This is a genomic window from Streptomyces sp. MUM 2J (assembly GCF_022414535.1).
In the GTDB taxonomy this organism is placed as follows: domain Bacteria; phylum Actinomycetota; class Actinomycetes; order Streptomycetales; family Streptomycetaceae; genus Streptomyces.
In genome coordinates, this window is the sequence record NZ_JADWYM010000011.1 from 1 (window position 1) to 114,623 (window position 114,623).

Consider the following 114,623-nt stretch of genomic DNA (forward strand, 5'->3'; position numbering starts at 1 on the left):
GGCGAAGGCCGCCCCGGCCCGTCCGGCGCAGCCCGCGCCGAAGCCGGCGGCGCAGCCCGCCACCGGGGCCCCCGCGGGCCCGGAGCTGGTGACCCTGCGCGGCCCGTCCGCCGCGGTCGCGAAGAACATGGACGCCTCGCTGGAGATGCCGACCGCCACCTCGGTCCGCGCCGTCCCGGTGAAGCTGCTGTTCGACAACCGCATCGTGATCAACAACCACCTCAAGCGCGCCCGCGGCGGGAAGATCTCCTTCACGCACATCATCGGGTACGCGATGGTGCAGGCGATCAAGGCGATGCCGTCGATGAACTGGTCGTACCAGCTCAAGGACGGCAAGCCGACCCTGGTCAAGCCGGACCACGTCAACCTGGGCCTCGCCATCGACCTGGTGAAGCCCAACGGCGACCGGCAGCTGGTCGTGGCCGCCATCAAGAAGGCCGAGACGCTGAACTTCTTCGAGTTCTGGCAGGCCTACGAGGACATCGTCCGTCGCGCCCGCGACAACAAGCTGACGATGAACGACTTCTCCGGCGTGACGGTCTCCCTGACCAACCCCGGCGGTCTCGGCACCGTCCACTCGGTCCCGCGTCTGATGCCCGGCCAGTCCGTGATCATGGGCGTCGGCTCCATGGACTACCCGGCGGAGTTCCAGGGCACCTCCCAGGACACCCTGAACCAGCTCGGCGTCTCCAAGGTCATGACGCTCACGTCGACCTACGACCACCGGGTGATCCAGGGCGCCGCCTCCGGCGAGTTCCTCCGCCAGGTCGCCAACCTGCTGCTCGGCCAGAACGGCTTCTACGACGACGTCTTCGAGGCGCTGCGCATCCCCTACGAGCCGGTCCGCTGGCTGAGGGACATCGACGCCTCGCACGACGACGACGTCACCAAGGCCGCGCGCGTCTTCGAGCTGATCCACTCCTACCGGGTCCGCGGCCACGTCATGGCCGACACCGACCCGCTGGAGTACAAGCAGCGCAAGCACCCCGACCTGGACATCGTCGAGCACGGCCTCACCCTGTGGGACCTGGAGCGCGACTTCGCCGTGGGCGGCTTCGCCGGCAAGTCGATGATGAAGCTGCGCGACATCCTCGGCGTGCTGCGCGACTCGTACTGCCGCACCACCGGCATCGAGTTCATGCACATCCAGGACCCCAAGCAGCGCAAGTGGATCCAGGACCGCGTGGAGCGCGCGCACTCCAAGATGGAGCGCGAGGAGCAGCTGCGGATCCTGCGCCGCCTGAACGCCGCGGAGGCCTTCGAGACCTTCCTCCAGACGAAGTACGTCGGCCAGAAGCGCTTCTCGCTGGAGGGCGGCGAGTCCGTCATCCCGCTGCTCGACGCGGTCATCGACTCCGCCGCCGAGTCCCGCCTGGACGAGGTCGTCATCGGCATGGCCCACCGGGGCCGCCTGAACGTCCTGGCGAACATCGTCGGCAAGTCGTACGCGCAGATCTTCCGCGAGTTCGAGGGCAACCTCGACCCGAAGTCGATGCACGGCTCCGGCGACGTGAAGTACCACCTGGGCGCCGAGGGCACCTTCACGGGCCTGGACGGCGAGCAGATCAAGGTCTCGCTGGTGGCCAACCCCTCGCACCTGGAGGCGGTCGACCCCGTCCTGGAGGGCGTGTCGAGGGCCAAGCAGGACATCATCAACAAGGGCGGTACGGACTTCACGGTCCTGCCGGTGGCGATCCACGGCGACGCGGCCTTCGCGGGCCAGGGCGTGGTGGCCGAGACCCTGAACATGTCCCAGCTGCGGGGCTACCGCACCGGCGGCACGGTCCACGTCGTCATCAACAACCAGGTCGGCTTCACCGCCGCCCCCGAGTCCTCGCGTTCGTCCATGTACGCGACGGACGTGGCGCGCATGATCGAGGCGCCGATCTTCCACGTGAACGGCGACGACCCGGAGGCCGTGGTCCGCGTCGCGCGTCTGGCCTTCGAGTTCCGCCAGGCGTTCAACAAGGATGTGGTGATCGACCTCATCTGCTACCGCCGCCGCGGTCACAACGAGTCGGACAACCCGGCCTTCACCCAGCCGCTGATGTACGACCTGATCGACAAGAAGCGCTCGGTGCGCAAGCTGTACACCGAGTCCCTGATCGGTCGTGGCGACATCACCCTGGAGGAGGCGGAGCAGGCTCTCCAGGACTACCAGGGCCAGCTGGAGAAGGTCTTCACCGAGGTCCGCGAGGCCACCTCGCAGCCGGCCCCCGGCGGCGGCCACGCACCTCAGGACGGCTTCCCGGTCTCGGTGCCGACCGCGATCTCCACGGAGGTCGTCAAGCGCATCGCCGAGTCGCAGGTCACCGTCCCCGACAGCATCACCGTCCACCCGCGCCTGCTGCCGCAGCTCCAGCGCCGGACCTCGATGGTCGAGGACGGCACGATCGACTGGGGCATGGGCGAGACCCTCGCCGTCGGCTCACTGCTGCTGGAGGGCGTCCCGGTCCGCCTGGCCGGCCAGGACTCCCAGCGCGGCACCTTCGGCCAGCGCCACGCGGTCATCATCGACCGCAGCACCGGCGAGGAGTACACGCCGCTGCAGTACCTCTCCGACGACCAGGCGCGGCTCAACGTCTACAACTCCCTGCTCTCCGAGTACGCGGCGATGGGCTTCGAGTACGGCTACTCGCTGGCCCGCCCCGACGCGCTCGTGATGTGGGAGGCCCAGTTCGGCGACTTCGTCAACGGCGCCCAGACGGTCGTCGACGAGTTCATCTCCTCGGCGGAGCAGAAGTGGGGCCAGACCTCCGGCGTCACCCTGCTGCTGCCGCACGGCTACGAGGGCCAGGGCCCGGACCACTCCTCGGCCCGCCCGGAGCGCTTCCTGCAGCTGTGCGCGCAGAACAACATGACGGTCGCCATGCCGACCTCGCCGTCGAACTACTTCCACCTCCTGCGGTGGCAGGTGCACAACCCGCACCACAAGCCGCTGGTCGTCTTCACCCCGAAGTCGATGCTGCGCCTGAAGGCGGCGGCCTCGAAGGCGGAGGAGTTCACGACGGGCGAGTTCCGCCCGGTCATCGGCGACGCCTCGGTCGACCCGGCCACCGTCCGCAAGGTCGTCTTCTGCGCGGGCAAGGTCTACTACGACCTGGCCGCCGAGCGTGACAAGCGCGGCGCGACGGACACCGCGATCATCCGCATCGAGCGCCTGTACCCGCTGCCGGGTGCCGAGCTCCAGGCGGAGATCAGCAAGTACCCGAACGCCGAGAAGTACCTGTGGGCCCAGGAGGAGCCGGCCAACCAGGGCGCCTGGCCGTTCATCGCCCTGAACCTGATCGACCACCTGGACCTGGCGGTCGGCGCGGACATTCCGGCCGGCGAGCGTCTGCGCCGCATCTCGCGTCCGCACTCCTCGTCCCCGGCCGTGGGTTCCGCGAAGCGGCACCAGGCCGAGCAGGAGCAGCTGGTGCGGGAGGTGTTCGAGGCGTAAGCCTGCGAACGGCACCGAACAGGCCGGACGCGGGCGCCCGATCAGGCGCCGAGCGGGCTTTGTGGAAGGGTCCGGTCCCCGGTGGGGCCGGACCCTTCCGCTGTCCGGCCACGGCCCCGGACGCCCACGGACCGCCGGCGTGTGCGACAGGCCCACCGCCGCGTGCCCTTCGCACCGCGGTGCGAAGGGCACGCGGCGGTGGGCACGGCTCCGGCCTCGACGCACGGCACACGCTCCACCGGCCCCCGCCCCCTGCTCCCGGCAGCACCCGGTCTGCCTCGACGCGGCCTCCACCGGCGGGAACCCGTCGGGGCGGCCACTCCGTAGGCTGTTTCCAGCACCCCGTACGAGCGCAGGAGAGCACCCGTGTACTTCACCGACCGAGGCATCGAAGAACTGGAGAAGCGGCGCGGCGAGGAAGAGATCACCTTCGAGTGGCTCGCCGAGCAGCTGCGCACGTTCGTCGACCTGAACCCGGACTTCGAGGTACCGGTGGAGCGGCTGGCGACGTGGCTGGCGCGCCTGGACGACGAGGACGAGGACTAGGCGCCACGGCGCCGGACGACCCCGGTGGGGCCGTCCGCGGTCCGCGCGATCGGTCACCAGACCGCCCGCGGCCCACACCGGGGCCCGCCCTCGGCCGGCGGCCCGTCCGCTGCCGTCAGGTCCGGTCCCGGGACACCTGAACCTGCCGGTCCGCGAGACGGTCCGCGTCGTACGCCAGGCTCAGCGCGCCGTGTCCCAGCAGCAGCGCCCCGGCCGTGACCCAGCCGCCGTCGCGGCGCCGCAGGCCCCACAGGATCAGCGGAAGGCCGACTGCGACCTGGGCGAGGGCCGACGCGCGGACGCCGGCCGCCCGGGGCCGGGAGGGCCGGGGGCCGAGCGGGCCCTCGTGGGCGGTGCCCGGAGCCGCACGCGCCGTCTCACGCAGGCCCCGGGGCTCGACGCGGCGGGCCCCGGGCCGGGCCCGGGCGACGTCGCGCAGGCGGTCGGCGGACTCGCCTGGATCGAGGCCGGGCGGCAGGCCCACCCCGGCGCGGGTGAGGATCGCGAGCAGGCCGCGCAGCCGGGCGCGCGCGTCGGTCCCGGGGGCGGGTACGGTCAGCCGTTCCAGACTCTGCACGTCCAGGACGGGGTCGAGGCCGAGACGGACCGCGAACGTGCGCAGGGCCTCGTCCTCGCCGGCCGGTGTGCCGTCGGCCAGCCAGATGTAGCCGACGGGGCGGCGGAACCCCGAGGCGAGGGCGAAGCCCGCCCGGTCTGCGTCCCACCACAGGGCGAGGGCGGGCCAGGGCGCTCCGACGGCGAGCGCGGCGGCCCAGCCGGTGACGACGCGGTCGACGGGCTCCCCTCCGTGCCGCCAGGGACGGCCCTCGGGGACGAGGACCGTCCAGTCGCCGCCTGCCGGGGCGAGGACCAGGTGCTCGCGCAGGAGCCGGGCGACGGGGGCGACGAAGTCGGGCCGCGCCCGGCAGAGCAGCAGGGCGCCCGCTGCGGCGGACGCGTGCGCGGGATCCGCCGGGAAGTCTTCCGTCGGCATGGTCACACGCTAGACCGGCCCGCCGTCACGGACCGCTGCTGATCGCCACATCGAGTGACGCGAACGGTCTTGACTTCCCCCGGCCGCGATATATCGTGAATGAGGGAAGACGCGATATGGCGTGTCGCATCGCCGCCGTCCGTGGAGGACAGCCGGCTGGTCGAGGAGGTCTGCACCATGTCCGAATGGTCCGTCGCGGAGCCGAAGAAGCTCACCTTCGACGAGCCCGTCCGCGAGCTGCACGTGCGCATCGTCGGTGGACAGGTGAACGTCGTGGGCACCGACGAGGACTCCGCCCGCCTGGAGGTTTCCGAGTTGGAGGGCCACCCCTTGCTGGTGACCCAGCGGGACGGCGTCCTGACCGTGACCTACGAGGATCTGCCCTGGAAGGGCTTCCTGAAGTGGCTCGACCGCAGAAACCGGCACCGTCTCGCGGTCGTGTCGCTGGCGGTCCCGGCGAGCACGCGCGTGGAGCTCGGCGTGGTGACCGCCACCGCGATGGTCTCCGGCATCGACGGGCACACGGAGGTGAAGGGCGTCTCCGGCGACACCACCCTGGTCGACATGGGCGGCCCGGTCCGCACCGACACCGTCTCGGGCAGCGTGGAGGCCCAGGCACTCGGCGGTGACCTGCGCTTCAACTCGGTCTCCGGCGACCTGACCGTGGTGGACGGCGCCGGTTCCTCGGTGAAGGCGGACTCGGTGAGCGGCGCGATGATCGTCGACCTGAACCCGACAGGCCGCCCCACCGACGTCACCCTGAGCAGTGTCTCCGGCGAGATCGCCATCCGGCTGCCCCACCCGGCGGACACGGAGGTGGAGGCGAACACCGCCAGCGGCTCGGTGTCCAGCGCCTTCGAGGACCTCCGGGTGGGCGGCCGGTGGGGCGCCAAGCGGATCACCGGCCGGCTCGGCGCGGGCAGCGGCCGGCTGAAGGCGACCACCGTCTCGGGGTCCATCGCCCTGCTGCGCCGGCCGCCGGCGGAGGACGAGCCCTGGGAGGCCGAGTCACTGGAAGGCGCCCCCGCAGCCGGTTCCCGCGCCGCCTCGGGGGACGCCTCCCCCGGCGAGGGAGAGTCCGCGCCGGCCGCCGACGGCACGACCGACAAGAAGGTGCTCTGAGATGCCCCCCGTCTTCGCCCATGGCCGCCTGCGCCTGTACCTGCTGAAGCTCCTGGACGAGGCGCCCCGTCACGGATACGAGGTGATCCGCCTCCTGGAGGAGCGGTTCCAGGGCCTGTACGCGCCGTCGGCGGGGACGGTCTACCCGCGCCTGGCCAAGCTGGAGACCGAGGGCCTGGTCACGCACACCACCGAGGGCGGCCGGAAGGTGTACTCGATCACGGACGCGGGACGTGCCGAGCTGGCCGACCGCAGCGGCGAACTGGCCGATCTGGAGCTGGAGATCCGGGAGTCGGTCGCCGAACTCGCCGCCGAGATCCGGGCGGACGTGCGCGGTGCGGCCGGCGACCTGCGGCGGGAGATGCGGGCGGCGGCCGGCGAGGCCCGCCGCCGCGGCTCCGGCGCGGCTCCCGTGGCACACGGAGAGAACGGGGAGAACGGCGAGTACGGGGAGAACGGGGACAAGGAGGCGTGGCGCGCCGCCAAGGAGGAGATGCGGCGCGTCAAGCAGGAGTGGAAGGAGCAGGCCCGGCGTGCGAAGGACGAGAGCCGTCGCGCCCGCGAGGAGGCCCAGCGGGCCCGCCGCCAGGCCAAGGAGGCACAGGATCGCGCAAGGGCCCAGGCGCAGGAGGAGCTACAGCGGATGGCACGGCTCGTCCAGGCCCAGGTCCAGGACCACTTCGGGCGGGGCGACTGGCCGAAGGGCGTGACCGAGGGGCTGACCGAACTGGCCAAGGAGTTCGGCGAGTTCGGCAAGAACTTCGGGAAGGACTTCGGCTTCGGCCGGCCCGGTCCCCAGCGGCCCACACCGACTCCGGGGCACCCCGGACTGCCGGAGTACTCGCAGACCCCGGAGGACTTCCCGGCCGAGTACGTGCCGTCCTGGGCCCACGAGTCCCCGAGCGGGGATCCGGTCCGCGACCTGGACCGGCTCCTCGACCGCTTCCGCGACGACATCCGCGACGCGGCCCGGGACCACGGCGTCACCGACGACCAGCTCCGTGACGTCCGCGGCCACCTGTCGACGGCCGCGGCGCACATCGGATCGATACTGCGCACCCCGCAGCACTGACCGCACCCTCGGCGGAGAGGGCCGGCCGCACCCTCCGGCGCTCAGCCGGCTTTCGCCTCTCCGCCGCCGTACAGCACCCGGCTCACCGACTCCCGGGTCACGCCGTGATCCGCGAGGACCTCGGCGGCGACACCGGGGACGACGGTGAGCGCCAGGAGCAGGTGCTCGTCCCCGATGCGCCGGTCGCGCCGGGCGAGCGCGATGCGCAGAGACTCCTCCAGGACCGCCTTGGCCTCGCGGCGGAAGGTGGGCCGGCGCCCCGGTCGCCGTCGGGGCTCCCCCGGATCGTCGGACAGGGCCCCGGCCCCGTGCTCCTGCTCCACCCGGGCCACGATCTCCGACACGTCGATCCCCAGACCGGCGAGCGCATCGGCCTCCGCCTGGGACAGCCCGGCCCGCCGCCGGGCCTCCGCCAGCGCCCTCCGCATCGACTCCCGGCGCCGGGCGGCGCCGAGCGCGGCCAGCGCGAAGGAGGCGCGGCTTTCCTCGCGGTCCAGCAGGGCGAGCAGCAGATGCCCGGTGTCCAGGGATCGATCGCCACGTCCCTCCGCGTGCTCCACGGCCCCGCTGACCACAGCGCGGGCGTCCTTCGTGAACCGTTCAAACATCAGCGCCTCCCGTACTTCTTGTGCACGGCCTGCCTGCTCACCCCGAGTTCGGCGGCGATCTCCTGCCACGACCAACCCTGATTGCGCGCGCTGCGCACCTGCACCGCCTCCAGCTGCTCCAGCAGCCTGCGCAAGGCGGCCACGGCGCGCAGTCCGACCCGCGGATCGTGGTCACCCGCACGCTCGGCGAGTTCCGTTGCCTCGGTCATGATGTCAATGTAGGTTGACAGATGATATCTGTCAACCCTGGTTGACAATCAGGGCGCGCGAAAGGCGGGCCCGGCTCCCGGACCCGCCTCATGGACTCCGGCGCGGGGCGGCGCTCAGTCCCGGGTGAGCACGATCTTCCCGAACAGCTCCCCCGACGCCATTCGCTCGAAGCCCTCGCGGGCCCGGTCCAACGGCAGCGTCTCGTCGATGACGGGACGCACATCGGCGGCGGCGCAGAACGCGAGGAGGTCCTCCAGCTCGTCCTTGGTGCCCATGGTCGAGCCGACGACCTTCAGCTCCAGGAAGAAGATCCGGGTCAGCTCCGCGTGCGAGGGCCGGTCACCGCTGGTGGCGCCGGAGATGACGAGCGTTCCGCCGGGCCGCAGCGACTTCACCGAGTGCGACCAGGTGGCCGCGCCCACGGTCTCGATCACGGCATCGACACGCTGCGGCAGCCGCGCACCCGGCTCCACGGCCTCCAGGGCCCCCAGCTCCAGCGCCCTCTTGCGCTTGGCCTCGTCACGGCTCGTGGCGAACATCCGCAGCCCGGCCGCCTTGCCGAGCACGATCGCGGCGGTGGCGACACCGCCGCCCGCCCCCTGGACGAGAACGGAGTCGCCGGGCCGCACCCCGGCGTTCGTGAACAGCATCCGATACGCCGTCAGCCAGGCCGTCGGCAGGCACGCCGCCTCGGCGAAGGACAGCTCCTTCGGCTTGGGCAGGACGTTCCAGGCCGGCACGGCGACCTGCTCGGCAAAGGTCCCCTGGTAGCGCTCGGTGAGAATGGACCGCGGCTCCCTCGGACCGACACCGTGACCGCTCTGCCCGATCACGGAGTGCAGGACGACCTCGTTGCCGTCCTCGTCGACGCCGGCGGCGTCGCAACCGAGGATCATCGGCAGGCGGTCCTCCGGGAGTCCCACGCCCCGTAGGGACCAGAGGTCGTGGTGGTTGAGCGAAGCGGCCCTGACGTCGACGGTACTCCAGCCGGGCCGGGCCACGGGAGCCGGGCGTTCCCCCAACTCCAGGCCGTTCAGCGGCTGGTCACGGTCGATTCGGGCGGCGTAGACGGCGAACATACAGCCGACGATAGGGCGGCGCCGCCGGGGAAGGAACCAGGGGCCGTTGTGACACATGCCCTCTTGCGCGCCGGCACCAGCGGCCCCGCGGGCCGGAGCGGTTCGCCGGATCCCGTTCCGACGCGCCCGGCGATCGCACGGCCGGGGACGCCTGGGGACGGGCACCCCGGGCGCAACGGCACCCGCACGACGCGGTTGCCCGGCCCCACCCGCACCGCCCCGGCCGCGGAACCGCACGGCAACCGCCCGCCACCGCCACCGCCACCGGAGTGTGCGGCGGCCGGACGGCCGGGGCAGCACAACGGACCGGCAGCCGGGCGGCCCGCCGGTGGGGCGGCGGCGCGGTGGGCCCTCACCCGACCGGCAGAGCGGGTGGGCGGAAAAACGGCCTCGCCCGGACGGGCGAGGCCGTTCGTCCCTTGCGGGGTGACGCGTCAGCGCCGGGCGACGCCCTCCGCCCGGGCCGCCGCCGCCACCGCCGCCGTGACGGCAGGGGCAACACGCTCGTCGAACGGCGAGGGGATGACGTAGTCGGCTGCCAGGTCGTCACCGACCACCGACGCCAGCGCCTCCGCCGCCGCGATCTTCATGCCCTCGGTGATGCGGGAGGCGCGGACCTGCAGCGCGCCGGCGAAGATGCCGGGGAAGGCCAGCACGTTGTTGATCTGGTTGGGGAAGTCCGACCGGCCCGTGGCCACGACCGACGCGTACTTGTGCGCGACGTCGGGGTGGACCTCGGGGTTCGGGTTGGCCATGGCGAAGACGAACGCGCCCTCGGCCATGGAGGCCACCGCCTCCTCCGCGACCGTGCCGCCGGAGACACCGATGAAGACGTCGGCGCCGGCCAGCGCGTCCTCCAGGGAACCGCTCAGCCCGGCCTTGTTGGTGAACCCGGCGACGTCCCGCTTGACCGCCGTCAGGTCTTCCCGGTCCGCCGAGACGACACCCTTGCGGTCGGCGACGGCCACGTCCCCGATACCCGCTTCGATCAGCATCTTCGCGATGGCCACACCGGCGGCGCCGGCCCCGGAGATGACCGCCCGCAGCTCCCCGATCTCCCGTCCGCTCAGCAGGGCGGCGTTCCGCAGTGCCGCCAGCGTCACGACGGCCGTGCCGTGCTGGTCGTCGTGGAAGACCGGGATGTCGAGCCGCTCCTGGAGCCGCCGCTCGATCTCGAAGCACCGCGGCGCCGAGATGTCCTCCAGGTTCACGCCGCCGAACGAGGGCGCCATCCGCACGACGGTCTCGACGATGTCGTCCACGTCGGTGCAGTCGAGGGCGATCGGCACGGCGTCGACGCCGCCGAACTGCTTGAAGAGGATCGCCTTCCCCTCCATCACGGGGAGGGAGGCCTCGGGCCCGATGTCGCCGAGCCCGAGCACGGCCGTTCCGTCCGTCACGACGGCGACGACCGAGGACTTCCAGGTGTAGTCGTGCACCAGCTCCGGCTGCTCCGCGATCGCGGTGCACACGCGCGCGACGCCGGGGGTGTACGCGAGGGACAGGTCGTCCTTGTCACGGATCGGCACGGTGGCCTGCACGGCCATCTTGCCACCGCGGTGCAGCGCGAACGCAGGATCGAAGGAGTCGAGGGGCTCCGCACCGCCCTCGTGCTCCGTACTGCTTCCGCTGCGAGGATTGACGATCTCCGCTGCCACTTTGTTTTTACCCCTTAAGTATTCACGGTTTGAGGGTTTGGACCGCCCCTGGTGAGAGGCGGGCGGGCACCGCATACGCCCCGATTTCGTGATGAGTACGGGCACATACGCGACGGGCGCGCCGCACACGCGCCCTGAGCCCCGGATGAGGGGTGTAAAGAACCTTCTTACCCGACGGGAGGGGCCGTCGACGAGTCCATAACGTGAAGGTCACACGTCAGTGCCATGACGTGACATCACTCATGGCCGAATATCCGGACAAGGTCTGGACAAAGCCACGACAGAGAGTCAAGCGGACACACGCCCCGCAGCGGAGGCGCCCAGATGCCGAGATGGACCGAAGATCTTTCGGCCAGATCGGCTAATCACCGCAGAAGATGCGGCCGTGTTGTCCTGGAGTGATGCGGTTCGGGGGTCTCCCGTTATCCGATTTTGACATAGTGGGCCACCTGAATGTCGGAGTCTGAATGGCAATATTCGTCATCACACGAGGTCGCGACACCCGAAGGTGTGTGTTCTCGTCGACCCATCGGCACTCCACCCATCCGCCGGAGGAACCACCATGACCGCAGGCACCACCCGTCGTACGACCGCCACCCGCTCCCGGCTGGCAGCGGTCGGCTCGATCGCGGTCGCAGGCGCACTGATTCTCACCGGCTGCGGTGACCAGACAGACAAGGGCAGCAGCAGCTCCGACACCGCCTCGTCGTCCGCGCCGCTCGCCGACAAGCTCCCCGCAGACATCCGCGCCGCCGGCGTGATCAAAGTGGGCTCCGACATCGCGTACCCGCCGGTCGAGTACATGGACAACGGCAAGGCCGTCGGCATCGACCCCGACCTCGCCGCGGCCCTGGGCAAGCAGCTGGGCGTGAAGTTCGACTTCCAGAACGGCAAGTTCGACCAGCTCATCGTCGGCCTGCAGTCCAAGCGGTTCAACGTCATCATGTCCGCCATGAGCGACACGAAGGACCGTGAGAACGGTGTCGACTCCGACACCGGCAAGAAGGTCGGTGACGGCATCGACTTCGTCGACTACTTCACCGCCGGCACCTCGATCCTGGTCCAGAAGGGCAACCCGAAGGGCATCAAGTCGCTCGACGACCTGTGCGGCCAGGTCGTGGCCCTGCAGAAGGGCACCACCTCCGAGGGCATCGCCCAGGAGCAGAGCAAGAAGTGCACGAAGGACGGCAAGGCGGCCATCAAGCTGCAGACCTTCGACACCGACCCCGAGGCGCTGCTCCGCCTGAAGCAGGGCGCGTCCGTCGCCGACCTGAACGACTTCCCGGTGGCCGCGTACAACGCGAAGACCTCGGGCGGCGGCAACGACTTCGAGGTCGTCGGCGACCAGATCGAGGCGGGCCCCTACGGCATCGGCGTCAGCAAGGAGAACACCCAGCTCCGTGACGCGCTCCAGGCAGCGGTGAACGCCGTCATCAAGAACGGCGAGTACCAGAAGATCCTGGAGAAGTGGAACGTGACCGACGGTGCCGTCACCGAGGCCAAGATCAACGGCGGTTCCTGACCCTGCCTGACGCAACACTGAAGGGCAGTCATTGTGACTGACACTGTCGACAAGGCTCCGGCGCCGGCGGTGCCGCCGGAGCAGATCAAGGCGATTCCCGTTCGCCACTACGGCCGCTGGGTGGCCGGCGCGGCGGTCGTGGCGATCCTGGTGCTGATCGGTACCGCCTTCGCCAACGCGAAGATCAACTACAGCATCATCCCGGACTACATCACCGACGGCACGATCGTGTCCGGCGCCTGGCACACGCTGTACATCTCCGTGCTGGCCATGGTGCTCGGTCTGGCCCTGGGCGTGATCCTGGCGGTCATGCGGATGTCGTCCAACCCGGTCACCAGCACGGTGTCCTGGCTGTACATCTGGTTCTTCCGCGGCACTCCGGTCCTGGTCCAGCTCCTGCTCTGGTACAACATCTCGCTCGTGTTCCCCGTCCTCAACCTGGGGTTCTACAAGGACGAGATGAACCAGGTCATGACGCCGTTCCTGGCAGCGCTGCTCGGCCTGGGCCTGAACGAGGCCGCGTACATGGCGGAGATCGTGCGGGCCGGCATCCAGTCGGTGGACCTCGGGCAGACCGAGGCGTCGCACGCGCTGGGCATGACGCAGGGCCAGACGCTCCGCCGGGTGATCCTGCCGCAGGCGATGCGCGTGATCGTGCCGCCGACGGGCAACGAGTTCATCAACATGCTCAAGACCTCGTCGCTCGCCTACGCGGTGCAGTTCAACGAGATCATCAAGCGGGCCCAGGACATCTCCAGTACGTCTCTCGCAGTCGTCGAGATGTACTTCGTGGCGTCGATCTGGTACCTGATGCTCACCAGCGTCTTCAGTGTCGGCCAGTACTACCTGGAACGCCGTTACGCCCGCGGTTCGACGCGCAGTCTGCCCCCGACGCCCCTGCAACGACTGAGGAAGCATCTGGCCCTCTTCGTTTCGTTCCGACGTCCGGAGGCGACCCGATGACCGATCTCGTCAAGGACATGGTCAAGTCGGCCGGCGATCACCCCATGGTCAAGGCCGAGGGCGTGCACAAGTCCTTCGGGCTGGCGCACATCCTCAAGGGCATCGACCTGGAGGTGAACGCCCGCGAGGTGTTCTGCCTGATCGGCCCGTCCGGCTCCGGGAAGTCCACCTTCCTGCGCTGCATCAACCACCTGGAGAAGATCAGCGCCGGCCGGCTGTACGTCGACGGCGACCTGGTCGGCTACCGGCAGAAGGGCGACAAGCTCTACGAGCTGAAGGAGAAGGAGGTGGCGGCGCAGAGACGGGACATCGGCATGGTGTTCCAGCGCTTCAACCTCTTCCCGCACATGACGGCTCTGGAGAACGTCATGGAGGCGCCGGTCCAGGTCAAGCACGAGTCGAAGGCGGTGGCCCGCGAGCGCGCCGAGCAACTGCTGGACCGGGTGGGGCTCGGGGACCGCAAGACCCACTACCCGGCCCAGCTCTCCGGCGGCCAGCAGCAGCGTGTCGCCATCGCCCGGGCACTGGCGATGGAGCCGAAGCTGATGCTCTTCGACGAGCCGACCTCGGCTCTCGACCCGGAGCTGGTCGGTGAGGTCCTCGACGTCATGCGAGATCTCGCCGAGTCCGGCATGACGATGATCGTCGTCACCCACGAGATGGGCTTCGCCCGCGAGGTCGGCGACAGCCTGGTCTTCATGGACGACGGCGTGGTGGTCGAGGCGGGGAACCCGCGCGACGTCCTGACCAACCCGCAGCACCAGCGGACCCAGTCGTTCCTGTCGAAGGTCCTCTGAACGGTCTCCCACGGCGGATCCGCCCCACCCGACCCGGTGGGGCGGATCCGTCGTCCGCGTTCTGCCCCAGGCCCCCGGGCCGGGCCGTTTCCGGCCTCCGCGTCCGGGTTCCGGCCGCTACTTCAGGGCGAGCAGCAGTGTGTCCGACGGTGCGGCCCACACCGGCCTGACCTCGCCGAAACCCTGCTGGCGCAGGACGCGCGCGTGCCAGGCCGCAGACGGCGTCTCGCCGTCGGCGTGCGCGCCGTAGATCATGAAACGGCGGGCGGTGGGCTCGGCGAGGGCGGGGTCGCAGGCGGCCGTCGACCACCACGCGGCCCAGTCCAGGGCACCGTCCTTCATCGCCCGGTCCATCCGGGTGCGGCGGTGCCTCTCCTCGGTCGCGTTGATCCGCGGAGTGGTGTCGTCGATCATGTGGTCGGCGTCGAGGAACACGCCGCCGTGGCGGACCAGCTCCGCGATCCGTCCGTACAGGGTCTCCAGCGGGCCCTTGCGCAGCCAGTGGAGTGCCGTGGCGGTGAGGACGGCGTCGTACGCGTCGTGCGGCAGCCGGGCCGGCCAGTCCGGGGCCGTCAGGTCGGCCTCGACCAGGGTGACACGGTCGTCGCCGGCGAAGGTGCCGCGGGCGATGGCGAGCAGCGCCGGGTCGAGGTCGACGCCGGTGCTGACGGCGTCCGGGAAGCGGTCGAGCAGCCGGGCGGTGATGCTGCCGGTGCCGCAGGCGAGGTCGAGGACGCGTGGCGCGGAACCGACGAAGGCTTCCACCATGTCGAGCATGATGCGGAAGCGGTCCTCGCGGTCGGGCATGTACCACTCCTGCTGGCGGTCCCAGCTGCGCTGCCAGCCCGGCCAGTCGGTGGCTGCGGCGGCGTGGGGACCGGTGCCGGTGGTGTCGGTGTCCGTCATCGAAGCCCTCCGTCATGGTGACACGTAATACCCTGTAAGCACGATCGGTTATTACCCGACCGCCCGTCCGACGATAGAACGCGCCCGTAAGGACTACAAGTGGAACTGGCCTATTACTCGGACTATGCCGTCCGGCTCGTGAACAGCGAGGAACCGGGCCGTGGCAAGGACTCCCTGACCTCGGTCGAGGCCGTTCGCGACCTGTTCGGCGTCAACCAGTCGGCGGCGCGGCGTGCCACCGACACCGACGTCACCCGGTTCCGCTCGGTACGGGCCCGGCTGCGCGCGGTGTTCCAGGCGGCCGACGAGGGGGACGAGACCCGCGCCGTCGACCTGCTCAACGCACTGCTGCTGGAGTTCCCGGTGAGCCCGCAGATCTCCGGGCACGACCACCGGGACGACGACGGCCGGCCCCTGTGGCACATGCACCTGGCCGACCACCCGTCCAACGCGACGGCCGGATACGCGGCCATCGCGGCGATGGGCCTGGCCTTCCACCTCACCGAGTACGGCGTCGACCGCCTCGGCCTGTGCGAGGCCGCCCCGTGCCGCAACGCCTACCTGGACACCTCCACCAACCGCTCCCGCCGCTACTGCTCCGACCGGTGCGCCACCCGCGCCAACGTGGCGGCCTACCGCGCCCGCAAGCGCCTGGAGGCCGACCGGTCGGCGAGAACGGGCCTGGCCGCCGACAGCGCCCAGCGCAGCACCGCCAGCGGGGAGCGCCGAGCGGGCCGCGGCGGCCGGTAGCGGAAGCGCACCCGGCCGAGCACCAGCTCCTCGGGCACGGCGCCGTAGTCGGTGCTGTCGCCCCCGGCGTAGCCGTTGTCCCCGAGCACCCACCAGCCGCTCTCGCGCAGTTCGACGGCCCGCTTGACGACCAGCAGGTCCTGCTGGAAGGGGTGCCGCAGGACGATCACGTCGCCGGGCCTGATCCGGGCCCCGTACTGCACCAGCAGCCGGTCCCCGTGATGCAGCGTGGGCACCATCGACGGGCCGGTCACCTCGGCCAGCCCGAAGGGCAGTACGGCCCTGCCCCGGTCGATCTCCTGCGACAGCTCCGGCATCCCCGGCACCTCCCCGGTCCGTTCCTCCACCAGTCTCAGTCTGACCCTGGACTTTTGCCCTAAGCCCAAGGGGGCACTCGCGAAAACCCGTCCCCCAGGGAGTAATGTCCCACCTGAGAAGACGATCACGAGGAAGGAACGCTCCATGCTTTCCCGCCTGTTTGCCCCCAAGGTCAAGGTCAGCGCGCACTGCGACCTGCCCTGCGGTGTGTACGACCCGGCCCAGGCCCGCATCGAGGCGGAGTCGGTGAAGGCCGTCCAGGAGAAGATGGCCGCCAACGACGACCCGCACTTCCAGGCCCGTGCGACGGTCATCAAGGAGCAGCGCGCCGAGCTGGCCAAGCACCACGTCTCCGTACTCTGGAGCGACTACTTCAAGGCCCCGCACTTCGAGAAGTACCCGCAGCTGCACCAGCTGGTCAACGACACCCTGAAGGCCCTGTCGGCCGCCAAGGGCTCCACGGACCCGAAGACGGGCGAGAAGGCGCTGGAGCTGATCGCCGAGATCGACAAGATCTTCTGGGAGACCAAGAAGGCCTGATCTTTGGCCGGGTCGCCTGACCTGCGGTTGCGCGGGTCGCGTCGCCTACCGGTCCGCACCCGGTCCGCAGGCCGCCGAGCACGGCGTCCATGACGGACCGGGTGCGGTCTTCCTCGCCCGGCCTGAGGTGCGCGTAGATCCCCGGTGTGCATCACGGCGGACGCGTCGCCGGGGACGAGGCGGACCCGCCTGTCGCACGCGCCGACGGCGACGAGCGCGGTCCGGAGCGAGGCGGAACCCCGGCCGCGCGCGCCCGACCGCCGGAGCTGCCGGCTGCGCCGCTGCGCACACACGGCCGACACCGCACGTGCCATGCTGTGGGCATGACGACGCGCGCGGACCTGGTGCGGCTGCGGCGGGCCCGCGACCGGATGGACCGCGAGTACGCCGAACCGCTCGACATCGCGGCGCTCGCCCGGACCGCGCTGATGTCCCCGGGGCACTTCCAGCGCAGCTTCCGCGAGGCCTACGGCGAGACGCCCTACGGCTACCTGATGACCCGCCGCGTCGAACGCGCCAAGACCCTGCTGCGCCGCGGGGACCTCACGGTGACGGAGGTGTGCCTCGCCGTCGGCTGCACCTCGCTCGGCTCCTTCAGCTCCCGCTTCACCGAGCTGGTCGGGGAGACGCCGAGCGCGTACCGGGCCCGCTCGCACGAGGCGGGCGAGCCGATCCCGCCCTGCGTGGCGCGCACCTTCACCCGCCCGCGCCGACGCTAGGTTCACCGCCATGGACGTGAAACTGAAACAGTGCTTCATCGCCGTCGACGACTTCGACAAGGCACTCGCCTTCTACGTGGACGTTCTCGGTCTGGAGATCCGCAACGACGTGTCGTTCGAGGACATGCGCTGGGTCACCGTGGGCTCGCCGCTCCAGCCGGACGTCGAGATCGTGCTGGAGCCACCGGCCGCCAACCCGGACTTCTCCCCCGCCGACCGCGAGGCGATGGCACGCCTGCTGGCCAAGGGCGTGCTGCGCGGGGTCAACTTCGCCACCACGGACTGCGACGCCCTCTACCAGCGCGTGCGGGAGGCCGGCGGGGACGTGCTCCAGGAGCCGACGGACCAGCCGTACGGGGTGCGCGACTGCGCGTTCCGCGATCCGGCGGGGAACATGCTGAGGTTCGTCGAGGCCGGCGACCGGTGAGCCTGGCGCCCCTTCCCGGCACGGCACGGGCGGTGACCCGGCACGTACGATCGCGCGTATGACCTCGCGTGTGGCGTGGACGTACGCCTTCATCGACCGCCCGGCCGGGCACGTCGACGCCGCCTGCGCCTTCTGGACGGCCGTGACGGGCACCCGGCTCTCCGAACGCCGCGGGGAGCGGGGGGAGTTCGCGACCCTGCTCGCCGACCGCGTGGACGCCTGTGTGAAGGCGCAGGGGGTCGACGGGGGTGAGGGCGGTGCCCATCTCGACCTCTGCGTGGAGGACGCGCCCGCCTTCGCCGCGGCGGCACTGCGGCTGGGAGCGACCCGCGTGACCGACCACGGGGAGTGGGCCGTACTGCGGTCGCCGGGCGGGCAGTTGTTCTGCGCGGTGCCGTGGCAGGGGGAGTCGGTCCGGCCGCCCGTGGTGGACGGCGTCCGGCTGGACCAGGTGTGCCTCGATGTCCCGCCGTCGGTGTACGACTCCGAAGTCGCCTTCTGGACGGACCTGTTGCCGCAGTGGGAGTCGCGTGGCGGCTCACTGCCCGGGTTCCACGTCGTCGCACCCCCGCCCGGCCTGCCGGTCCGCATCCTCCTCCAGCGTCTCGGCGGGGAGCGGCCGCTGTCCGCCCACCTCGACCTCGCCTGCGCCGACACCGAGGCGGCACGCGCCCGGCACGAGCGTCTCGGCGCGTCCCTCGTCGCCCGGGGCGCCCACTGGACGGTGATGCGCGACCCGGTGGGCGGCGTGTACTGCCTGACGGAACGGGACCCTGCGACGGGCGGGCTGCCGCACCTCTCCTGACCTCGGGCGCCGGTCAGGTCCAGGGCTCGACGTCCACCACCGCCTCCACCGGGATCGGCCCGTACACGTGCGGGAACTCCTCCCCGCCGGGCTCCGGTGCCTCGTACCGCACCGGCGCGGCCAGCCGTTCGGGGTCGACGACCAGGACCACCAGGTCCTCGACGTGTCCCGGGGAGCCGTAGACGAAGGCGGCCACGGCGGGGAGCTGGGCACGCGTCGAACAGTGGACGAATCCCTCCTCGGCGAGGGTGCGGCCACGGGTCGACATGGTGTAGGCGCCGCGCGCGCGGGCCTCGTCCCACAGGGAGCGTTCGGTGAGGTGGAGGATGTGCCGCTGGGTCATGGGGCGACGCTACCGGCAGCCGCGGGGCGCGCCCACCGGGCCGCCGCACCCGGAGCCGCCGCCGGCTGAGCAGCAAGCGCAGGAGACCGCTCCGGCACCGGTCGACGGGGAGAGGACCGGCACGCGGGACGTCGGGACTGCGGGCGGTCAGGGCGGTTCGGTCCCGATGCCCTTGCCGGGTGGCCGTTCCGCCGGGTCCGGCGGGCCCGTGTCCAGGACGTCGGGCTTCAGCCCCGCCGGAGCCTCCGCCGCTGTACGTGTCGCCGCCGCTGTGCGTGCCGGTGCGCGCGGCGTGGGCTGGACGACGGCTGCCTCGCGGGGGCGCTCCTCGGTGGCGGGGTCGACGTACGCCTCGCAGCCAGGGTTCCGGCAGGGTTCGCGGACCCACACCGGCACCCACGCACCCAGTGTCTTGTGACGCCTGACCACCATGCCGACGTGCTGTCCGCAGTAGGGACAGACGGGTTCCTCGCTGTCCATGTCCTCAGCGTAGAGCGCGCCCGGCCGCGGCGCCCCCGGGCGCTCGCGTGCACGAGTTCGGCCCCGGCGGTGATGCGTACCGCGCCCCGGTGGACCGGGGGCGGTGCCGGGCGAGGCCCTCGGCCGTGGCCCGGCGGTGCTGCGGCGGGGGACGCTCGGCGTCTCCCGCCGGGCTCAGCTGCCGGGCTCGCGCCACATCGGCCACATGCGCGGGCCGTCGGGGAGGTCCAGGACACGTTCGGTGAGGGTCCTGAAGCCCAGGCGCTCGTACAGGGCACGGCTGCGGGCGCTGCTCGCCTCCAGGTAGGCGGGGACCCGGTCGCGGTCGCAGCGTTCGAGCACACGCGCCATGAGCGCGGTCCCCAGCCCCTCGCCCTGCCGGCCGGGGGCCACCCCGATCATCCACAGGTACTCGTGGGCCCGGTCCGCGGGATGGATGCCGGTGGTCAGCCGGCCGATCAGTTCCACGCGCTCGTTCGCCGGGTCGACCGCGGCGCGCAGCCGGGCGGGGCCGTCGTCGTCCGCGGCGTGCGCGCCCGCGGGGACGGGCATCCACAGGGCGCAGGCGGCCTCGTCTGCGGTGAGATCGATCCGGCCCTCGGCAAGCACGATGTCGGTGAACACGGCCATCATCCGCGGGTGGGTGGCGCGCCGGTACTCGGTGCCGGGGAACACCCACCCGCTCACCGGATCGTCCTGGAAGGCGTCGTCCAGCAGCCGGACGACACGTTCCCGATCGCCCGGTCCCGCTCTGCGGATCGTCACGCCCATGTCGGCCCCTTCGCCTCAACCTGCTGTGCCTGTAGGGGTGTTGAGCCTATCGGCGGTCGATCGCGGTCCGGGGTCCGGGGTGCGGGAGGGTCCCCGGGGAGACCGGTTCGGGTGGGGCGGGGCCCGCACGCCGTGGGGAGGTGCGGGACCCGCCCCGGCCGGTGCCACCGGGGGGCCGCACGGGGTCAGGAGCCGCGCGGTCCCGGTGACACCGGGGTCGGGGTGGGTACTGCCGTGGTCCGCTCCGAGGCCCGGCGGTCCCGGCGCGTGGCCGTCAGCCGGTACGCCGGGTGACGAACTCGGCCAGGGCGAGCAGGCCCTCCGCCGACTCGGGCTCCGGGAGGGCGCGGGACAGTGCCTGCAGGGCGCGGGCCATCCGATCGGCGGCCTCGGCCTGCGCCCAGTCCCGCCCGCCGGCCCGCTCCACCGCGAGCGCCGTGCCCTCCAGGTCCTCTTCGTCGCCGGGTCTCTCGTACAGCGCGGCCAGTGCCTCCGCCGCGGGGGTGCCGGAGGTGAGGGCCGCGACCACCGGCAGGGACTTCTTGCGGGCGGCGAGGTCCGCGCCGGCCGGCTTGCCCGTGCGCCGCGGGTCGCCCCAGATCCCGATGACGTCGTCGATGAGCTGGAAGGCGAGCCCGGCCTCGCGTCCGAACGCGTCCAGCGCGTCGACGTCCGGCGCGCAGGCCCCCGCGTAGAGGGCGCCGATGGCGCAGGCGCACCCGAGCAAGGCACCCGTCTTGGCCTCGGCCATGTCGAGCACCTCGCCGAGGCCGACCTCGGTGGGCCCACGCCCTTCCAGGGCGGTGTCCGCGTGCTGCCCGGCGCACAGTTCCACGACGCAGTCCGCGAGCCGGGCCGCGGCGGCGGAGGAGGCCGGATGCGGGTCCTGGGCGAACAGTCCGAGCGCGAGCGCCTGCAGGGCGTCGCCCGCCAGGATCGCGTCGGCGTCGCCGAAGACGGTCCAGGCGGTGGCCCGGTGCCGCCGGGTGGCGTCGCGGTCCATCACGTCGTCGTGCAGCAGTGTGAAGTTGTGGACGAGTTCGACCGCCACCGCGGCCCGCAGGGCACCGTCCCTGGCCGCGGGGCCGCCGAGCGCGGCGGCCGCGGCGAGGACGAGCGCGGGACGCAGGGCCTTGCCGGCCCCGCCGGTGGCCGGGCTGCCGTCGGCGTGCTGCCAGCCGAAGTGGTAGAGCGCGACGCGGCGCATGGGTCCCGGCAGGCTGTCGAGGGCCACGCGCAGTTCCGGATCGACCGATGCGCGCGTGCGCCGCAGGATCTCCTCCGCCTCGTGCCCGTCCACCGCGTCGGCGGGATGTCCGTCGCCCGTGCTCGCGAGGTGTGCCGGCCTCGCCTGTGGGCCGATGCGGCGGAGCGCTCTGCGCTGTGTGTCGACCGGTCGGATCAGGGAATCGGCCATCGGTGCTCCCTCCGAGAGCCGGCGGACGAGGGGGCGGGGGCTCCGTGCTCTCGTGGACGCCCGCGGTACGCCCGCCCCGGAGGGAGGGCGCACGGCGTCGCCGCGGCGGCGGGCAGGATCATCGCCAGCGGCCGATCTCGACGTTCTCCAGGACACCGAGGGCGTCCGGGACCAGGACCGCGGCGGAGTAGTAGGCCGTGACGAGGTACTTGATGACGGCCTGTTCGTTGATGCCCATGAACCGGACCGACAGGCTCGGCTCGATCTCGTCGGGGATGCCGGCCTGGCGGAGGCCTACGACGCCCTGGTCCTCCTCGCCGAGACGCATCGCGATGATCGAGCTGGTGCGTTCGGGCGTGACGGGGATCTTGTTGCACGGGTAGATCGGCACGCCCCGCCAGGTGGGGATGCGGTTGCCACCGATGTCGATGGTCTCGGGCACCAGACCGCGCTTGTTGAGTTCGCGGCCGAAAGCGGAGATCGCGCGCGGATGGGCGAGGAACATCTTGGTGCCGCGCCGGCGGCTGAGCAGTTCGTCCATGTCGTCGGGGCCGGGCACCCCGTCGTGCGGCTGGAGCCGCTGGTCGTACTCGCAGTTGTGCAGCAGGCCGAACTCGCGGTTGTTGACCAGCTCGTGCTCCTGGCGTTCCTTCAGCGCCTCGACCGTGAGCCGCAGCTGCTGCTCGGTCTGGTTCATCGGCTGGTTGTACAGATCGGCCACGCGTGAGTGGATGCGCAGTACGGTCTGGGCGATGCTCAGTTCGTACTCGCGGGGCCGGGCCTCGTAGTCGACGAAGGTGTGCGGGATGTCGGGCTCGCCACTGTGGCCGGCGGCCAGGGCGACCTCCTTCTCGCCGTACTTGTTGGTCTGCTGCTGCGGGACGGAGCGCTGCTGCTGGAGGTGGGCGCGCAGGGAGTCGGCGCGCTCGGCGACCTGGCGGACGTCCTGGCGGGAGAGGACCAGCACCGTGCAGGCGGTGTCCGCGCGGGCCGTGTACTCCCAGATGGCGTCCTCGGAGAGCAGCGCGGCGTCGCCGAAGTAGGCGCCGTCGGCGAGCACGCCGAGTACCTGGTCGTCGCCGTAGGGGCCGGTGCCGACCTTCTCGACCCGGCCGTGGGCGAGCAGGTAGACCTCGTCGGCCCGGCTGCCGAAGGAGGCGATGACCTCGCCCGCGGCGATCTCCCTCTGCCGGCAGCGCTGGCCGAGTTCCGCCAGCACCTCGTCGTCCTCGTACGCCCTCAGCGCCGGCAGTTCGCCGAGCTCCGCGGGGATGACCTCGACGCGGTCACCGGTCTTCACGAACGTGATGCGCCCGTCGCCGACCGCATACGTCAGGCGCCGGTTCACGCGATACGTGCCGCCCTGGACGTTCACCCACGGAAGTGTCCGCAGCAGCCAGCGGGAGCTGATCTCCTGCATCTGGGGTGCGGACTTGGTGGTGGTGGCCAGGTTCCGCGCAGCCGCCGTGCCGAGACTCTGCTGCGGCTTGCCCTGCTCCGTGCGGACCTCTTCGCCTACCGACATAAGGAACTGCCCTCCCGGTCATGCAACGGCGCCGAACTGCGCCGGGCATCGATCTCGCGACCAGCCTTTCATCACGCAACGTGCCGGTGCTATTACACGAAAGAGCGGGATTGGATCTCCGTCGACTGGGCAAAAAGAAGGATCCTGTCCAGCACCTCCGCCCCACGGGTCCCTCCGTCCCCTGTCCGGAACTGCTCGCACACCGTACGAACGATGTGTGCCTTGTCCGGCGGTTTCGGTACAAGCGCCGGTATGCGGCGGCTGCGACCGGCAGCCGCGGAACAGCAGCACGAAGGAGGCGGCACATGGCCTCTCCCCTGTCCGCGCACACGATCCTGGAGGCCCTGAGGGACGAGGGCCTGCATGTCGTCGAGGTCGGCGACTGGCGTCGCCACAACCGCAACCACAAGGGCCCGTGGGGTCCCGTCCACGGCGTGATGATCCATCACACGGTGTCCCGGGGCGCCGCCCGGACCGTCGAGCTGTGCCGCACGGGCTACGCCGGGCTGCCCGGCCCGCTGTGCCACGGCGTCATCACCAAGGACGGCTCCGTCCATCTCGTCGGCCACGGCCGGGCGAACCACGCCGGACTCGGTGACGACGACGTCCTGCGCGCCGTGATCGCGGAGAGGGCCCTCCCGCACGACAACGAGGCCTGCGTCGACGGCAACCGTCATTTCTACGGCTTCGAGTGCGAGAACCTCGGCGACGGCACGGACCCCTGGCCGCCGGAGCAGCTGACGGCCGTCGAGAAGGCCGCTGCGGCGGTCTGCCGGCGGCACGGCTGGACGGAGCGGTCGGTGATCGGACACCTGGAGTGGCAGCCGGGGAAGGTGGACCCACGGGGCTTCACGATGGCCTCCCTGCGGGAGCGGATCCGGGACCGCGTCGACTTGACCCGGTCCTGAAGGACCGGGCTTGGAGGTAGTGCCCAGCTGACTGCTGGGTGGACTCCTCCGTCCAGACTCCCCTTACGGGGTGGCAGGGACGCGTGACTCACGCCCCGCATTCCACACCACGGCGCCACGTTGGGCGATGTTGTGGGAAACGTTCCGGTCCGCGTGAGCAACGACCCCGCAGTTCCGGCAGATGAAGAGGGCCTGGTCGACCCGGTTCTTCCTGTCGACGTGCCCGCACTCGCAGCAGGTCTGCGAGGTGTGGGCGGGGTCGACGTGGACCACGGGCACGCCTGCGCGGCGTGCCTTGTACGCGATGGACTCTCCGGGCTGGGCGAAGGCCCAGGAGCGGAGGGTGACCCGTTGGGGCCTGCGGAGCCGTACCCTCTGCCGGATGCCGCCCAGGTCTTCCAGGGCAGTTCCGGCCGAGGTGCGTTCAGCCTCGCTGAAGTGAGCGGATGGCCGACGACGGTGACAATGGTGCGGTGACCGGTCCGGACGTCCTTCAGCCCCGCCTGCCCTCCCCCGTCCAGGAGGTGCGGGACGACCGCTTCGGGCGGCAGGGCGTCGGCCTGGTCCTCAAACGCGACGACCTGATCCACCCGCAGCTGACCGGCAACAAGTGGCGCAAGCTGGCCCCCAACCTCGACGCGGCGGCCGGCCGCCCGATCGTCACCTTCGGGGGCGCCTACTCCAACCATCTGCGCGCCACCGCTGCCGCGGGCCGCCTCCTCGGCGTGCCCACGGCCGGCGTGGTCCGCGGCGATGAGCTGGCCGACCGCCCCCTCAACCCCTCCCTGGCCCGGTGCGCGGCCGACGGCATGCGGTTGCACTTCGTCGACCGGGCGACGTACCGCCGCAAGGCCGAGCCGGAGACGCTGCGGCGGATCCTGCGCGCGGTGGGCACGCCCGGCGCCCACGTCGTCCCCGAGGGGGGCAGCAACGCGCACGCCGTCCGCGGCTGCGCGCAGCTCGGCGCCGAACTCCGCACGGCCGCGGACGTCGCCGCCGTGGCCTGCGGCACCGGCGGCACGCTCGCCGGGCTGGCCGCCGGCCTCGACCCCGCGCAGCGCGCGCTCGGCGTCCCCGTCCTGCGGGGCGGATTCCTGACGGAGGAGATACGGCGGCTGCAGGCGCAGGCGTACGGTGGGCCGCGCGGCGACTGGTCCCTCGCCGACCGCTTCCATTTCGGGGGGTACGCCCGCGTACCGGCAGAGCTGGAGGCCTTCGCCGTGGACTTCGAGCAGCGCCACGGCCTGCCCGTGGAACGTCTCTATGTCGCCAAGTTGCTGTACGGACTCGTCGTCCTCGCGGCCGAGGGCGCCTTCCCGCGCGGGACGACCGTCGCCGCCGTGGTCACCGGGCGCCCGCTCGTCTGAGCCCGCCGCCCCTGTGCGGTGCGTGGCCTCGCGGCCGGTCCGGGCCGCTCCGGTCCATTCGTCCCCCGGCCAGGCCGTTCCCCCTGTTCAGGCCGCCTCCCGGAAGGCTGCGGCCTCCTCCAGGTCCAGCCGCCGCAGCAGGGTGCGCAGCATCTCGTCGTCGATGTGGCGGCCGTCCCTGAGCTTCACGAAGACCTCGCGTTCGGCGCTGATCATCTCGCGGGAGAGTCTGCGGTAGGTGTCGTCGACGGTCTCCCCGGTGACCGGGTTGACCTGGCCGAGCCGCTCCCAGACGGCGTTGCGGCGGCGTTCGAGGACGGTGCGCAGGCGGTCGGCGAGCGGCGGGGGGAGGGCGTTGCGCTCGTCGCCGAGGAGCGCCTCGAGGCGCTCCTCGGCGACCCGGGACGCCTGGGCCTGGGCGTTGGCCTCGGCGAGGGTTTCGGCCCGGACGTCCCGGCCGGGGAACTTCAGCAGCCTGATCAGCGGCGGCAGCGTCAGGCCCTGCACGACCAGCGTGCCGATCACGGTGGTGAAGGTGAGGAAGAGGATCAGGTCGCGCTGCGGGAAGGGCTCCTCGCCGTGGTGCACGGTGAGCGGGATGGAGAAGGCGATGGCGAGGGAGACCACGCCGCGCATCCCGGCCCAGGCGATGACGACGGGTCCGCGCCAGGTGGGGTTCTCCTCGCGCGTCCTGATCCGCGCCGAGAGCATCCGCGGCAGGAAGGTCGCCGGGTACACCCACAGGAAGCGGGCCGCGACGACGACGAGGAAGACGGCGACCGCGTACCGGACGGCATCGATCCCCTCGTACTCGCCCAGGCCCCGCAGCACCACGGGCAGCTGGAGGCCGATCAGCGCGAAGACCGCCGACTCCAGGACGAAGGCGACCATCTTCCACACGGCCTCCTCCTGGAGGCGGGTGGCGAAGTCGACCTCCCAGGCGCGATGCCCGAGGTAGAGCGCGACGACTACCACGGCGAGCACACCGGAGGCGTGGAACTGCTCGGCGGCGGCATAGGCGACGAACGGGATGAGCAGGGAGAGCGTGTTCTGCAGGAGCGGCTCCGTCAGACGGGTGCGCAGCCAGTGGAGCGGCGCCATCAGCACCAGGCCCACGGCGACGCCGCCGACCGCCGCGACCAGGAACTCCCGGATCCCGCCGCCCCATGAGGCGCCCTCGCCGACGGCCGCGGCGACGGCGACCTTGTAGGCGGTGATCGCGGTGGCGTCGTTGAGGAGGGACTCGCCCTGGAGGATCGTGGTGATCCGCGAGGGCAGTCCGACCCGGCGGGCCACCGCCGACGCCGCCACCGCGTCCGGTGGCGCCACCACGGCTCCCAGCACCAGCGCCGCGGTCAGTGGAAGGCCGGGCACGATCACGTAGGCCGCCCATCCGACGACCACGGTCGCGAACAGCACGTATCCCACGGAGAGCAGCGCCACCGGGCGCTTCTGCGCCCTCAGGTCCAGGTAGGAGCTGTCGGTGGCCGACGTGTACAGCAGCGGGGGCAGCAGCAGCGGCAGGACGACGTCCGGTTCGAGGGTGTAGTCGGGGACTCCGGGCACGTACGACACCGCGAGGCCGGCCGCGACCAGCAGCAGCGGGGCCGGCACCGGGCTGCGCCGGCCCGCCGCGGCGATCGCGGCGCTGCCCGCCACCAGCAGGAGCAGCGGCATCACGTCCATCGGCCTCGCCCACCCTCTTTTTCCGCGCGGTCACCCGCACAGCCGTCGTAATCTGGCAATCATGAAACAGTGCACGCACGCGGGCGCGCTGCCGCTCCCGGAACCGGCCCCGCTGAGCGAGACGTGTCCGGACTGCCTGCGGGACGGCACCCACCCGGTGCAACTGCGGCTGTGCCTGACGTGCGGGCACGTGGGCTGTTGCGACTCGTCGCCGGGGCGGCACGCAACCAGCCACCACACCGGGTCCGGTCATCCCGTGATGCGGACCTTCGAGCCGGGTGAGGACTGGCGGTGGTGCTTCGTGGACCATGTCCTGGTGTGAGTCCGGCGGGTACGGTTCGGACGTCTGACGTCTGGGTACGTCAACCCGGCGCGCGCTCTTCCCAATTGGGCCCGCTCACCCTCTAGCCACGGAGCGTATCCGGAGCTTTACTATGAGTGACGGCAAGGGGTTGGGGTCCCGGGGACAGGATTGTTCAGAGCGCGATAGCGTCACCGCTGAACCACACGTCGCGTTACCCCGGGGGGCGACCCCCGGCCCCGAACAGCTTGTACCACCTTGGAGGTGAGGGTGTCCCAGATCGACGGCGAGCCCGTGACCCAGGACTTCGTGGAAGTCCGGCTGCCGGCTGCGGGTGCCTACCTGTCGGTGCTGCGGACGGCCACGGCCGGTCTCGCGGCCCGTTTGGACTTCACACTCGACGAGATCGAGGACCTGCGCATCGCGGTGGACGAGGCCTGCGCGATCCTGCTTCAGCAGGCCGTGCCCGGATCGGTGCTCTCCTGTGTCTTCCGTCTCGTCGACGACTCGCTGGAGGTGACCGTGTCGGCGCCGACCACCGACGGCCACGCCCCCTCCCGTGACACCTTCGCCTGGACGGTGCTGTCTGCACTGGCGGGCAAGGTCTCCTCCGCCGTGGACGACGACAAAACCGTTTCGATCAGCCTCTACAAACAGCGCGGCGCGGGACCCGGGCCGGCGTGAGGGACGGGGACGGGCCGGTGCGGGACGAAGAAGGCACACGCGAACTGCCGGCCGGGAACGCCCTGGGTGCCCAGGGCGCGTCCCGGCGCGCGGCGGACGGCATCGACGGCATCCCGGAACAGGCCCGGCAGCACCCGGTGGACGATCCCGCTGATGTGGTCGTCCCCGAGGGCGGGCGGCGGGATCGCGACGATGCCGCGCAGAGCACGCCTCTGAACGAGCGGATCGGGGTCACCCCTGTCCGAGCACAGGCGAGAGCTCGGGGAAGGGCAACGGGCGGGACGATGAGCGAGCACCAGCGACACGCCGGGGACGACGCGCCGGGCGGGCAGGGCGCCCCGGGCGTGCGGCACGATCCGCACGACCGCAGCGGGGCCCGCGCGCTGTTCGTCGAACTGCGCGCGCTGAAGGCTGGCAGCCCAGAGTACGCCGAGCTGCGCAACCGGCTCGTCCGCATGCACCTGCCGCTCGTCGAGCACCTCGCGCGCCGCTTCCGCAACCGCGGCGAGCCGCTCGACGACCTCACGCAGGTCGCCACCATCGGCCTGATCAAGTCGGTGGACCGGTTCGACCCGGATCGCGGCGTGGAGTTCTCGACGTACGCGACCCCGACGGTCGTCGGCGAGATCAAGCGGCACTTCCGCGACAAGGGCTGGGCGGTGCGGGTGCCGCGCCGGCTCCAGGAGCTGCGGCTCGCGCTGACGACGGCGACGGCCGAGCTGTCGCAGCTGCACGGCCGCTCCCCCACGGTGCACGAACTCGCCGAGAAGCTCGCGATCTCGGAGGAGGAGGTCCTGGAGGGCCTGGAGTCCGCCAACGCGTACTCCACGCTGTCCCTGGACGTGCCCGACACCGACGACGAGTCCCCGGCGGTCGCCGACACCCTCGGTGCGGAGGACGAGGCACTGGAGGGCGTGGAGTACCGGGAGTCGCTCAAGCCGCTGCTGGAGGACCTCCCACCGCGCGAGAAGCGGATCCTGCTGCTTCGCTTCTTCGGCAACATGACCCAGTCGCAGATCGCACAGGAGGTCGGCATCTCCCAGATGCACGTCTCGCGGCTGCTCGCGCGGACGCTGGCGCAGCTGCGGGAGAAGCTCCTCGTCGAGGAGTGAGCGGGATCACTCCCCCGCGCGGCCGGGCCCCCGGATCCCGAGGGCCCGCGTGGTCTCCGCGTTGATCAACAGGACCAGCGAGGTGACGGCGGCGGCGGCGAGCACGATCCCGACGGGAATCCCGCTGCCGTCGGAGGTGAGCAGGCTGTAGGCCACCGGCAGCGCCATGATCTGGGTGATGACGGCGGGGCCGCGGCTCCAGCTGCGGCGGGCGAGCAGCCCGCGCGCGGCCAGCAGCGGCAGCAGGGCCAGCACGATCAGGGTGATGCCCCCGGTGACGGCCTGCTGCCGGTCGTCCGGGGCTCCCGTGACGGCGAGGACGAGCATCCAGATCCCGCCGGCGACCAGCGAGAGCCCCTCCAGGGCGGCGAGCGCCGCGGCGTACGTCAGGCGCCGCGGGCGGGGGCCGGCGGTCTCCGGGGTGGTGGGGGTCTGCTCACTGCTCACCCCAGAAGGGTAGCCCTCGCGGTACCGGCCCCCGGGCTCCGGTTCCCGCACCCGGTCCAGGTCGTGCGCTGTCGGATCCCCACCTGGCGCTGGGCCCGGTACCGCCCAGTAGGTACCCTGCCAGTCATGCGTGCACTTCTCGTGGTCAATCCGGCGGCTACCACTACGAGTGCGCGGACGCGTGACGTGCTCATCCATGCGCTCGCCAGCGAGATGAAGCTGGAGGCGGTCACCACCGAGTACCGCGGCCACGCGCGCGATCTTGGCCGGCAGGCGGCGCTGAGCGACGACATCGACCTGGTGGTGGCGCTCGGTGGCGACGGCACGGTCAACGAGGTGGTCAACGGCCTGCTGCACGACGGCCCCGACCCGGAGCGGCTGCCCGGCCTCGCCGTGGTCCCCGGTGGTTCCACCAACGTCTTCGCCCGAGCCCTGGGCCTGCCCAACGACGCCGTGGAGGCAACCGGCGCGCTGCTGGACGCGTTGCGCGAGGGCAGTGAGCGCACCGTCGGCCTGGGGCGCGCCTGCGGCACACCCGGCACCCCCGACGAGGCCGCGCCGGCCCGCTGGTTCACCTTCAACGCCGGACTCGGCTTCGACGCGGGCGTGGTCGGCCGGGTCGAGCAGCAGCGCGAGCGCGGCAGGAGATCGACGCACGCGCTGTACGTCCGCCAGGTGATGCGACAGCTGCTGGGCGAACCGAACCGCCGACGCGGGGCGATCACGCTGGAGCGGGCGGGCGAGGAACCGGTCACGGACCTCGTTCTCTCCATAGTCTCGAACACCTCGCCCTGGACGTTCCTGGGCAATCGCCCGATCTATGCGTCACCTAAGGCCTCGTTCGATACAGGGCTCGACGTATTCGGTCTCAGCCGCCTGTCGACCGCCGCGGTTGCCCGGTATGGCACCCAGTTGCTCACTTCGTCCCCGGAGCGCGGACCGCACGGCAGGCATGCACTCTCCCTGCACGATCTGGACCGCTTCACCTTGCATTCGAAGGCTCCGCTGCCCCTCCAGATGGACGGTGACCACCTGGGGCTGCGTAGCAGCGTGACGTTCACAGGCGTACGCCGTGCACTGCGTGTGATTGTGTGAGCGGAAGGGCCGAAAGTCCTTTCACTCGAACGTTTAGGCCAGGATCCACCCCATGGAAGTACGGCTGTGACCTAGTCGACACCGAAGAATCAAAAAAAACTTTTCGGAAGGGGTTGTATCCGCCGCTGAGGTTTGCGAGTCTCTACGTGGCGATCGGGACGGCCCGCAAGACCGGCCTCCCACTGATCACCAGAACCCCTCTTCAAACCAAGGACCACGCCGGGCAACCCGGCGGTCGGCCCTTCCCTTGTTGAGGGATTCGTGAAAGCGTTCACATTCACAAGCAACTTGCACGTAATACCAAGGAGAGGTAGCAGCCATGGACTGGCGTCACAACGCCGTTTGCCGCGAGGAAGACCCCGAGCTCTTCTTCCCCATCGGCAACACCGGTCCTGCGCTGCTGCAGATCGAGGAAGCCAAGGCCGTCTGCCGTCGCTGCCCGGTGATCGAGCAGTGCCTGCAGTGGGCGCTCGAGTCCGGTCAGGACTCCGGCGTCTGGGGGGGGCTCAGCGAGGACGAGCGCCGCGCCATGAAGCGCCGCGCCGCCCGCAACCGGGCCCGTCAGGCCTCCGCCTGACGCAGCCACCCCTGCTGACAGCCTGAGCTTGGCGGCGCGTGTGCCGGACGGCATGAGTCCGTGGACGGCATACGCATCTCCCGCCCCCGAGCCGCAGCGCGCAGTATCCCCGATGCGCTTGAAGTAGCAGAGCAGCAGTCGAGCATCAGCCTCGGACCCCCGATGGTCCGGGGCTTTTTGCTGCGCCCCGGCCCCCGTCGCGCGCTCCACCCACGCACCCGCCGTCCGGCACCCCGCGCCCGGCTGCTCAGGGGCCACCGCCGCCACTGACTCTGTGTGACGTCTCCCTCAACAGCCCTGTGGCATAGGCCACTTGGGTCCCGCCGGCCTCGCGGACCGCGGGGGTTGCGGGACGTCTGCCGCGAGGCGGTGAGGGGCGTGCGGGGGCGTGTCGGGGTCGCTACTTGTGAGCGCGCACCGGGATGTCCAGGACCACCTGCGTCCCCCGCTCGGGTGCCGGGACCATGTCGAAGCTGCCACCCAGCTCGCCCTCCACCAGGGTCCGCACGATCTGCAGGCCGAGGTTGCCCGAGCGGTGCGGGTCGAAACCCTCGGGCAGGCCGGCACCGTCGTCCTGGACGGTGACGAGGAGGCGCGCCTCCTTCGTCGTGCCACCGCGCACGGCCGAGACCTCGACCGTGCCGGTGTCGCCCTCGCGGAAGCCGTGCTCCAGCGCGTTCTGGAGGACCTCGGTGAGGACCATGGACAGCGGAGTGGCGACCTCGGCGTCGAGGATGCCGAAGCGGCCGGTGCGGCGGCCGGTCACCTTGCCCGGGGAGATCTCGGCGACCATCGCGAGGACGCGGTCGGCGATCTCGTCGAACTCCACGCGCTCGTCCAGGTTCTGCGACAGCGTCTCGTGCACGATCGCGATCGACCCGACCCGGCGCACAGCCTCCTCCAGAGCCGCCCGGCCGCGCTCGGACTCGATGCGGCGGGCCTGGAGCCGCAGCAGCGCGGCGACCGTCTGGAGGTTGTTCTTCACCCGGTGGTGGATCTCCCGGATGGTCGCGTCCTTGGTGATCAACTCGCGCTCGCGGCGGCGCAGTTCGGTCACGTCGCGGAGCAGCACCAGGGATCCGATGCGGGTGCCCTTGGGTTTGAGCGGGATCGCCCGGAACTGGATCACGCCGTCGTGGGCCTCGATCTCGAACTCGCGCGGCGCCCAGCCGCTCGCGACCTTGGCGAGGGCCTCGTCCACCGGCCCCCGGGACGGGGCGAGCTCGGCGGTGGTCTGCCCCAGGCGGTGGCCGACCAGGTCGGCGGCAAGGCCGAGCCGGTGGTAGGCGGACAGGGCGTTCGGGGAGGCGTACTGGACGATGCCGTCGGCGTCCAGGCGGATCAGGCCGTCCCCGACGCGTGGCGAGGCGTCCATGTCGACCTGCTGGTCGGGGAAGGGGAAGGAACCGGCCGCGATCATCTGAGCGAGGTCGGAGGCGCTCTGGAGGTAGGTCAGCTCCAGGCGGCTCGGGGTGCGCACGGTGAGCAGGTTGGTGTTGCGGGCGATGACACCGAGGACGCGCCCCTCACGCCGCACCGGGATCGACTCCACCCGTACGGGGACCTCCTCGCGCCACTCCGGGTCCCCCTCGCGCACGATCCGCCCCTCGTCGAGGGCGGCGTCCAGCAGGGGCCGGCGACCGCGCGGGACGAGGTGACCGACCATGTCGTCCTGGTAGGAGGTCGGGCCGGTGTTCGGCCGCATCTGCGCCACGGAGACGTAGCGCGTGCCGTCGCTGGTGGGCACCCACAGGACCAGGTCGGCGAAGGAGAGGTCGGAGAGCAGCTGCCACTCCGAGACCAGCAGGTGCAGCCACTCGAGGTCGGAGGCGTCGAGGGCGGTGTGCTGGCGGACCAGTTCGTTCATGGAGGGCACGTCTGTGAGCGTACCGGCACGTGTGTACGGGCCCGAAGAACACCCGCGGGCCGCGGCGCCTGGGAGGGACCCTCAACCCTCCCGGCACCGCAGCCCGGAGCAATATCGGCCGTGGGGTGTGCGGTCCCGGTCGGCCGAAGGATGAGGAGCCGGGGCAGTCAGGGCAGAGAGCTCCGGTTCCTCGGTCCGCCTTCCTGTGCGGGGAAGACGGAGGCTCGTGTCTGCGCTCCCTTGCGCGTTTCTACTTCAGCATTGTGGACTAGACCACTCTGCGTGTCCATGCGTCGGAGACCGCTTGTTGGCGGCGTCCGGCCACTGTCCCCCCGCAGCCTAGCCGCACCGGGTCAGGTACGGGGCCAGATGGGCATGGCGATTTCCGCGACCGCTTCCAGTTCCTCCCTGTTCGCGCCGTCGCACGCCGGTCAGGACGAGCGACGACGGCCGCGGGCGGCGGACTCCTCCCAGACTTGCACACCGAACGCGCCGCTCCGCCCGCCACAGGCACACGGGCGGGGCGGTCCGGCGCGCCCGGCCCCATGGGCCGGGACGGCCGATTCTGTTAGATTGGTCTAAACCACATAGTCCTACCGGGCCCTCCCCGCCCCTTTCTCAGAACGGCAGGCCAGCGTGGAAGTTGTCATCGTTCCGGACGCCGCATCGGGTGGCGAGCTCATCGCCGAGGCCATGGCGCGTCTGCTGCGGCGCACACCGGACGCGCTGATCGGCGTCGCCACCGGCTCCACCCCGCTGCCCGTCTACCGGGCGCTGGCGGCCAGGGTGCGTACCGGTGCCGTGGACCCCGCGCACGCGCGGATAGCGCAGCTCGACGAGTACGTGGGACTGCCCGCCGACCATCCCGAGTCCTACCGCTCGGTGCTGCGCCGTGAGGTGCTCGAACCGCTCGGGATACCGATGGACAACTTCATCGGTCCCGACGGCACCGCGGCGGACGTGCAGGCGGCGTGCGAGGCGTACGACCGGGCACTGGCCGGGGCCGGCGGGGTCGATCTCCAGTTGCTGGGGATCGGCACCGACGGGCACATCGGGTTCAACGAGCCGTGCTCCTCGCTCGCCTCGCGCACCCGGATCAAGACGCTGACCGAGCAGACCCGCGTCGACAACGCACGCTTCTTCGACGGCTCCATCGAGCAGGTGCCGCACCACGTCATCACGCAGGGCATCGGCACCATCCTGGAGGCCCGGCACCTGGTACTGCTGGCCACCGGGGAGGGCAAGGCGGACGCGGTCGCGGCAACCGTCGAGGGACCGGTCGCGGCGGTGTGCCCGGCCTCCGCCCTGCAGCTGCACCCGCACGCCACGGTCGTCGTCGACGAGGCCGCCGCCTCCAAGCTGAAGCTCGCGGACTACTTCCGCCACACCTACGCCGACAAGCCGGAGTGGCAGGGGATCTGATCCGCCGCGGACGCCGAAGGCGCCGGGCTCCTCGTGGGAGCCCGGCGCCTTCGCTCACGTGCGGACGCGGCGGGGAGACTACTCCCCCGCACCGCCCGCGATGATCTCCGCCGCAGCCCGGCCGCAGACGCGGGCCGCGCCGTGGGTGGCGATGTGCAGGGCGCCTCGGCGCGGGGCCTGCGGGATGCCCATCTCGACGACGACCGTGTCGGGACGGGCCGCGAGCAGGGAGTCGAGGGCCGTGGTCATCCACGGGTGGCGGTGCTCGTCGCGCACGACCGCCACGATCCGGCGGTCGCGGGCCGCGACCAGGGCGGCGTGGCCCGCGTCCTCGCCGGCGAAGCTGCCGGTCTCGGTGCCGGGCAGCAGCCGGGCCAGCTCGGCGGCCACACCCCACGGCGTCTCGTCACCGACGGCGATGTTGGCCACCGGCGTGAGGGCGGCGACGTAGGGCGCCTCGGTGAGCGGGGCGAAGCCGTCGGCACCGGTGACCTCCAGGGCGCGCCGGGCCGCGGCCAGACCGACGTCGGGCCGCCCGGCGCGCGCCTGCGCGGCCGTGGATCCGGTTCCGTCGGCCGTGCGCGGCCCCCGGGCCGTCCACCGCGCCAGGGAACGGACCCGTTCCGCGGCGTCCGCCAGGCGTTCCTCGGACAGCTCGCCGGAGCGCACGGCGGCCACGAGGGCGTCGCGCAGGCGCCGCACCGTCTCGTCGTCGGCGAGGCCGCCGCCCACGCAGATCGCGTCGGCGCCGGACGCGATGGCCAGGACGCTGCCGCGTTCGATGCCGTAGGTCGCGGAGACGGCCTGCATCTCCATGCCGTCGGTGACGATCAGGCCGTCGTAGCCGAGTTCGCCGCGCAGCAGGTCGGTGAGGATGCGGCGGGACAACGTTGCCGGGCGCCCGGCGTCCAGGGCCGGGACCAGGATGTGCGCGCTCATCACCGCGCGGCTGCCGGCTGCGATCGCGGCGCGGAAGGGGGCCAGGTCCCGCGCGGCCAGGACGTCGGCGGGCACGTCGATGCGCGGCAGGGCGTGGTGCGAGTCGACGGCCGTGTCGCCGTGGCCTGGGAAGTGCTTGGTGCAGGCGGCGACGCCCGCGGCCTGGAGGCCCTGCACGTAGGCGGCGGTGTGGCGGGCGACGAGGTCGGTGTCGGCGCCGAAGGAGCGGACACCGATCACCGGGTTGTCGGGGTTGGAGTTCACGTCCGCCGACGGGGCCCAGTTGAGGTTCACCCCGCAGGCGGCGAGGCGGCGGCCCAGCTCGTGGGCGACCTCCCGCGTGAGCTCGACGTCGTCCACCGCGCCGAGGGCGTGGTTGCCGGGGAAGGAGGAACCGGTGCGCACCTCCAGGCGGGTGACGTCACCGCCCTCCTCGTCGATGGCGACCAGGACGTCGTCGCGTTCGGCGCGCAGTTGCGCGGTCAGTGCGGCCAACTGCCCCCTCGAGGCGATGTTGCGGCCGAACAGCCCGACCGAGGCCAGGCCCTCGCCCAGGCGGCGCAGCAGCCAGTCCGGGGCGGTGGTACCGGTGAACCCGGGCTGGAGGACCGTCAGGGCGTCACGTGTCAGCGTGTCGGTTCCGCTGGCGATTGTCGTCATCGGGGGGTGTCATCCCTTCACGGCGCCGGCGGTCAGACCCGCGGCCATCTTGCGCTGGACGAAGAGGAACAGGACGACGATCGGCACGGCCATCATGGTGGCGCCGGCCATCATCGGGGCGTACTCGGTGCCGTGCTTGGTGGTGAAGTTTCCGAGCCAGACGGTCGCGGTCTGGTTCTTCTGGCTGAGCAGCATCAGGGCGTAGAGGTACTCGTTCCAGGCCTGGATGAAGCCGTAGACCGAGGTGGCGACCATGCCGGGGGCCAGGAGCGGGAAGACGACCCGGATGAAGGCGCCGGTGCGGGAGCAGCCGTCGACCATCGCCGCCTCCTCCAGCTCCTTGGGAATGTTGACGATGAAGCCGCGCAGCGTCCACACCGTGAACGGCAGGATGAAGGTCAGGTAGGTGATGATCAGGCCGCTGAGCCGGTCGTACTGACCGAGGTCGTTCAGGAGCAGGAAGATGGGGATGATCATGGCGACCAGCGGCACCATCTGGACCGCGAGGATCCCCACGATGACGATCTTCCGGCCCCGGAAGGCGAACCGGGAGATGGCGAGCGCGGCCAGCGTGCCCACCACGATGCCGATCAGGACCACGGTCAGCGACACGATCAGGCTGCGGCCGACGGGGCCCCAGAAGTCGGCGACGTGCAGGGCCCGGCTGAAGTTGGACAGGGTGATGCCGGTCGGCAGCAGGCTCGGGTCCGGGTCGATGGCGTCCTTGGCCGGCTTGAAGGCCGTGTTCAGCATCCAGTAGAGCGGGAAGCCCGCGATGAGGAAGACCAGCAGGCCGACGAGGTTCCAGCCGAGCCGCGGCCTGCGGCGGTCCGTGGTGGCGGCGGTACTCATTCGACCTCTCCGATCTTCAGCATCTGGCGCATGTAGACGGCGACCACGCCGAGCAGGAGCACCACGGTGAGCAGGGCGATCGCCGAACCCTGCGCGTAGTCGTTGACCACGAAGGCACGGTCGTAGGAGTAGGTGTTGAGGACCTGGAACTCGGCCTCGGGGTGGCCGTTGCGCATGACGAAGACCTGCGGGAAGACACCCATGTCCCAGATGACCGACAGGGTGGTGAGCATCACGATGATCGGCTTGAGGATCGGCAGGGTGACGAACCGGAAGACGCCCCAGGCCCCGGCGCCGTCCAGCCGGGCGGCCTCCTCCAGCTCCCTGGGGACCTGGGTGAGTCCGGCGCTGAGCGTGATGACCACGAACGGCACCGCGCCCCAGACCACCAGCAGCATGATCACGGCCAAACCCTGCGGCCCGCTGGCGAACCAGTTGTGGCCGATCATGTCGACCCCGGGCACCTTGCTGAGCAGGGCGTTGAAGACGCCGTAGTCGGTGTCGAAGAGCCACTTGAACACGGTCGTGGCGACGATGACGGGCATGCCCCAGCTGGCCACCAGGACGATGTTGATGAGCGTCTTCAGCCAGCCGGAGACCCGCTGGAGCAGCAGTGCGAGAAGCATGCCGATCACCATGGTGAGGACGACGGCGCCGCCCGCGAAGATGATCGTGCGCACGACGACGGCCCAGAACTCGCTGTCGCCCAGCACCTTGGCGAAGTTGTCCAGGCCCACCGACTCGGCCGGCTGGAAGCCCCACAGCTGGGACTGCCCGAACTTCTGGAAGGAGAGCGTCACCAGACGCAGCAGCGGATAGCCCATGACCAGGACGAGGACGAGCAGGCAGGGCGCGAGCAGCAGCCACGGCGTCGCGGCGCCGCCGGAGGTGCGTCTGCCCCCGGGGCTCGCCGGCGCGGGCGGTGGTGCCTGCCGCGGCGGCGGCACCTTGGCAGGGGTGGTGGTGTCTGCGGCACTCATCGCGCGCTCCTCAGCGGTCCCTCACGGTCGTACGGACGGCGGGGCTCCCCGTGCCGGGAGCCCCGCCCGAAGGTCACTTGTTGTTGATGACCTTGTCGATCGCGGCGTCCGCCTCCTTGGCGGCGTCCTCGACCGACTTCTTGCCGGTGCCGATGTTCTGCAGCATGGTCTGCAGGATCTGGGCCTTCTCGACCTGGCCCCAGCCGGGGGCCATCGGGACGAACCAGTTGGACTCGGCCGCGGTGGCCGGGACGGCCGTCTTCGGGTCGTTCTTGAGGGTCGCGAGATCGGTCTTGTTGTTCGGCAGGTTGCCCTTGGCCATCAGGCCCTTCTGGCCGGCCGGACCGGTGAACGCGTTGATCCACTCGGCGGCGACCGCCTGCGCGTCGGACTTCACCGGGACGGCGAGGTCGGAGCCGCCCAGGAAGACGGGCAGGTTGCTGCCGGACGGGCCGGGCATGACGAAGTTCTCGAGGTTGCCCTTGAGCTTGCCGGTCTTGTCGTTCTCCGGCATCTCGCTGGTGGCGCCCTCCCAGGCGGCACCGAAGATCATGCCGGACTTGCCCTGGCCGTAGACGATGTAGCGGTCGGACTCGTCCTTGGTCTTGTCGCCGTGCATGTACTTGTCGACGACGTTCTTGAACTCGGTCAGGCCCTTGACCGACTCGGGTGAGGAGAGGTCGGCCTTCCACTGCCCGCCCTCGTCCTTGGCGATGGAGCCGCCGGCGTCGTAGACGAAGGACATGGCCGCGTACCAGTCACGGGTGGGCTGGTACCAGGCGCTGAACTTGTCGCCTTCCTTCTTCTGCACCTTGTCCAGAGCGGCGGTCAGCTCCGCGTAGGTCTTCGGCGGGGCCGTCACTCCGGCGGAGGCGAAGACGTCCTTGCGCCAGTTGCCGACGCGGCCACCGGCGTAGTACGGAACGCCGTAGGTCTTGCCCTCGTAGGTCACCGAGGCCTTGAGGCCGTCCAGCCAGGCCGAGGAGTTGTCGAACTTCGCCTGGTCGAGCGGGGCGAAGGCACCCTTGACCATGTAGGCGAGCATCTCGGTGTTGCCCATCTCGACCACGTCGGGGGCCTTGTCCGTGGCCAGGACGGCGTCCAGCTTGGCGTTCTTGTCCTGCCAGCCGTAGTACTCGTGGTTGATCCTGATGCCGGGGTGCTTCTTCGCCACCGCGTCGTCGGCGGCCTTCACCAGCTCCGGCCAGTTGTTCTGCGCGTCGACGGTGAGCCAGACGGTCAGTTCCTTGACGTCGGTGCCCTTGTCCGAGCTGCTCTTGCTGTCGCTGTCCCCGCACGCCGCGATGGAGACCATCATGCCCGCGATACCGATCGCGGCTATCAGCTTGCGCTTCACGCCACCCTCCTCAGGGATGCCCATAAACCCCCCAGGCTCCCCGCGGTGAACGCTGTGGTGCGTGGGGCCGGGACTGGACCAATGGTGTAGACCAGTAGGCTGGAGCTTGGCCCAGACCAATAGGCCTGTCAAGGGAGTTCAAGGAACCCCACGCCGTCCGTTATGGGACCGCGATATGCAGGGACTTTTCTTTTTTCGGCGGCCAGAACGGACGCCACCGCGGGGAATGCGCCCGGGTAGACCACTGCCTTATGGACTAGACCAAAGGAGGTGGTGGGGGTATACAGAGGGGATCACGGAGCGTGCGGAGGCACCCACTGCGGTCCCCCACACACGAAGCCGTGCCACGATGTGAGCCGCGGCCGATGGGGTGTCGGTCGCTTCGGCACCGAGGGCCGGGAAGGCAGAGCATGAGCACCGACGTCAGCAGTGCGGAGAACGAGGCCGGGACGACCGTCCGTACCGCGCGCGTGCCCAAGTACTACCGCTTGAAGAAGCACCTGCTCGACATGACGGAAACGCAGGCGCCCGGCACCCCGGTGCCGCCGGAACGGACACTGGCGGCCGAGTTCGACACCTCGCGCACCACCGTCCGGCAGGCGCTCCAGGAACTGGTCGTCGAAGGCCGCCTGGAACGCATCCAGGGCAAGGGCACCTTCGTCGCCAAGCCCAAGGTCTCCCAGGCACTGCAGCTGACCTCCTACACCGAGGACATGCGCGCCCAGGGCCTGGAGCCCACCTCACAGCTGCTGGACATCGGCTACATCACCGCCGACGACCGCCTCGCCGGCCTGCTCGACATCGGCACCGGCGGACGGGTGCTGCGCATCGAGCGGCTGCGCATGGCCAACGGCGAGCCCATGGCCATCGAGACCACCCACCTGTCCGCCAAGCGCTTCCCCGCGCTGCGCAGGTCGCTGGTGAAGTACACGTCCCTCTACACCGCCCTCGCCGAGGTCTACGACGTCCATCTGGCCGAGGCCGAGGAGACCATCGAGACCTCGCTGGCGACCCCGCGCGAGGCCGGCCTGCTCGGCACCGACGTGGGCCTGCCGATGCTGATGCTCTCCCGGCACTCCGTGGACAGGACGGGCAAACCGGTCGAGTGGGTGCGGTCGGTCTACCGCGGCGACCGGTACAAGTTCGTGGCGCGTCTGAAGCGGCCTCAGGATTAGGCACCCTCAGCAAAGGGGCAGGGAAAGGGAGTTGCGGAACGGCGAGAATCACTCACCGGCCGGGTTTTCCGGGCAGAAGTACGGACGGGGTCTTCCGCAGGGCTTTATCCGTCACCTACATTGCCTGCGCTTGCACAGGTGATCAGTGAGGGGACGGAGTCGCGTGATGTCACAAGCCCCAGAAGTGTCCGGAGGGCAGGTGGTGACGCCGGCGCGCGTCGTCATCGCCCTCTGTCTGATCGCGCCCTTCGTGGCGATGCTGTGGGTCGGTTCGTACGCCAGGACGGATCCCGCGTTCATCGGGATCCCCTTCTTCTACTGGTACCAGATGCTGTGGGTGCTCATCGCCACCGGACTCACGGTGGTCGCACACCGGCTGTGGCGCCGTGATCAGCGCGCCCGCGCCTCGCGGAAGGGCGGTGCGTCCGAGTGAAGGACGGCGTGAACGGCGTCGCGCTCGGCGTCTTCATCTTCTTCTTCCTGCTCGTGTCCGTCATGGGGTTCCTGGCCGCCCGCTGGCGCAGGGCCGAGGACCAGCACAGCCTCCATGAATGGGGCCTGGGCGGACGGTCGTTCGGCACCTGGGTGACCTGGTTCCTGCTCGGCGGCGACCTGTACACGGCGTACACGTTCGTCGCCGTACCGGCGGCCATCTACGCCGCGGGCGCGGCCGGCTTCTTCGCGGTGCCGTACACGATCCTGGTCTACCCGCTGATCTTCACGTTCCTGCCACGGCTGTGGTCGGTCTCGCACCGGCACGGCTACGTGACCACCTCCGACTTCGTCCGCGGCCGGTTCGGCTCCAAGGGGCTGTCGCTGGCGGTGGCGCTGACCGGCATCCTCGCGACCATGCCGTACATCGCGCTCCAGCTGGTCGGCATCCAGGCGGTGCTGGACGTGATGGGCGTCGGCGGCGGCGAGAGCAGCAGCTGGTTCGTGAAGGACCTGCCGCTGCTGATCGCCTTCGGTGTACTGGCCGCGTACACCTACTCGTCGGGTCTGCGCGCCCCGGCGCTCATCGCCTTCGTCAAGGACGCCCTGATCTACATCGTCATCGCGGTGGCGATCATCTACATCCCGATCAAGCTGGGCGGCTTCGACGACATCTTCGCCAAGGCGGGTGACAAGTTCACCGCGGCGGGCAAGGGCGGTCTGCTTCCAGCGCCCGCCGGCCACTGGGGGTACGCCACGCTCGCGCTGGGCTCCGCCCTGGCCCTGTTCATGTATCCGCACTCGGTGACGGCGACCCTGTCCTCGCGCAGCCGCGAGGTGATCCGCCGCAACACCACGATCCTGCCGCTGTACTCGCTGATGCTGGGCCTGCTGGCGCTGCTGGGCTTCATGGCGATCGCGGACGGCATCACCGTCGCCAACGGCCAGCTGGCGATCCCGCAGCTCTTCGAGAACATGTTCCCGTCCTGGTTCGCCGGCGTGGCCTTCGCGGCCATCGGCATCGGTGCGCTCGTCCCTGCGGCCATCATGTCGATCGCCGCGGCGAACCTCTTCACCCGCAACGTCTACAAGGACTTCATCAAGCCCGACGCCACGCCCGCCCAGGAGACCCGGGTCTCCAAGGTCGTGTCGCTACTGGTGAAGGTGGGCGCGCTGGTCTTCGTCCTGACCATGGACAAGACGGTCGCCATCAACTTCCAGCTGCTGGGCGGAATCTGGATCCTGCAGACCTTCCCGGCCATGGTCGGCGGCCTGTTCACCCGGTGGTTCCACCGCTGGGCGCTGCTGGCCGGCTGGGCGGTCGGCATGGTGTACGGCACGGTCGCCGCCTACGGGGTGGCCTCGCCGACGAAGCAGCACTTCGGCGGTTCGTCGAAGGAGATCCCGGGCATCGGGGAGATCGGCTACATCGGCCTGACGGCGTTCGTGCTGAACGCGGCCGTCACCGTGGTCCTGACCTTCGTCCTGAAGGCCCTGAAGGCCCCCGAGGGCGTCGACGAGACCCGGCCGGACGACTACACGGCGGACGCGGGCGACCCGGGAGTCCAGGTGGAGCTCCCGCCGGCCACCGCGGAGAGTGCCCACTGAACCGGCCCCACCACGCGCGGGGAACCTCGCGAAACCGGTACACCGCGCACGCCACGCAGGAGCGAACGCAACGGGCCGCCGGACAGCACGATGACCGGCGGCCCGCCGTCGTCCACACTCGTCGGCATGGACATCGTGATCCGGGCCGCAGAACCCACCGAACACGCCGCACTCGGCGACATCACCGCCCAGGCCTACCTCGGCGACGGACTCCTCGACTTCGGCGCGAGCGACGCCTATCTCGGCGAACTGCGCGACGTCGGCAAACGCGCCGCGGCCGCCGAGGTCCTGGTCGCCGTCCAGGGCGACCGGCTGCTCGGCGGCGTCACCTTCGTCCCCGACGGCGGCCCCATGGCCGACATCGCCCGGCCCGGCGAGGCCGAGATCAGGATGCTGGCCGTCGCCCACGCCGGCCGCGGCCGGGGGGCGGGGGAGGCCCTGGTGCGGGCCTGCATCGACCGGGCCCGCGCCACCGGGCGGCGCTCGGGGATCGTCCTGTCGACCCAGCCCGCCATGCGCACCGCCCACCGCATCTACGAACGTCTGGGTTTCGTCCGCACACCGGACCGGGACTGGAACCCCCTCCCGGAGATCCCCGACCTGACCCTGCTCACGTACGAGTTGACACTCTGAGACGGGGACAACACAACATCTGGGGGTGACGCCACAGCCCGGCACAAGATGTATGCTCATGCTCGCTGTCGCCGCAGGGGAATCCGGTGCGAATCCGGAACTGTCCCGCAACGGTGTACCCGTGCGCGTCCGCGCACGGGAGTCAGTCCGAGGACCTGCCGACAGCGCACCCGGCCGTCCGGCCGGTGTGCTCCGACGTCCGGGCCTCGTGGAATGGGCCGGTGGACGCGACGCCGTGTGCGCTCGTGCTGCCCCCGCCCTCACCGAGGCCCCGTGCCGAGCGAGGGAGAGCCCCCACGTGACGATCGCGCCAGCCGAACCCGCTTCAGCGGACCCGGTGCCCGAGGAGACCGACGGCCCCGGAACCACCCTGCTGCGGACCCTGACCGAGCTCACCGCCGACCTCCCCGACACCGACCCCGGCAAGGTGGCCGCCGCAGCCCTGCGCGGCCGGTCCGTGCGGGCCACCGGGCAGGCAGCCGTCGCGGAGCTGCGCGACCTCGCCACGGAGGCCGCCGCCGGCCTGATCTCCGAGGACCCCGCCTACTCCCGGCTCGCCGCCCGGCTGCTGGCCCTCACCATCCGCGACGAGGCCGCCTCGCAGGGCGTGACGACCTTCACCGAGTCGATCGCGACCGGCCACCGCGAGGGCCTCATCGCCGACCGGACCGCGGAGTTCGCACGGCTGCACGCCGAGCGGCTGGACGCCCTCGCCGACGGGGACGCCGACGACCGCTTCGGCTACTTCGGCCTGCGCACCCTGCACTCCCGGTACCTGCTCCGGCACCCCCTGACCCGCAAGGTCGTCGAGACCCCCCAGCACTTCCTGCTGCGCGTCGCCGCCGGCCTGGCCGAGGACGACTCCCCTCGCTCCGCCGACGAGGTCGCGGCGCTCTACGGGCTCATGAGCCGCCTCGACTACCTGCCCTCCTCCCCCACACTGTTCAACTCCGGCACGCGGCACCCCCAGATGTCGTCCTGCTACCTGCTGGACTCCCCGCTGGACGAGCTGGACTCCCTCTACGACCGCTACCACCAGGTGGCGCGGCTGTCGAAGCACGCCGGCGGCATCGGGCTGTCGTACTCCCGCATCCGCTCCCGCGGATCGCTGATCCGCGGCACGAACGGGCACTCCAACGGCATCGTGCCGTTCCTCAAGACCCTCGACGCCTCGGTGGCCGCCGTGAACCAGGGCGGCCGGCGCAAGGGTGCCGCGGCGGTCTACCTGGAGACCTGGCACTCGGACATCGAGGAGTTCCTGGAGCTGCGGGACAACACCGGCGAGGACGCCCGCCGTACGCACAACCTGAACCTGGCGCACTGGATCCCGGACGAGTTCATGCGCCGGGTCGAGGCCGACCGGCCGTGGTCGCTGTTCTCGCCGGCGGACGTGCCCGAGCTGGTCGACCTGTGGGGCGGGGAGTTCGACGCGGCCTACCGCGCGGCGGAGGCGAAGGGCCTGGCGCGGAAGACCCTGCCCGCCCGCGAGCTCTACGGGCGGATGATGCGCACCCTCGCGCAGACCGGCAACGGCTGGATGACCTTCAAGGACGCCGCCAACCGCACCGCCAACCAGACCGCCGAGCCCGGCCACGTCGTCCACTCCTCCAACCTCTGCACCGAGATCCTGGAGGTCACGGACGACGGCGAGACCGCGGTCTGCAACCTGGGCTCGGTGAACCTCGGCGCCTTCGTGACCGGCACCGGCATCGACTGGGAGCGGCTGGACGCGACGGTCCGCACCGCCGTGACCTTCCTCGACCGGGTCGTGGACATCAACTTCTACCCGACCGAGCAGGCGGGCCGCTCCAACGCCCGGTGGCGCCCGGTGGGCCTGGGGGCGATGGGTCTGCAGGACGTGTTCTTCAAGCTGCGTCTGCCCTTCGACTCCCCCGAGGCCAAGGCCCTGTCCACCCGGATCGCCGAGCGGATCATGCTCGCCGCCTACGAGGCCTCCGCCGACCTCGCCGAGCGCAACGGGCCACTGCCGGCCTGGGAGAAGACCCGTACGGCCCGTGGCGTGCTCCACCCCGACCACTACGGCGTCGAGCCGGCCTGGCCGGAGCGCTGGGCGGCACTGCGCGAGCGGATCGCCGCCGTCGGCCTGCGCAACGCGCTGCTGCTGGCGATCGCACCGACCGCGACGATCGCCTCGATCGCGGGGGTCTACGAGTGCATCGAGCCGCAGGTGTCCAACCTGTTCAAGCGCGAGACGCTGTCCGGTGAGTTCCTCCAGGTCAACTCCTACCTGGTGGAGGATCTCAAGCGCCTGGGCGTGTGGGACGCGCGCACCCGGGAGGCACTGCGGGACGCGAACGGCTCGGTGCAGGACTTCGTCTGGATCCCCGAGGACGTGCGGAACCTGTACCGCACGGCGTGGGAGATCCCGCAGCGCGGCCTGATCGACATGGCGGCGGCCCGCACGCCGTTCCTGGACCAGGCCCAGTCCCTGAACCTGTTCCTGGAGACGCCGACCATCGGCAAGCTCTCCTCGATGTACGCCTACGCCTGGAAGTCCGGGCTGAAGACGACGTACTACCTGCGCTCGCGTCCCGCGACGCGCATCGCCCGCGCCGCCCGGGCGCAGGCCACCGTGCCCGTACAGCAGGCCGTTCCCGAAGAGGCCGTCGCCTGCTCCCTGGAAAACCCCGAGTCCTGTGAGGCCTGCCAGTGACGAGCTCCCGAACCCAGCACCTGCTCGACCCCGGTTTCGAGCTGACGCTGCGCCCGATGCGCTACCCGGACTTCTACGAGCGCTACCGGGACGCCATCAAGAACACCTGGACCGTCGAGGAGGTCGACCTCCACTCGGACGTCGCCGACCTGGCCAGGCTGAGCCCCGGGGAGCAGCACCTCATCGGGCGTCTGGTGGCGTTCTTCGCGACGGGCGACTCGATCGTCGCGAACAACCTGGTGCTGACGCTGTACAAGCACATCAACTCCCCGGAGGCGCGCCTGTACCTGTCGCGCCAGCTGTTCGAGGAGGCCGTGCACGTCCAGTTCTACCTGACGCTGCTGGACACCTACCTCCCCGACCCCGAGGAGCGCGCCGCGGCCTTCGCGGCGATCGAGAACATCCCGTCGATCCGCGAGAAGGCGCAGTTCTGCTTCCGCTGGATGGACTCGGTGGAGAAGATCGACCGGCTGGAGACCCGGGCCGACCGCCGCCGCTTCCTGCTGAACCTGATCTGCTTCGCCGCGTGCATCGAGGGCCTGTTCTTCTACGGTGCCTTCGCCTACGTCTACTGGTTCCGCAGCCGGGGCCTGCTGCACGGTCTGGCCACCGGCACCAACTGGGTGTTCCGTGACGAGACGATGCACATGTCGTTCGCGTTCGAGGTCGTGGACACCGTCCGCAAGGAGGAGCCGGAGCTCTTCGACGACGGGCTTCGGCAGCAGGTCGCCGACATGCTGGAGGAGGCGGTCGAGGCCGAGCTCCAGTTCGCGCGCGACCTGTGCGGCGACGGGCTGCCGGGCATGAACACCGCGTCGATGCGGCAGTACCTGGAGTGCGTCGCCGACCAGCGTCTGACGCGGCTCGGTTTCGCGCCGGTGTACGGCTCGGAGAACCCGTTCGCCTTCATGGAGCTGCAGGGTGTTCAGGAGCTGACCAACTTCTTCGAGCGGCGTCCGTCGGCGTACCAGGTGGCGGTGGAGGGCACGGTCGACCTCGACGAGGACTTCTGAGCCCTGGGCGCGCGCCGCGCGGCCCCGTGGAATCGCGGATCGTTCCGGCGCTCGTGGACCCTCCCACGAGCGCCGGAGCCGTGAGCAGAACGCGTTCCGGAGAGCGGGCCGCCTGAAGCCGCTCACGTCACCGCGGCACCGCCTTCACCAGGAGGTTGTGCGGACGGAGTGTGATCCCGACCCGGATGGTGTCGTCCGACCCGGTCACCTGCTCGAAGCGGTACGCCGTCGCCAGCGCCGCCGTGATCAGGCTGAGCTGGGCCATCGAGAAGTGGTCGCTGGGACACTTGCGATTGCCCACGCCGAAGGGGTGCATGGCGTGTTTCGGGACGTCCTTGGCACGCTCCGGAAGCCACCGGTCCGGGTCGAACTCCAGGTTGTCGGCGTACGACCTGGGGTCGCGCTGGATCGCGAAGGGGCTGTACACGATGTCGGCCCCGGCCGGAATGCGATAGCCGCCGAGTTCCGTGTCGGCGACCGCCCGCCGCGTCAGAATCCAAACGGCCGGGCGCAGGCGCATCGTCTCGACCACGACATTGTTGGTGTGCCTGAGCTTGCGGACGTCCTCGAATGCGACCGGACGACCGCCGGTGACGGATTCGACTTCCGCACGCACCCTGTCCGCGTGTTCAGGGTGCTCGGCAAGTGCCTGAAGCAACCACATGATCGTGGAGGCGACGGTTTCGCTGCCCGGGGTGAGTATCGCGACGACCTGGTCGTGGATCTCCTGTTCGCCGATGGGGTCGCCGTTCTCGTCCTTTGCTTCCAGCAGCGCCGTCAGCAAATCGTCCGGCTTTTGACCAGATGCCCGTCGCTCGGCGACGATCTCGTCGACGAGGAGATGCAAATCGGCCAGCGCCCGATTGAATTCACGGTTGGCCGGGAGGGGCAGGTTGTACAGCGGACCGAGCGGTACCACCATCCGGCGGTACATGCCGCGGAAAACGGTGGCGAGGGCGTTGCACAGCCGCTCGGCGCGCTCGTCCATGTACTCGCCGCGCAGCAGACAGCGCGCCGCGATGCGCACGGCGACACGGAACGACTCCGAGGTGCAGTCGATGGTCCCGCCGGCGCCCCAGCGCTCGGTGAGCGCGTGCGCCTCCTCCTCCATGATCGGCCCGTAGGCCGGAATGGCGTCCAGCCGGAAGGCCGGCTGGATGGTCCGCCGCTGGCGCCGATGCTGCGGCCCGTTGGCCGTGGCCACGCCCTTCTTGCCGAGCAGGCCCTCCAGCGACTCCCACAGCGGCCCGGCGATATGGTACTCGGGGCTGAGCGCGAGTGCGCCGGTCAGTTCCGGGGTGGTGACCGCGTAGACGGTCTTCGGGCCCAGCTTCAGGCGGACGACGTCCCCGTGGTCGCGCAGCTGGGACATGAAGGCCAGCGGGTCGCGCAGCAACTGCCAGCCGTGGCCGAGGGGTGGGACGCCTCCGCCCGCGAGGGGCGGTTCGCGCAGCTCGGGCCCCGGCGGCCCGGTCGTCCCGGGCTTCACCTGTTCGACGGTCATTTCCCACCTGCCGCTTCGTTGTTGACGTACGGGGGCGTGGACCGGTCGTCCCAGCTGTCGACCATGTAGCGGCCGGACTCGTGGTGGAACCAGTAGACGGAACTGAACCAGTTCCGCATGTTCGCGACGCAGGCGTGCACGGCGGCGCTCAGCGCCTTTCCGCGGACGGTGCCGTCGGCAAGGCCGTCGGCGAAACGCAGTGCGCCCCGTTCGGCCTCCATGAATTCTGATATGCATGTCTCGACACGCCGCCTGACTTCATCGACGGCCTGTTCCAGTGTCAGCCCCTCGTGCGTGATGAGACTGATTCCGAGATTGTGCACCTCGTCGCCCGCTATTTCTTTCGGGAGCGAACACAGGTCGTTGTACCAGGCGGCGAATTCCTGGCTCAGCAGGGCTGCCCGCCGAAAGGCCGGGTTTTTCCGTACGCGCTCCGGGAGCTCGCAGCCCACGCTCGGTTCCAGCAGATCGGTCCAGATTCGGTGCGCGAAGGTGAGCCGGCGCAGTTCCAGGTATTCCTCGACCGTGGGGACGATGCCCCCGACGCGGTTGCGGAACTCCCGGTCGTACGCGTCGATCACTGCGTGGAAGTGCCGGGCGAACCGGGCGTTCCAGGTACCGGGCAGGAACGCGTACAGCCGCCCCACGCTGTCCGCCAGCCCCGCGACCAGCGGGTCGTCGTGGTTCCGATGGGCCCGGGGGGAGTCGAGAGCCGTGTGCAGCATGCGGCGGAGCTCGTCCCAGGCGTCGGCACGGTGATGGACGATGTACCGGTCGTGGCGGTCGTCCCAGACGAAGAACCACGCACTGTAGTCGGCGATGGCCTGGAGGACGTCGTCGGAGGCGCCGATGTAGTAGCCCGCCATGAGGTCCGTGTAGCACAAGCCGTCGGCATATTCCTCGACCTTGTCCGCCGGCATGAGCCGTTTTTGCAGCAGCCAGGTCCGGGTCTTCTCCTGAAGCCTCGGCCAATACGGGTGGAGTTGCCGGGGAAACGCCGCCTCGATCACCGGAAGCGCCAGTGAGGGCGGCACGGCCACCCGGGCCGGTGCCGCCGTGGCGCCGTATGTGGTGCTGTATGGGAAAGCGTGCACGAACTACCCCTCTCAGCCGCCCGTGGACACACGCCCTCCCGCTGTACCGGGCGTGCGCCGTTGCGTATCCCCGCACTTCCCATTCAGCACCACAACTGACCGATCTGGGAACGGATTTGCTTCATTCACTACCCCCGGGCGCCGAGAATCACCCTTTATGTGACTGGTTGTGGATCATCATGGGTGCCTACGGAATCGAACGCGTGACGAACAGGCGAACGGCCCGCAGCACGGCCCCTGTTCGGCCGAGGGGACCCCGGAGGCAGGTGAACAGGCTTGGTGCGGGCGGGCCTTGACGAGGCACGGTGGCCCCGGTGGTTCGTCAGTCGTTGGCGACCACGGGGTAGCGAGGTTCGTTCTCGGCCATCTGCCGCAGCGCGTCCTTTCGTTCACGCTTGGAGAGCCGGTCGATGTAGAGGTAGCCGTACAGGTGATCGGTCTCGTGCTGCAAACACCGCGCGAAGTAGCCGGTACCGCGGACCTTGATCGGGTTGCCGCGCTCGTCCTGCCCGGTCACCTCCGCGTAGTCGGGGCGCGCCAGCGGCATGTACGCGGTCGGCACGGACAGGCATCCCTCGTTGCTGTCGTCCAGGCGGCGCCTGTCCGCGGGCAGTTCGACGAGCTTCGGGTTGCAGACCACGCCGACGTGGCGGACGCCGTTGTCGTCCGGGCAGTCGTAGACGAAGACCTTCAGGTCCACGCCGATCTGGTTGGCGGCCAGTCCCACACCCTCGGCGGTGTGCTGCGAGGCGAACATGTCGTCGACCAGCTTCAGCAGTTCGCCGTCGAACTCGGTGACGTCCTTGCACTCCTTGTGCAGCACCGGGTTCCCCACCACCGTGATCGGCCGCGAAGTGCCGCGCTCGCGGTAGGCCTGCTCACGCTGCTCGCCGTCCTCCGTGTCGATGACGAAGCCCTCGTCGTCCACGGGGAGCACGCCCGCGTGCTGCTGATCGGTGTCCTGCTGCGCCATGACCGACGTACGCCTTCCTGCAAGCCTGGAAATTTTCTGCGAGTACAGCCTAAAGGGGCGCCGCACCGGCGGACGCTCAGCAGACCTCTTCGAGGTCGCGCCAGTCCCGTGACTCCGGGTTGTCGGCGACCCACCCGTCCAGCAGCCCCCGCACCAGCGACGCCGGGGCGGCGATGCCGCACTCCCGCTCCGGCACCCACAGCTGCCCGTCGGTCCGGTGCCCGAGCGGACCGGGGTGCCCCGGCTCACTGTGGTCGTGCGGGTCGAGGTGGACGCCGTCGCCCTCGTCCGCCGGCATCCGGGACTCCGAGCACGTCCGGCACAGCAGGCGTACCGACGACGACCAGTCCTCCGCCGCGAACCCGGCGTCCGCGGCCAGCTGTTCCAGCGCGTCCCGGTCGGCCTCGGTGGCCGCCTCGATGAGCACCACCCAGGTCGGCACCGGGGAGGGGGCCCACAGCTCGATCTCGTCGAAGACCGGGTACGCGTGCCCGGAGGAGGTGGTGCGTTCCCCGTGCGGCACACCGTCGTGCAGGACGACCTCGCCCCAGCGCCGCCCGGACGACGGCAGCGGAATGGACAGCACCTCAAGGCGCGCGGGGTCGAGTCGCCGCCCCCACACCACCTCGGCCTCGCCCTCGGGCGACAACCGCACGGCCGCGCTGCCCAGGTCCATGCCGACGGGCTCCCCGGACGCCGCGGCCCCTCCCGGAACGTGCAGGCCGTACGCCTGCCAGGCCCGGCGCGCCAGCGGCCAGTCCTGCAGCGCCGTCGCGGCGATACCGACGTTCCACCAGTCGGGCGCCCCGGTCCCCCGGTCGAGCAGCGCCACGGCACGCAGACCCGCCGTGCGCGCCTGCTCCCAGTCGTGCCGGAACTTGTGGAGCAGGGCGAGGTTGAACCACGACTCCGACAGCCAGGGCTCCAGGTCCGCGGCGCGGGTCAGCAGCGCTCCCGCGTCCTCGTAGCGGCCGTCGCCGATCAGCGTGAACGCGCGGTCGGTGGCCTGCCGCCAGGAGGCGGAGGGCCGGTGCCGTCCCTTGCCGAAGATCCTCACGATTCCCGCCTGCCAGTTCCGGTTCCGGAAAGTGGGCTGGCCTGTGCCCCCGGACACGCTCTCCCTCGCTTCTCCCTCGCATCCAACCACGTACGGCTGGAAGGGCGCTCATTACCCATGGGTTACCCAGCCGCGGGCAGCGTCAGACGGCCCCGGGCCAGGACCCGGGCCAGGGCCTCCACCACCTCGGGCGCGTAGTCACCCGCCGTGCCGAGCCGCAGTTCCTCCAGTGCCGCCGGCGCCCCGCAGGGTCCGGCTTCCCGCGCCCTCTCCTCGTACGCGTTCACCGCCCGGACGATCCGCGCCTCCACCGGCTGCTCAGCGTAGGGCTCCGCCTGCCGCTCCACCACCGTGGCGACCCGGGGATCGACCCCGGTCCGCCGGACGACGGCCCCACCGAGCAGGGCGATCCGCCGCTGTTCGGCCGGCGGCAGACCGGCGGTGGCCCCGGCCGGCACCGGATCGACGAGGCTCAGCTGGCCGATGTCGTGCATGAGGGCGGCGTACTCCAGCACGGTCAGCTCCGGCTCCCGCAGCCCCAGGTCCCGCCCGACCGCCTGACAGAGCGCGGCGACGCGGCGGGCGTGCCCGGCGGGGGTGTACCCGGCGATCTCGGTCGCCCGGGCGAGGGAGGCGATGGTCTGCCGGTAGGTCGCTCGCACGGCCGCGTACCGGCGGAAGGACACCTGGGTGAGCAGCAGCGGCAGACAGAACACCGGCAGCGCCCACAGCCCGGCCACGGCCACCGCGAGCGCCATCACCGCGCCGGTCGCGCAGACGGCCGGGCCGATGCCGGCCAGCGCCCACAGCTCGTCCCGCAGCAGCGGACCGAACGGCCACCCGGTGCGGGCGCGGGCGAGGGCCGCCGCCAGTACGGCGTCACACAGCGCGGTGAGCGCCATCAGCATCAGCAGGAGCAGGGCGTAGGCGGGGCCGACCAGGGCGTCGAGCAGGCCCCGGTCGTACAGGGGCTGGAAGCACACGGCGGCGAACGCCGCGGTGAGCACCCGGCGGACCAGGTGGTCCAGCGTGGGGCTCGTGCCGCACGCGATGTGCGGCACGCTGCCCAGTGCGGACGCCGCGGACACGACCGTGACGACCTGCGCGACCCCGTGGTGCGTCGGCTGCCCGGCGTGCCCACCCAGCAGCGCGTACGCGAGCGCCCCGGCGGCTCCGAGCGGCGCGGTCTCCCGCAGCCTCGGCCCGCGCCACCGGGTCAGCTCCCCGACCGCCACGAGCAGGCCGAACGCCAGGGCGACGGACGGCTCGGCCGTCCCGCTGCGCAGGGTGCCGGCCAGGCAGCCGGTGACGAGCAGCCCCGCCGAGGCCCTGACCAGGACGAACAGCGACGACGGCCGGAGGGAGACGCCCCCGCGCCGGGGGCTCACCGAGGCCCTCCCGGGCCGCCGGGCGCCGCATCGGGGCCTGCGGGACCGGTGAACGGGCCGGCGGGCCTGGTGTGCGCAGGTGTGGAGCCGGCCGCGGGGGCGCGGGGACGGGGCGGGCGGGGCTCGTCGGACGTGACGGCGGGGTGCCAGCCGTACCGGCCGAGGGCGCGGACCAGGGCGTCCACCATCCGTGGGTCGAACTGCGCGCCCGCACACCGTCTCAGTTCCTCCAGCGCGGCGGCCACCGGCCGGGCCCGCCGGTAGGACCGGGTGGAGGTCATCGCGTCGAAGGCGTCGGCGACGGCGACCACCCGGGCGGGTTCCGGGATCCGCGGTCCGGCCAGGCCGTGGGGATATCCCTTGCCGTCGAGGCGCTCGTGGTGGTGCAGGATCGCCGAGCGGGCCTCGCCGAGGAAGGAGATGCCGCGCACGATCTCGTGCCCGTACTCCGGGTGCAGTTCGATCACGCGTCGTTCCTCGGGCGTCAGCGGACCGTCCTTGCGCAGCAGCCGCGTGGGGACGCCGAGCTTGCCCACGTCGTGCAGGATGCCGGCGAAGCGCAGTACCTCCACGCGCCGGTCGTCCATGCCGAGTTCCCGCGCGATCATCACGGACGCCTGGCCGACACGCTCGCTGTGCCCGCGGGTGTAGCCGTCCTTGAGGTCGACCGCCTGCACCAGCGCCCGGATCGTCTCCTGATGGGCGGTGCGTTCCCGGTGGGCCTGGGCGAACACCCACCCCGACACGTACATCGGCAGCAGGACCAGCAGCGCGGCGACGGGTCCGTGCGGGCTGCTCCACAGCACGGCCATCATCAGCCCCGCCAGCCCGTGCACGGCGACCGGTGCGGGGAAGCGCGGGAACACCCTGCGCCAGGTCCGCCACGGGGGCGCGTGTTCCGCGAGGGCCAGGACGCCCGCGTCGAGCGTGGCGAGGACGAGGCAGAACGCCAGCACGGCGGCCCCGGCCGGGGCGAGCACCGCGGGGAAGTCCGCCGCCGCGACGGCGGCCCGCCCGCCGAGCAGCCCGTGCAGCCGGGCGGCGGCCCACACGGCGACGGCGAGCTGCGCGGCCCGCCACACGCGCCGCAGCGGCGTGGTCCGCCCGGTGCCGCAGGACAGCAGTGCCCCCGGCACCGCGACGAGGGCCGCCGCGGGCGGGGGCAACAGGAAGGCGCCGGCGAGGAGCACGGGGTAGAACGTTCCGGCGAGGTGCCGCCGCGCCGTGTGCTCGCCTGCGGCGTACAGCACCGCCAGCAGCGCCACCGCCCCTTTGGAGACCGGTGCGGACGGCAGCGGCAGGAGGAGCGCACACGCGCCGGCGGCGACGCAGGCGACATACGCGTGCACCCGCGGTGGAACCGTCTCCACGCGCCCTCTCCCCCCTGACCGCGGCGTACCGGAATCGGGAGCCTAGGGCGGCGAGGGGGAGGTCCGCGGGTGGATGACCCACGGATTAGCACGTTCGGGTGACGGCGGTCCGTCCGCGGGGGACGGTCAGGACTCCTGCGGCGCGGCCGGTGCCGTCCCGCCGGCCGTCAGGTCGTGATCGGGGACCGCCTGTCCCGAGCGGATCAGGTCGATCCGGCCCATGACCTTGGCCCGCAGGTCGGTGGGCACGTCGTCATGGCCGCAGCACCGCTTGACCAGCTTCTTCACGGCCTGTTCCAGGCCGTACTTCTCCAGGCACGGCGAACACTCCCTGAAGTGCTGCTGGAACTTGTCGCGATCGACGTCCGGCATCTCACTGTCGAGGAACTCGTACAGATGGTCGAGTACCTCACTGCAGTCCGTCTCGTGCGGCTCTCCGCAGCTCATGAGCCCGAGCCTTTCGCTTCGTTCGACTCCCCGGCGCCGGCCGGGACGAGCCCGCGCTCGCGCGCGTAGTCCTCCAGCATGCCGCGCAGTTGCCGGCGGCCCCGGTGCAGCCGGGACATCACCGTACCGATGGGTGTCCCCATGATGTCGGCGATCTCCTTGTACGCAAAGCCCTCCACGTCCGCGAGATAGACGGCGATGCGGAACTCCTCGGGGATCGCCTGGAGCGCTTCCTTGACGTCCGAGTCGGGCAGGTGGTCCAGCGCCTGCGACTCGGCGGAGCGCAGCCCTGTCGACATGTGCGACTCAGCCCGGGCCAGCTGCCAGTCCTCGATCTCCTCGGCCGCGCTGCGCTGCGGTTCGCGCTGCTTCTTGCGGTACGAGTTGATGAAGGTGTTGGTCAGGATCCGGTACAGCCAGGCCTTGAGGTTGGTTCCCTCGCGGAACTGGTGGAAGGACGCGTACGCCTTGGCGTACGTCTCCTGCACCAGGTCCTCGGCGTCGGCCGGGTTGCGCGTCATGCGCAGCGCCGCCGAGTACATCTGGTCCAGGAACTCCAGCGCGTCCCGCTCGAAGCGGGCGCTGCGCTCCGCCGTCGTCTCCGCTTCCGCGTCCGTGCCCGGGCCCTCGGGCAGCTCCGCCTGTCCGTTGTCGGTCCCTGCGTCGGTACCGGTGACCGGACCCACCTCCTCAAGTGTCGTCGTGAGACCGAAACCGGTCCCAGGACCGGCCCCACTCGAATCGGAGGATAGACGACGATCCGGTCCGCCCGCCGCTCGAACAGAAGCGGTCGTCGCCGCGTGCAGCACCGTCCAGTCCAGGTCGGACCGGCTGCTGCGGCTCGGGCAGTAGATCGAACCCATGCGGCGGACTTCCTCTCCCACGGCGTCGGCGCTGGTGCACCAGCGCTTCTGTCCGCCACAACAGTGGACGCGTGCCCGGCATTCCCGGCCCTCAGGCGAGTGAGCCGGCCCACTTCACCACGGCGTCGGTGAGCGCCTCCAGGGCCTGCTCCTGGGTGATCTCCGCGCGCCGGGGCACCGCGAAGCCGTGGTCCGCCTGGGGCACCTCGACGAGCTCGTACCCGCCCTCCGGGAACTCCTCCGGCCGACCGAAGGGGTCTCGCCCGCCCTGGACGACGAGCGTCGGCACCCCGGCGCCGAGCAGTTCCCCGGCCCGCGACCTCTCCGGCCGGCCGGGTGGATGCAGCGGGAAGCCCAGGGCGAGCACGGCCTGCGCGCCCAGTTCGGCGGCGGTCCGGCAGGCGACCCGGGCCCCGGCGCTCCGCCCACCGGCGATCACGGGCCTGCCGAGGGCGGTGAGTGCGGGCCAGACGCCCCGCCAGCCGGTGTCCAGGGTCTTCGGCGCGGGGGCCACCTTCCTGCCGGCCACCCGCCAGGGCTGCTCGACCAGGGCGACGCCCACCCCGTGCTCCGGGAGCACCCGGGCAAGGGCCTGCAGGTCGCGGGCCTCGATGCCGCCGCCCGCCCCGTGGCCCACGGCGAGGGTCAGGCGCGGTCGCCCCGCCGGGTGCCAGGTGATGCGGGCCGGGCCGACGGCCGTCTCGACAGTCTCGATGCGCTGGGTGTTCACGTCAGAAGAGTGTGCCCTCTTCCGGCGCCTCCAGCTCCTTCAGCAGCTCCGGGCCGTTGTTGCGGACGTTGCTCACCGCCGTGGAGACGGGGTAGGCACGCATCAGGCCGGGCGGCGGGGGCGCGAGCAGCGCGCGCAGGTCGTCGGGGTCGGTGCGGTTCGGGTCGAGCCACGCGTCCCAGCGGTCCGGGGTGAGCATCAGCGGCATCCGGGGGTGGATGTCGGCCAGTGAGCGCGGCCCCTCGGCGGGGGCCACCGCCAGCGGCGTCCGCTCCGCCTCCGTGGTGATCACCGAGCAGGTCACCCACCAGGCCCGCGGATGGTCGTCGGGCAGCGTCCGGTCCCGCCAGAACTCGTACACGCCGGCCATCGCGAACACCGACCCGTCGGCGGGCAGCACGAAGTACGGCTGCTTGCGGGGCCGCTTCCGCTTCCCCTCGACCTCCAGATCGCGCTCCTGCGTGCCGGTGACCCACTCGTAGTAGCCGTCGGCGGGCAGGATGCAGCGCCGGGTGGCGAAGGCCCGGCGGTAGGCCGGCTTCTCGTGGACCGTCTCCGCCCGGGCGTTGATCATCCGCGCCGCGCCCTCGGGCGACTTCGCCCACGCGGGCACGAGCCCCCAGCGCAGACTCCGCAGCTGCCGAACCGGCCGGGGGTCGTCAGCGTCCTTCAAAGGACGGTCCAGGACGGCGTACACCTCCTTGGTCGGAGCCACGTTGTAGTCGGGCGCCAGCGTCTCCCGCGGCTCCGTCCCCCCGGGGAGGACCCCCGTCTCGATCTCGAAGACACCTGCGAGATCCTCGGGCCTACGACTCGATGCATACCGTCCGCACATACGTGCCACCCTGCCAGACTCCGCACAGCCGAAGGAGCCACTCGCCGACATGGACAGCACCGCCGCCCTCGCGCTGCCCGACCTCTGGGACCGGCTCACCGGCACGCAGCAGGACCCGGACCTGTGGGTGGTCCTGGCCACCGGGGTCGTGGCCCTGGCCGCGGTGGTCCCACGACCCCTGTGGCGTGTCGCGCGCAACGCCATCACCATCGCCCACGAGGGCGGCCACGGTCTGGTGGCACTGCTCACCGGCCGGCAGCTGACCGGGATACGGCTGCACTCGGACACCAGCGGCCTGACCGTCAGCCGCGGCAAGCCGTACGGCCTCGGCATGATCCTCACGGCGGCGGCGGGCTACACCGCTCCGCCGCTGCTCGGACTGGGCGGCGCCGCGCTGCTGTCCGCGGGCCGCATCACGCTGCTGCTGTGGGTGGCGACGGCTCTGCTGGTCGCGATGCTGGTGATGGTCCGCAACGCGTACGGCGCGCTGACGGTGTTCCTGACGGGCGGCACGTTCCTGCTGGTGTCGTGGCTGACCGGCCCGCAGGTGCAGGCGGCGTTCGCGTACGCGGTGGTGTGGTTCCTGCTGCTGGGCGGCGTGCGCCCCGCCTTCGAACTCCAGGCCAAGCGGGTGCGGGGCGAGGCCGGCGACTCGGACGCGGACCAGCTGGCGCGGCTGACGAGCGCGCCGGCCGGTCTGTGGCTGTTCCTGTTCCACGCGGTGTCGCTGTGCTCGCTGATGGGCGGGGGCCGGTGGCTGCTGGACATATGACGTCCACCCGCGGTGCCGCGGGCGAACGACCTCCTCGGCCTGCTTATAAAGTGGGCCCATGGTCCCGAACCCCGCACACACCGCCCTCTGGCCCGCCCCGCACGCGAGCGGAGCCGTCGACGCGACGGTCCACGTGCCCGGTTCCAAGTCGGTCACCAACCGGGCTCTCGTCCTCGCCGCCCTGGCCTCCGAACCGGGCTGGCTGCGCCGCCCCCTGCGCTCGCGCGACACGCTGCTGATGGCGGACGCGCTGCGGGCGATGGGCGTGGAGATCGAGGAGGGGATCGGCCCGGACGGCACCGGCGAGGCCTGGCGGGTGCTTCCCACCGGCCTGCGTGGGCCGGCCTCGGTCGACGTCGGCAACGCCGGCACGGTGATGCGCTTCCTGCCCCCGGTCGCCACGCTGGCCGACGGCCCCGTCCGCTTCGACGGCGACCCGCGCTCGCACGAGCGACCCCTGAACGGCGTGATCGACTCACTGCGCGCCCTCGGCGCACGGATCGACGACGACGGCCGGGGCGCCCTTCCCCTGACGGTGCACGGCGGGGGCGCCCTCGACGGCGGCACGGTGGAGATCGACGCCTCCTCGTCGTCCCAGTTCGTCAGCGCGCTGCTGCTGTCCGCCCCGCGTTTCAACCAGGGCGTGGAGGTCCGCCACATCGGCACCGCCCTGCCGTCGATGCCGCACATCCGCATGACCGTGGACATGCTGCGCGCGGTCGGCGCCCAGGTGGACACCCCCGAGTCGGGCGGCGAGCCGAACGTCTGGCGGGTCACGTCGGGTGCGCTGCTCGGCCGCGACCTGACCATCGAGCCCGACCTGTCCAACGCCCAGCCGTTCCTCGCGGCGGCCCTGGTGACCGGCGGCCGGGTCGTCGTCCCGGACTGGCCGGCCCGCACGACTCAGCCGGGTGACCGACTGCGGGAGATCTTCACCGAAATGGGTGGTTCCTGCGAACTGACCGAGTACGGCCTGGTGTTCACCGGCTCGGGTGGGATCCACGGCATCGACGTGGACCTGGGCGAGGTCGGCGAGCTGACGCCGGGCATCGCCGCGGTCGCGGCCCTCGCCGACTCCCCGTCGACCCTGCGGGGCGTGGCCCATCTGCGGCTGCACGAAACGGACCGGCTGGCCGCGCTCACCAAGGAGATCAACGAACTCGGCGGCGACGTCACCGAGACGGCCGACGGTCTGCACATCCGTCCGCGGGCCCTGCACGGCGGCATCTTCCACACCTACGAGGACCACCGCATGGCGACGGCCGGTGCGATCATCGGCCTGGCGGTCGAGGACGTACAGATCGAGAACGTGGCCACGACGGCCAAGACGCTGCCGGACTTCCCCGAGCTGTGGACCGGGATGCTCGGGGCGTAGGGACGCAGGGACACGTCATGCGCCGCTACGGCAAGCACACCGACGAGGACGACATCCGCACCCGTCCGGGCCGCCGGGGCACCCGGCCCCGCTCCAGCATCCGGCCCAAGCACGAGGACGCCGCCGAGGGCATGGTCCTCACCGTCGACCGGGGACGGCTGACCTGCCTCGTCGAGGACCGCACGGTCGTGGCGATGAAGGCCCGCGAGCTGGGTCGCAAGGCGGCGGTGGTCGGCGACCGAGTGGCGCTCGTCGGCGACCTGTCCGGCAGGAAGGACACCCTCGCGCGGATCGTGCGCATCGAGCAGCGCGAGTCCGTGCTGCGCCGCACGGCCGACGACGACGACCCCTACGAGCGGGTGGTCGTGGCCAACGCCGACCAGCTCGCCGTCGTCACGGCGCTCGCCGACCCCGAGCCCCGGCCCCGGCTGATCGACCGCTGCCTGGTGGCGGCCTACGACGGCGGCCTGGAGCCACTGCTGGTGATGACGAAGTCGGACCTGGCCCCGCCGGACAAGCTGCTGGAGCTGTACGGCACGCTGGACATCCCCTACGTCGTGACCAGCCGCGAGGAGCTGGAGGACGGCGCTGCGGCGGACCGGGTCCGCGCCCAGCTGGAGGGCAGGGTCACGGCGTTCGTGGGCCACTCGGGCGTGGGCAAGACGACGCTGGTGAACGCGCTGGTGCCGGAGGAGCGGCGGCGCCTCACCGGCCGCGTCAACGCGGTGACGGGCCGCGGCCGTCACACGACGACCTCCGCACTGGCGCTTCCGCTGGCGGGCCCGGGCGGCTGGGTGATCGACACCCCCGGCGTCCGCTCCTTCGGTCTGGCCCACATCGATCCGTCGCGCGTGATCCACGCCTTCCCCGACCTCGAAGCCGGCACCGAGGGCTGCCCGCGCGCGTGCAGCCACGACGAACCGGACTGCGCGCTGGACGCGTGGGTGGCCGAGGGCCACGCGGACCCCGCTCGCCTGTACTCCCTGCGCCGGCTGCTGGCGACGCGGGAGCGGAAGGAAGGCGACTGACCTCCGCGTTGTTTGGGGGAGGGCGGGCCAGGCAAGTGCATAATCGCACCGAGCCGCCCTCCGAGGCTTCACCGGAGCCCCACCGGGTGCCGGCCGAGCGGTCGCGAGACGTGTGACGTACGGGAGGACAAGCACATGGCGTGGCTGCTGGTCATCGTCGCCGGCCTGCTGGAGACGGGCTTCGCCGTGTGCCTGAAGCTGTCCCACGGCTTCACCCGGCTGTGGCCCACCGTCGCCTTCGCCTGCTTCGCCCTCGGCAGCTTCGGCCTGCTCACCCTGTCCCTGCGCAAGCTCGACGTCGGCCCGGCCTACGCGGTGTGGACCGGCATCGGCGCGGCGGGCACCGCGATCTACGGCATGATCTTCCTCGGCGACCTGGTCTCCACCCTGAAGCTCGTCTCCATCGGCCTGGTGATCGTGGGAGTCATCGGCCTGCAGCTCTCGGGCTCGGCCCACTGACGGGTGACGGGCACCTGCCGGGACCCGACGCACTCCCCCGGGTGACGCGACGCCGCCGGGGCGGCGCGTGGGCGAGATGACACGGCGGAGCCGGGGCGACGCGACGACCGGCGCCGGAACGCGGTGCGAGGGCGCGGCGCGGGTCAGAGGGCCTGGCGGTGCAGCACGCTGCGCACGAGGTCGGCGACGCCACCGTCGCCCGGCGGTGCGGACACGCAGGACAGCGCCAGGCGGACGACGAGTTCGCAGGACCGGGTCAGCTCTCCTCCGTCGCCGCGTGCGGCAACGGATCCGGCGAGGACCGCCACGGCCCGGTCGCGCACCAGCGCCACGAGGTCGCCGGGCGACGGAAGCGGGCCGTCCGCGCGCCGTTGCGCCGGTACGGCCGAGGAGGACGGCACGCCGGAGAGCGTCGGCGACGGAAGACGGTCGCTCCAGCAGCCGGTCAGCATGGCGCGCACCAACGCGTTCTCCCCGGCGGCCGAGGCCGTCCACTCGGCGGTGGCGGTCAGCCGTTCCCGAGCGTCTCCGGGCGCGGCCAGGGCCCGCTCGATCCCCGCGAGATAGCCGTCGGCCTCTCTGCGGACGAGCGCTCTGGCCAGGCCCTCCTTGCTGCCGAACTCGTTGTACAGCGTCTGCCGGGAGACCCCGGCGGTGGCGGCCACGTCCACCATCCGCACAGCGGGCCACGGCCGACGGGCCAGTGCCGTGAATGCGGCATCCAGCAGGGATTCCCGCGCTGCAGGCATCATCGCCTCCCTGGGGCGAGCGACTCTGCCCAGATTTGACGCGCACACCTGCACTGTCAAGGGGTTCGCGAGGTCACTCGGGGGCGCGTCACGCCGCTCGTGCATCCGCCACCGGGGCCGCGGCCGCGCCGGATGCCCGGTGGACCGGCCGGGCACAGGGCCGGGCGCCGGGAGCGGAACGGGTGCCTGCCGTGTCCACACCGCGACCGCTGTGGCCCTCCACCGACGGGGCCCGATACGGTGCCTCACATGCCCGACTACCTCGACGACCTCCGTTTCGCCCATGTCCTCGCCGACGCGGCCGACGCCACCACCATGGACCGTTTCAAGGCTCTCGACCTCAAGGTCGAGACGAAGCCGGACATGACCCCGGTCAGCGAGGCGGACAGGGCCGCGGAGGAACTCATCCGCGGCCACCTCCAGCGCGCCCGCCCACGCGACGCGGTCATCGGCGAGGAGTACGGGGTCGAGGGCACCGGTCCCCGCCGCTGGGTCGTCGACCCCATCGACGGCACGAAGAACTACGTGCGCGGCGTCCCCGTCTGGGCCACTCTCATCGCCCTGACGGAGGCGGGGGAAGGCGGCTACCAGCCCGTCGTCGGCGTCGTCTCCGCGCCCGCCCTCGGGCGCCGCTGGTGGGCGGCGAAGGGCCACGGCGCCTTTGCCGGCCGCAGCCTGTCCTCGGCCACCCGGCTGCACGTCTCCCGGGTCGGGAAGCTGGCCGACGCCTCCTTCGCGTACTCCTCCCTCTCCGGCTGGGAGGAGCAGGGCCGCCTGGAGGGCTTCCTGGGGCTCACCCGCCAGGTGTGGCGGACGCGCGCCTACGGCGACTTCTGGCCGTACATGATGGTGGCCGAGGGGTCGGTCGATCTCTGCGCGGAGCCGGAGCTGTCCCTGTGGGACATGGCCGCGAACGCGATCATCGTCACCGAGGCCGGCGGCACGTTCACGGGTCTCGACGGCCGTCCCGGACCCCACAGCGGCAACGCCGCGGCCTCCAACGGGCTGCTCCACGACGAACTGCTCGACCACGTGAACGGGCGCCGCTGAGAATCCCGAGGTGAGCACGCGCGCCCCCACGAGGCCGCACGCGCCCCCTTGTTGACCCGGGCTTTACCTGCAACTCTGAGAGTCCCCCCATTTGTGAATTTGTGAATCCGTGAACTAGCGTTCCGGATCACCGAGGAGGTGGCTCCATCCCATGCTCGTCCGCGACGCCATGAGCACGGTGGTCCTCACCATCGGCCCCGCACACACCCTCCGCCAGGCAGCCGCCCTGATGTCCGCCCGCCACGTCGGCGCGGCCGTGATCCACGACCCCGACGCCGGCGGCATCGGGATCCTCACCGAACGCGACATCCTCGACTGCGTGGGACTGGGCCAGAACCCGGACGCCGAACGCGTCCACGCGCACACCACGACCGATGTCGTGTTCGCCGCACCGACATGGACCCTGGAGGAGGCGGCCCGCGCCATGGCGCACGGCGGCTTCCGCCATCTGATCGTCCTCGACCGCGGCGAGCCGGTGGGCATCGTCTCGGTCCGCGACATCATCCGCTGCTGGGCGCCGGCACGGCAGCACGTGCCGGCATAGCCTCCCTCACGAAGGCCACCGCACCCCGCCGCCGCACACCGGCGGTCACCGTGAAAGAAGGTGCCGGGGGCGCCGACCCCCCGGGCATGCCCCCGCCCCGGGAAGCGTTCGTGGCTGAAACGGGCCGGCTCCTCCAGCAGCCGGCCCCGGACGGGCACCGGGTCCCGCGCCTTCCCACCACCCCCGCCTCTCGACCGAAGCCACCCTCGTTCCATATTTGATTCAGTCCAAGTTGAATGCAGATCTATTTCCGGGTCACGGCTAACTCCATGCAAGGTCGAAAGTCACACCCATTCAGAACCTGGTCCACTTGCTGTTAGGCTGGTCTCCATGAGTGACCTTCTGGAACGGCTGCGTGGACGCGGATGGCGGATGACCGCGCAGCGGCGTGTTGTGGCCGAGGTCCTCGACGGCGAGCACGTCCACCTGACAGCCGACGAGGTGCACGCCAGAGCTGTCGCCAAGCTCCCCGAGATCTCCCGGGCGACCGTCTACAACACCCTGGGCGAACTGGTCTCCCTCGGCGAAGTGCTGGAAGTCGCCACGGACAAGCGCGCCAAGCGGTACGACCCCAATGCGCACCGGCCGCACCACCACCTGGTCTGCGCCCGGTGCGGTGCGATCCGCGACGTCCATCCCACGGGCAACCCGCTCGCCGACCTGCCCGACTCGGAGCGGTTCGGCTTCACGGTCTCCGACGTCGAGGTCACATACCGCGGCGTCTGCCCGAACTGCGCGGCAGCGTAGGGAGACCTGCTCTCCGATCCCGCCCCGGCGCCCGACGGCGACCGGGGCCTTCCCCTACCCGACAGGGCTTCCCACAGGGGCCGAGCCGAGAAGCCGGGCCCACGGGCACCTCCGATCCTGCCGGCGCCTTCGGGCAGAACACACCGAGGGCCGGAAACCTTTCGGCTTCCGGCCCTCGGCCTTCAGTAGCGGGGACAGGATTTGAACCTGCGACCTCTGGGTTATGAGCCCAGCGAGCTACCGAGCTGCTCCACCCCGCGTCGGTGAACGCAACATTACGTGAGCGGGACAGCCGGAGGCAAATCGATGGGCGGACGCGGCCGGGGCACCCCCTGAACGGGCCCCGGCGGCACCGAGCGCCCCGGGCCCGCAACGGTGAGTTCAGGAACCGTGAACCGTGGACTCCGAACCATGGGCCGCGGCTCAGGCGGACAGCTCCTCCCGCAGGGCGTCCCGCAACCGTGCCGCACGCTCCGCCACCTCCTCCGGCCCGAGCGAGACCGCCCGCTCCGCCCACCGCTGTCCCTCGGCCAGCTCGCCACGACGCGTGTAGACCAGCGCCAGCCGCAACGCCGCCCGCCCGTGACCGGCGTCGGCCGCCCGCGTCCACCACAGGGCGGCCTCCGGCTCGCTTCCTTCCCGGGCGAGCAGGAGCCCCAGGTTGAACGCGCCGTTCCGTGACCCGGCCTCGGCCGCGGCGCGATACCACCGGGCGGCCTCCACCACGTCGCCCCGGGCGGCGGCCAGCATCCCGACGCGCACCTGCGCACGCCGATGCCCCTGGCTGGCCGCTCGCTCGTACCACTCCTCGCACTCGGTCTTCTCGTGCTGGGCCTCGCCCAGCTCGTGCGCGGACACCGGCGGGCGCCGGGCGTCCAGCACGGCGGCGAGCCGGTACGCGGCCTCGGCGCTGCCGCCCCCGGCCGCGCACCGCAGATGCCGCTCCGCCTCCTGCTCCTCACCCTCGCGCAGCCGCGCCATCCCGACCTGGAGCGCCGCCTCGGTGTGCCCGGCGGCCGCCGCCCGCTCGTACCAGCGCAGGGCGTCGACGTCCTCGCCGCGGCCCGCGTGCAGGATCCCCAGGTTGAAGGCGGCGTCGACGCTGCCCGCCTCGGCCGCCTTGGAGAACCACGGCTCGGCCCCGGTGGCGTCCCTGCCCCGGAGCAGCAGGATGGCCAGCGCGTTCGCGGCCTCCCGGTGCCCGCTGTAGGCCGCCCGCCGGTACCACTGCTCCGCCTGCGCCGTTCGCCCCTGCTCGGCGCAGAGGAGCCCGAGGTTGTAGGCGCCGTTCACGTCCCCGGCGTCCATCGCCGCGCGGTACCAGCGCTCCGCGGTCTGTGTCTCGCCCCGTTCGGCGTGCAGCGCCCCGAGGGCGTTCGCGGCGTTGCCGTCACCGTCCTGGGCGGCGCGCAGCCACCACACGGCGGCGCCGTCGCCGTCCCCGGCGTCGCGCAGCAGGAAGCCGAGCGCGCAGGCGGCCCGTGGCTCGCCGTCCTTGGCCGAGGTCAGGTACCAGTGGCCGGCCTCCTTCAGCTCGCCCCGCTTCTCCAGGATCGTCCCGAGGTGGAGCGCGGCCCGGCGGTGCCCCCGCGCGGCGGCCTGCCGGTACCACTGCTCGGCCTCCCCGGCGGGCCCGACACCGTTGTCGGCGCCGGCCGCCTGCGCGGCGCGCCGGTCGAGCGCCCGGGCCAGCCGGTACGCCGCCTCCCGGTGACCCCGTTCGGCCGCGGCCCGCATCCACTGCTCGGCGGCAGCGTCCCCGCGGTGCTCCAGCAGATCGGCGAGCGCGTAAGCGCCCAGCGCGTGGCCCTGCTCGGCGGACTGCCGCAGCCAGTACTCGGCGGCGGGCTCGTCACCGCGCTCGCGGTGGTGCCGGCCCAGCGCGTGGGCGGCTGCCACCGAACCGGCGACCGCCGCGATCCGCCACCATCCGGCGGCCTCGTCCGCGTACCCGCGCTGGTGGAGCAGGACGCCGAGATTGTTGGCGGCGGCCCGGTCGCCGGCCGACGTGGCGGCCCGCAGGTGCGGTTCCGCTGCGTCGAGGTCGCCTCGACGCAGCAGCATCGCGCCGAGGATGCTCATCGCCTCGACGTCGCCGGCCTCGGCGGCGAGCCGCTGGCGCAGCTCCTCCGCGGCCTGCTCGGCAACCTGCTCGGTGTCGTCGGCCGTCCGCGCGGATGCGTCGAGGGAACCCTTCCGGTCCGTCACCTGACCGGAAGGCTGCACAAATCGCCCTGTCTCGAACAGAGTTGCCTTGTCCCCCATAACGTCCATCGTCGCACCACCTGCAACCTGGGTACACCCGGTGTACCGCAGCCCGTGAGGTCACTTCAGCGTTTTGTCGACATGCCCACAGAGAGATAAGTCAAACACAGATCGGCCAACTCCCCGTCGCGGCACGGCCGTCGTCCGGTCAAGACATGCGTTCGCACACCACGAAGGCCCGGATCCTGTGTGGATCCGGGCCTTCGGCATTCAGTAGCGGGGACAGGATTTGAACCTGCGACCTCTGGGTTATGAGCCCAGCGAGCTACCGAGCTGCTCCACCCCGCGCCGTTGTGTGGCAACCGTACCACGGCTCGGGGTGGACATGGTCAGCTGCTCGTCGGCGTGGGACTGGCGCTGCTGTCCGGGCCTGAGCCCGAAGCGCCGCCCGACGTGTCCGCACTGCCGCCCTTCTCGGCCGCGGCCTGCGCGTCCTCGGCCTGCTTCAGCGCGTCCTGAAGGTCCTTCTGGGCATCGCCGTACGCCTTCCAGTCGCCCTTCTTCAAAGCCTCCTGGCCGGCCTCGAAGGCCTTCTGGGCGTCGTCCAGGGCCTTCCGGACGGTCGGGTTGCTCGACGTCGGGGGCTGGTCGGCCGGGGGCTGGCCGGTACTCTCCTGCGGCGGCTCGGCGGTCGCGCCCTGGGCACCGAAGACCTTGTCGAGTGCCTGGTCGAGCGTGTCCTCGAAGGCAGTGGTGCCTTCGTAGGTCACCAGCACCTTCCGCAGCAGCGGGTACTTGAGTCCACCGCCGCGCACGTAGACCGGCTCGGCGTAGAGCAGGCCCCCGTCGAGCGGCACGGTCAGCAGGTTTCCGTACTCGATCTCCGAGTCGCCGCCTCTGATCAGCCGGACGAACTCGGCGATGTTCTGCTGCGAGTTGGAGTTGAACTGGCTCTGCACCTGCTTGGGGCCGTCGACCGTGGAGCTGGTCGGCACCTTCAGGACTCTGATCTTCCCGTAACCTCCGGTGCCCGCCTCGGAGTCCACCGCCATGAACGCGCTCAGGTTGTCACGGCCGTTCGGCGTGAACGTCGTCGTCAGCGAGAACGCCTGCGCCTTCTGGTCGGGCATCTTCATGCTCAGGTAGTACGGCGGCACCGCATTGCCCGACTTGTTGGTCGGGTCGTCGGGCACCTGCCACACCTCGCTGCCGCTGAGGAAGGTGTCGGCGTCCTGGACGTGGTAGCGGGTGAGCAGTTCGCGCTGCACCTTGAACAGGTCCTGCGGGTAACGGAGATGGGCCATCAGGCCGGGCGAGATGTCGCTCTTGGGGTGCACCGTGCCGGGGAAGGCCTTCATCCAGGTCTTCAGCACCGGGTCCAGGGTGTCCCACTGGTAGAGCCTGACCTCACCGGTGTAGGCGTCGACGGTCGCCTTCACCGAGTTGCGGATGTAGTTGACCTGGTTCTGCTGGGCCACCACCGCGCGGCTGTTGTTGGTCGCGGTGAGCGAGTCGGCGGTCGTGTCCCCGAGCGTGGTCCGCGAGGCGTACGGATAGCCGTTGGTGGTCGTGTACGCGTCGACGATCCACTGGATCCGGTTGCCGACGACCGCCGGGTAGGCGTCGCCGTCGATCGTCAGCCACGGCGCGACCGCCTCGACACGGTCCTTCGGCGTGCGGTTGTACAGGATCCGCGAGCCGTCGCCGATGGCACCGGAGTACATGATCTGCGGCTCGCCGAACGCCACCGCGTAGGCGGCCCGGTTGAACGGGTTGGCGAGGTTGACGCCGCTGTCGCCCTGGTAACTGGTCGTCTTCTCGCCGTTGTTGTCGGAGTAGTCGATCTCCTTCTGGGGGCCGCCGACGATCGAGTACGTCGTCGTCTTCTCCCCGTAGTAGACCCGCTGCTCATAGGTGCCGAGATCGCCCTTGGAGGGCAGGTTGGACTCGGTGAAGACCGGGCGGCCGGGCGAGGTGCCCTCCGTGGCCTCGGTGCCCTTGGCGGCGACCACACCGTAGCCGTGGGTGTAGCGGAAGTGGGTGTTGATCCAGTTCTGCTTGTCGACGCCGGCGAGGTTCAGCTCGCGCAGGCCGATGACGGTGTCCTGGTCCTTGCCGTCCTTGCTGTAGCGGTCGACGTCCAGGTTGTTCGGGAACGCGTAGTACTTCCGCATCTGCTGGAGCTGCTGGAAGGTGGGCGAGACGACGTTGGGATCGATGATGCGCAGACTGGCCGTGGAGTCGACCTGGTCGCGCAGCTTCGTCTTGTCCTTGGTCTTGCTACTGCCCGGGTACTCGCTGACCTGCGTGTCGTCGATGCCGTAGGCCTCGCGCGTCGCCTGGATGTTCTTCTGGACGTAAGGCGCTTCCTTGGCCTGCTCGTTCGGCTGGACCTGGAACTTCTGCACGATCGCCGGGTACAGGCCGCCGATCAGGATGGCGGAGAGCACCATGAGACCGAAGCCGATCACGGGCAGCTGCCAGGTGCGCCGCCACAGGGTGGCGAAGAACAGCAGCGCGCAGATGACCGCGATGCAGAACAGGATCGTCTTGGCCGGCAGATAGGCGTTGGCGTCCACGTAGCGCAGGCCGGTCCAGTTCCCCGCCGCCTTGAAGTCACTGGACTTCACGGCCAGGCCGTACCGGTCGAGCCAGTACGCGACCGCCTTCAGCGCCACGAAGATGCCCAGCAGCACCGACAGGTGGCCGGTCGCCGCGGCCGTGGCCCGGGCGCCCGGAGACGTGATCCTGAGCCCGCCGTAGAGGTAGTGGGTGAGCGCGGCCGCGATCAGCGACAGGATCGCGGTGGCGAAGCCGAAGCCGAGCAGGAAGCGGTACCAGGGCAGGTCGAAGGCGTAGAAGGAGACGTCGAGGTGGAACTGCGGGTCCTTCTTTCCGAAGGGCACGCCGTTGACCCACATCAGCCAGGTCCGCCACTGGCTGGAGGCGGAGGCGCCGGCGATCAGGCCCACCAGGGCGGTGATGCCCAGCAGGAGCCACTTCTTGTACGGCGCGATCCCCATCCGGTAGCGGTCGAGGCTCTGCTGCTCCACCGACATCGCGCTCAGCGGCGGGCGCAGCCGGTGCGCGAGCCAGATGTTGAAGCCGACGGCGAGGGCCATCAGCAGACCGAAGACGAAGAACAGTCCGATCTTGGTCCACAGCGTGGTGGTGAACACGGACGAGTAGTTGACCGACCGGTACCAGAGCCAGTCCGTCCAGAAGCCCGCGAACATGGTGAACACCATGCCGAGGACGGCGAGGACGCCCAGCGTCATCAGCAGGGTCCGGGCACGCCGGGACGGGCGGCCCACTCTGATCCGCGGCCCCGTCGGGCCTCCGCCGCGGTCCGGCATCTGGAAAGCCAAGGTGCGCACCTCGAAGTTCGCTGTCGACTACGTCAGGCCCGCGTGTTCGCCGGCCCCCCTGGGGTCGCGGTGATCGCGAGCCCACACCTATGCAACTTACTCACCGCTTACTCGGTTCCCGATTCCGGCCGGGAACGAGGCAGGATTGTGACCATGTCCAACACTCCCATGGCAGCGAGCCCCCTCACCCGGGCCGTGCTCGAGATCGACGAGTACGCCTCCGGCCTCGGCTGGGACCAGCCCGCTCGCCTCTTCGCCCTCGTAGACACCGCGCAGCTGCGGGCTCAGGAACCCTCGCTCGCCGCCCAGCTCGGCCTGGGGGACGAGCAGGAGACCACCGGCCTCACCCCGATCGAGCAGGACGAGGTGGGAACGGACAGGGCACTCGACGAGTTCCTGGCCACCATCGCCTGGCCCGAAGCGGTGGCCGGCTGCGCGCTCACCGTGGAGCGGCTGATGCTGCCGCCGTCCGCCGAGGCACAGGTTCCCGACGGCCTGAGCGACGGCAAGCTCGCGCGGTGGGTGGCCGAGCACCCCGAGCGTCAGGAGGTCCGCATGACGGTCGCGGTGCTGCGCGACGGCGCCCGCGAGTCGGCCCTGCGGCTGCGGGAGAAGGACTCCCCGACCGAGGTCCTCACCGGACCCGACCTGGTGCCGGGTCTGGCGGAGGCTCTGGCGGCGACGTTCGAGGACTGAGGGACAAAACGCACCGCGCCGCCGGGCCGGTCCCGGCGGCGCGGTGCCGGGCAGGTCAGCCCTTGACCGTGCAGAGGGGCAGGTCGGCGGTGTTCCCGTCGCGGATCTCCTTCAGCGCACCGAGCGCGTCGGAGATGGTGCTCACCCGGACCAGCGTCAGCCCGTCGGGCTTGTCCTTGGCTGCGGAGGAGCAGTTGTCCGCGGGCGTCAGGAAGTAACGGGCGCCCTTGTCGTGCGCCCCCACCGTCTTCATCTCGACGCCACCGATCGGCCCGACCTTGCCGTCGTCGTCGATGGTCCCGGTGCCGGCGACGAACGTGCCGCCGGTCAGGCTGCCGGGCGTGAGCTTGTCGTAGATGCCGAGCGCGAACATCAGGCCGGCGCTCGGCCCGCCGACATCGGCGAGCTTGATGTCGATGGTGAACGGGAAGGTGTGATCGGTTCCCGCGGAGATCCCGACGATCGCCCGCTTCGCCCCTCCGTCGTCGGAGGTCGTCGTGGTGATCGTGACGTCCTGCGTCGCGGTCGCCGGGCGATGCTCCTTCTCGGCGGCGGCCTGCTCCTGGGCGGGCACGATGGTGAACACGACGTCCTGGCCGGGCTCGTGGCGGGTCACCAGCTTCGCGACGTCGGCCGGTTCCTTGACCTCCGTGCCGTCGACCTTCCTGATCACGTCTCCGGCGTGCAGCTTGCCCTCGGACGGGGATCCCTTCACGACCGTCGAGACGATCACCCAGGACTGCACGGGGATGCCGAGCTCCTTCAGGGCGGCGACCTTGGCGCTCTCCTGGGACTGGCTGAACTCCTCGGCGTTCTCCTGGGTGGACTGCTCCTCCGTCTTGCCGTTCGGGTAGAGGGTGTCGTGCGGGACGACCTTGGTGTCGTGCGCCAGCCAGCCGTAGACCGCCTCGACGAGGTTCATCCGGTAGTCCGCGCTGGTCACCCGCACCGTGGTCATGTTGAGATGCCCGTCGGCGGGGTAGGTCCTGCGCCCGGAGATCTGGAGCACCGGCTCACCGTCGTGCTTTCCGAGCGTGTTCACGGTGGGTCCCGGGGACATCTCGGCGTACGGCACTTTGATCAACACCCCCGCGCACAGGAGTGCGATCAGCATCAGGGTGGAGGCGAGCATCGTCGCGGTGCGGCGTGGCATGGCACGACAGTACGGGACGCTTCTGTCGGCGCACCGTCAGGGCCGCACCGGCACGGGCTCAGGTGCGCGAGCGGGGCTTCTCCATGGCCTCGCGGAACCGGGCGTAGCCGTCGAGCTCCGGGCCGTCGCCGCGGACCTTGCGGGTCCGGTTGGCCCAGCTGCCCCACATCCCGGCCCCGACCGCGGCACCGAGCGGAATCAGCAACCAGACGAGCGCCCCCATCCCGACCTCCCGACCCACCACCTGAGCAACCGCAAACGACTGATCAGCAGATTAACCATCCGCAGTGACAACGCTCACGTGAGGGGGAGGGTTACGCAACCGGAGGGCCCGGCGCCGGACGTCAGCAGGCGCCGACCCACTCCTCGGTCCCGTCGGAGAACTTCTGGTGCTTCCAGATCGGCACCTCGTGCTTGAGGTCGTCGATCAGCTTGCGGCAGGCCTCGAAGGCCTCGCCGCGGTGCGGGCACGACACGGCCACGACGACGGCCGGATCCCCGACCGCGAGGTCACCCACACGGTGGACCGCCGCCAGCGCCCGCACCGGGTACTCGGCGACGACCTTCTCGGCGACCCGGCGCATCTCGGCCTCCGCGGACGGGTGGCAGGAGTACCCGAGCGCTTCGACGTCGGCACCCCCGTCGTGGTTGCGGACGGTGCCCACGAACAGCGTGGTCCCCCCGGCCGCGTCGTCCCCGACGGCCCGGAGGACCTCGTCCACGGACAGCGCGCTGTCCCGGACCGCGATCAGCTTGATGGGCTCCTGCGCCGTCCGCTCGCCCGGATGATCAAAGGTGGGTGCCATACCCCCATCGTGCCGCACGCCCGGGAACAGGGGGAATAGCCTCATCGCCCGGCACGCGCACGTGCGGCTTGGAGGTACGTACGGACGGCGCCGGGCGCGGCGGCGGAAGACGGCCCTCGGACGGCGTGGCGGGCGGGGCGCCGCGCCGGGACCCCGGGCGGGCACGGCGGCGGGAGGCGTCGCCGGGTGTCCGGCGCGCGCCCTCCCCCGGCGCCGCACCCCCTCAGACGCGCCGTCGCGCCTTCCGGGCACGCCGCACCACGGCGGCGGCGCCCAGCAGCGCCACCGTCGCCCCGGCCGCCCCCGCCGCCGTCGCGTCCTTCCTGCCCAGCCGCCGCCCGGCCACCGTGTGCCGCCCGGAGACCTCCTCCAGCAGCTCGGCGAGGACCTCCTCGTTGGTCCACCGGGGCCGCCACCCGGCGTCGTGGAGGCGGCTCCCGCTGATCACCCAGGGGTACATCGTGTACGCGAGGTCCCCCGCGGGCGACGGCGTGAGCCCGATCCGGTGCAGCCGGGCCGCAGCACCCAGGGCGACCGCCGAGGGCATCTCCATCCGGCGGATGCCGCTGAACTCCTCGACCTCCTCCTGCTCCAGCCATCCGTCGCAGCCGACGGCGAGCTCCCCCTCGACCTTCTCCAGGACGGCGTACTCCAGCGCACTGCACAGGTCCTCGACGTGGCAGAACTGCCAGGCGGGCCGCGACCCGGCCACGACGAGCAGCCTGGGCGACTCGAAGTACCTGGTCAGGGCGGTGTCCGTGCCGCCGACCAGCACGGCCGGCCGGATCACGGTCACGTTCAGCCCCGGGTGGGCCCGCGGAGCCCGCCGGGCCAGCCGCTCGATCTCCAGCAGGTCGCCGACCCCGGTCGCCTCAGCGGTGGCCCGCAGCTCGGCGTCCTCCGACAGCGGCAGTTCGTTGTCGGGCAGCGCGCCGTAGACCATCGCCGAGGTGCAGAGCACCACGCGGTGCACTCCGGCGGCCGCCGCGGCGGTCAGCACGGTCTGGGTCCCCCGGACGTTGTACGCCGTCCGGGCGGCGGGGTCGGCGCCCAGGTCGAGGTCGAGTGCGAGGTGCACGACGACGTCCGCGCCGCGCAGCTTGTCGGCGATCGCGGGATCCCGCACGTCGAGGATGTGCCATTGCGCCGCCGCGCACTCGCCGCGCCGCTCGTCGATGGCGATGACCTGCTTGATCTCCTCCGAGGCGGCCAGCCGCTCGGTGAGGAGTGCGCCGACTCCGGACGCGGCACCGGTGACCGCGACGACGGGTCCGCGCGGGGCGGAGTGGGTTGACGGGTTTCGCGCTGCGCGAACCTGCGGATCTGGGGAACTCACCGGGCGTCTCCAGCGGTTGTCTTCATACGAGCGCGAGTGACGCGTACGTACCAGGTGGCATCCATCCTGCCGCAGGCCTTCAGCCGGCGAAGCACCGAGGCCCGAACCGCTCTCGGTGTCTACGCTGGGTGGTGTTGTCGGGCAGTCCTGCCGTCGGAGAGAACCGGCGGCCTTACCAGCCGAGGAATCCCGTGAGTGACACCCCATTCGGATTCGGCCTTCCGCCGGAGGAGCCGGAGAACGGCGACGAGGGCAAGGAGAAGGACCAGGACAGCGGTGGTGGTCAGGGACCGGCCAACCCGTTCGGTTTCGGGTCGCCCGGGGCCGGGGGCTTTGGCGGACCCGGCGCCGACAATCCGCTCGCTGCCATGTTCGGTTCGCTGAACCCCAACGATCTGGGCGCCGCGTTCCAGCAGCTGGGCCAGATGCTCTCGTACGAGGGCGGCCCGGTGAACTGGGACATGGCCAAGCAGATCGCCCGCCAGACGGTCTCCCAGGGGACCTCCGGCGGCACCAGGGACGCCAGCGTCGGTCCCGCCGACCGCAAGGCCGTCGAGGACGCCGTCCGCCTGGCGGACCTGTGGCTCGACGATGTGACCGCCCTGCCCTCCGGCGCCGCCTCCGCGGTGGCGTGGAGCCGGGCGGAATGGGTCGAGGCCACCCTGCCCGCCTGGCAGGAGCTGGTCGACCCGGTCGCCGAGCGGGTCGGCGGCGCCATGGGCGACATCCTGCCGGAGGAGATGCAGGCCATGGCCGGCCCGCTGATCGGCATGATGCGCTCGATGGGCGGCGCCATGTTCGGCACGCAGATCGGGCAGGCCGTGGGTGTGCTCGCGGGCGAGGTCGTCGGCTCCTCCGACGTCGGCCTGCCGCTCGGCCCGGCCGGCCGGGCCGCGCTGCTGCCGGTGAACATCGAGGCGTTCGGCAAGGACCTCGGCGTTCCCGGGGAGGAGGTGCGGCTGTACCTGGCCCTGCGCGAGGCCGCCCACCAGCGACTCTTCGCACACGTGCCCTGGCTGCGCTCGCACCTGTTCGGCGCCGTCGAGGGCTACGCGCGCGGGATCAAGGTCGACACCGCCAAGCTGGAGGACGTCGTCGGCCAGTTCGACCCGCAGAACCCGGAGGAGCTGCAGCAGGCACTCCAGCAGGGCATGTTCCAGCCGGAGGACACCCCCGAGCAGAAGGCGGCGCTGGCCCGCCTGGAGACGGCTCTGGCGCTCGTCGAGGGCTGGGTGGACGCCGTGGTCCACGCCGCCGCCAAGCCGCGGCTGTCGTCCGCCGACGCGTTGCGCGAGACACTGCGCCGCCGCCGTGCCAGCGGCGGCCCCGCGGAACAGACGTTCGCCACCCTGATCGGTCTGGAGCTCAGGCCGCGCCGGCTGCGGGACGCCTCCCGCCTGTGGGCGTCGCTGACGGACGCGCGCGGTGTGGACGGCCGAGACGCTCTGTGGGCGCACCCGGACATGCTGCCGACGGCGACCGACCTGGACGACCCGGACGGCTTCGTGCACCGCGAGCACGTCGACTTCTCCGAGCTGGACAAGATGCTCGGCGAAGCTGCGGGCGGCAAGCCGGACCTGACCAAGGACGACGACGTCCGCAAGGGCGACGGCGAGGGGCACGACGACAAGGGCGACGACAAGGGCGACGACAAGGGCGACGGCAGCGAGTGAGCCTCCACGACGACGCGGTCCTCGTGCTGAAGGGCTACGAGGACCAGCCCGGCCTGCGCCAGACCTACCTGGACCATCTCGCGGCCCGTCCGGACGGGCTGTGGAAGGCGTGCGGGGACGGCCACATCACGGCCAGCGCCCTGGTGATCGACCCGCCGCGCGCGCGTGTCCTGCTGACCCTGCACAGGAAGCTGCGCAGGTGGCTCCAGATGGGCGGGCACTGCGAGCCGGGCGACGAGACGCTGGCGCTGGCCGCGCTGCGCGAGGCGACCGAGGAGTCGGGCATCGCCGGGCTGTCCCTGCTGCCCGGCGGTCCGGTGCGCCTGGACCGCCATCACACACCCTGCGCCTGGCACCTCGACGTGCAGTACGCGGCGCTGGCCCCGGCCGGCGCCACGGAGGCGATCAGCGACGAGTCGCTCGACCTGCGCTGGTTCGCGTACGACGAGGTCGCGGACGTGGCGGACGACTCCGTCGTACGGCTGCTGGAAGCGTCCCGCGCCCGCATCTGAGCGCGGGCCGGGGGTGAGCCGGGGGCGCACCGGCGTGCCGGCGCCCACCCCCGGGGGTCACCCCCACGCCGTGCGGTCAGCTCCAGACGTTGCCCTGGTTGTGCCCGCGGGCGCCGTGCTGCCCCATGCCGTACTGGGCGGCGATGCCCTGGCCGATCACCGCGTTCTGCGGCGGCAGCAGCTCGCTGGGCTGGACGAGCGCGAACCCGGTGCCCATGAAGCTGAGCTCCCAGCCCTCCCCGGTGCTGCCGCGCCGGCGCCACACGCCGGAGGAGTGCGTCTGGGCCTGCATCTGCACCCGCAGACCGGTGGACCAGGCGACGATGGCGTCGGCGTCGCAGTTGACGTACCTGTCCGGCGTGACCTGCATCATCAGGGGCATGCCGGAGGTCATCAGGGCAACCTTGCCGCGCCCGGTGATGTTGAGCTGGTACTTGCCGGACCCGGAGATCCCGTACTGGCTGTCGACGGCGATGACCTCGTGGTGCAGGGAGGAGTCCATCGCCAGGACGTAGCTGCTGTCGACCGTCAGGCCGTCCTGCTCGACGTCCATCAGGTGGACGTGCTGGGCGAGGTTGGCGAGGTAGACGATGCCCTGCCCGTGGCAGCGCATCAGATCCAGTCCCTCACCGGTGTACGCACGTGCGTGTGACTGCTGGTTGCTCTGGTACTCGGCGTCGAACTCGACGAGTCCCTGGTAGGCGACCATGGTGCCCTTGCGGGCGAGGATGTCGTCGTGACCCTCCAGGGTGACCCGGAGCATCTGCTTGTTCTGCAGGCCCCAGCGGTCCTGGGTCTGCTGGTCGTTGTAGGCGAAAAGCGGGCTCTGCATGGCGTTGTGGCTCCCCCTCAGCCCCGGATCCGGAGGCGGTCGGTGCTGTCCTCACTGGGCTGGACGACGACGATGCCCTGGCCGGAGAAGGCCATCTGGTAGGCCTCGCCGCTGCCCCGGCCGATCAGCGACTGGGCCTTGAAACTGCGCTTGCCCTTCACCTTCAGGTTCGGGGACCAGGCGACCAGCGCGTCCGGGTCGACGTACGTCTCGTCCTCGCCGCCGCCGCAATCGACGACGATCGGCTTGCCCCGGGAGGTCAACGCGACCCAGCCCTGCCCGGAGATCCTGGTGTTCCACAGACCCTGCCCGGCGAACTTCGCCAGGCCCTTGACGCGCTCGACACCCCACTGCAGATGGGCGTCGAAGGCGAGGAGGTTGGTGGCGTTGACGGAGATGCCGTCGCCGTTGAGGTTGATGACGACGACGTTCGCTCCGTAGTCGGCGAGATAGAGCAGCCCGTCGCCGGAGCACTTCATCAGGGGGGCGCCCTCGCCGGTGATCCAGTCGCGGGCGATCTGGCGCACGGCGGAGGGATTGGGCTCGTACTGGATGAAGCCCTCGTAGGCGACCATCGACCCCACGCGCGCGAAGAGGTCCTGTCCGGTCTGCAGGGCTACCTTCAGCATGTGGTCGCCGTGGTTCTCCATGCGGGCGGCGACGGGTGCGGGGGCGTGGCCCGCGAGCGGCTGGTTCATGACGGGCTCCCTCAGACCTCGAACGGCTGGACGACGATGAAATTGCCGGGCGCGCCACGGAACTGGAGGTTGACGCTCTCCCCGCTGTCGCCCGGGTAGGCGTTGCGGCGCATGCGCACCTGGCTGGAGACGATCGCCTGGGAGGCGGCAGACCAGGCGACCACGGCGTTGCAGTCGGCGAACGTGGTGGGCGTGACCGGCAGCACGACGGGGGTGCCGTGGGTCTTCACGACGATGGTGCCGACGCCGCTGAACTGCATGGTGAACAGGGCACCACCGGGGATGCCGTGGCCCTCGATGCGCCGGACCTCGTACTGCAGGCTCTCGTCGAAGGCGAGGACGCTCTCGGCGGATACGCAGATCGCGTCGCCCTGGAGCTCGATCGGGTGCAGGTGGGTGGCCTCCTCCGCGAGGAACACCTGCCCCTGCCCGGTGCAGCGCATCAGCTGCATCTCCTGGCCGGTGGTGTTGCCCACGAGCCGGCCGGCGAAGCCCGCGCCCTTGTAGCTGAAGTCGACCTTGCCCTGGTAGAGCACCATGCTGCCCTGCCGGGCCAGTACGGGCTGGCCGCCGATGCCGAGGTCGACGCGGACGAGCTTCTTGTTCTGCTGCGTCCAGCGCTGCCCGGCGGGCGACTCCTTGAACTGCTGGAGCGCCGCGGTCACACCGGGCCCCGGGGGAGCGCCCTGCGGGCCTCCGTGGGGGGCGGCGGCCTGCTGGCCCGGGATCTGCCCGTAGGGCTGCTGGCCGTAGCCGGGAGGCGGCGCCGGGGCCTGCGACGCCTGTGTCCGGCCGTAGCCGGGTGGCATGGTCGCCTGCCCCGGGTGCGGGCCGTGCGGGGGCTGCGGCCCGCCGTACGGAGCGGGCGGGGCCGGGGGCGGCGGGACCGTGCCGCTCGGCGGCGTCAGGGGCGCGACGATGGTGGGCTGAGCGTGCAGGGACGGTGCCGGCGCGGGGCTCGGGGGCTGCGTGGCACCGGCCGGGGGCGCATAGCCCTGCGGGGCGGGAGCCGGGGCGGGGGCGGCAGGGGCCGGGGCGGGCGCCGGGGTCGACGGGACGCCGAACGCGGGCGGCGCGGCGGGCTGGGCGGCCGGGGGCGCGAAACCCGGGGCGGCGGAGGACTGCGGCTCCTGCGGTGCCGCCGGAGCCTCCTCCTCCAGGACTTCGCCGCCGAAGTTCTTCAGCAGCGCTTCCAGGCCGCCGTCGAAGCCCTGCCCGACGGCCGCGAACCGCCACACGTCCTTCAGGTAGAAGTCACCCAGCATCACGGCCCGCTCGGTGGAGAACTCGGCGCCGCTGAAGGCGTAGCGGGCCACCTCCTCGCCGCCGGCGACGATGCGGATGTATCCGGGGGCGATCTGCGACATCTGCCCGGCGCCGTCGACGGTGGCCGTGAAGGACAGCTTGTGGATCTGCGGCGGGATCCGGTCCAGGGTGACCCGGAAGGACTCCGTGTCACCCGCCTGGGCGCCCAGCAGCTGGACGGCCTCCTCGGGGGACTTCGGCTGGTTGTAGAAGATGAAGTACCGGTCGTCCGAGAGCCGTTCGCCGGCGTCCAGGCCGAAGCAGCTGATGTCGAAGTTCAGTCCGGGGGCGGAGATCTGCACGCCTACGTACAGATCGGTGCCCGCGGTGAGGTCACTGATCCTGGCCTTGTGGCCGCGTTGGAATTCCCTGGCCATGCGTTACGACCGTTCCCCATCCCGAATGCGAGTGCGTCGCGCCAGGCTAACGGCAAACTCGGACACCGGACGATGCCGGTACACACCCGCTACACAACCCTTGCCCGGTCGTGGCGGAGGGTTCGGCGGGCGTGGCGGGTCCGGCGGGCGTGGCGGGTCCGGTGGGCGTGGCGGGTCCGGTGGGCGTCACTCGCCGCGCGCGCCGGGCACATGGGGCAGCCGCTCGGCGGCCACCACGCCTTCGAGGTAGCCACGGGCCCGTTCGGTGCGCGGGTACCCCTCCAGCAGCCGCCAGAAGCGGGGGCCGTGACCGGGCACGAGCAGATGGGCCAGTTCGTGGAGGAGGACGTAGTCCACGACGTACTCGGGCATGCCCTGCAGCCGGTGGGACAGCCGGATACTGCCTTCGGCGGGGGTGCACGAACCCCAGCGCGTGTTCTGGTTGGTGACCCAGCGCACCGAGACGGGGCGGGCCCGGCCGCCGAAGTACTGTTCCGACAGCCGCAGCGCCCGCTCGGCCAGCTCGCCGTCGCCGAGGGCCCGCTTGCTCTCCTGGGCGGCCAGCTTGTCCAGCATGACGGTCACCCAGCGCTGCTCCTCCGCCTCCGACATGCGGGCCGGAATGAGCACGACCGTGCGATCGCCCTCCCGGTACGCGGAGACGGTCCGGCGTCGACGGGCACTCCGGCGCACCTCGATCGCGCCCGCTCCCGAGCCGCTCGGCGGATGGCTCGTCGTACTGCGCTGTGACGTTCCGGCGCGGTGCAGTGGGTCGGCGGACACGCCCCGACCGTACCCGCTGCGCCGGGGGGAAGTCCCGGCTCCGGGACGGTTCGCTTCGTATCCCCCACCGCTCGCCGGATTTGTACGACCGATTTGTACGATGAACTCCCTTGCCTGTGGAAAACCTCCGCGCCCGCTCCGGCAGTCGGGGCATGCTGGCTTACGTCGGTGGAGCGGGGACGCCCCCACGCCCCCGCTCCACCGGCACCCGGGAGCGGGGACGATCCGTGACTCCCGGCGCACACGACCCTTCTCGGGCTACGGGGGCCTGTCATGCATCCAGTGGTGAAGCCCGCGCTGCGGCGCGGCTGGCGCGACCTCAACACCGTGCAGTTCGGGATGACTCCGGCGCACGCGGTGACGCTCGCTCCGATGGACACGGCGACGGGCAGTTTCCTGGAACTGCTCAACGGCACCCGCGGGCTGCCGCTCCTGCGGGAGGAGGCCCGCCGGATGGACCTGCCCGACGGGCATGCCGACCTGCTCGTGGAGCGGCTGGCCCGGTCCGGGCTGCTGGACGACGCGCGCGGCGGCGGCCCTGCCGCCGGCGCCCTGCGCGACAGAAAGGACGCCCTCGACCGGCTGCGTCCGGATCTGGCCTCCCTGTCCGTCACGACTCCGGAGGCGGGCGACGCGATCCGCCGGCTGGCGGCGCGCCGCGCGCTGCGCGTGCAGGTGCGCGGCGCGGGCCGGGTCGGAGCCGTCCTGGCCTCGTTGCTGTCGGGCGCGGGGGTCGGCGAGGTCGACGTGTGCGACGGCGGCCAGGTCGAGCCATGGGACGTCGCGCCGGGCGGACTGCCCGCCGACGCCGTGGGCGAGCGCCGCGACGAGGCCGCCCGGCGGTCGGTGCGACGCGCCGCACCGGACCGGCCACCGCGCCGCACCCCGGGCGCCCGGGCCGGGGGCGACGAGCCGGGCTTCTCCCTGGTGGTCCTCGCACCGCGGGACGACGTGGCCGTCCATGCCCCGGCCCCGGCCGCCGCCGACCACCTCGTCTCCTCCGGCACGCCGCACCTGTACGCGGGCGTGGTGGAGGCGACCGGTATGGTCGGGCCACTCGTCCTCCCCGGCGAGACCGGCTGCGCCGGCTGCCTGGACCGCACGCGGTCCGATCGGGACCCGGCCTGGCCGCGCCTGGTCACCCAGTGGCGCTCGGGGCGGCGGCGGCAGGTACGCGCGTGCGACCTCGCGCTGGCGACGACCGTGGCCGGCCTGGCCGCCGCGCACGCGCTCGCCGTCCTCGACGGCCGCCTGCCCTCCAGCGCGGGCAGTCGTTGGGAGGTCTCTCTTCCGGGTCTGCAGTGGCGCGCCCGGCCGGTGCGGGCGCATCCGGCGTGCCCGTGCCGGGCGGCGGAGCGGGACAGAGAGAAACGCGCCCCCGAGGACGGGGCGCCGCACGAGACAATGGGTGGGCAACGGTCGTCGACGGCGATGGGTCGTAGGTCACGCGTGGCGCGGCCGGCTGGGACTTGGAGGGCGCATGTCTGATCTTCCCCGCAAGGCGGTCACCCGGACCGCCAAGCTCGCCGCACTCCCGCTCGGCTTCGCCGGCCGGGCGACCTGGGGGCTGGGCAAGCGGATCGTGGGCGAGTCCGCGGAGATCGTCGGCCGCGAGCTGCAGCAGCGCACGGCGGAGCAGCTCTTCAAGGTGCTCGGTGAGCTGAAGGGCGGGGCGATGAAGTTCGGGCAGGCACTGTCCGTCTTCGAATCGGCCCTGCCGGAGGAGATCGCCGGCCCGTACCGGGCCGCGCTGACCAAGTTGCAGGAGGCGGCACCCCCGATGCCGACGCGCACGGTGCACACGGTGCTCCGGGAGCGGCTGGGCGAGGGGTGGCAGGAGCTGTTCCTGGAGTTCGAGGACAAGCCGGCCGCTGCGGCCTCCATCGGTCAGGTACACCGGGGCGTGTGGCACGACGGCCGGGAGGTCGCGGTCAAGGTCCAGTATCCGGGCGCCGGCGAAGCCCTGCTGTCCGACCTGAACCAATTGAGCCGCTTTGCCCGACTGCTGGGTCCACTCATCCCCGGCATGGACGTCAAACCCCTGATCGCCGAACTCCGCGACCGTGTGTCGGAGGAACTCGACTACGGACTGGAGGCCCGGGCCCAGCAGGCGCACGCGGAGGAGTTCACGGGGGACCCGGATGTCCTGGTGCCGGCCGTGGTCCACCAGTGCGAACAGGTCCTGATCACGGAATGGATCGACGGCATACCACTGTCGGAGATCATCGCCGACGGCACTCCGGAGCAGCGCGACCGCGCCGGACAGCTCCTGGCCCGCTTCCTCTTCTCCGGCCCCGCCCGCACCGGCCTGTTGCACGCCGACCCGCACCCGGGCAACTTCCGGCTCCTGCCGGGCGGCCCGGCGGGCGAGGACGACTGGCGGCTCGGCGTCCTGGACTTCGGCACGGTGGACCGTCTCCCGGGCGGCCTGCCCACCCCGATCGGCGAGTCCCTCCGTATGACGCTGGACGGGGAGGCCGAGTCGGTCTACGAGCTGCTGTGCGCCGAGGGCTTCGTGAAGGAGTCCATCGACCTCGACCCGGACGCGGTTCTCGACTACCTCCTGCCGATCATCGAACCCGCCCAGGTGGAGGCGTTCACCTTCACCCGCACCTGGATGCGCAGCCAGGCAACCCGCATCGCCGACCCCCGCTCGCCCGCCTACGAACTCGGCAAGCGGCTGAACCTGCCGCCCGCCTATCTGCTGATCCACCGGGTGACCCTGAGCACCATCGGTGTGCTGTGCCAGCTCGGTTCGACGGTCCGCCTGCGCGAGGAGTTGGAGGAGTGGCTGCCGGGCTTCGGGACGGACGAGGAGTTCGGGGAGGAGCCGGCGGTGGAGGCGTGAGCGGCCGGGCCGGTCCCGGCGCTACCACCAGGCCGAGTCCAGCCGGCTCTCGATCGCTCTGAGGTGCTCGCGGGAACAGGCGTCGCAGAAGTAGCGGCGTGTTCCGTTCTCGACGGAACAGGTCCACGTCGGCTGCGGGGATCGGGCCTCGGTGCCGCAGCGAGCGCAGACGAGACGCAGCCGAGGCCCGCCGCCGCCGACGCCACTGCCTCCGGAAGGACTCCTCACCCGGCGACGATAACGCCGCCGGCGTCGGATCGCCGCTCACAACGCACCGCGGGGGCCGGTCCGTTCGCCTGGACCGGCCCCCGCGGGGAGCTTGCCTCTCCCGTTCCCGGGAGGTCACCGCTTCACAGTGGCTACTGCATCACGGCCATGGCGAGCGCCCGGCGAGCGCGCAGCGACGCGCGCTCCGCTCGGCGCTGCATCCGGCGGGCAGCCGCCAGGCGCAGGGCCCGGCGCTCCCGCTCAGCCTCGTGCAGGCGGTGCTGCATATGCGCACGCGCCAAGGCTTCTTGGATGAGTTGCATCTCTCGGGTCCTGTTCTGACGCGAGTCGGTCGCGCCGGTGGTGGTGACGTCTTCGATCACGGAGCTGGTGGGCTCGCTGGTGGACGGCTTCATCGGGGCCTGCTTCTTGGGGTCGTGCGTGAGGGGGCGGTCGATCGTTCCTGCGGTGTTCATGCCGTGACCGGGTTCTTGCGCGGGCGGCCACGGGGCCGCTTCCGGGCGACGACGACGCCCTGGACGAACAGTTCGCCACCCCAGACGCCCCAGGGCTCACGCCGCTCCTTGGCGCCGGCGAGGCAGGCCTCCACCAGCGGGCAGGTGCGGCAGAGGGACTTGGCGTACTCCACGTCCGCGGGCGACTCGGCGAAGAAGACCTCCGGGTCGTAGGAGCGGCACGGGACGGGTACGCCGAGGTTCTCGATGGCGTCGTCGAGCGCGGTGAGCGCGGTGAGCGGGGTCAAGGCGGGGTCCTCCGTGAGGCCAGGCTTGGGGATCGTGTCGGAAGGCGGTACGGACGGGGCGTGCGCTTCGAGTTGCACGGGGTGTCTTCCTCGTCTGGGGTCGTTCCGGTCCGGTGGGACCGGGTGTCGGCTGGTACCGGGTTCTTTTCTGCCCCGAGGCCCCTTCGCTCCGTTCTCCCCGTTCGGGGAAAACAGAAGGGCCGCGGATCCCGGATGGGGTTCCGCGGCCCTGAAGGCGCCGGCCTGATCAGCGATCAGGCTGGATCACTCCAGGGTTCTGGCCCACGGAAGGCCCACATCAGGTGGTGCTGCTTCGTCTGCTCCCGGAATCCGGCACCGGCCGCCGTAAAGGCATAGGCATGCGCCAGTGCTTCTACTGCTTCCAGTGCCTTGGCCGGTCGCTCATTGCGCTCACAGATGGGAAGACCGGTGAGGGCAGCGGAGGACGCCGGACGGACGGCACGAATGCCGGACAGACCGGTGCCCAGGCCGGAGGCGCCGAGCATGCACGTGGAGACGGCCGAGCGATCGGTCATTTTGACCGTGCTGGTGAAGCTGGTGTTGATGCTGATCACTGGACTCGCCTCCTCTCGGCGTCTCATGGACTGGTGACCCAGCCCGGCGGATATGCAAGTACAACACGGAATCGGGGCCTTCGAGAAGGCCGCCGTCCCCGTGCCTAAGAACCTATGGGGATTGCTGGGGCATGCGCAAACTGTTTTTTCGACGAGTTCGCATCAACTGACGGCCCCGTCCCCGGCGGGCGTCTCCCCGGTGTCCTCGCCGAGGTCCCGGCCCGCGCAGAGCGCCAGCACGTCGGACCCGTAGCGGCCGAGCTTGCGGGCGCCGACGCCGGGGATGCGGGACAGCTCCCGCTCGTCGTCGGGCACGGCCTCGGCGATCGCGATCAGCGTCCGGTCGGTGAACACGCAGAAGGCGGGCTGGCCGCTCCGCTGCGCCTGCTCCGCACGCCAGATGCGCAGCCGCTCGTAGAGGCCCTCGTCCATGTCGGAAGGGCAGTCCTCGCAACGCATCAGTTTCATCTCGCCGGCATCGGTGAGCGTGCGCCCGCAGACGCGGCAGCGGGCCGGGGTGCGCCGCTGTCTGCGCGGCACGGCGGTGTCCGGCGTCCTGGCGTCCCTCGGGTGGCCGCGATCGATGACGGCGCCGCCGGTGCCGGTCCGGCCGGCGTCCGCGCCGGAGGCGCCGCGACGGAGGCCGTCGAGGAAGCGGCTGGGCCGGCGGTGGGGCCGACCCCCGGGCGAGCGGGACAGCGACCAGGACACGTTCAGGCGTTCGCGGGCGCGGGTCACGCCGACGTAGAGGAGGCGGCGCTCCTCTTCGATCTGCTCGTCGGTTCTCGCGTAGGTGATCGGCATCATTCCCTCGGCGACCCCGACCAGGAAGACGGCGTCCCACTCCAGGCCCTTGGCCGAGTGGAGAGAGGCGAGGGTGACGCCCTGCACGGTCGGGGCGTGCTGGGCACCTGCCCGCTCGTCGAGCTCTGCGACCAGATCGGCGAGAGTCGCCCCGGGCCGGGCCGCGGCGAAGTCCTGCGCCAGGTTCACCAGGGCGGCGAGGGACTCCCACCGCTCCCTCACCGCGCCCGAACCCGCCGGGGGCTGCGGGGTCCAGCCCTCGCCGGAGAGAACGGCGCGCACTTGCGAGGGCAGGTCGACGGCGTCGGCGAGCAGGGAGTCGTTGCCGCCGAAACGGGAGGCGGCGCGCAGGGCGACCCCGGCCTTGCGTACCTCCGGACGGTCGAAGAAACGCTCGGCACCGCGCAGCTGGTAGGGGATGCCGGCGTCGGCGAGGGCCTGCTCGTAGGTCTCGGACTGGGCGTTGGTGCGGAAGAGGACCGCGATCTCGCTGGTCGGGACGCCGGCGTCGATCAGTTCCCGGATACGGCGGGCGGCACCCTCGGCCTCGGCGGGCTCGTCGTTGTGCTCGGTGAAGGCGGGCTCGGGTCCGGAGGGGCGCTGGGAGACCAGTTCGAGACGGTGGTCGGCAGCCCGGCCGCGGGCCTGGGCGAGGAGCCCGTTCGCAAGGTGCACGACCTGCGGGGTGGATCGGTAGTCGCGCACCAGCCGGACGACGGTGGCGCCGGGGTGACGGACGCGGAAGTCGAGGAGATGGTCGGGGGTGGCGCCGGTGAAGGAGTAGATGGTCTGGCTGGCGTCGCCGACCACGCACAGGGAGTCCCGATCTCCGAGCCACAGCTCCAGCAGGCGCTGCTGGAGCGGGCTGACGTCCTGGTACTCGTCGACGACGAAGTGCTGGTACTGGGCGCGGACCTGTTCTGCGACGTCGTGCCGGTCCTGGAGGATGCCGACGGTCAGCAGCAGGACGTCCTCGAAGTCGATGACGGCACGGTCACGTTTGAGGCCCTCGTAGACGGAGTAGAGCTGGGCGATCTCGGCCGGGTCGCGGGGGGCCTCACGGCCGGCCCTGGCGGCGGCGAGGGCGTAGTCGGCGGGGACGGTCCGGGTGACCTTGGACCACTCGATCTCGGCGGTGACGTCCCGCAGCTCGCCCCGGTCGAGGCGGATGCGGCAGGCGGCGGCGGCGTCGGCGACGAGCTGGATCTTGCGGTCGACGAGCCGGGGCATCGCCCCGCCGATCGCTTTCGGCCAGAAATACTGAAGCTGACGCAGGGCGGCGGAGTGGAAGGTGCGGGCCTGGACGCCCTGCGCGCCGAGCTGGCGCAGCCGGCCGCGCATCTCACCGGCGGCACGGTTGGTGAAGGTGACGGCGAGCACGCTGGAGGGCTGGAGGGCACCGGCGCGGACGCCGTAGGCGATGCGGTGGGTGATCGCCCGGGTCTTGCCCGTGCCGGCTCCGGCCAGCACGCACACCGGGCCGTGCAGGGCGGTGGCCACCTCGCGCTGCTCGGGGTCGAGCCCTTCGAGCACCGCGTCGGCAGAGTCCGGTGCCTGCGGGAAGAGGGTGGAGTGCGTTGCTGCTGTCACATGGCCATGCTGCCAGGTCGCCGGAGGCGGGAGCGGCGGTTGTCCACAGGCGGGGGCCAGCAGTCGTATGAATGCGACAGGCGTCACCTGGGGCGGCGCCCCCTCAAGGGAATGGTGGCGCTTTCAAGTACGTTTCCTCACTGCGAGCACCCGATCCCGACCCCTGAAGGAGTACGAGACACATGCCGGGCACTGTGACGATGTACAGCACCACGTGGTGCGGCTACTGCCGCCGACTCAAGAGCCAGCTGGACCGCGAGGGCATCACGTACGACGAGATCAACATCGAGCAGGACCCGGAGTCCGCGGCGTTCGTGGAGAAGGCCAACGGCGGAAACCAGACGGTGCCCACGGTGCGGGTGGTGCCCTCGGCCGGTGGCGGCGAGGTCGTGATGACGAACCCGAGCCTTGCCCAGGTGAAGCAGGCTCTCGCGGCCTGACGCCCCAGCCCCTTCCGCCCCCTCCGGTCGACGCCGCCGGAGGGGGCGCGCTCTGTCCACGGGGGGAAGCGCGCGGAGGGCCCTGCCCGGGTGTCTCCCGGCGCCCTGCCCGCGCGTCTCCCGGCGTCGCACGCGCGCCCGCGCAGGAGGGGTTCCGCGTGGGGGCGTCACGGGCGGTCCGGGACACCCCTCCCGCGTCGTACTCAGACGCTCCGGGTCGGCAGGGGCTTGCCGTACCAGAGCTCGATCAGGCGGGCGGCGATGGAGATGCCGTAGGGCGGCAGCACCTCACCGGAGTCGAAGGCGGCCCCGAGGTCGTCGCGGGAGAACCAGCGGGCCTCGTGGATCTCGTCGCCGTCGACATCGATCGCGGTGGAGGTGGCGCGGGCCAGGAAGCCCAGCATGAGACTGGACGGGAAGGGCCAGGGCTGGCTCGCGACGTACTCGACCTGCCCGATGGTGACGCCGGCCTCCTCGAACACCTCGCGGCGCACGGCCTGCTCGATGGACTCGCCCGGTTCGACGAACCCGGCGAGCGTGGAGAAGCGGCCCTCCGGCCAGTGGACCTGCCGGCCCAGGAGTATGCGGTCGTCCTCGTCGGTGACCGCCATGATCACCGCGGGGTCGGTGCGCGGGTAGTGCTCGCCGCCGCAGGCGGGACAACGGCGGATGTGGCCGGCGGCGGCGATGACGGTGCGCTCGCCGCAGCGGGAGCAGAAGCGGTGGGTGCGCTGCCAGTTCTCCAGCCCGACCGCATGCACCATCAGGCCCGCGTCGCGCGGCGACAGCAGCAGGCCGGCCTCGCGCAGGCCGGCCGGGCGGGCGGACTGGTCCATACGGCCCGGCAGCGCGTCCTTCTGGAGCGCGAAGTAGCTGACGCCGTCCTGGTCGATGCCGAGGAAGTAGCGGTGCGCCTCGGTGAGGGGGGCCTCGAAGGAAGGGGTCATGACGAGTTCGGTTCGGCCGTCGGGTGTCTCGTCGATGAGGACCTGACCGCCGGAGACCACGAAGCAGCGGGTCGAGGGGTGGCTCCACGCCGCCGCGAGCCAGGCCTCGTCCAGACGGTGGTGGGCCGCGCGGTCGACACCGCTGGGCGCGGTCAGTGAGATGGGTCGGTCGGCGGTGTGATCGGTCCAGGTGGTCACGGGTGCTTCCAACTCCCCCGGTGAAACGGTTGGTTCGGGCGGCGGTTCGGCGGTGCGTACAGCGGGAGGCCCCCTGCCGGGGCGGGCCCCGGCGGGTGCTCGGCGGCGGTCGGCGGGTGCGGGGCGGCCCTTCCAGTGTGCCCCGGCCCTCGGTGCGCTCCGAGCGGCGGCAGGAGCTCAGGGCGCATGGCGCCAGGACTCGGCGAGGTCGCCCCACAGGTAGGCGCTGGTCTCGACGCCCTTGAACAGCAGGTCCAGCTCGACCTTTTCGTTGGGGGCGTGCCAGCCGTCGGAGGGGACGGAGATGCCCAGGAAGAGCACGGGGGCGCCGAGGACGTCCTGGAGGTCGGCGGCGGGACCGGAGCCACCCTCGCGGGTGTAGCGGACGGGCTGCTGAAAGGCGCGGCCCATGGCGCGGACGACGGACTGCAGGGCCGGGTGGTCCAGTGGCGTCAGGCACGGGCGGGTGGCTCCGCTGAAGGTGATCTCGTGCCGGATTCCGGCGGGCACCTGATCGTCCGCCCAGGCCCGCACGGCCTTCTCGACGTGGCCGGGTTCCTGACCGGCCACGAGGCGGAAGGACAGCTTGAGCATCGCCGAGGACGGGACGATCGTCTTGCTGCCGGGGCCCTGGTAGCCGCCTCCGATGCCGTTGACCTCGGCGGTGGGGCGGGCCCAGATGCGTTCCAGCGTGGTGTGCCCGGCCTCGCCGTGGGTGGCGTGCGACTTCGCGGTGCGCAGCCAGCGCTCCTCGTCGAACGGCAGCTCGGCGAAGAGCGCCCGTTCGCGCTCGGTGAGCTCCACCACGCCGTCGTAGAAGCCGGGGATCGCCACGTGTGCGTGCTCGTCGTGCAGGGCGGCGACCAGGCGGGCCGCGGCGGTGGCCGGGTTCGGCACGGCGCCGCCGAAGGAGCCGGAGTGGATGTCCTGGTCGGGGCCGTGCAGGCGGATCTCGCACTCGGCGAGGCCGCGCATGCCGGTGCACACGGTGGGGGTGTCCTCGGACCACATGCCGGTGTCGGAGACGATCACGGCGTCGGCGGCCAGTCGGCCGGCGTGCTCCTCGACCAGGGCGCGGAAGTGCGGCGAGCCGGACTCCTCCTCGCCCTCGATCAGCAGCTTGAGGTGCACGGCCGGGGCGGTGCGGCCGGTGGCGGCGAGGTGGGCCCGGACACCGAGGGTGTGGAAGAGCACCTGCCCCTTGTCGTCGGCGGCCCCGCGCGCGTAGAGACGGGCGCCGCGGACGACGGGTTCGAACGGCTCGCTGTCCCAGCCGTCCTCACGGGCGGCGGGCTGCACGTCGTGGTGGCCGTAGATGAGGACGGTGGGCGCAGCGGGATCGGCGGAGGGCCACTCGGCGTAGACGGCGGGGGCGCCGGGAGTCTGCCAGACCTCGACGGTGGGGAAGCCGGTCTCCGTGAGCTTGGCCGCCAGCCAGTCGGCGCTGCGCCGCACATCCGGGGCGTGGCCGGGCTGGGCCGACACGGACGGGATGCGCAGCCATGCGGTGAGGTCGTCGAGGAAGGCGGTGCGGTGGTGCTGGATGTACGCGCGGACGGCGCTGTCCGGGGTCTGGCTCATGGTCACGAGCCTATCGGCACTCCGTGACGTCCCGGCTGGGCCGTTCGTCACACGGCGGACCGCCGAGCAGCAGCCGCTCCAGTGCGGCCCGGTCCGGCAGGCCGCCGGGGCGGACGACCTCGCCGGTGCGGACGTACAGGAACGCCGCCGTGACCGACTCCAGGGGGACACCCCGCTGCTCGGCCCAGGCAAGGCGGTACACGGCGAGCTGGAGCGGGTCGGCGTCGCGGGCGCGGTTGGTCTTCCAGTCGACGATCTCGTACGTCGCCGTGTCGCCGTCGCCCTCCTTGTAGACGGCGTCGATGCGGCCCCGCACGACGCGGCCGGCGATGTCGATCTGGAAGGGGGCCTCGACCAGGTGAGGTGTGCGGTGGGCGTATGCGGTGCGCTCGAAGGCCTCCTTGAGCACCTCCAGCTCGCGTTCGTCGGCGATCTCGGCGTCGCTGCCGGGCAGCTCGTCCGGCTCCAGCAGGGGCAGGGTGAGTTCTTCGAAGCGGGCCTCGACCCAGGCGTGGAAGCGGGTGCCGCGGCGTGCGGCCGGCTGCGGGGGGCGGGGCATGGGGCGTGCGAGTTCACGTGCGAAGCCGTCCGGGTCTGCGGCCAGGCGCAGCAGCTGCGACGCGCTCAGCGACGCGGGCAGGGGGACCTCCGTGACCGTCTGCCGGGCGCGCAGCAGCTCCCCGGCGAGTGCGTCGAGGTCACGGTCCCAGGACGCGACGGTGCGGGCCTCCTCGGGAGTGAGGGGTGCGGTCAGCGGCGCCCGGGGGCCCGCGGGCGCGCCGGTACGCCCGGAGCGCCCCGGGCGTGCGCCGTCGGCTTCCGGTGCGGTCGCCTGGTGCGGGAGGAGCGTCCGGTCCGGGGGACGTGCGCTCCGGTCGGGGGCGGGGCCCTGGGGCGGGTCACCGTCCGGCGGGGCGCCGTCGAACGGATCGGGGTCGGGGGCGTCCTGACCGCGCGGGTCGGCGTCCCGCTGTCCCGCCTCGAACGGGTCGTCTCCGTCGTACGGCGGGCCGCCGCCGTCGTACCAGGGTCCGCCGCCGTCGTGCGGCGGTGCCGGGTCGTCCCACGACGGGTCGGTGCCGTCGTGCCGGGGGCCGTACGGCGGTGCCGCCCCGTCGTACGGGGGATCCACGTCGTCGTGCGGCAGGTCGTCGTCCTCGGGCGGCGGGGGCCAGTCGGGGTCGTGGTGGGTGTCGGGGACATGGGGGGCCGGAAGGTGGTGGGGCGGCCCGTCGGCGAGGGCGTCCAGGTGGGCGAGGACCGTCTCCGCGGCCGCCCGTCGGCGGGCCAGGGCGGCGGCGTCGAGCGGCAGGGGCCAGGCCAGGTCGGCGGTGGCCCGGTGCAGGGCGGGGTTCTCCTCGCCCTCCTCGGGTGCCTCGGACCAGGCCTCGGTCTCGCCGTACCCGGCGGCGCAGTGGTCGTGCAGGGCGAGCAGGAAGCCGGAGGGGCCGCGCGGCCTCTTCTGCGTGGGACCCCACCAGTGCCCGGAGCCGAGCAGCAGCGAGCGGGGGCGGGTGAAGGTGACGTAGCCGAGCCGGAGTTCCTCGGTGTGCTGGTGGTCCTTCATGGCGTCGTGGAAGGACTTCAGGCCGCGCGCGTCCCACGCCTGCACGTCGGGCAGGGTCTCGGCGTCACCGCGCAGGCCGTGCGGCACCACCTTGGCCTGGGCCGTCCACTTCTCTCGCCCCTGGCCGCTGGGGAAGGTGCCTTTGACCAGACCGGGCACGGCGACGACGTCCCACTCCAGGCCCTTGGACTTGTGCGCGGTGAGCACCTTGACGGTGTTCTCGCCACCGGGCAGGGCGTTGTCGAGGCCCTTCTCGTACTGCGCGGCGGTGCGCAGGAAGCCGAGGAAGGCCAGGAGGGACGCCTCGTTGTCGCCGGCGGCGAAGGACGCGGCGACGTCCAGGAAGTTGGACAGCGTCTCGCGGCGGCGGGCGGCGAGGGCGTGCGGGGACGCCGACAGCTCGACCTCCAGCCCGGTGACGGCGAGGACGCGGTGCAGGACGTCCATGAGCGGGTCGGCGAGCGAGCGGCGCAGGTCGCGCAGTTCGGCGGCGAGGCGGGCGAACCGCACGCGCGCGTCGGGCGAGAAGGGCAGCCCGTCGTCGTGGCCGGCGCCGTCCAGCGGGGTCTCCAGAAAGGTGTCGAGGGCGTCGGCGAGCGATATCACCTCCGCCGGGTCGACCCCCTCGACGGCGGCGGCGAGCCGGCGGTCGGGGTCCTCGTCGCCGCCCACGCGCGCAGGGGATACCAGCAGCCGGGCACGGCGGCCCAGCAGGGCGAGGTCGCGCGGGCCGATGCGCCAGCGGGGCCCGGTGAGCAGCCGGACCAGGGAGGCGTTGGCGCCGGGGTCCTGCAGGACCTCGCAGACGGCGACGAGGTCGGCGACCTCGGGCAGGTGGAGGAGACCGGAGAGGCCGACGACCTCGACGGGGATGTCGCGGGCGACGAGTGCGCCCTGGATCTCCGCGAAGTCGGTCGCCGTCCGGCACAGCACGGCGATCTCACCGGGGGCGGTGCCGGTGTGCACCAGGTGGGCGATCGACCCGGCGATCCAGTCGATCTCCTCGGCGTGGGTCGGCAGCAGCGCGCAGCGCACGGTGCCGTCGTGTTCGGCACCGTGGGCCGGGCGCAGGGCCTCCACGCCCGCGTGCATGGCCCGCAGGGGGGCTGCCAGGTCGTTGGCGAGGCCGAGGAGGCGACCGCCGCTGCGGCGGTTCTCGCTCAGCGCCTGACGGACGGCGGTCCGGCCGTCGGGGTGGGCGAAGTGCTCGGGGAAGTCGTCGAGGTTGGCGACGGAGGCACCACGCCAGCCGTAGATCGCCTGGCACGGGTCGCCGACGGCGGTCACCGGGTGGCCGGTGCCGCCGCCGAACAGGCCCGCGAGGAGGACGCGCTGGGCGACGGAGGTGTCCTGGTACTCGTCGAGGAGGACGACGCGGAACTCCTCGCGCAGGATGCGGCCGACCTCGGGGAGCCGGGCGAGCTGCGCGGCGAGGGCGATCTGGTCGCCGAAGTCGAGCAGGTCCCGTTCGCGTTTGGCGCTCCGGTAGCGCACCACCAGTTCGGCCAGCTCCCGGCGGGCGGCGGCCGTCTCGGGGACCCTGCGCAGGTCGGCGTTGCTGAGCCGGGCGCCGTCCAGGCTCAGCAGCAGCTCGGCGTCGTACGCACGCAGCGCCTCGGGACGTACGAGGTGCTCGGCGAGTTCGGCGTCGAGAGCGAGCAGGTCGCTGACGAGATCGGGGAAGGAGCGGACGAGGGCCGGGTAGGGGCCGGGGGCCTCGCGCAGGACGCGCGCGGCGAGCTGGTAGCGGCTGGCGTCGGCGAGGAGGCGGGCGCTCGGCTCCAGGCCGATGCGCAGACCGTGGTCGCTCAGCAGGCGGCCGGCGAAGGCGTGGTACGTGGAGATCACCGGCTCGCCGGCCGGCTGGTCGGGGTCGACGGCGTCGGGGTCGGTGACGCCGGCCGCGGCGAGGGCCCTGCGGACGCGCTCGGCGAGTTCACCGGCGGCCTTGTTGGTGAAGGTCAGGCCGAGGACCTGCTCGGGGGCGACCTGCCCGGTGCCGACCAGCCAGACCACACGTGCCGCCATCACCGTCGTCTTGCCGGATCCGGCTCCGGCCACGATCACCTGCGGGGCGGGGGGCGCGACGATGCAGGCCGTCTGCTCCGGGGTGAAGGGGATGCCGAGGAGCTCCTTGAGCTGCTCGGGGTCGGTGAGGCGCGCGGACACCTCAGAGAGGCTAACGGGAGGTACCGACAGCGGCGGCCGTCCCACCCCACCACACCGGGGCCGGCGCAGGTCGGCGCGTGTCGTGCGATCCGTCACAGGGCCGTGCCCGGCCGGTCACTCCACCACGTGCCGTCCCTCGGGCCGGGCGCTGCAGGAGGCGCGGAAGGCGCAGTGCGTGCAGTGCTGCCCGGCGGTCGGGGTGAAGCGCTCGTCGAGGACCTTGCCCGCAGCGGTGGCGAGGAGCTCGCCCACCCACTCGCCCGACGTGCCGTCCAGGGGCTCCTGGGCCTGCACCCTGGGCAGCGTCTCGCCGCCCTCCCGCTTCGCGGCGCCCTGCCGCAGCTGGACCAGTTCGGCGCCACCGGGTGCGGGGCGGTCCCCGTCGAAAGCGGTGTCGACGGCGCCCTCGCGCACGGCGAGCTGGTACACGGCGAGCTGTGGGTGGCGGGCCACCTCGGCGGCGCTGGGGGCCTGCTTGCCGGTCTTGAAGTCGACGACGTAGGCACGGCCTTCGCCGTCGGTCTCGACGCGGTCCATCTGGCCGCGGATGCGCACGGTGTGGTCCCCGGCTTCCAGGGTGACGTCGAAGTCGTGCTCGCTGGCGACCGGGGTGCGTCCGGAGCGGTCCATGACGTGCCATTCCAGGAACCGCTCCAGCGCCACGCGTGCGTTGGCCTTCTCCTGCTGCGACTTCCACGGCGCGTCGAAGGCGAGCGCGTTCCACACGGAGTCCAGGCGCTCCATCAGGACGGCGAGGTCGGCCGGGGTGTGACCGGAGGCGACCTCGTCGGCGAGGGCGTGGACGACGTTGCCGAAGCCCTGGGCCGCGGTCGCGGGCGCGTCGGCCTTGACCTCGCGGCCGAGGAACCACTGCAGGGCGCAGGTGCCCGCGAGCTGGTCGAGGGCGCTGCCGGACAGCACGACGGGCTGGGTGCGGTCGCGCAGCGGCACCCTGCTCTCGGTCGGGTCCCACATGCCCCACCAGCGGTAGGGGTGCGCGGACGGCACGAGGGGGCGGCCGTCGTCGGTGAGCGCGGCGAGCCGGGCCAGCCGGCGGGCGGCGGCCTCCCGGAGGGCGGCGGAGACGCGCGGGTCGACGGTGGTGGCGCGCAGTTCGGCGACGAGCGCGGCGACGGACAGGGGGCGGCGCGGCCGGCCGGTGACGTCCTTCGGTTCGACGCCGAGCTCGGTGAGGAAGCGGGAGGGCTGGTCACCGTCGTCGGCCGGAGCCTTCACCGCGGTGACGACGAGGCGCTCCCGCGCGCGCGTGGCGGCGACGTAGAACAGGCGACGTTCCTCGGCGAGCAGCGCGCCCGGGGTGAGGGGCTGGGCCAGTCCGTCGCGTCCGATGCGGTCGGCCTCCAGCAGGGATCCGCGACGGCGCAGGTCCGGCCACAGGCCCTCCTGCACACCCGCGACGACGACCAGGCGCCACTGCAGGCCCTTGGCGCGGTGCGCGGTCATCAGGCGGACCGCGTCGGGCCGCTGGGCGCGCCGGGTGAGGGTGTCGGCGGCGATGTCCTCGGCCTCGGTCTCCGCCAGGAAGTTCAGGGCGCCCCGGCCGCCGGTGCGCTCCTCCGCGCGTGCGGCGTTCGCGAACAGGGCGCACACGGCGTCCAGGTCGCGGTCGGCGTTGCGGCCGGCGGCGCCGCCGCGCCGGGCGGCGCGCTCCAGGCGCGCGGGCCACGGTGTGCCCTCCCACAGGTCCCACAGCGCCTCTTCGGCGGTGCCGCCGGCCGCGAGACGCCCGCGGGCCCTGCCCAGCAGGGCGCCCAGGCGCTGGGCACCGCGCGCGTAGGCCGGGTCGTGCACGGCGAGTCGCTCGGGCTCGGCGAGGGCCCGGGTGAGCAGGTCGTCGGAAGGAGGTGGCAGCGGGTTGCCCGCGGCGCGCTCCTCCTCGCGCAGGGCACGGCCGAGACGGCGCAGGTCGGCGGCGTCCATGCCGGCGAGGGGCGAGGCGAGCAGGGTGAGGGCGGTCTCGGTGTCGAGCCAGCAGGCGCCGGGCTCCGCGTGCGTGGCACCGGACGGGGTGTCCTCGCCGGACGGCGTGTCACCGGCGGGGTCCGCCGCCTGCTCGGCCTCGGCGGCGGCCACCGCGCGCAGTGCGGTCAGCAGCGGGGCGACCGCGGGTTCGTGGCGCAGCGGCAGGTCGTCGCCGTCGATGTCCAGCGGGACGCCGGCCGCGGTGAGGGCGCGGCGGACCGTGGGGATCGTGCGGGAGCCGGCGCGCACCAGGACGGCCATGTCGCGCCAGGGGACGCCGTCCTCCAGATGGGCCCTGCGCAGGATGTCGGCGATGTTGTCCAGCTCGGTGCCGGCCGTCGGGTAGGTGTACACCTCGACGCGGCCCCCCTCGCGGAGGGGGGTGAGTTCCCGGTGGGCGCGCACCCTGTCGGCCGGGAGCCGGGTGAGCGGCATGCGCCGGGTCAGCAGCCGGGTGGCGGCCAGCAGGGCGGCCGGGGAGCGGCGGGAGACCCGCAGGACCTCGACGGGCGCCGGCCGGCCGTCCGGGCGCGGGAAGGACTGCGGGAAGTCGAGGATGCCGCCGACGTCGGCGCCGCGGAAGGCGTAGATCGACTGGTCGGGGTCGCCGAGGGCGACGAGGGTGCGTCCACCGCCGGCCAGCGCGTGCAGCAGCCGGACCTGGGCGGGGTCGGTGTCCTGGTACTCGTCGACGTACACGGCGTCGTACCGGTCGGCGAGCCGTGCGGCGGCCTCGGGGCGGTCGGCGAGGAGCACCGCGCGGTGGACCAGCTCGGCGTAGTCGAGCACACCCTGCAGGTCCAGGACGTCCAGGTACTCGGCGAGGAACGCGGCGGCGGCGCCCCAGTCGGGACGGCCGATGCGGCGGGCGAAGGCGGCGAGGGCGTCGGGGCCGAGGCCCAGCTCGCGGCTGCGGGCGAGGACGGCCCGCACCTCGTCGGCGAAGCCCCGGGTGGTCAGGCAGGCCCGCAACTCCTCCGGCCAGCGCACGTGTGCGAGGCCGAGCCGTTCCAGGCCGCTCTGGCCGGCGAGCAGCTCGCGGACGGTGACGTCCTGCTCGGGGCCGGACAGCAGTCGCAGCGGTTCGGTGAACAGGGTGCTGTCCTGGTGGGCGCGGACCAGGGCGTAGCAGAACGAGTGGAAGGTGGTCGCCTGAGGGGCGCGGGAGGCTCCCATGCGCAGGGCCATGCGGTCGCGCAGTTCGGCGGCGGCCCTGCGGCTGAACGTGAGCACCAGGATCCGGGTGGGGTCGCCGCCGCGGGCGATCCGGGCGGCCACCGACTCCACCAGTGTGGTGGTCTTGCCGGTGCCCGGGCCCGCGAGGACGAGCAGCGGGCCCGCCTCGTGGTCAACCACGGCACGCTGGGCGGCGTCCAGACGAGGGGGATCCACACGGGTCGGCGGGGTACGGACCAGTCGGTAAGCGCCACGGTTCCCCTCGCGCACCTGGGGGTGCGCGAGGCGCCTGGTGGAGGAAGAGGAGCTCACGTGGTTCGCCGGTCCTGGGTGGGTGTACTGGTGGGGCGACCGCCGCGCGTGCGGATCGGTGGCGGCGGGATGAAGGGGGCGCGCGCTGCCGACGCTACGTGGGCGACCAGTGCGGAAGTAGGGATTCCCCTTCTTCCCGCAGAGCACTCGCGGCACTCCCGGCACCCGGGCCACGCCGGCCCCTCACCTCACGAACGTACGTCATGGCACCCCTGTGCCCCGATTCCCCCGTACGGATCACGCGTCACACGGGGAGGCGGACGATGCCGGAAGCTGTCAGATGTGACCCTGTGCGTGTCCGCCGCCGTCCCACCGCGCCCGGCGCATGTCGAGGCGCGGCATACGGCCCCCAGCGGCTCTCCCGGCCTCCTTCAGCGGCGTCCCCTCCTCGCGGTAGCGGGCGAGCGCCCGCAGCTCGTGGCCGGGAAGCAGCACGCCGTCGGCGCGCACGACACGCCACCACGGCACGGCACCCCCGTAGAGGGCCATCACACGGCCGACCTGCCGGGGCCCTCCCTCCTCCAGCCATTCGGCGACGTCCCCGTAGGTCAGGACCCGCCCGGCCGGCACGGACTCCGCGACCTCAAGGACCCGTTCGGCGTACTCGGGCAGCGCGTCGGTGTACTCCGCATGGGCGTCGCCCGGAAGGCTCTGCTCGCTCATTCGTCCCATCCTGCACCACCCCACCGACAGTACGGCGGGCGTGCGACCGTGCGTGACCCTCGTCCCCGGACGGCGCCTCCGGCAGACTGTGCGCCCCCGCATTTGCACCCTGATGCCCCCGTGTGTCGGTGCGGCATGCCACCATCGTGCGGGCGGTGACCGGTGATACGAGACCAAGAAGAGACGATGAAACAGCAGGGTGTGCACCCCGGGGACGCGGAGGGCAGCTCTGGCGTGGCGTCACGCCCCGGCACCGAGGGCCAGGACGGCCGGCACGACCAGGACGCCACGGAACCGGACACCCCGCACGACCGGAGCGACGACGCGTCCGCCCCCGGCGAGACTCGTGAGGTGGTGCACATCGACGAGGTGGAGGGCGACGAACCGCTGCTCCCCGCGCGCGTGCACCGCCCCTCGGACCTCATGCGGCTCCTGGTGGGGGTGCTCGCCATCGCGGTCCTGCTCGGGATCGCGGCCTTCGCCCACGGCACGACCTCGGGGCTCGAACAGGACATCAACAAGGGCACCGGCCAGGCTCCCGATCTGCTCATCAAGATCGCGGGACTGGCCTCCAGCATCGCCATCCTGCTGGTGCCGGTCGCGTTCGCGATCGAGCGGCTGATCAAACGGGACGGGCTGCGCATCGCCGACGGAGTGCTGGCCGCCGTCCTCGCCCACGGTGTGACCCTCGCCACGGACCTGTGGGTGGCCAAGGCCGCGCCCGGCTCGATCCAGGAGGCGCTCACCCAGCCCTCCCCCAGCGACATCCAGGCGCTGACGGACCCGGTCCACGGCTATCTCGCGCCGGTCATCGCGTACATGACCGCCGTCGGCATGTCCCGCAGACCGCGCTGGCGGTCGGTGCTGTGGATCGTGCTGTTGCTCGACGCGTTCTCGATGCTCGTCACCGGCTACACGACCCCCTTCTCGATCATCCTGACGGTCCTCATCGGCTGGACGGTGGCGTACGGCACGCTCTACGCGGTCGGCTCACCCAACGTCCGTCCCACCGGCCAGACGCTGATGGCGGGCTTGCGGACCGTCGGCTTCCACCCGGTCAGCGCGGCCCGCGAGGACGCCGGGGAGGCCGCCGAGAACGCCGACCGCGGCCGGCGCTACTTCGTCACCCTGGAGGACGGCCCGCCGCTGGACGTGACGGTCGTGGACCGCGAGCAGCAGGCACAGGGCTTCTTCTACCGCGCCTGGCGCAATCTGACCCTGCGCGGCTTCGCCACCCGCAGCAGCCTGCAGTCGCTGCGGCAGGCCCTGGAACAGGAGGCACTGCTCGCCTACGCGGCCATCGCGGCCGGCGCGAACGCACCCAAGCTGATCGCGACCTCCGAACTCGGTCCGGACGCCGTGATGCTCGTCTACGAGCACACGGGCGGACACACCCTGGACTCGCTGCCGGACGAGGAGATCACCGACGAGCTGCTGCGCAGTACCTGGCTCCAGGTGCAGGCGCTGCAGTCGCGCCGCATCGCGCACCGCAGGCTGGCCGGTGACGCGATTCTGGTGGATCGTTCCGGCAAGGTGATCCTGACCGACCTGCGCGGCGGCGAGATCGCGGCTGGCGACCTGCTTCTGCGCATGGACGTCGCCCAGCTGGTGACCACGCTCGCCCTGCGGGTGGGCGCCGAACGGGCCGCGGCCTCCGCCGTGAGCGTGCTCGGCCCGGAAGCGGTCGCCGACTGCCTGCCGATGCTCCAGCCGATCGCCCTGACCCGCGACACGCGCGCGACGCTGCGGAAGCTGGCCCGGGAGCGCGCTCAGCGCGAGCGGGAGGCGGTCCTGGAGGCCTCCCGGCAGGCCAAGCTGGCCCGCGCGGAGACGGCCGGCGAGGACGCGGAGACCGTGTCCGGCAAGAAGACGGCACGGGCGCACACGCGTGCGGAGAAGCGGGCCATCGACGAGGCCGCGGAGGAGGCACGCGAAGAGGACCTGCTCACGCAGATCCGGCACGAGGTGCTGCGCATCCGGCCCCAGGCCCCCGTCGAGCCCGCCCGTCTGGAACGCGTGCGCCCGCGCACGCTGATCAGCTTCATCGCCGGCGCCATCGGCGCGTACTTCCTGCTCACTCAGCTCACCCACATCGAGTTCGGTCCGCTCATCGCCAACGCCAAGTGGGGCTGGGTCGCGGCGGCGGTGCTGTTCTCCTCGCTCAGCTACGTCGCTGCGGCCATGCAGCTGCTGGGGTTCGTACCGGAGCGGGTGCCGTTCCTGCGCGCCGTGGCGGCCCAGGTGGCCGGATCGTTCGTGAAGATCGTGGCACCGGCCGCGGTCGGCGGCGTGGCCCTCAACACGCGCTACCTGCAGCGGTCGGGGGTCCGTCCGGGACTGGCGGTGGCCAGCGTGGGCGCCTCGCAGCTCGTCGGGCTCGGCGCGCACATCCTGATGCTGCTGGCCTTCGGCTACCTCACCGGCACCGAGAAGACCCCGTCGCTGTCGCCGTCCCGCACGGTCATCGCCGGTCTGCTGACGGTGGCGGTGCTCGTGCTGGTGGTCACCTCGGTGCCGTTCCTGCGGAAGTTCGTGGCCACGCGCGTGCGGTCGCTGTTCGCCGGGGTCGTGCCGCGCATGCTCGACGTGCTCCAGCGCCCGCAGAAGCTGCTGACCGGCATCGGCGGGATCCTGCTGCTGACGGTCTGCTTCGTGATGTGCCTGGACGCCTCCATCCGCGCCTTCGGCAGCGAGTCCACGACGTTGAGCATCGCGAGCGTCGCCGTCGTCTTCCTCGCCGGCAACGCCCTCGGCTCCGCGGCGCCGACCCCGGGCGGCGTGGGCGCCGTCGAGGCGACCCTGACCGTCGGCCTGATCGCCGTCGGACTGCCCAAGGAGGTCGCCGCGCCGGCCGTCCTGCTGTACCGGCTTCTCACGCTGTGGCTGCCCGTTCTGCCGGGCTGGCTGGCGTTCAACCACCTCACCCGCAAGGGCGCCCTGTAGCAGGTGCGGCCCGCGTACCTCGTACGGCCCGCGTCCCGCGCGCGTGCGCGCGGCACGCAGCAGGATGGGGCCATGCCCAACCCCTCCCGGCTGCGCGCCGCCGCCCTGACCGCCACGCTGCTGCTGACGTCCCTGCTGGCGGGGTGCAGCGACACCGCCGAAGCAGACGACGACCTGACGGCCCAGGAGCTGAACTGGGAGGACTGCCCGGCCCCGTCCGCGGCGGAGGGCGGCGGCGCGGCACCCTCGCCGCTCCCGGACGGCGCCTCGTGGCAGTGCGCCACCATGAAGGCGCCGCTGAACTGGGACGACCCCCGGGGCGAGACGATCGGCCTGGCACTGATCCGGGCGAAGACCTCGGGCGACGAGAGCCGGCGCATCGGCTCGCTCGTCTTCAACTTCGGTGGCCCCGGCGGCTCGGGCGTCACCACCCTGCCCGCCTTCGGCGAGGACTACGCTGCCCTGCGCACCCGCTACGACCTGGTCAGCTTCGACCCGCGCGGGGTCGGGCGCAGCGCCCCCGTGAAGTGCGAGGACGACCAGCAGCTCGACGCGTACTTCCAGCAGGACGCGACCCCGGACGACGCGGCCGAGCGCGCAACCCTGCTGGAGAACACGCGCCGGTTCAACGCGGCCTGTGAGAAGAACTCCGAGCAGATCCTGCCGCACGTGCGCACCACCGACGCCGCCCGCGACATGGACCTGATGCGCCAGGTCCTCGGCGACGACAAGCTGTACTACTTCGGCATCTCCTACGGCACCGAACTCGGCGGCGTCTACGCCCACCTGTTCCCCGGCCGCGTGGGCCGGGCCGTCTTCGACGCGGTCGTCGATCCGACGCAGACTCCCGAGCAGGGGTCCCTGGGGCAGGCGAAGGGCTTCCAGCTCGCACTCGACAACTTCGCCGAGGACTGCACGTCGCAGCAGGAGGACTGCCCCGTCGGGGACACCCCGCAAGACGTCCAGGACCGCATCGCGAAGCTGCTGGCGGACCTGGACAGCAAGCCGATCCCCGGTGTCTTCCCGCGTGAGCTGACCCAGACCGACGCCACCAACGGCATCGCACAGGCTCTGTACTCGAAGGACTTCTGGCCGTATCTCACCGAGGGGCTGGACCAGGCCTACGGCGGCGACGGCAGCATCCTCATGGCCCTGTCGGACTCGCTGAACGGCCGCAACGAGAACGGCGAGTACAGCAACATCGCCGCCGCCAACGCCGCCATCAACTGCGCCGACGAGAAGCCCCGGTACGACACCGCCTACGTGGAGCAGAGACTGCCGGAGTTCCGGACAGCCTCACCACTGTTCGGCGCCTACCTCGCCTGGGGCATGCTCAGCTGCACGGACTGGGCCGTGCCCGGCGCCGCCGATCACCCCGACGTGAGCGCGCCGGGCTCGGCGCCGATCCTCGTCGTCGGCAACACCGGTGACCCGGCCACGCCCTACGAGGGGGCGCGGAAGATGGCGCAGGCGCTCGGCGACGGGGTCGGCGTGGAGCTGACGTACAGGGGCCAGGGGCACGGCGCGTACGACAGCAAGAACCCCTGCGTGCAGAGCGCGGTGAACGGCTACCTGCTGGAGGGGAAGGTGCCCGACGCCGGGACCGTCTGCGGCCCGTGATCCCGGACACTTCCCGGCCGAACCAGCAAAGTGCCAGGTCAGATGGTTATCCACAGGCTCGGACGGGTGAGCTGTGATCCGCCTACTATGACCTGACCGCCGTCCGACGCCCGATGCGGACGGCTCACGAGGGGGGAAGACACATGGTGCGAGTGGCTCGGTGGACGGCGGTCGGTGCCGCCGCCGCACTGCTGGTGGCGGGGTGCAGCAGCGGATCGTCGTCGCCCGAGGACGGCAGGAGCGGGGGGCGGAGCCCGGGGACGGGCAGCGCGTCCGCCCCGTCCGGCTCCGCGGCGGAACTGCCGTCGTCGCTGACCTCGCAGAAGCTCGGCTGGGGGCGCTGCCGGGGCACCGCGGACTCCCCCGCGCCCGGCGGTGACTGGCAGTGCGCGACACTCAAGGTCCCCCTGGACTGGTCGAAGCCCGGCGGGGAGACCATCGGGCTCGCCCTGATCAGGGAGAAGGCCCGGGGCGGCGACCGCATCGGATCACTGCTCTTCAACTTCGGCGGCCCCGGCGGCTCCGGTGTGGCCACCATGCCGGCCTACGCCTCGCTCGTCTCCTCGCTGCACGAGCGGTACGACCTGGTCAGCTGGGATCCGCGCGGTGTCGCCGCCAGCCACGGCGTGCGCTGCCGCAGCGATGACAGGATCCAGGCCGCCGAATCCATCGACGCCACCCCCGACACCCCGGCCGAGGAGGCGGCCTACCTCAAGGACGCCGCCGACTTCGGCAAGGGCTGCGAGAAGGCCGCGGGGAAGCTGATGGCACACGTGTCGACCACGGACACCGCCCGCGACATGGACCTGATGCGCCAGGTCCTCGGCGACGACAAGATGCACTACTTCGGCATCTCCTACGGCACCGAACTCGGCGGCGTCTACGCCCACCTGTTCCCCGGCCGCGTGGGCCGGCTGGTGCTGGACGCGGTCGTCGACCCGAGCGCCGACACCGTCGGCCACGCCGAGAACCAGGCACGCGGCTTTCAGCGCGCCCTGGAGGACTACCTGAAGTCGACCGGCCAGGATCCCGACCGGGGCAGCCGGAGGATCGCGGCGCTGCTGAAGCGGCTCGACGCCGAGCCGCTGCCGACCTCCTCGGGCCGGAAACTGACGCAGACCCTCGCCGTCACGGGCATCGTCCTGCCGCTCTACAGCCAGGACAGCTGGCCGAGCCTGACCAGCGCCCTGAAGGCGGCCGACGAGGGCGACGGCTCCGAGCTGCTGGCCCTCGCCGACGGCTACAACGATCGCGACGGCTCGGGGCACTACGGCACCACGACCCACTCGCAGCGGGTCATATCGTGCCTGGACGACAAGCAGCGGCCGACGGTGGCCGAGACGAAGAAGCGGCTGCCGGAGTTCGAGAAGATCTCCCCCGTCTTCGGGTCCTTCCTCGGCTGGGACACGGCCGGCTGGTGCCACGACTGGCCGGTGCCAGGCCAGTACGACACCCCGGAGGTGAGCGCGCCGGGCTCGGCGCCCATCCTCGTCGTCGGCAACACCGGCGACCCGGCCACGCCCTACGAGGGCGCCCGGCGGATGGCGCAGGAACTGGGCAAGGGCGTCGGCGTGGTGCTCACCTGGAAGGGCGAGGGACACGGGGCCTACGGCAGCGGCAGCGGCTGCGTGGACTCGACGATCGACGCTTACCTGCTGAAGGGCGCGGTGCCGCAGGACGGCAAGGTCTGCTCCTGACGGCGGGGCCGCCCGGTGGACCCGGGCGTCCACCGGGTCCACCGGCCGGCCCCGCCACGGTCTGCGGGCTGGAAGACGCCCTGGCCGGGGGTCAGGAGGTGGCGCGGGTCGTACCGGCAGCACGCCTCCGCCAGCCCCGGCCAGGCATCCCGGAACTGGATCCGCCAGTCCTCCCGGCTGAAGGGGATGCTCCCGACGGGGTACTGGGCGCCGCCGGCCGCGGCCTCGTAGGCGGCGGCCGACGGCGGCACTGCCGTCGGGCGGAGTGGCCGGCAGGACGTCGAAGAGGTACGGCAGCGGATCGTCCGGGACGCGGAAGAGCGACGTGGTGAGGCGGTCGTGCCGTATGCGGAGCGCCCGACTACGGCTCCCTCGCTTCCCCGCCCCGCTCTCCCCGGCCGCCCCGCTTGAGGTGGTGCTCGACCGGGGCGGCCGGGTGTCAGGTCGGCAATGACAGAAGCCCACGGCCTCTGAGCTGGCCAGAGACGTGGGCTTCTTCAGCCTCGCCGGTCGGCGAGGGCGGTGGTCAGTAGACCGGCTTGTGCGGCTCGATCTGGTTGACCCAGCCGATCACACCGCCGCCGACGTGGACGGCGTCGGAGAACCCGGCGGACTTCAGAACGGCGAGGACCTCCGCACTGCGGACACCCGTCTTGCAATGCAGGACGATCTTCTTGTCCTGCGGGAGGCTCTCCAGGGCGGTTCCCATGAGGAACTCGTTCTTCGGGATCAGCCTGGCGCCCGGGATGCTCACGATCTCGTACTCGTTGGTCTCGCGGACGTCGATGATCTCGATGTTCTCGCCGCCGTCGATCCACTCCTTGAGCTGCTTGGGAGTGATCGTCGCGCCGGCCGCCGCCTCCTGGGCCTCCTCGGACACGACGCCGCAGAAGGCCTCGTAGTCGATGAGCTCGGTGACGGTCGGGTTCTCGCCGCAGACCGCGCAGTCGGGGTCCTTGCGGACCTTGACCTGGCGGTACTGCATCTCCAGGGCGTCGTAGATCATCAGGCGGCCGACCAGCGGCTCACCGGTGCCGGCGAGGACCTTGATCGCCTCGGTGACCTGGATGGAGCCGATCGACGCGCACAGCACGCCGAGGACGCCGCCCTCGGCGCAGGAGGGAACCATGCCGGGGGGCGGGGGCTCCGGGTAGAGGCAGCGGTAGCAGGGGCCGTGCTCGGACCAGAAGACGGAGGCCTGGCCGTCGAAGCGGTAGATCGAACCCCACACGTACGGCTTGTTGAGCAGCACGCACGCGTCGTTGACCAGGTAGCGGGTCGCGAAGTTGTCCGTACCGTCGACGATCAGGTCGTACCGGCTGAAGATGTCCATCACGTTGTCGGCTTCCAGCCGCTCCTCGTGAAGGATCACGTTCACGTACGGGTTGATGCCCTTGACGGTGTCACGCGCGGACTCCGCCTTGGAGCGGCCGATGTCGGCCTGGCTGTGGATGATCTGGCGCTGCAGGTTGGACTCGTCGACCTCGTCGAACTCCACGATGCCGAGCGTGCCCACGCCCGCGGCGGCCAGGTACATCAGCGCCGGCGAGCCCAGGCCGCCGGCGCCCACACAGAGCACCTTGGCGTTCTTCAGCCGCTTCTGCCCGTCCATCCCCACGTCGGGGATGATCAGGTGGCGGGAGTACCTGCGGACCTCGTCTACGGTGAGCTCGTCAGCCGGCTCGACCAGGGGTGGCAGCGACACGGGGACTCCGTTGGTCGGTCAATCACTACGGTTGTTCTGCCGTAACACTGCCACGCGCTCTTTCATTCCGAGACACCTGTTCCGATCCGCGAGACGATTTCGTCCCAGAAGCCGGGCATGGTCTCCCAGGGGTCGACCCGGCCACCGCGATCGGTGCGGTCGGTGAAGTAGATCGTGGCCGCGCCGTGCCACCGTGCGATGCGCAGCGCCTCCTCCAGGTGGGGGCGGGGCACTCCGTGGACGAAGTGGCAGAAACGCTCCGGAGAATGCTCTGCGGTCCATTCGGCCGCCTGCGACCAGCGGTAGTCGTTCCAGGCGCCGGCGAAGGTCACCAGCTGGTCGGCGATCTCGGCGTAGCCGGGGTACGGGTGGGCGCCGTGACCGAGGACGATGTGGGCGTCGTCACTCAGGCCGCGCAGCGCGCCCACCGTGTGACGGACGCCGGGGAGTTCGGCGCGTCCTGCGGGACAGCGCCGGAGAAGGAAGCCGTCGACCCGGTACCAGTCGAGGTACCGCTGTGCGTCGCCCCGCACAGCGCCCTGCGGGCGCAGGCCGGAGCCGGCGTCGAGGCGGCCGAGGACGCGGACGCCGGAGTTGCGCAGGCGGCCGACGGCCTCCAGGCACTGCGGGTCGGGCCGGGTACCGGGCCCGTCGGCGACGTCCAGGACGACCCAGTGCAGGGGGGCGCCGGGCCGGGCCAGCTCGGCCCACTCGGCCCGGGCGAGCAGGGGGTGCGCGAGTCCGGGGACGCCGAAGCCGGCACGGATGTCGGTGCTCTGGGCACCCGCCGGGGTACTGGTCAGATACGGCATGCCGCCTCCATCCAGATGTCGGCGAGTGACTCCTCCAGGTTGATCCGGGGACGCCAGCCGAGCCGGTCGCGTGCGGTGCGCACATCGGCCTGCTGCCAGCTGCCGCAGCCGTCGGGGTAGGGGAAGGCGACGGGTGCCGGGTGGTCGGAGTCGGCGCGGGGGTGGCCGATGGACGCCCGCAGCGGGCCGGGGGGCCCGTCGAGTTCGTGGAGGGCGCCGCCGTATCCGGCGACGCGGGCCAGGACGGCGGCGGCGTCCCGCAGCCGGACGGCACGGCCGGAACCGATGTTGATGACGCCCTGCGCGGCCGACAGCGAGGCGGCGTGCACGGCCCGGGCGACGTCCCGGACGTCGACGAAGTCGCGCTGGACACCGAGACCGCCGACCTTGAGTTCGCCGTCCCCGGACTGCATGGCGCGGCGCATGGCCTCGGCGAGCCGGCCGAGTGGGGAGCCGGCCGGGGTTCCGGGTCCGGCGGGCGAGAAGACGCGGAGGACGACGGCGTCGAGGCCGGACCCGAGGACGAGTTCGGTGGCGGCGAGCTTGCTGACGCCGTACGGGCCGCCGGGACGGGGCACGGCGTCCTCGGCGGTGGACGAACCGGGCTGACTCGGGCCGTACTCGGCACCGCAGCCGATCTGGACCAGACGGGCGCCGCAGCCGCTGCGTCGCAGGGCCTCGCAGACGGTGGCGACGGCGACGGTGTTGTGCCGGGTGAGGTCACGGGCGCCGCCACGGGTGGCGCCGGCGCAGTTGACGACGACCTGGGGGTGGACCGCGTCGAGGAAGCGGGTGAGTGCTCCGGGGCTGCCGGTGGCGAGGTCGAAGCGGACGTCGGCGTCGTCGCCGCGGCCGAGTGCGGTGAGCTGGACGGCCGGGTCGGCGAGCAGCCGGTCGGCGACGAAGCGGCCGAGATAGCCGTTGGCTCCGATCAGCAGGACCCTCATCGCACGGCTCCCCGGGCCGAATCCTCGGGTCGGGACGTGATCATCTGGTGTTCTCCTTCGGGGTGTTCCGATGGTGTGCGGACCGGCGCGGGTGACGTGGGGGGCGGATCACCGCGGGTCGCTCGGTCGTACGTGGGCGGAGGCACGGGAAAGGGTGCGGGCCGCGTGGGTCAGCAGGATCAGGGCGCCCGTCCCGCACGCCAGGGCCGGCACGCCGCCGGGGCCCCAGGCCGCCACGAGGGTTTCGACGGGGACCGCCAGGAAACCGCAGCCGGGCAGGCGGGCCGCGAGGACGGTGGCCGTGGCGGCGGCCTCGGCGGCGGCGACCGCGGTGAGGATGACCGCGGGGGCGTGGGTGAAGCCGTGGATGTGGAGGAGGCGGGCGAGCAGGAGGAGAGCGCCCAGCGCGAGAGACCGGGCGTAGTCGGCGGGTTCGTCCAGGACCGCGGCGCAGACGGCGAGAAGGGCCGTCAGGAGACCGAGGTACAGGGCGATCGCGCTCGCCAGCAGCGGGCGTACGGCTGCGGCGAAGTCCGTCAGCATGCGGCTGGCGGCCATTCTGCGGCGGGCTCCCTCGGCGAGGACGTGGGCGGCGAGGGCCGCGGGCAGGCAGGACAGCAGAAGAGCGAGCACGGGGACGGCCGTCAGCGGCCAGGGCCCACCGGGGGTGCCGTCGGGCAGTCCGTCGGGGCCCCCGTGGACGGCGGCGCGCAGCAGCGCGTCGCCGAGGGCGGCGTAGCCGAGCAGCCACCAGACCCGGGATCTGGTGCCCGTGGGGCGCGGGCTGCTCCGCGCGCGACCTCCGGGACTCAGCGGCCCGCGGCCGAGGGCCGCGCGGACGCCCAGGACCAGGGCGAGAAGGCCGGCGGCGGCCACGTACAGGCGGGCGCGTCCCTCCGCGAGGTGCATTCCGGCCACCGCGGCGGCGCCGGCCGCGCCCGGCAGGAGGGCGAGCAGCATCCAGTCGGGGCGCGGCCGGCCGGTCTCGGGGGCGGTGACCGTGCCGGCGGGGGTGTCTTCGCCGCGGGGCACGCGCGCGTACATCTCCTCCGCGAGGGAGAACACGTCCCGGTGCCGGAAGCCCGCGGCGGTGCGATCGGTGACGCCGTGCGCCTCCAGACCCGCCGCGATCTCCAGCGGGTCGACGGCCCGTGCGCACAGCTCGCGGTGCCGGTGCATCAGGGCCTTGACGGGGTCCGCGCCGCCCCGCCGGCGGTCGGTGGAACGGTGGTCGGGCCCCGCGGCCTCGACGTCGGGGACGCCACCGGAGCGCGGCCCCGGGACGGGTGCCGCGCCGGGTGCCCCGTCACGGGCAGGTGCCCCGTCGGGCGCGGGCGTGCCCGCGGGGCCGGGCGCGTGCGGCAGTGCCTGTGAGCGGGGGTCCCGGGCTCTCGTGCCGGCCGGTGTTCCCGGGCGGTCCAGTTCTCCGAGGCCGCTCATCGCGCTCCCTCCCCCGCGGGCACCGGCACCGAGGCGCGGACGGGTGGTCCGGCCGCCCAGGCCGGTCCGCCCCGGGCCACCACGCGGGTGCCCGGAGCGGTCCAGCGCCCGGGCACGTGGGCCTCGGCGGGCACGCCGAACGGCAGGGGCTCGCCGGTGCCGTCGACGACGACCCGGTTGACCGGGCTACTGGAGACGAGCTCCAGGTAAATGCCGTGAAATGCCGCGATGTTCTGCTCGACGGTGAAGAGTTCGAGGGCACGCGCGCGTGCGGCGGCGCCCAGGCGTGCACGGCGCTCGGGGTCGCGCAGCAGTGCGACGCACGCCTCGGCGAGCGCCCGCGGATTGCGCGGGGGTACGACGACCCCCGTACCGCCGATGACCTCCACCACCGCGCCCACGTCCGTCGACACGGTCGCGAGCCCGCAGAACATCGCCTCGACCAGGCCGACGGGGAAGCCCTCGACGACGCTCGACAGCACACTCACCGCTCCGCAGGCGTACGCGTCGGCGAGGGTGGCGGTCTCGTGACCGCCGAGCTCCTCGAAGGAGACGGGATTGCTGCCCACGGCGTGCAGTCCGTCGGCCTCGTCGGGGAAGAGCTGGGCGGCGAGCGCACGGCAGTGGCCGAGGTAGGCCTGTCCTTCGGCCCCGGTGCCGGTGACGACGAAGCGCAGGCGGGCCTTCGGCTCCTCCTTGCGGACCTCGGCGAACGCGTGCAGCAGCGACACCAGGTCCTTGGCGGGTTCCACCCGGCCCACCCACACCAGCGTGTCGGGCTCGCGCTCCTCGGGCGACTCCCCGACCTCGGCGAAGCGGGCGGCGTTCATGCCGGGGTAGACCATGCGGACCTTCGCGGGGTCGGCGCCGCACCGCTCCTGCCAGCGGCGGGCGTGGGCGTTGCCGGGCGTGACGCGGGCGGCCCGGCCGTAGACCTCGGCGGCGAGCCGGCCGTGGAAGGCGGCGAGCAGGGCCCGGACGGCGGGCGCGTCCCCGGCGCCTTCCGGGTGCGGCGCGCCTCCCGCGGCCGGGGCGGCTCCGGAGGTCAGGTAGTGCGTCCGCAGCCGCACCCCGTACTCGGTCACCAGCAGGGGTACGCCGAAGAAGTGGGCGGCCAGCAGGCCGGGCAGGGCGGCTGTGCCGCCGGCGGCCGCGTGGCACACGTCGACGGCGCCGAGCCCGTCGTCCTCGTACCAGTCGAGCGAGAGGGGACGCAGGGCCTGTTCCAGGCGCCCCGCGACGGTCAGCAGGTCCGGCACACGGGCCTCGCGTGCGTGCCGCAGTGCGCCCGGCGCGCGACAGGCGCGTTCGAGGGCGCGTACCGCCCCTTCCGAGCGCAGCGCCCCGACCAGACCGCCCTCGTCGCGGGCGACTTCGGCCAGACCGAGGAGCGCGCTGCTGAAACGGTCCGCCTCGGCGGTGTGCGCGCCCTCGGCCGGTTCGCCGCCCTGACCGTCGGCACCCCCGGCGCACAGGGCCGCGGCGAGTTCCCCGTAGCACTGGGCGAACCGCCGGAGCGCGCGCCGTCCCAGCGCCGCCCCGTCGTGCTCCGCCCTCCACAGGGGCGCGGTGCGCACCCTGCTGACCTGCGGCGGCAGCGGGATCCAGCCCTCGTCCTCCTGGCGCTCACTGCGGCTGAGCGCGTAGATGTCGAACTCGTGCTGCCCGAGCCCGCGCACGAGCCGGTCGCACCACAGCCCTGCGTCACCGCTCACATACGGATAGCCACCCTCCGTAAGCAGTCCGATGCGCACGAGTACACCCCCGATCTCCCGTATGGGGAGCCGCCGTTGGTCCGGCGGCTCGCAGCGGGACGAACGTATGCGGACAAGGCGGTGGCGCGACGGACGGTTGTCCGTCGCGCCACCAAAAGGGGTGAACGGTCGTAACTTTCCCGTGCGGGTCGCGTTCGGTCGGGCTAAGAGATCACATGACCGCGAAGTGACACGTCACGCGCCCCGGCCCGGCGCACAGCCGGGTTCCAGGGCGTGTTTCGAAGGAGTGTCGTCCACCCGAAGGGCGGGCAGGCGGGACTTTCGAGGCACGCCCTATGGGTACGGCCAGGCGTTGGGGAGGCAGTGGATCCCGTCGTGGTCGAGGAACTTGGTCTGCTGCTGCATGACCGGCGCGAGGTCGCCGTCCTTCTCGCAGTTGCGGTGTCCGTAGCCGAGGCGGTGGCCGATCTCGTGGTTGATCAGCATCTGCCGGTAGGCACGGATCCGGTCCCCGAAGGTCGAGGAACCCTGGGCCCAGCGGTACGCGTTGATCATCACCCGCTCGGTGGCGGCGGAGTCGCAGGAGACGTGCTCCTCGCTGGTGTCCAGTCCGGACTTGGCGCACCAGACGTCGGTCGTGCCGGGGCTGGCGAGCGTGATGACGAAGTCGGGCTGGCCGGACCGGACGCGCTCGAAGGTGCGCTCGCCGCGGTGGGCCCAGCTGCGGTCGTCGTTGAGCGTCCTCTGCACGGCCTGGGCGAACAGCTCGGCGTCGAGTCCGAGCCCCTGCTCGACGTCCACGCGGTACGTGTACTTGCGTCCCTTGCCGGGTGCCTCGTCGACGCCGGGCACCGCGTCGAACCGTCCCGGCCCCTTCAGGTCCGGGTCGAACGCGTACTTCCGGTCGAGCTTCTGCTCGTACGTCAGGGCCACCGCACGCGTCGGGGACGAGGGGCTCGGCCGTCCGTCACTGCGCGAGGCGGAGTCGTGGGCGTCCCGCGCCTGACCGGTGGGAGACGGTGTCCGCGCACCGTCCTCGCCGGTGCCGGTGACCTGCCCGGCGACGACGACGGCGAGCACGGTGGTCACGGCGGCTGCCGCGACGCCGGTGAAGGTCCGCCCCCTGGTGCCCTTCGCGCGGTCCGGCTCGCCGGCCGGCGGCGCACCGTCGGCGAGGTCGTGGCCGGTGCCGGCAGCGCTGCCGGTGAGCCCGGCGCCCGGGACGCCGAAGTCCCGGTCCGTGACGGAGGCGTACGGGTCCGGGCCCCGGGGCGGCACCGGTGCCCGCCTGCGGGGCGGGGTGAAGACATCGTCGGCCACGGCGTCGAAGGCGTCGACGTACTCCTGCCGGGGCCCGCTCCGCGGCGCCTGCCGCTGCCGGGGCAGACCCGGCCCGTCCGGCTGCCCGTACCGGGTACCGCCTGCGCCTTCTCCCAGCTCACCCCAGCCGCCCCCGGCCTCCCGCTGCTCGGGGTGACCACCGCGCACCCGGGGGGTGCCGTGGGCCGGGGTGCCCTGAACCGCCCCGCCGCCGGGCACACGCGGAACACCGTGTGCGGGCGTGCCGTCGGGGAACCGCGGAACGCCTCGGCCGGACGTGCCGTCGGGGAACCGCGGAACGCCTCGGCCGGACGTGCCGTCGGGGAAGCGGGGCGCGCCTTGCGCGGGCGTACCGTCCGCATACCGCGGCACCCCGTGCGCGGGCGTGCCACCGCCGTATCCCGGAGCACCGTGCGCGGGCGTTCCGTACCCCTGCGGCACCGGTCCGCCGGGCGCGGGTCCCCGCCACGGGGTCCCGCCGGACGGCGGCGGTGCCTGTGCGGGCGGTGCCTGCTCGGCCCGGCCCTCCCCGGATTTCGCTCTTCCCCCGGACGCGCTCTTCGGAGCGGGTCCACGCCTGCTGTGGCGTCCCACGTCGCCCCTCAGCTCCCCTGGCTCGGGGACGCGGAGGTCCCGGACTCGTCACGGCGGTCACCGGGGGTGGTCGTGTCCGCCAGGAGGTCCCGGAACGCCGCGGCGACGGTGTCCGGGTACTCCATCATCGCCACGTGCCCGGCGTCCGGCATGGTCAGCAGGCGGCTGTCGCGGAAGGTGCGAGCGGCCCTGTGGGCCATGCGGAATCCGACGAGCTGGTCCCGGCCGCCGTAGACGAGCAGGGTCGGGGCGAGCACGCGCTCGGCCTGCCGCCACAAGCCGTGCTGACCGCCGAGGGTGTACGCGTTCACCAGACCGCGGGCGGAGCGGGCCATCGCGTCCCAGAAGTACGGCAGCAGGAGCCGCCGCTCCAGTTCCTCCACCGCATGCCGGAAGGCCTCGGGCGTCACCCGGGAGGGGTCGCCGTAGCAGAGACCCATGACGCCGCGGACCCGCTGCTCGGCGCTCCATTCGCGGGTGAGACGGGTGAAGAGCGCGGCCACGCCGGGAACGCCGAGGAGCCCGGTCGGCACGGCGGTGCGCTGGACGCGCAGCTCCGGCAGGGCGGGGGAGACGAGGGTGAGCGTGCGGACGAGGTCGGGCCGCAGCGCGGCCACGCGCGTGGAGACGGCCCCGCCGAGGGAGTTCCCGAGGAGGTGGACGGGACCGCGGCCGGACGCGTCGAGGTAGCGGATCACCGCGCGGGCGTGCCCGCTGACCGAGTAGTCGCCGTCGTCCGGTGGCGGGGAGTCGCCGAAGCCCGGCAGGTCGACCGCCTCGCTCTCGACGGCCCCGTCGAGCTCGGCCATCAGCGACGACCAGTTCTGCGAGGAGCCTCCGAGACCGTGGACGTACAGCGCGAGCGGCAGTCCCTCGCGGGCGGGGGGCCTGGAGCGGACCGTCAGGGTGACGCCCGGCAGTCCGACCGACCGCAGCCGCTCGCCCTCCGCGACCCGGACGGACCCCGTCCTCGGGACGAGGTCGTTGGGCGGCACGGACGGCAGCTCGGTCGAAGACATGCGGCAATGTTACGAGACGATCACGCCCTGGTTCACGTGTTCGGCATCACAGCGAGACGGAACGGGCCGGGCGGCACAAGGGTCGTCTCAGGTCATGGACGCGAATGTATGGCATGGCGTCCGAATCGGGTGTCTCCTAGGCTCATGAAGAGGGCACCCGCGTGGGACCCCTGCTTCAGGGACAGACGCAGGAAGTTCACAGGAAGTAGGAAGGGAGCCCGTCCGTGGCCGTAGACCCCACCGACCCCGAGACCTTCGAGGAGACCGAGGAGCGCGACGCCGCGGAGGTCGACGTCGAGGCTCCCGAGAACGACGCCGCCGAGCAGCACGCCGACGTCTCGCCCGACCGCGACGACCCGCTGGAGGGCGTGGACCCGGCGCGAGCCAACGAGGCGGACCTGATCGAGCAGGCGCGCGTGGTCTCCCTCGACGAGGACGACTACCGCTGACCGTTCACACCGGCAGCCCGCTGAGCTGGAGAGAGGACTTCGTTTGCCCGCTTGGCCCCGCTTTCAAACCTTCCGCACGACTTTCGCCACCGTCCGGTCCATGAAATTCTGCGCTCGCACCGCGCACACCCGGGTTACCGAAAAGTACGATGGCGACGCGGCGCACACCGCAAGTGGACGACTTTGGGAGGCGGCGTGACAGCCATCGAGCAGACAGAGGCGGCACGCCCGCGGGGTACGCGCCTGCCGCGCCGAGCCCGACGGAACCAGCTGCTGGGCGCCGCCCAGGAAGTCTTCGTGGCGCAGGGCTACCACGCCGCCGCCATGGACGACATCGCCGAGCGCGCGGGCGTCAGCAAGCCGGTGCTCTACCAGCACTTCCCGGGCAAGCTCGACCTCTACCTCGCCCTGCTGGACCAGCACTGCGAGGCGCTGATCCAGGCGGTGCGCAACGCGCTCGCGTCCACCACCGACAACAAGCAGCGCGTGCGGGCGACCATGGACGCCTACTTCGCGTACGTCGAGGACGAGGGCGGCGCCTTCCGCCTGGTCTTCGAGTCGGACCTGACCAACGAGTCCGCCGTGCGCGAGCGCGTCGACAAGGTCACCAACGAGTGCGCCGAGGCGATCTGTGACGTCATCGCCGAGGACACGGGTCTCTCCCGCGCCGAGTCGATGCTGCTCGCCTCCGGCCTCGGGGGACTGGCCCAGGTGGTGGCCCGCGCCTGGCTCAACAGCGACCGCAGCGTCCCGCGCGACGAGGCGGTGCAGCTCCTGGCGTCGCTGGCCTGGCGCGGCATCGCCGGCTTCCCGCTGCACGGCAGCGAACAGCAGCAGCACTGACCGCGCGCGGCCGGGCTCGGCGGACGGACGGGGCCGTGCGCGATGTGTTCCCGCGCGATGTTCGCTCCTGGCGTGCTGGCGCGGAGCGTGCACGTCCCCTCACCGGGCTAATGTGTGCTGGGTACAGCGCGGTAGATCGCGCACTTCACTGACCGTCGGAGGGA

Annotated in this window: 101 protein-coding genes, 2 tRNA genes, 1 pseudogene and 1 riboswitch; of the genes and pseudogenes, 44 read left to right on the plus strand and 60 right to left on the minus strand. The window is 72.0% G+C overall.

Going from position 1 to position 114,623, the window contains the following annotated elements:
* Positions 1–3,442: multifunctional oxoglutarate decarboxylase/oxoglutarate dehydrogenase thiamine pyrophosphate-binding subunit/dihydrolipoyllysine-residue succinyltransferase subunit (locus tag I3F54_RS12405; RefSeq protein WP_240118761.1), on the plus strand; the 3,442-nt coding region annotated here is incomplete at its 5' end.
* 366 nt (positions 3,443–3,808) lie between these two features.
* Positions 3,809–3,988 carry a DUF6104 family protein gene (locus I3F54_RS12410; RefSeq protein WP_240118762.1) on the plus strand — a complete coding sequence of 60 codons (180 nt, stop codon included), beginning with the start codon at positions 3,809–3,811 and terminating at the stop codon, positions 3,986–3,988.
* Positions 3,989–4,103: 115 nt separating this feature from the next.
* Here the strand turns inward: I3F54_RS12410 and I3F54_RS12415 are convergent, their stop codons facing one another.
* A complete protein-coding gene (locus I3F54_RS12415) occupies positions 4,104–4,982 on the minus strand; it encodes a hypothetical protein (protein ID WP_240118763.1) in 879 nt (292 codons plus the stop codon).
* A 177-nt stretch (positions 4,983–5,159) separates the two neighbouring features.
* Here I3F54_RS12415 and I3F54_RS12420 point away from each other — a divergent pair, with 177 nt between their 5' ends.
* A complete protein-coding gene (locus I3F54_RS12420) occupies positions 5,160–6,104 on the plus strand; it encodes a DUF4097 family beta strand repeat-containing protein (RefSeq protein ID WP_240118764.1) in 945 nt (314 codons plus the stop codon).
* A gap of 1 nt (position 6,105) precedes the next feature.
* Complete coding sequence (locus I3F54_RS12425) at positions 6,106–7,176, plus strand: PadR family transcriptional regulator (protein ID WP_240118765.1); 1,071 nt, start codon at positions 6,106–6,108, stop codon at positions 7,174–7,176.
* Positions 7,177–7,217: 41 nt separating this feature from the next.
* Here I3F54_RS12425 and I3F54_RS12430 read toward each other — a convergent pair whose 3' ends face one another.
* The 4 genes from I3F54_RS12430 to I3F54_RS12445 form a co-directional block, all read right to left on the minus strand.
* Positions 7,218–7,784 (minus strand): Clp protease N-terminal domain-containing protein, encoded by a 567-nt coding sequence (locus tag I3F54_RS12430; protein ID WP_240118766.1) that lies wholly within the window; start codon positions 7,782–7,784, stop codon positions 7,218–7,220.
* A complete protein-coding gene (locus I3F54_RS12435) occupies positions 7,784–7,993 on the minus strand; it encodes a helix-turn-helix domain-containing protein (protein ID WP_240118767.1) in 210 nt (69 codons plus the stop codon). The genes I3F54_RS12430 and I3F54_RS12435 overlap by 1 nt, the downstream gene beginning before the upstream one ends.
* A gap of 114 nt (positions 7,994–8,107) precedes the next feature.
* On the minus strand, positions 8,108–9,073 hold the full coding sequence (locus I3F54_RS12440) for a zinc-binding dehydrogenase (protein WP_240118768.1): 966 nt from the start codon (positions 9,071–9,073) through the stop codon (positions 8,108–8,110).
* Between the two features lie 434 nt (positions 9,074–9,507).
* Positions 9,508–10,731 carry an NADP-dependent malic enzyme gene (locus I3F54_RS12445; RefSeq protein WP_240118769.1) on the minus strand — a complete coding sequence of 408 codons (1,224 nt, stop codon included), beginning with the start codon at positions 10,729–10,731 and terminating at the stop codon, positions 9,508–9,510.
* Positions 10,732–11,293: 562 nt separating this feature from the next.
* On the opposite strand from I3F54_RS12445, the gene I3F54_RS12450 reads away from it, so the two are divergent.
* The 3 genes from I3F54_RS12450 to I3F54_RS12460 are packed head-to-tail and all read left to right on the plus strand — an operon-like array spanning position 11,294 to position 14,013.
* Positions 11,294–12,253 carry an ABC transporter substrate-binding protein gene (locus tag I3F54_RS12450; RefSeq protein WP_240118770.1) on the plus strand — a complete coding sequence of 320 codons (960 nt, stop codon included), beginning with the start codon at positions 11,294–11,296 and terminating at the stop codon, positions 12,251–12,253.
* Between the two features lie 33 nt (positions 12,254–12,286).
* Positions 12,287–13,216 (plus strand): amino acid ABC transporter permease, encoded by a 930-nt coding sequence (locus I3F54_RS12455; protein ID WP_240118771.1) that lies wholly within the window; start codon positions 12,287–12,289, stop codon positions 13,214–13,216.
* Positions 13,213–14,013, plus strand: a complete 801-nt coding sequence (locus I3F54_RS12460; protein WP_275676063.1) for an amino acid ABC transporter ATP-binding protein — start codon at positions 13,213–13,215, stop codon at positions 14,011–14,013. The genes I3F54_RS12455 and I3F54_RS12460 overlap by 4 nt, the downstream gene beginning before the upstream one ends.
* Before the next feature lie 117 nt (positions 14,014–14,130).
* Here the strand turns inward: I3F54_RS12460 and I3F54_RS12465 are convergent, their stop codons facing one another.
* Positions 14,131–14,919: a trans-aconitate 2-methyltransferase gene (locus tag I3F54_RS12465; RefSeq protein ID WP_240118772.1), complete on the minus strand. Its 789-nt coding sequence runs from the start codon at positions 14,917–14,919 to the stop codon at positions 14,131–14,133.
* Between the two features lie 99 nt (positions 14,920–15,018).
* Between I3F54_RS12465 and I3F54_RS12470 the strand changes: the two genes are divergently transcribed.
* Positions 15,019–15,669, plus strand: a complete 651-nt coding sequence (locus I3F54_RS12470) for an ABATE domain-containing protein (RefSeq protein WP_240118773.1) — start codon at positions 15,019–15,021, stop codon at positions 15,667–15,669.
* On the opposite strand, the gene sodX is transcribed toward I3F54_RS12470, so the two are convergent.
* Positions 15,552–15,986 (minus strand): nickel-type superoxide dismutase maturation protease, encoded by a 435-nt coding sequence (sodX, locus tag I3F54_RS12475; protein ID WP_240118881.1) that lies wholly within the window; start codon positions 15,984–15,986, stop codon positions 15,552–15,554. The two genes, I3F54_RS12470 and sodX, sit on opposite strands and share 118 nt — an antisense overlap.
* 145 nt (positions 15,987–16,131) lie before the next feature.
* On the opposite strand from sodX, the gene sodN reads away from it, so the two are divergent.
* From sodN to I3F54_RS12495, 4 genes are all read left to right on the plus strand, one after another.
* A complete protein-coding gene (gene sodN, locus I3F54_RS12480) occupies positions 16,132–16,527 on the plus strand; it encodes a superoxide dismutase, Ni (RefSeq protein WP_189942806.1) in 396 nt (131 codons plus the stop codon).
* A 323-nt stretch (positions 16,528–16,850) separates the two neighbouring features.
* Positions 16,851–17,246, plus strand: coding sequence for a helix-turn-helix transcriptional regulator (locus I3F54_RS12485; protein WP_240118774.1), 396 nt, complete (start codon positions 16,851–16,853; stop codon positions 17,244–17,246).
* A 10-nt stretch (positions 17,247–17,256) separates the two neighbouring features.
* A complete protein-coding gene (locus I3F54_RS12490; protein WP_240118775.1) occupies positions 17,257–17,673 on the plus strand; it encodes a VOC family protein in 417 nt (138 codons plus the stop codon).
* A 58-nt stretch (positions 17,674–17,731) separates the two neighbouring features.
* Positions 17,732–18,478, plus strand: coding sequence for a VOC family protein (locus tag I3F54_RS12495; RefSeq protein ID WP_240118776.1), 747 nt, complete (start codon positions 17,732–17,734; stop codon positions 18,476–18,478).
* Positions 18,479–18,491: 13 nt separating this feature from the next.
* Here I3F54_RS12495 and I3F54_RS12500 read toward each other — a convergent pair whose 3' ends face one another.
* The 5 genes from I3F54_RS12500 to I3F54_RS12520 form a co-directional block, all read right to left on the minus strand.
* A complete protein-coding gene (locus I3F54_RS12500; protein ID WP_240118777.1) occupies positions 18,492–18,821 on the minus strand; it encodes a DUF952 domain-containing protein in 330 nt (109 codons plus the stop codon).
* A gap of 147 nt (positions 18,822–18,968) precedes the next feature.
* On the minus strand, positions 18,969–19,301 hold the full coding sequence (locus tag I3F54_RS12505; RefSeq protein WP_240118778.1) for a hypothetical protein: 333 nt from the start codon (positions 19,299–19,301) through the stop codon (positions 18,969–18,971).
* A gap of 174 nt (positions 19,302–19,475) precedes the next feature.
* Positions 19,476–20,072, minus strand: a complete 597-nt coding sequence (locus tag I3F54_RS12510) for a GNAT family N-acetyltransferase (protein WP_240118779.1) — start codon at positions 20,070–20,072, stop codon at positions 19,476–19,478.
* 274 nt (positions 20,073–20,346) lie between these two features.
* Entirely contained in the window at positions 20,347–21,489 is a 1,143-nt protein-coding gene (locus tag I3F54_RS12515) for a family 2 encapsulin nanocompartment cargo protein polyprenyl transferase (protein ID WP_240118780.1), read from the minus strand.
* 118 nt (positions 21,490–21,607) lie between these two features.
* Positions 21,608–23,014, minus strand: a complete 1,407-nt coding sequence (locus I3F54_RS12520) for a family 2B encapsulin nanocompartment shell protein (protein ID WP_240118781.1) — start codon at positions 23,012–23,014, stop codon at positions 21,608–21,610.
* Positions 23,015–23,319: 305 nt separating this feature from the next.
* Here I3F54_RS12520 and I3F54_RS12525 point away from each other — a divergent pair, with 305 nt between their 5' ends.
* A complete protein-coding gene (locus tag I3F54_RS12525; protein WP_240118782.1) occupies positions 23,320–23,922 on the plus strand; it encodes an N-acetylmuramoyl-L-alanine amidase in 603 nt (200 codons plus the stop codon).
* 63 nt (positions 23,923–23,985) lie between these two features.
* Here the strand turns inward: I3F54_RS12525 and I3F54_RS12530 are convergent.
* Positions 23,986–24,357 (minus strand): annotated as a pseudogene (locus tag I3F54_RS12530) (zinc ribbon domain-containing protein); the annotation flags it as partial.
* Between the two features lie 11 nt (positions 24,358–24,368).
* Here I3F54_RS12530 and I3F54_RS12535 point away from each other — a divergent pair.
* A complete protein-coding gene (locus tag I3F54_RS12535) occupies positions 24,369–25,289 on the plus strand; it encodes a 1-aminocyclopropane-1-carboxylate deaminase/D-cysteine desulfhydrase (RefSeq protein ID WP_240118783.1) in 921 nt (306 codons plus the stop codon).
* 87 nt (positions 25,290–25,376) lie between these two features.
* Here the strand turns inward: I3F54_RS12535 and I3F54_RS12540 are convergent, their stop codons facing one another.
* Complete coding sequence (locus I3F54_RS12540; RefSeq protein ID WP_240118784.1) at positions 25,377–26,975, minus strand: Na+/H+ antiporter; 1,599 nt, start codon at positions 26,973–26,975, stop codon at positions 25,377–25,379.
* Between the two features lie 61 nt (positions 26,976–27,036).
* Here I3F54_RS12540 and I3F54_RS12545 point away from each other — a divergent pair, with 61 nt between their 5' ends.
* The 3 genes from I3F54_RS12545 (at position 27,037) to I3F54_RS12555 (ending at position 29,072) form a co-directional block, all read left to right on the plus strand.
* Positions 27,037–27,297: a UBP-type zinc finger domain-containing protein gene (locus I3F54_RS12545; RefSeq protein WP_240118785.1), complete on the plus strand. Its 261-nt coding sequence runs from the start codon at positions 27,037–27,039 to the stop codon at positions 27,295–27,297.
* A 249-nt stretch (positions 27,298–27,546) separates the two neighbouring features.
* Positions 27,547–27,960, plus strand: a complete 414-nt coding sequence (locus I3F54_RS12550; RefSeq protein WP_240118786.1) for an anti-sigma regulatory factor — start codon at positions 27,547–27,549, stop codon at positions 27,958–27,960.
* A gap of 17 nt (positions 27,961–27,977) precedes the next feature.
* A complete protein-coding gene (locus I3F54_RS12555) occupies positions 27,978–29,072 on the plus strand; it encodes an RNA polymerase sigma factor SigF (protein ID WP_240118787.1) in 1,095 nt (364 codons plus the stop codon).
* 6 nt (positions 29,073–29,078) lie between these two features.
* Here the strand turns inward: I3F54_RS12555 and I3F54_RS12560 are convergent, their stop codons facing one another.
* Positions 29,079–29,519 (minus strand): hypothetical protein, encoded by a 441-nt coding sequence (locus I3F54_RS12560; protein WP_240118788.1) that lies wholly within the window; start codon positions 29,517–29,519, stop codon positions 29,079–29,081.
* Positions 29,520–29,645: 126 nt separating this feature from the next.
* Here I3F54_RS12560 and I3F54_RS12565 point away from each other — a divergent pair, with 126 nt between their 5' ends.
* Both I3F54_RS12565 and I3F54_RS12570 read left to right on the plus strand, forming a co-directional pair.
* Positions 29,646–30,614, plus strand: a complete 969-nt coding sequence (locus I3F54_RS12565) for a diacylglycerol kinase family protein (RefSeq protein WP_240118789.1) — start codon at positions 29,646–29,648, stop codon at positions 30,612–30,614.
* A 319-nt stretch (positions 30,615–30,933) separates the two neighbouring features.
* Positions 30,934–31,191, plus strand: a complete 258-nt coding sequence (locus I3F54_RS12570; RefSeq protein WP_003992873.1) for a WhiB family transcriptional regulator — start codon at positions 30,934–30,936, stop codon at positions 31,189–31,191.
* A 400-nt stretch (positions 31,192–31,591) separates the two neighbouring features.
* On the opposite strand, the gene I3F54_RS12575 is transcribed toward I3F54_RS12570, so the two are convergent.
* Positions 31,592–33,058: a sensor histidine kinase gene (locus I3F54_RS12575; protein ID WP_240118882.1), complete on the minus strand. Its 1,467-nt coding sequence runs from the start codon at positions 33,056–33,058 to the stop codon at positions 31,592–31,594.
* Positions 33,059–33,694: 636 nt separating this feature from the next.
* Between I3F54_RS12575 and nagB the strand changes: the two genes are divergently transcribed.
* Positions 33,695–34,480 carry a glucosamine-6-phosphate deaminase gene (gene nagB, locus I3F54_RS12580; protein ID WP_240118790.1) on the plus strand — a complete coding sequence of 262 codons (786 nt, stop codon included), beginning with the start codon at positions 33,695–33,697 and terminating at the stop codon, positions 34,478–34,480.
* A gap of 78 nt (positions 34,481–34,558) precedes the next feature.
* Here nagB and I3F54_RS12585 read toward each other — a convergent pair whose 3' ends face one another.
* From I3F54_RS12585 to I3F54_RS12600, 4 genes are all read right to left on the minus strand, one after another.
* Positions 34,559–36,079 carry a glycoside hydrolase family 3 protein gene (locus tag I3F54_RS12585; RefSeq protein WP_240118791.1) on the minus strand — a complete coding sequence of 507 codons (1,521 nt, stop codon included), beginning with the start codon at positions 36,077–36,079 and terminating at the stop codon, positions 34,559–34,561.
* A 9-nt stretch (positions 36,080–36,088) separates the two neighbouring features.
* Positions 36,089–36,931, minus strand: a complete 843-nt coding sequence (locus I3F54_RS12590) for a carbohydrate ABC transporter permease (RefSeq protein WP_240118792.1) — start codon at positions 36,929–36,931, stop codon at positions 36,089–36,091.
* Entirely contained in the window at positions 36,928–37,911 is a 984-nt protein-coding gene (locus I3F54_RS12595) for a carbohydrate ABC transporter permease (RefSeq protein ID WP_240118793.1), read from the minus strand. Before I3F54_RS12595 ends, I3F54_RS12590 begins: the two co-directional genes overlap by 4 nt.
* Before the next feature lie 73 nt (positions 37,912–37,984).
* Positions 37,985–39,268 (minus strand): extracellular solute-binding protein, encoded by a 1,284-nt coding sequence (locus I3F54_RS12600; RefSeq protein WP_240118794.1) that lies wholly within the window; start codon positions 39,266–39,268, stop codon positions 37,985–37,987.
* Positions 39,269–39,678: 410 nt separating this feature from the next.
* Here I3F54_RS12600 and I3F54_RS12605 point away from each other — a divergent pair, with 410 nt between their 5' ends.
* The 6 genes from I3F54_RS12605 (at position 39,679) to I3F54_RS12630 (ending at position 46,803) form a co-directional block, all read left to right on the plus strand.
* Positions 39,679–40,443, plus strand: coding sequence for a GntR family transcriptional regulator (locus I3F54_RS12605; RefSeq protein WP_240118795.1), 765 nt, complete (start codon positions 39,679–39,681; stop codon positions 40,441–40,443).
* A 166-nt stretch (positions 40,444–40,609) separates the two neighbouring features.
* Complete coding sequence (locus I3F54_RS12610; RefSeq protein WP_240118796.1) at positions 40,610–40,876, plus strand: DUF3311 domain-containing protein; 267 nt, start codon at positions 40,610–40,612, stop codon at positions 40,874–40,876.
* Positions 40,873–42,483: a monocarboxylate uptake permease MctP gene (gene mctP, locus I3F54_RS12615; protein ID WP_240118797.1), complete on the plus strand. Its 1,611-nt coding sequence runs from the start codon at positions 40,873–40,875 to the stop codon at positions 42,481–42,483. Before I3F54_RS12610 ends, mctP begins: the two co-directional genes overlap by 4 nt.
* Before the next feature lie 126 nt (positions 42,484–42,609).
* Entirely contained in the window at positions 42,610–43,116 is a 507-nt protein-coding gene (locus I3F54_RS12620; protein WP_240118798.1) for a GNAT family N-acetyltransferase, read from the plus strand.
* Positions 43,117–43,193: 77 nt separating this feature from the next.
* A riboswitch (cobalamin riboswitch) is annotated at positions 43,194–43,272 on the plus strand.
* Between the two features lie 142 nt (positions 43,273–43,414).
* The gene (locus I3F54_RS12625; RefSeq protein WP_240118799.1) at positions 43,415–45,790 is read left to right on the plus strand and encodes a ribonucleoside-diphosphate reductase subunit alpha; all 2,376 of its coding nucleotides are present in this window, start codon (positions 43,415–43,417) and stop codon (positions 45,788–45,790) included.
* A 56-nt stretch (positions 45,791–45,846) separates the two neighbouring features.
* The gene (locus tag I3F54_RS12630; protein WP_240118883.1) at positions 45,847–46,803 is read left to right on the plus strand and encodes a ribonucleotide-diphosphate reductase subunit beta; all 957 of its coding nucleotides are present in this window, start codon (positions 45,847–45,849) and stop codon (positions 46,801–46,803) included.
* 127 nt (positions 46,804–46,930) lie between these two features.
* Here the strand turns inward: I3F54_RS12630 and I3F54_RS12635 are convergent, their stop codons facing one another.
* From I3F54_RS12635 to I3F54_RS12680, 10 genes are all read right to left on the minus strand, one after another.
* Positions 46,931–48,307, minus strand: coding sequence for a cytochrome P450 (locus I3F54_RS12635; RefSeq protein ID WP_240118800.1), 1,377 nt, complete (start codon positions 48,305–48,307; stop codon positions 46,931–46,933).
* The gene (cyc1, locus tag I3F54_RS12640; RefSeq protein ID WP_240123726.1) at positions 48,304–49,401 is read right to left on the minus strand and encodes an epi-isozizaene synthase; all 1,098 of its coding nucleotides are present in this window, start codon (positions 49,399–49,401) and stop codon (positions 48,304–48,306) included. The genes I3F54_RS12635 and cyc1 overlap by 4 nt, the downstream gene beginning before the upstream one ends.
* 322 nt (positions 49,402–49,723) lie before the next feature.
* Positions 49,724–50,374: a peptide deformylase gene (def, locus tag I3F54_RS12645; RefSeq protein WP_240118801.1), complete on the minus strand. Its 651-nt coding sequence runs from the start codon at positions 50,372–50,374 to the stop codon at positions 49,724–49,726.
* 76 nt (positions 50,375–50,450) lie between these two features.
* On the minus strand, positions 50,451–51,431 hold the full coding sequence (locus tag I3F54_RS12650; RefSeq protein ID WP_240118802.1) for a hypothetical protein: 981 nt from the start codon (positions 51,429–51,431) through the stop codon (positions 50,451–50,453).
* A 122-nt stretch (positions 51,432–51,553) separates the two neighbouring features.
* The gene (locus I3F54_RS12655; protein ID WP_374205916.1) at positions 51,554–52,819 is read right to left on the minus strand and encodes an HD-GYP domain-containing protein; all 1,266 of its coding nucleotides are present in this window, start codon (positions 52,817–52,819) and stop codon (positions 51,554–51,556) included.
* Entirely contained in the window at positions 52,816–54,189 is a 1,374-nt protein-coding gene (locus I3F54_RS12660) for an HD-GYP domain-containing protein (protein ID WP_240118803.1), read from the minus strand. The genes I3F54_RS12655 and I3F54_RS12660 overlap by 4 nt, the downstream gene beginning before the upstream one ends.
* Before the next feature lie 126 nt (positions 54,190–54,315).
* Complete coding sequence (gene rsrA / locus I3F54_RS12665; protein ID WP_240118804.1) at positions 54,316–54,636, minus strand: mycothiol system anti-sigma-R factor; 321 nt, start codon at positions 54,634–54,636, stop codon at positions 54,316–54,318.
* Positions 54,633–55,322, minus strand: a complete 690-nt coding sequence (sigR, locus tag I3F54_RS12670) for an RNA polymerase sigma factor SigR (protein ID WP_240118805.1) — start codon at positions 55,320–55,322, stop codon at positions 54,633–54,635. Before sigR ends, rsrA begins: the two co-directional genes overlap by 4 nt.
* A gap of 268 nt (positions 55,323–55,590) precedes the next feature.
* On the minus strand, positions 55,591–56,229 hold the full coding sequence (locus tag I3F54_RS12675) for an alpha/beta family hydrolase (protein WP_240118806.1): 639 nt from the start codon (positions 56,227–56,229) through the stop codon (positions 55,591–55,593).
* Position 56,230: 1 nt separating this feature from the next.
* The gene (locus I3F54_RS12680; protein WP_240118807.1) at positions 56,231–57,064 is read right to left on the minus strand and encodes an SOS response-associated peptidase; all 834 of its coding nucleotides are present in this window, start codon (positions 57,062–57,064) and stop codon (positions 56,231–56,233) included.
* 49 nt (positions 57,065–57,113) lie between these two features.
* Between I3F54_RS12680 and I3F54_RS12685 the strand changes: the two genes are divergently transcribed.
* The 4 genes from I3F54_RS12685 (at position 57,114) to I3F54_RS12700 (ending at position 60,698) form a co-directional block, all read left to right on the plus strand.
* Positions 57,114–57,836: a M50 family metallopeptidase gene (locus I3F54_RS12685; RefSeq protein WP_240118808.1), complete on the plus strand. Its 723-nt coding sequence runs from the start codon at positions 57,114–57,116 to the stop codon at positions 57,834–57,836.
* Between the two features lie 58 nt (positions 57,837–57,894).
* Positions 57,895–59,211: a 3-phosphoshikimate 1-carboxyvinyltransferase gene (gene aroA / locus I3F54_RS12690; RefSeq protein ID WP_240118809.1), complete on the plus strand. Its 1,317-nt coding sequence runs from the start codon at positions 57,895–57,897 to the stop codon at positions 59,209–59,211.
* Positions 59,212–59,228: 17 nt separating this feature from the next.
* Positions 59,229–60,239: a ribosome small subunit-dependent GTPase A gene (gene rsgA, locus I3F54_RS12695; RefSeq protein ID WP_240118810.1), complete on the plus strand. Its 1,011-nt coding sequence runs from the start codon at positions 59,229–59,231 to the stop codon at positions 60,237–60,239.
* Between the two features lie 135 nt (positions 60,240–60,374).
* Entirely contained in the window at positions 60,375–60,698 is a 324-nt protein-coding gene (locus tag I3F54_RS12700) for a multidrug efflux SMR transporter (protein WP_240118811.1), read from the plus strand.
* A gap of 143 nt (positions 60,699–60,841) precedes the next feature.
* Here I3F54_RS12700 and I3F54_RS12705 read toward each other — a convergent pair whose 3' ends face one another.
* Positions 60,842–61,447: a TetR/AcrR family transcriptional regulator gene (locus tag I3F54_RS12705; RefSeq protein ID WP_240118886.1), complete on the minus strand. Its 606-nt coding sequence runs from the start codon at positions 61,445–61,447 to the stop codon at positions 60,842–60,844.
* A 249-nt stretch (positions 61,448–61,696) separates the two neighbouring features.
* Between I3F54_RS12705 and hisN the strand changes: the two genes are divergently transcribed.
* The 3 genes from hisN to I3F54_RS12720 all read left to right on the plus strand — a co-directional run bounded on the left by hisN (position 61,697) and on the right by I3F54_RS12720 (position 63,788).
* Positions 61,697–62,497 carry a histidinol-phosphatase gene (gene hisN / locus I3F54_RS12710; RefSeq protein ID WP_240118812.1) on the plus strand — a complete coding sequence of 267 codons (801 nt, stop codon included), beginning with the start codon at positions 61,697–61,699 and terminating at the stop codon, positions 62,495–62,497.
* Between the two features lie 151 nt (positions 62,498–62,648).
* Entirely contained in the window at positions 62,649–63,041 is a 393-nt protein-coding gene (locus I3F54_RS12715; RefSeq protein WP_240118813.1) for a cyclic nucleotide-binding/CBS domain-containing protein, read from the plus strand.
* A 330-nt stretch (positions 63,042–63,371) separates the two neighbouring features.
* Positions 63,372–63,788 carry a Fur family transcriptional regulator gene (locus I3F54_RS12720; protein ID WP_240118814.1) on the plus strand — a complete coding sequence of 139 codons (417 nt, stop codon included), beginning with the start codon at positions 63,372–63,374 and terminating at the stop codon, positions 63,786–63,788.
* Positions 63,789–63,974: 186 nt separating this feature from the next.
* On the opposite strand, the gene I3F54_RS12725 is transcribed toward I3F54_RS12720, so the two are convergent.
* The 4 genes from I3F54_RS12725 to I3F54_RS12740 all read right to left on the minus strand — a co-directional run bounded on the left by I3F54_RS12725 (position 63,975) and on the right by I3F54_RS12740 (position 69,349).
* A tRNA-Met gene (locus I3F54_RS12725) sits at positions 63,975–64,048 on the minus strand.
* A 163-nt stretch (positions 64,049–64,211) separates the two neighbouring features.
* Positions 64,212–66,062 carry a tetratricopeptide repeat protein gene (locus tag I3F54_RS12730; protein WP_240118815.1) on the minus strand — a complete coding sequence of 617 codons (1,851 nt, stop codon included), beginning with the start codon at positions 66,060–66,062 and terminating at the stop codon, positions 64,212–64,214.
* Between the two features lie 205 nt (positions 66,063–66,267).
* Positions 66,268–66,341 (minus strand) — tRNA-Met (locus I3F54_RS12735).
* Positions 66,342–66,382: 41 nt separating this feature from the next.
* Entirely contained in the window at positions 66,383–69,349 is a 2,967-nt protein-coding gene (locus I3F54_RS12740) for a UPF0182 family protein (RefSeq protein WP_240118887.1), read from the minus strand.
* A 165-nt stretch (positions 69,350–69,514) separates the two neighbouring features.
* Between I3F54_RS12740 and I3F54_RS12745 the strand changes: the two genes are divergently transcribed.
* Positions 69,515–70,057, plus strand: coding sequence for a PPA1309 family protein (locus I3F54_RS12745; protein ID WP_240118816.1), 543 nt, complete (start codon positions 69,515–69,517; stop codon positions 70,055–70,057).
* Between the two features lie 55 nt (positions 70,058–70,112).
* Here the strand turns inward: I3F54_RS12745 and I3F54_RS12750 are convergent, their stop codons facing one another.
* The 4 genes from I3F54_RS12750 to I3F54_RS12765 form a co-directional block, all read right to left on the minus strand.
* Positions 70,113–71,210, minus strand: coding sequence for a PDZ domain-containing protein (locus tag I3F54_RS12750; protein WP_240118817.1), 1,098 nt, complete (start codon positions 71,208–71,210; stop codon positions 70,113–70,115).
* Between the two features lie 58 nt (positions 71,211–71,268).
* Entirely contained in the window at positions 71,269–71,433 is a 165-nt protein-coding gene (locus I3F54_RS12755) for a hypothetical protein (protein ID WP_240118818.1), read from the minus strand.
* A gap of 121 nt (positions 71,434–71,554) precedes the next feature.
* Complete coding sequence (locus tag I3F54_RS12760) at positions 71,555–72,016, minus strand: molybdenum cofactor biosynthesis protein MoaE (protein WP_240118819.1); 462 nt, start codon at positions 72,014–72,016, stop codon at positions 71,555–71,557.
* Between the two features lie 223 nt (positions 72,017–72,239).
* Positions 72,240–73,352: an SDR family oxidoreductase gene (locus I3F54_RS12765; RefSeq protein ID WP_240118820.1), complete on the minus strand. Its 1,113-nt coding sequence runs from the start codon at positions 73,350–73,352 to the stop codon at positions 72,240–72,242.
* Positions 73,353–73,543: 191 nt separating this feature from the next.
* Between I3F54_RS12765 and I3F54_RS12770 the strand changes: the two genes are divergently transcribed.
* Positions 73,544–75,025, plus strand: a complete 1,482-nt coding sequence (locus I3F54_RS12770; RefSeq protein ID WP_240118821.1) for a zinc-dependent metalloprotease — start codon at positions 73,544–73,546, stop codon at positions 75,023–75,025.
* Positions 75,022–75,537: an NUDIX hydrolase gene (locus tag I3F54_RS12775; protein WP_240118822.1), complete on the plus strand. Its 516-nt coding sequence runs from the start codon at positions 75,022–75,024 to the stop codon at positions 75,535–75,537. The genes I3F54_RS12770 and I3F54_RS12775 overlap by 4 nt, the downstream gene beginning before the upstream one ends.
* A gap of 76 nt (positions 75,538–75,613) precedes the next feature.
* On the opposite strand, the gene I3F54_RS12780 is transcribed toward I3F54_RS12775, so the two are convergent.
* The 4 genes from I3F54_RS12780 to I3F54_RS12795 form a co-directional block, all read right to left on the minus strand.
* The gene (locus tag I3F54_RS12780) at positions 75,614–76,369 is read right to left on the minus strand and encodes an AIM24 family protein (protein ID WP_240118823.1); all 756 of its coding nucleotides are present in this window, start codon (positions 76,367–76,369) and stop codon (positions 75,614–75,616) included.
* Positions 76,370–76,386: 17 nt separating this feature from the next.
* The gene (locus I3F54_RS12785; RefSeq protein ID WP_240118824.1) at positions 76,387–77,067 is read right to left on the minus strand and encodes an AIM24 family protein; all 681 of its coding nucleotides are present in this window, start codon (positions 77,065–77,067) and stop codon (positions 76,387–76,389) included.
* Between the two features lie 11 nt (positions 77,068–77,078).
* Complete coding sequence (locus I3F54_RS12790; protein ID WP_240118825.1) at positions 77,079–78,749, minus strand: TerD family protein; 1,671 nt, start codon at positions 78,747–78,749, stop codon at positions 77,079–77,081.
* Positions 78,750–78,935: 186 nt separating this feature from the next.
* Positions 78,936–79,532 carry a M48 family metallopeptidase gene (locus I3F54_RS12795; protein ID WP_240118826.1) on the minus strand — a complete coding sequence of 199 codons (597 nt, stop codon included), beginning with the start codon at positions 79,530–79,532 and terminating at the stop codon, positions 78,936–78,938.
* Between the two features lie 273 nt (positions 79,533–79,805).
* On the opposite strand from I3F54_RS12795, the gene I3F54_RS12800 reads away from it, so the two are divergent.
* Both I3F54_RS12800 and I3F54_RS12805 read left to right on the plus strand, forming a co-directional pair.
* Positions 79,806–81,020 (plus strand): TOMM precursor leader peptide-binding protein, encoded by a 1,215-nt coding sequence (locus I3F54_RS12800; protein ID WP_240118827.1) that lies wholly within the window; start codon positions 79,806–79,808, stop codon positions 81,018–81,020.
* Complete coding sequence (locus tag I3F54_RS12805) at positions 81,013–82,380, plus strand: AarF/ABC1/UbiB kinase family protein (protein WP_240118828.1); 1,368 nt, start codon at positions 81,013–81,015, stop codon at positions 82,378–82,380. The genes I3F54_RS12800 and I3F54_RS12805 overlap by 8 nt, the downstream gene beginning before the upstream one ends.
* A 359-nt stretch (positions 82,381–82,739) precedes the next feature.
* On the opposite strand, the gene I3F54_RS12810 is transcribed toward I3F54_RS12805, so the two are convergent.
* The 4 genes from I3F54_RS12810 to I3F54_RS12825 form a co-directional block, all read right to left on the minus strand.
* Positions 82,740–83,063 (minus strand): hypothetical protein, encoded by a 324-nt coding sequence (locus I3F54_RS12810; RefSeq protein ID WP_240118829.1) that lies wholly within the window; start codon positions 83,061–83,063, stop codon positions 82,740–82,742.
* A complete protein-coding gene (locus tag I3F54_RS12815; RefSeq protein WP_100568176.1) occupies positions 83,060–83,428 on the minus strand; it encodes a WhiB family transcriptional regulator in 369 nt (122 codons plus the stop codon). Before I3F54_RS12815 ends, I3F54_RS12810 begins: the two co-directional genes overlap by 4 nt.
* Before the next feature lie 176 nt (positions 83,429–83,604).
* Entirely contained in the window at positions 83,605–83,925 is a 321-nt protein-coding gene (locus I3F54_RS12820; protein ID WP_240118830.1) for a hypothetical protein, read from the minus strand.
* Between the two features lie 162 nt (positions 83,926–84,087).
* Positions 84,088–86,379 (minus strand): ATP-dependent DNA helicase UvrD2, encoded by a 2,292-nt coding sequence (locus I3F54_RS12825; protein WP_275676086.1) that lies wholly within the window; start codon positions 86,377–86,379, stop codon positions 84,088–84,090.
* 122 nt (positions 86,380–86,501) lie between these two features.
* Between I3F54_RS12825 and I3F54_RS12830 the strand changes: the two genes are divergently transcribed.
* Positions 86,502–86,759, plus strand: a complete 258-nt coding sequence (locus I3F54_RS12830) for a mycoredoxin (protein ID WP_240118832.1) — start codon at positions 86,502–86,504, stop codon at positions 86,757–86,759.
* 203 nt (positions 86,760–86,962) lie between these two features.
* Here the strand turns inward: I3F54_RS12830 and nudC are convergent, their stop codons facing one another.
* The 5 genes from nudC to I3F54_RS12855 form a co-directional block, all read right to left on the minus strand.
* Entirely contained in the window at positions 86,963–87,904 is a 942-nt protein-coding gene (nudC, locus tag I3F54_RS12835) for an NAD(+) diphosphatase (RefSeq protein ID WP_240118833.1), read from the minus strand.
* 177 nt (positions 87,905–88,081) lie between these two features.
* Positions 88,082–89,485, minus strand: a complete 1,404-nt coding sequence (locus I3F54_RS12840) for a dipeptidase (protein ID WP_240118834.1) — start codon at positions 89,483–89,485, stop codon at positions 88,082–88,084.
* A 10-nt stretch (positions 89,486–89,495) separates the two neighbouring features.
* Entirely contained in the window at positions 89,496–93,221 is a 3,726-nt protein-coding gene (locus I3F54_RS12845) for an ATP-dependent DNA helicase (protein WP_240118835.1), read from the minus strand.
* Between the two features lie 114 nt (positions 93,222–93,335).
* Entirely contained in the window at positions 93,336–96,692 is a 3,357-nt protein-coding gene (locus I3F54_RS12850) for an ATP-dependent DNA helicase (RefSeq protein ID WP_240118836.1), read from the minus strand.
* A gap of 276 nt (positions 96,693–96,968) precedes the next feature.
* Positions 96,969–97,355 carry an MGMT family protein gene (locus I3F54_RS12855; RefSeq protein ID WP_240118837.1) on the minus strand — a complete coding sequence of 129 codons (387 nt, stop codon included), beginning with the start codon at positions 97,353–97,355 and terminating at the stop codon, positions 96,969–96,971.
* Between the two features lie 186 nt (positions 97,356–97,541).
* On the opposite strand from I3F54_RS12855, the gene I3F54_RS12860 reads away from it, so the two are divergent.
* The 3 genes from I3F54_RS12860 (at position 97,542) to I3F54_RS12870 (ending at position 103,615) form a co-directional block, all read left to right on the plus strand.
* Complete coding sequence (locus I3F54_RS12860; RefSeq protein ID WP_240118838.1) at positions 97,542–100,298, plus strand: lysylphosphatidylglycerol synthase transmembrane domain-containing protein; 2,757 nt, start codon at positions 97,542–97,544, stop codon at positions 100,296–100,298.
* Between the two features lie 72 nt (positions 100,299–100,370).
* Entirely contained in the window at positions 100,371–101,918 is a 1,548-nt protein-coding gene (locus I3F54_RS12865; RefSeq protein ID WP_240118839.1) for an alpha/beta hydrolase, read from the plus strand.
* Positions 101,919–102,061: 143 nt separating this feature from the next.
* Positions 102,062–103,615, plus strand: a complete 1,554-nt coding sequence (locus I3F54_RS12870) for an alpha/beta hydrolase (RefSeq protein ID WP_240118840.1) — start codon at positions 102,062–102,064, stop codon at positions 103,613–103,615.
* Here I3F54_RS12870 and I3F54_RS32370 read toward each other — a convergent pair.
* The 8 genes from I3F54_RS32370 to I3F54_RS12910 all read right to left on the minus strand — a co-directional run bounded on the left by I3F54_RS32370 (position 103,567) and on the right by I3F54_RS12910 (position 113,167).
* Positions 103,567–103,866, minus strand: a complete 300-nt coding sequence (locus I3F54_RS32370) for a hypothetical protein (RefSeq protein ID WP_240118841.1) — start codon at positions 103,864–103,866, stop codon at positions 103,567–103,569. The two genes, I3F54_RS12870 and I3F54_RS32370, sit on opposite strands and share 49 nt — an antisense overlap.
* A gap of 275 nt (positions 103,867–104,141) precedes the next feature.
* Positions 104,142–105,320, minus strand: a complete 1,179-nt coding sequence (moeZ, locus tag I3F54_RS12880) for an adenylyltransferase/sulfurtransferase MoeZ (protein ID WP_240118842.1) — start codon at positions 105,318–105,320, stop codon at positions 104,142–104,144.
* Between the two features lie 62 nt (positions 105,321–105,382).
* Positions 105,383–106,132: a spherulation-specific family 4 protein gene (locus I3F54_RS12885; RefSeq protein WP_240118843.1), complete on the minus strand. Its 750-nt coding sequence runs from the start codon at positions 106,130–106,132 to the stop codon at positions 105,383–105,385.
* On the minus strand, positions 106,120–107,079 hold the full coding sequence (locus I3F54_RS12890) for an NAD(P)-dependent oxidoreductase (RefSeq protein ID WP_240118844.1): 960 nt from the start codon (positions 107,077–107,079) through the stop codon (positions 106,120–106,122). The genes I3F54_RS12885 and I3F54_RS12890 overlap by 13 nt, the downstream gene beginning before the upstream one ends.
* A 108-nt stretch (positions 107,080–107,187) precedes the next feature.
* Positions 107,188–108,519: a hypothetical protein gene (locus I3F54_RS12895; protein ID WP_240118845.1), complete on the minus strand. Its 1,332-nt coding sequence runs from the start codon at positions 108,517–108,519 to the stop codon at positions 107,188–107,190.
* Positions 108,516–110,273: a DUF3492 domain-containing protein gene (locus tag I3F54_RS12900; RefSeq protein WP_240118846.1), complete on the minus strand. Its 1,758-nt coding sequence runs from the start codon at positions 110,271–110,273 to the stop codon at positions 108,516–108,518. Before I3F54_RS12900 ends, I3F54_RS12895 begins: the two co-directional genes overlap by 4 nt.
* A gap of 294 nt (positions 110,274–110,567) precedes the next feature.
* Positions 110,568–112,148, minus strand: a complete 1,581-nt coding sequence (locus I3F54_RS12905) for a DUF3152 domain-containing protein (RefSeq protein ID WP_240118847.1) — start codon at positions 112,146–112,148, stop codon at positions 110,568–110,570.
* Between the two features lie 8 nt (positions 112,149–112,156).
* Positions 112,157–113,167 carry an alpha/beta fold hydrolase gene (locus I3F54_RS12910; RefSeq protein ID WP_240118848.1) on the minus strand — a complete coding sequence of 337 codons (1,011 nt, stop codon included), beginning with the start codon at positions 113,165–113,167 and terminating at the stop codon, positions 112,157–112,159.
* Between the two features lie 224 nt (positions 113,168–113,391).
* Between I3F54_RS12910 and I3F54_RS12915 the strand changes: the two genes are divergently transcribed.
* Together I3F54_RS12915 and I3F54_RS12920 are read left to right on the plus strand one after the other, a co-directional pair.
* Positions 113,392–113,616 (plus strand): hypothetical protein, encoded by a 225-nt coding sequence (locus I3F54_RS12915; protein WP_240118849.1) that lies wholly within the window; start codon positions 113,392–113,394, stop codon positions 113,614–113,616.
* Positions 113,617–113,811: 195 nt separating this feature from the next.
* On the plus strand, positions 113,812–114,459 hold the full coding sequence (locus I3F54_RS12920) for a TetR/AcrR family transcriptional regulator (RefSeq protein WP_205387346.1): 648 nt from the start codon (positions 113,812–113,814) through the stop codon (positions 114,457–114,459).
* Positions 114,460–114,623 lie beyond the last annotated feature (164 nt).

Coding starts and splice junctions, on each gene's coding strand:
- I3F54_RS12415 (WP_240118763.1), bottom strand. CDS start 4,982: ATGCCGACGGAAGACTTCCCGGCGGATCCCGCGCACGCGTCCGCCGCA.
- I3F54_RS12420 (WP_240118764.1), top strand. CDS start 5,160: ATGTCCGAATGGTCCGTCGCGGAGCCGAAGAAGCTCACCTTCGACGAG.
- I3F54_RS12425 (WP_240118765.1), top strand. CDS start 6,106: ATGCCCCCCGTCTTCGCCCATGGCCGCCTGCGCCTGTACCTGCTGAAG.
- I3F54_RS12430 (WP_240118766.1), bottom strand. CDS start 7,784: ATGTTTGAACGGTTCACGAAGGACGCCCGCGCTGTGGTCAGCGGGGCC.
- I3F54_RS12435 (WP_240118767.1), bottom strand. CDS start 7,993: ATGACCGAGGCAACGGAACTCGCCGAGCGTGCGGGTGACCACGATCCG.
- I3F54_RS12440 (WP_240118768.1), bottom strand. CDS start 9,073: ATGTTCGCCGTCTACGCCGCCCGAATCGACCGTGACCAGCCGCTGAAC.
- I3F54_RS12450 (WP_240118770.1), top strand. CDS start 11,294: ATGACCGCAGGCACCACCCGTCGTACGACCGCCACCCGCTCCCGGCTG.
- I3F54_RS12460 (WP_275676063.1), top strand. CDS start 13,213: ATGACCGATCTCGTCAAGGACATGGTCAAGTCGGCCGGCGATCACCCC.
- I3F54_RS12465 (WP_240118772.1), bottom strand. CDS start 14,919: ATGACGGACACCGACACCACCGGCACCGGTCCCCACGCCGCCGCAGCC.
- sodX (WP_240118881.1), bottom strand. CDS start 15,986: ATGCCGGAGCTGTCGCAGGAGATCGACCGGGGCAGGGCCGTACTGCCC.
- sodN (WP_189942806.1), top strand. CDS start 16,132: ATGCTTTCCCGCCTGTTTGCCCCCAAGGTCAAGGTCAGCGCGCACTGC.
- I3F54_RS12485 (WP_240118774.1), top strand. CDS start 16,851: ATGACGACGCGCGCGGACCTGGTGCGGCTGCGGCGGGCCCGCGACCGG.
- I3F54_RS12490 (WP_240118775.1), top strand. CDS start 17,257: ATGGACGTGAAACTGAAACAGTGCTTCATCGCCGTCGACGACTTCGAC.
- I3F54_RS12495 (WP_240118776.1), top strand. CDS start 17,732: ATGACCTCGCGTGTGGCGTGGACGTACGCCTTCATCGACCGCCCGGCC.
- I3F54_RS12500 (WP_240118777.1), bottom strand. CDS start 18,821: ATGACCCAGCGGCACATCCTCCACCTCACCGAACGCTCCCTGTGGGAC.
- I3F54_RS12505 (WP_240118778.1), bottom strand. CDS start 19,301: ATGGACAGCGAGGAACCCGTCTGTCCCTACTGCGGACAGCACGTCGGC.
- I3F54_RS12510 (WP_240118779.1), bottom strand. CDS start 20,072: ATGGGCGTGACGATCCGCAGAGCGGGACCGGGCGATCGGGAACGTGTC.
- I3F54_RS12515 (WP_240118780.1), bottom strand. CDS start 21,489: ATGGCCGATTCCCTGATCCGACCGGTCGACACACAGCGCAGAGCGCTC.
- I3F54_RS12520 (WP_240118781.1), bottom strand. CDS start 23,014: ATGTCGGTAGGCGAAGAGGTCCGCACGGAGCAGGGCAAGCCGCAGCAG.
- I3F54_RS12525 (WP_240118782.1), top strand. CDS start 23,320: ATGGCCTCTCCCCTGTCCGCGCACACGATCCTGGAGGCCCTGAGGGAC.
- I3F54_RS12535 (WP_240118783.1), top strand. CDS start 24,369: ATGGCCGACGACGGTGACAATGGTGCGGTGACCGGTCCGGACGTCCTT.
- I3F54_RS12540 (WP_240118784.1), bottom strand. CDS start 26,975: ATGGACGTGATGCCGCTGCTCCTGCTGGTGGCGGGCAGCGCCGCGATC.
- I3F54_RS12545 (WP_240118785.1), top strand. CDS start 27,037: ATGAAACAGTGCACGCACGCGGGCGCGCTGCCGCTCCCGGAACCGGCC.
- I3F54_RS12565 (WP_240118789.1), top strand. CDS start 29,646: ATGCGTGCACTTCTCGTGGTCAATCCGGCGGCTACCACTACGAGTGCG.
- I3F54_RS12570 (WP_003992873.1), top strand. CDS start 30,934: ATGGACTGGCGTCACAACGCCGTTTGCCGCGAGGAAGACCCCGAGCTC.
- I3F54_RS12575 (WP_240118882.1), bottom strand. CDS start 33,058: ATGAACGAACTGGTCCGCCAGCACACCGCCCTCGACGCCTCCGACCTC.
- I3F54_RS12585 (WP_240118791.1), bottom strand. CDS start 36,079: ATGACGACAATCGCCAGCGGAACCGACACGCTGACACGTGACGCCCTG.
- I3F54_RS12590 (WP_240118792.1), bottom strand. CDS start 36,931: ATGAGTACCGCCGCCACCACGGACCGCCGCAGGCCGCGGCTCGGCTGG.
- I3F54_RS12595 (WP_240118793.1), bottom strand. CDS start 37,911: ATGAGTGCCGCAGACACCACCACCCCTGCCAAGGTGCCGCCGCCGCGG.
- I3F54_RS12605 (WP_240118795.1), top strand. CDS start 39,679: ATGAGCACCGACGTCAGCAGTGCGGAGAACGAGGCCGGGACGACCGTC.
- I3F54_RS12610 (WP_240118796.1), top strand. CDS start 40,610: ATGTCACAAGCCCCAGAAGTGTCCGGAGGGCAGGTGGTGACGCCGGCG.
- I3F54_RS12620 (WP_240118798.1), top strand. CDS start 42,610: ATGGACATCGTGATCCGGGCCGCAGAACCCACCGAACACGCCGCACTC.
- I3F54_RS12630 (WP_240118883.1), top strand. CDS start 45,847: ATGCGCTACCCGGACTTCTACGAGCGCTACCGGGACGCCATCAAGAAC.
- I3F54_RS12635 (WP_240118800.1), bottom strand. CDS start 48,307: ATGACCGTCGAACAGGTGAAGCCCGGGACGACCGGGCCGCCGGGGCCC.
- def (WP_240118801.1), bottom strand. CDS start 50,374: ATGGCGCAGCAGGACACCGATCAGCAGCACGCGGGCGTGCTCCCCGTG.
- rsrA (WP_240118804.1), bottom strand. CDS start 54,636: ATGAGCTGCGGAGAGCCGCACGAGACGGACTGCAGTGAGGTACTCGAC.
- I3F54_RS12680 (WP_240118807.1), bottom strand. CDS start 57,064: ATGTGCGGACGGTATGCATCGAGTCGTAGGCCCGAGGATCTCGCAGGT.
- I3F54_RS12685 (WP_240118808.1), top strand. CDS start 57,114: ATGGACAGCACCGCCGCCCTCGCGCTGCCCGACCTCTGGGACCGGCTC.
- aroA (WP_240118809.1), top strand. CDS start 57,895: ATGGTCCCGAACCCCGCACACACCGCCCTCTGGCCCGCCCCGCACGCG.
- rsgA (WP_240118810.1), top strand. CDS start 59,229: ATGCGCCGCTACGGCAAGCACACCGACGAGGACGACATCCGCACCCGT.
- I3F54_RS12700 (WP_240118811.1), top strand. CDS start 60,375: ATGGCGTGGCTGCTGGTCATCGTCGCCGGCCTGCTGGAGACGGGCTTC.
- I3F54_RS12705 (WP_240118886.1), bottom strand. CDS start 61,447: ATGCCTGCAGCGCGGGAATCCCTGCTGGATGCCGCATTCACGGCACTG.
- hisN (WP_240118812.1), top strand. CDS start 61,697: ATGCCCGACTACCTCGACGACCTCCGTTTCGCCCATGTCCTCGCCGAC.
- I3F54_RS12715 (WP_240118813.1), top strand. CDS start 62,649: ATGCTCGTCCGCGACGCCATGAGCACGGTGGTCCTCACCATCGGCCCC.
- I3F54_RS12720 (WP_240118814.1), top strand. CDS start 63,372: ATGAGTGACCTTCTGGAACGGCTGCGTGGACGCGGATGGCGGATGACC.
- I3F54_RS12730 (WP_240118815.1), bottom strand. CDS start 66,062: ATGGACGTTATGGGGGACAAGGCAACTCTGTTCGAGACAGGGCGATTT.
- I3F54_RS12740 (WP_240118887.1), bottom strand. CDS start 69,349: ATGCCGGACCGCGGCGGAGGCCCGACGGGGCCGCGGATCAGAGTGGGC.
- I3F54_RS12745 (WP_240118816.1), top strand. CDS start 69,515: ATGTCCAACACTCCCATGGCAGCGAGCCCCCTCACCCGGGCCGTGCTC.
- I3F54_RS12750 (WP_240118817.1), bottom strand. CDS start 71,210: ATGCCACGCCGCACCGCGACGATGCTCGCCTCCACCCTGATGCTGATC.
- I3F54_RS12755 (WP_240118818.1), bottom strand. CDS start 71,433: ATGGGGGCGCTCGTCTGGTTGCTGATTCCGCTCGGTGCCGCGGTCGGG.
- I3F54_RS12760 (WP_240118819.1), bottom strand. CDS start 72,016: ATGGCACCCACCTTTGATCATCCGGGCGAGCGGACGGCGCAGGAGCCC.
- I3F54_RS12780 (WP_240118823.1), bottom strand. CDS start 76,369: ATGCAGAGCCCGCTTTTCGCCTACAACGACCAGCAGACCCAGGACCGC.
- I3F54_RS12785 (WP_240118824.1), bottom strand. CDS start 77,067: ATGAACCAGCCGCTCGCGGGCCACGCCCCCGCACCCGTCGCCGCCCGC.
- I3F54_RS12790 (WP_240118825.1), bottom strand. CDS start 78,749: ATGGCCAGGGAATTCCAACGCGGCCACAAGGCCAGGATCAGTGACCTC.
- I3F54_RS12800 (WP_240118827.1), top strand. CDS start 79,806: ATGCATCCAGTGGTGAAGCCCGCGCTGCGGCGCGGCTGGCGCGACCTC.
- I3F54_RS12805 (WP_240118828.1), top strand. CDS start 81,013: ATGTCTGATCTTCCCCGCAAGGCGGTCACCCGGACCGCCAAGCTCGCC.
- I3F54_RS12810 (WP_240118829.1), bottom strand. CDS start 83,063: ATGAACACCGCAGGAACGATCGACCGCCCCCTCACGCACGACCCCAAG.
- I3F54_RS12830 (WP_240118832.1), top strand. CDS start 86,502: ATGCCGGGCACTGTGACGATGTACAGCACCACGTGGTGCGGCTACTGC.
- I3F54_RS12840 (WP_240118834.1), bottom strand. CDS start 89,485: ATGAGCCAGACCCCGGACAGCGCCGTCCGCGCGTACATCCAGCACCAC.
- I3F54_RS12855 (WP_240118837.1), bottom strand. CDS start 97,355: ATGAGCGAGCAGAGCCTTCCGGGCGACGCCCATGCGGAGTACACCGAC.
- I3F54_RS12860 (WP_240118838.1), top strand. CDS start 97,542: ATGAAACAGCAGGGTGTGCACCCCGGGGACGCGGAGGGCAGCTCTGGC.
- I3F54_RS12865 (WP_240118839.1), top strand. CDS start 100,371: ATGCCCAACCCCTCCCGGCTGCGCGCCGCCGCCCTGACCGCCACGCTG.
- I3F54_RS12870 (WP_240118840.1), top strand. CDS start 102,062: ATGGTGCGAGTGGCTCGGTGGACGGCGGTCGGTGCCGCCGCCGCACTG.
- I3F54_RS12885 (WP_240118843.1), bottom strand. CDS start 106,132: ATGCCGTATCTGACCAGTACCCCGGCGGGTGCCCAGAGCACCGACATC.
- I3F54_RS12890 (WP_240118844.1), bottom strand. CDS start 107,079: ATGAGGGTCCTGCTGATCGGAGCCAACGGCTATCTCGGCCGCTTCGTC.
- I3F54_RS12895 (WP_240118845.1), bottom strand. CDS start 108,519: ATGAGCGGCCTCGGAGAACTGGACCGCCCGGGAACACCGGCCGGCACG.
- I3F54_RS12910 (WP_240118848.1), bottom strand. CDS start 113,167: ATGTCTTCGACCGAGCTGCCGTCCGTGCCGCCCAACGACCTCGTCCCG.